Raw genomic sequence first — 115,343 nt, 5'->3', positions numbered from 1 at the left:
AGTCGGTCAGCGCGTGAATTCGGCCCTCAGAAACTCTCTCATCGACTCGGCGACGCCGCCGAACGGAGAGTTAAACATCGTCGTTGCCGTGCCGGCGTTCAACGAGGTGGGAAGTGTCGGGTCCGTCGTCGAAGAGGCGAAGAGGCACGCCGACACAGTGCTGGTTATCGATGACGGAAGCGCAGACGGCACAGCAGTTTCCGCGGCCGCCGCCGGTGGGATCGTCATCCGTCACGAAGAAAACCGGGGATACGGTGCGGCGCTCAAGACGGCTTTCGTCGAGGCCGCCCGACGAGGCGCCGACCACCTCGTTATCCTTGACGGCGATGGCCAACACGATGCGGGGGACATCACCAAACTCGTGTCCGCCCAGCGTGCTCGAGACGCGGAAATCGTCGTCGGCAGCCGATTCAAAGGCGGAAGCAAGATGCCGGCGTACCGGCGATTGGGTCTCGAAGCTATCAACGTCATGGTCGGGTTCACGCTGTTCGTTTTAAACGCCGACTTTCGAATCCGAGATACCCAAAGCGGTTTTCGAGCTTACGACCGACGAGCGATCGAGTCGCTCGCCGCCGACAGAGAGCTCACCGACGGAATGGGTGCGAGCATCGACGTTCTCTTCCACGCGTACCGCTACGGCTACCACGTTGAGGAGGTCGACACGACGATATCGTACGAGGGAGTGACGAGTACGCACAACCCCGTCCGACACGGACTCACGCTCGTCAAGCAAGTGGGCAAAACGCTGTTGCCGACGTGACTCGGTCGTCCGGCCACCCGCCGACCCACGCGGTCAGTTTCGACTTGGAGCACTGGCACTCCGCGACGCTCCTCGCTGACGAGGTCGATGACCCGGTCGACCGTATTCGAGAGTCGGTGACGACGGTCCTCGACCTTCTGGCTCGTCACGACGTCTGCGCCACCTTCTTCGTCGTCGGCGAGGTTGCGGCCGACTATCCGGACCTCATCCGGGATATCGCTGACGCCGGCCACGAAATCGGTTCTCACGGCCACACCCACACGCCGCTTTTCGACCTCTCTCCCGACGCGTTCGAGCGTGAACTGCGGGAGTCCTCGGCAGCGATAGAGCGCGCGAGCGGCGTCGAACCCGTCGGATTTCGAGCCCCGAACTTCTCGGTCACGCGCGAGACGCAGTGGGCGTTGCGAGTGCTAGCGTCGAGCGAATACCGCTACGACTCGAGCGTGTTCCCCGTTAAGACGCCGATGTACGGAGTCTCCGGCGCGCCGATTTGGCCGTACATCGCCACCGAGGCCGATCCCTTTCGCGACCGGTCCGAAGGAACCGAAGACGGCATCGTCGAAGTCCCCGTCTCGGTCGCGGGCAGTCGACTCCGAGTGCCGATAGCCGGTGGTTTCTACGTCCGGGTCCTGCCGACGTGGGTGCTGAAGCGCGGAATCGAGAACTTGGAACGTCTCGGAATACCGGCCGTGCTCTACTTCCACCCGTGGGAGTTCAATCCGGAGATACGGGTCGGTTCTCCGCCGTTCCACAGTCGGTTCGTCAGCTTCCACGGCATCGAGAAGACCGAGGCCAAACTCGACCGGCTACTTGATTCGTTCGAGTGGGGGACGGTCGAAGCAGTAGCGACGCGTACGGCCGAACGACACCGTTAGCGCGCCGAGTACCGACCCTCCGCGCGGTGAAACACGACGCGAGACGGGGTCGTAGACCGAGCCCTCAGATAACCCGAGCTTAGTGGGCGTACCTGGGTCATTACAATACTAGATGGCCTCTACACTGATTTTAGAGCACAAGCGTCTAACCGGGACGCGGTTATCGGTCTCGGAAACGACTGGCCGTCGCGACGTTTCCGCTCCGTCACAGATAAGCATGATTCCACAGACCGCTACGAACACTCCAAAATCGGCCCGACGTACAGCGCACGACGACAACCCGTTCGTACGACACCGAACAGCGACCGTCCACCGAGGAGGTTCGGGATAGTGGACGACGATACATCTACCGCGCAAGCGGCGGTACAGACGCAGTCCGAACGGATTTCGGTCGAACTGTGTACCGACGCCGGCGCGTGGGACGCGTTCGTCGAACGGCACGGAGGGTCACCGTTCACCACGTGGCGGTGGGGTGACGTTGTCGAATCCTACGGCCCCGAACGGTACTACTTCGTGGCTACCGTCGGCGGCGACATCGTCGGCGCGGCCCCGTTGTTCCACGTTCGCAGCAGACTGTTCAGGGACAAACTGGTCTCGGTCCCGTTCGCGTCCCGGGGGTCACTCGTCGTGGACGAAGCGTACCGGGAAGCCGCGCGCGACCGACTGTCCGAACTCGTCCGGACGCTGGCCGACGTCTTGGAAGTGGACGTCGCCAGCCTCCAGAGCCGAGACCTCGGTTCGGTCGAATCGTTCGAACACAGACAGCGGTACGTGGCGTACGAGGTCGACGTCGGTGAGGGTCCGGACGCCGTCTGGGACGAGATGAGCTCCAGCCGCCGGACGCACATCCGGCAGGCTGAAGACGACGGTGTTCGAGTTCGCGTCGGCGAGGATACGGCCGACCTCCGGACGTTTTACCGCCTCTACCTCCAGACGATGCGCGGACACGGGAGTCCTCCCCACCCGTTTCGGTTCTTCAAACGCCTCTGGGACAGGTTCCACGGCGACGGGACGATGCGGCTGTACATCGTTGAGCACGACGGAACGCCCATCAACAGCGCCATCGACTTCGCGTTCGGGTCGTGGGTGTACCACTGGAAGGAGGTGTCGGACTACGACTACCGCGACCTCAACGGCGGGAGCCTCCTCGTCTGGAAGGGGCTAGAGTGGGCGGCCGAGAACGGATACGAGACCTACGACCTCGGACGGACCCGCGAAGGGTCCGGTGTCTACATGTTCAAAAAGAGCTTCGGCGGGGACAAGGTCTGGATGGACGACTACCACTACTTCCCCGACGGCGAGGTCGAACTCCCCGACCCCGACCAAGAGAAGTACGAACTGGCCAAACGCGTCTGGCGGCAGATTCCCATCCCCGTAACCCGCGTCATCGGTCCGCCGCTTCGGAGGTCGATCAGCCTCTGACGATGCACGTGCTCTACATCCTCGGTCAGAGTACCGGCGGCCTCCCTCACTACACGGCGGAACTCGCCAACGCCGTCGCAGAACACGCAGACGTGACCGTCTTCAAACCGAACGAGACGAGTGCCGACGACGTGTTCGACCGCGGAATCGATGTCAGGGAGGTGTTCGCCCCGCTGGGTATCTCCATGCCGAAACTCTCGCGGCGCGAGGTCGACCCTCGAGAGGTAGTCCGCGGCATCCTCTCGTACCGGAACGTCCGAGAGGTTCGAACCGTCGACCCCGACATAGTCCACGACACCACCGACCTCTTCCCGCAGGTGAAACTGTTCATGAAACTGCACAGTATCGACGCCCACCTGCCGGTCGTCGTGACGCGCCACGAGGTGGAGAAGCGACGACTCTCGTTCGCTCGCCCGCCCCACCTCGCGGAAGAACTGGTTCACATGGCCATCCCGGACATCAAACTCGACCGAACCGTGGTCCACACGGAGAATCAAAAACGGGCGTTAATCGACCGCGGCGTACCTCCTCAAGACGTGACGGTCATCCCGCACGGGGCCTACACGATATTCGGAAACTACGAAGATATCGACCGCGACCCGGAACCGAACACGCTGCTGTTCTTCGGGAACGTCGTCCGACACAAGGGAATCGACACGCTCGTCCGCGCTATCCCCCTCGTCGCCCGGGACGTTCCAGACGTGAAACTGCTCGTCGCCGGGGACGGACGGATTCCCCGCGACGTGGCACACGTCGTCGCGGAGAATCCGGCGCACTTCGAGGTCCACGACCGGTTCATCCCGAACGAGGAGGTCAGACAGTACTTCGCCCGGGCGCAAGCCGTCGTCATGCCGTACCACGAACGCGAGGGCGGTACGAACGGTCACAGCGGTTCGCTCGCGACGGCCCTCTCGTTCGGGAAGCCGGTAGTCACCTCCCGCGCCGGTGACTTTCCGTCCCTCGTCGAAGAGTCGGGCGCCGGACGGACCGTCCCCTCGGGAGACCCCGAACGACTTGCGGCGACGATACGCGACGTCCTCGGCGACGACCAATCGCGTCGAGAGATGGCAGCGAACAGTCGCAGACTCGGTGAAGAACTCTCTTGGGACAGTATCGCCGAAAAGCACCTCAACCTCTACCACAATGTATCAAGACAACGACGAATCTCGGCCTGACCGCCAGGAGGAGCAGAGAGTCGATGCGAGCGAGGGGCCGCGAGACGACGGGTCGGACAACCGAAACGGCGAAATTCGACTCTCTCGCCGACAGGCGCTTCGTGCGGGCGCCGTCGGCGTCGGAGTGTTCGGCACCGGGTGTACCTCCGACAACCCGTCGAGCGTCGCGTCCGGAAACACCACCTCGGCGCGCGGAGGAACGCCTACGGCGACGGGAAACGACGAGGTTCCGGACACCGACGACATGGAACTGATCCTCGAAGACCGGTTCAGGGCAAACGAACTCGACACGTCGACGTGGCGGGACAAGTACCCGTGGGACGCCCGGACGCACAACTACGACGGATACGCCGCCCCGGAGAACGTCTTCGTCGAGGACGACCGGCTCGTTCTCAAAGCCGAAGACAGGCCGACCAAGGACCGAGAGTTCACGACGGGCGTCGTCTCCGCGAAGGAGGTGTTCGAGCCCGGCTACTTCGAGGCGAACATCAAGATTCCGCCGACCGTTCCGGGGTTCTGGCCCGCCTACTGGCTCACGTCCGCTTCGTATCATCCTCCGGAGATAGATATCTTCGAGTTCTTCGGGGCCGACCCCGAGGTTTACATGACCTACCACTACGCCAACTCCGAAGGCGAGGAACGAAAGGTGCAAGAGACGTGGGGAGGTCCGAACTTAAGCGCGGACTTCCACACGTACAGCGTGGACTGGGACCCACCGGAGAAAGTCGTCTGGTACATCGACGGAATCGAGCGGTTCCGGTACGACGGGCCGCACGTCAGCGACGAATCCTGCTATCTGATACTCAACTTTGGAATCGACCGACCGGGCGACCCCTCCCCGCGTTCGAAGGATCTCCCGGCGACGTACGAAGTCGACTGGATCCGCTGTTGGGAGCGATGATGACGAGCAGAGTTATTCGCCCGGCCAAACTGACCGTCGTCGGTCGGTGCCCTCGCGAACTACACCGATCGTGGCGCGGAGGCGGCCGGCTTGATCCGCGGAGATCCGAATGAGATGAAATCACGCACGCGAGACCGTGAGGGGGCAGTCATCGACATTTTCGAACGGACGAGTACGGGTACGGGGTCGCTACTCGACGTCGGGTGCGGCGACGGCGACCTGACGGTGCGCATCGGAGAGGCGTTCGGCGCTGAGGAACTGTACGGCGTCGACGTCTCACCGGATGCCGTCGAACGAGCCCGAGAACGTGGTCTAACGGCGTTCCGCGTTGACCTCGACGAGGAGACTCTCCCGTTCGACGACGACCAGTTCGCCGCCGTCCATGCGGGCGAAGTGATCGACTATCTACGCGATCCAGACCACCTGTTCGGTGAGGTACAGCGGTGTCTTCGTCCCGGCGGCTTATTCGTCCTCACGACGCCCAACTTGGCATCGATACATAACCGCATCGCCTTACTCTTCGGTAAGTTACCGTACCCGATGCGGGGCGAGTTCGACCGACTGGTCGGCGAGAACGAGGGACCGAGTTCGTTGTCGAAGCGGAGTTCGGTGTTCACGTACGAGACGCTTCACTCGGTACTCTCCGCTCACGATCTTCACGTACTGACTGTACTCGGAGCTACCAGCACACCGCCCGAGGCGTCGACGATACACCGTCTCGTCGAGACGGTGGCGGTGGCGTTTCCGTCGTTGAGTTACCGGAACATCTTCGTCTGCCAAAACACCGGCTGATGGACCGTCGGCGGACGCTGTCGGTACTCCGAAAGCGTCGACGCAGCACCGAAAAAATAGCGTCGGCCCGCCCCGGGCGTCGTCGGTGCGGCGTTAGTCGGTGTAGTCGACGACGTCGCCGTTCAGTTCGGTGGTGACCTCGCCGCCGAACGTCGACACGTCGACGATGTCGCCGCCGAATATCCAGTAGGCGTCGGTGCCAGACCCGACCTTGCCGGAAATCTTTCCTCCCCTGACCTTGTCGTTGGAGTTGATAGAAGCGAACGGGACGTCGGCCTTGATGACGCGACCGGCCGTCTCGACGATGTACCTTACCGAGTTCTTGCCTGAAGCGCGATTGATGACCAGCATATCGACGCGTTGGCCGTCTACGGAGACGTCGGCGTCGCCGTCGAGCGAGAGACTCGTTATCTCGCCGCTGAACCCGAACGAGTCGCTTCCGCTTCCGGTCGAACCGGCCGCGGTGGAACCGGAGACGCTGTCTCCGCCGTCCGCCGCGCCGGCCGGTTCGATGGTGTCCGAGACGGTCACCGAGTACGTCGTACCGCCGCCGTTGCCGTCGAACGTTATCGTGTGCGGTAACGAGGACGACCCGCCGTCGTCAGTCTCGTCGGTCGGCTGTTCGGGGCCGGGGCTGTTGGGGTCGACGAGCGTGTCGGGGTCGACGTACTGGTCGTCGATATACGTCTCGACGGGCGCGTCGTGAGCGAAGTCAATTATCTCGCCGTGATACCGAAAGCCGTCGCCGCCGGAATTGTCTTCGACGCCGCCCGCTAGAGTACCGTCGCTCGATATCCACTCGTCGCTCTCACCGGTGCTCAGTTCACCGCTGTCGACGCTGATGTTCCCGCCACTCGCCTCGAAAGCGTACGTCACGGGGTCGTTGCTGTCAGCGCGCACCCAGAAGTAGTGTTCCGTGTCGTCCGTCGTCTCGTCCGTCGCGTCCTCCGTCGTCTCATCTGTCGAACCGTCGGAACTCGATCCGGAGGTCCAGACGCGGACCCAGTCGACGACCATCTCTTCGCTCCAATGGGTGGACTTGTCGGTGGTGCCGACCTTATCGATCATGTTCGTCAACATCATGTACTGCGGTCCGCCGTTCCTGAGCGCTTCCATCGCAGTGGAGTCGGTGATGGTACCGACATTGATGCCGTCGAAGTAGAAGTCGACGCGGTCCTCGAGCCACCGACATCCGTAGACGTGGAACCCCTCGGTCAGATCGGTCGAAGAGTCGTATTCGACGTCAAGAGATTCGTGCGTCGAACTGTCGTCCGAGACCGTAGATGTCGAGTAGTGAATATGGTACTCCGCACGGTGGGTGTCTTCTCGTCCGCCGTCGTTCTGGAATATTTCGATGAAGTCCAGTTCCGGCGGCCACTCTTCCGTGTTCGGTTTCGACCAGAACGCGGGGAGAACTCCGGTCCGCCCGGGGAGTTTGATGCTAGCTTCCCAGTAGCTGCCCGGTCCGTAGTAGTGCTTGTCCTTCGTGTTCACGGCGGAGGTGGTGACGCTCCCGTCGTACCGCATCGAGAGGTGAAGCTGTCCGTTAGAGACGTTTACCTCGTCCGAACTGACCCGCCCGGCCGAGTTGCGGTCGGTCAAACCCCACCCGTAGCCGACGCTCCACTTGGAGGTGTCCAACGACCCCCCGTCGAACGTGTCCTCGAAGTTGAGCGTCCAGTTGTCCGGGTTCGGTGGTCCTCCGTCGGTTGCTGCCGTCGTAGAGGCGGTGCTTAGGCCGAGCCCTCCCGAGGCGACTACCCCCGTCGCGGCTAGTTTCAGGTAATCTCGCCTCCCGAGCTCTTCACCTTCGTTCTCTTCCCGTTCGTCCGTCTTCTGCCTGCGCGTCATACAGTCCGACAACGAGAACATACTGATATATACATTATTATGTTATCTTATATATGTCAATATGATTTGTGAATTCTACAGATTTTACTTCAAAGTATTAATTACCGAATCCATGAATATAGCGGTCCAGTCCGTACAGCTACATAGACGTTCGAACGCTTCTAAGGCGATCTTAAGGGAGAAACGCGGGCAAATGAAAGCGCGAGGCTAAGCTGTCGGTGGAGACGCGTCTCCTCAGAGGAGATCGGTCGGCGGGACGTCTGCCCAAGGTTCGGAATATGATAATATGAGAGCCTAACGTTGCTCGGAAAAGATGTATTTATGCGGAACGAACGCCTGTCTCTCCTCTACGGGAGACGAGAGAACGTCTCGAAGGTCCGTACGGGTAACTGCGTCGCAGTTCTCGACGCCGATAGTGGGAAGCTTCGTGGAGAGAACAGTCGCTCGCCCCGGCGGACGTCATTGACGCGCCGTGACGACTAACTCTAGGGGTTCCGCTTGTCGGATGGCTCCGTCGTCGGTAAGCGACCACTCCGAGACCGGTGTCCGCCAGTCGCCGTAACGGAACGCCAGGTAGTCTTCGACGGCCGCGGGGGTGTGGACGCCCAACTCCTCGTCGTAGACGATATCGTCGACGTACTTTCGCGGGAGCCACAGCGTGAACATCTCTAAGAGCTGCCTCTTCGGGAACGAGGTCATCTCGATCTCTCCCCCGGCTGACCGCGCGTACTGTTGGACGAGCGGGTACACTACGTCCACGAGCTCTCCCAGCCCCGGTGTGTCGAACTCCTCTTTGACCTGCGACTGGGCCGTCCAGGCGTGCGTCTCGTTCCGACGGAACACCATCACGTCTACGAGTCTCCGGTTCGTCCGCGAGCGAGGCCCCTTCTCGTTCGTCGGGATGAACTGGTACTTGTACGTCCGGCCGTGGTAGGACCGCGACTGAACGCGGTAACCCTGTTCTTCTATCTCCGGGATCAGCCGGTCGACCTTCTCGACGTCTGATGCGAGTATCGCCACGTCGATGTCGTCGTCGTACTTCGTCAGTTCACCGGAACGAACGAGAGTCAGAAGCGTTCCACTTTCGACCCAGTGGGTCACGTCGTTCGAGTCGAACAGTTCGGTGACCCACGCGAGCTGCTCATCCATACGAGTACCGACGAGGTTTGCGCATTTTGTTATGGCCGAGTTAGCGGCCGCGAGGCGGGTATCGCTCGGGTCACCAGAGGAGTCGGTCCGGATTAGCAAGGACGCGTCGGGGGTCAGGACCGTACCACCACGCATACAGCATCGTCCCGCGAGACTTCAGAAGTTCGATAGTTCGCCGGTCGATAACGTCTCGCTCCGCCAGCAATGCGTCCCGTTCGTCGTACAGCGACCCGAGTATCCGACGAAGGGGTGCGAGTCGGAACTGGGCCGTCACGACGGCGTAGACGGACCACACTAGCGTCGTGAACACCACGTATCGCCACGGCAGATTTCTGACGGCGAGTCTGATCCGGTTCGCGATCTGTCGCTCGCGCGTCTCGGCCGAAGGGAGTCGCGCTTTCGGCGTTTGTTTGTGGTACACCTCCACCGAGGGGGCGTAGAGAATGTCCCAGCCCGCGTCGAGCAACCGCAGCGAGAGATCGTGTTCCTCGAATCCGTAGACGAAGTCGGGCGGGTACGCGCCAACGTCGTCGAGCAGTTCGGATCGAATCGCATTTCCGACACCGCAGAACGACGATGCGCGGTACTGCTCGTTCGAGGACATCCGGATGTCTGGCGGGTCGGGAATCTCCATGAGGATGGGGCCTCCGGTCTCGTAACTCCGACTCCGGAAGGCAACCACACCGACGTCCTCGTGCTCTCCGAACAGCGAGACGAGTCGCGACGTCGCGTCGGGGTCTCCCAGTACCGCGTCGTCGTCGATCGTCACGAAGATGTCCCCCGAAGCAAGTTCGAAACCGATGTTGCGAGCCTTCGGGACGCCCATCCGTTCATCGAACTCGTGGTAGTAGACGTCCTTTCCGTCGAACCGTCCGCCGTCGGCGAACAGTTCGCTCGTCTCGTCGGTCGAGCTACTGACGACGACCACCTCGAACGGCTCGTACTGCTGGGCGAGGATAGACTCTATCGCCTCCGCGAGGTCGGTCGGCCGGTTGTACGTCGCGAGGACGAACGAGACGAGCGGGTTGCGTTCCTCCACGTGAATCAATCCTCACGACTGCACGCGCCCGTACGCCAAAGCGTTGGGGGCCCTTCGGCGGCCCGGCAGTCGACGACGGATGTCGCCGGGTCGCGCGTCTGGTTCGCTCCGGGCCCGTACCTCGCCGCGACGATTCGGACGTCGCCGCTACTGTAAACGACGTTGCGAGGTTCAGCGATGGCGTTCGCCTCCCTTCGAGAGAGATACTCCGGCGCGACGGCTCGGCCGTTTGCGTCCCGGATGGCGTTCTTCCGTACGAAGACGTACCCCTCGTCGAGTTGTTCATAGTCGATGGTCGGCTGGTAGTCGGTCTTCAGTGCCACCGTCTCCACGTTGTAGTAGCCCGTGGGAAGAATCGACCGGAGTAACTGGTAGCTGGTGCGGTCCGTAAACACTGGTATTCGGTTCGGGAAGTCGCGGCCTTCGAGTTGGTCCTCGCCTACCGGCGTCGAACTCGGTCGGATGTCGGTACTATCCAGTAGCCAGTCGGCAGCAGCCCGTTCACCGGCCGAGAACACTGAGTCGTGAGCGTCGGCGTTGAACGTCGCGCTCTCGGACTCGGCGAGGGCGGCGAAGGCCAACCCGGAGTTCAGGGCGAGGAGGACGACGAGGACGATGGCGAAAAGCGACCACGGGAGTCGAAACGACCGCGAAGTAGGAAATCGACCGCTGACACGTCCGAGAGCGTCGTCGAACGAGCGGTAGCCCACCGCCGCAAACAGTGCTAACACCGTGAGCACCATCTGATACACTCGGTCCGCGTAGAGGTTCAGGATGACTACGTACGAGAGCGAGAGGAACCCGAATAGCGGAACAGCGAGTGCCGTCAACTCCGTCCGAGCGGGTTCCTCTCCGCGTCTAGCTCGTACCGCATCGACGAAGGTCCGCCACGCGATACCGAAGGCAATGAGTACGGTCATCAGCACGTAGATGTAGAGGTTGAGGTCTTCGAGCGGGGTCGTCTGCTGACCGATGTACGTCACCCCTGCACCGCCGGAGATCGTCCCCTCGTTCAGGAGCGTGACGACTTGGTCGAACGCGCTCGTCGGTATCCCGACCAACGTATCGACGAGCGTCTGCGAAGCTACACCGTACCACGCAGTTGCCGTCCCGAGAAGGACGACCGGATAGACGAACGATAGTCGATGGTCCACGGGGCCGACGAACCGGCCGACGGCCCTGAGGCCGAAAGTCGCGGCCAACAGCGCCAGTCCGAAGAACAACGTCGTCGCGTAGTGCGAGAAGATTAGCCCGAGAACCAACAGCAACGCCGCAGCCTTCCGCCGCGAGTCGTGTACTCCCTCGAACAAGTACAGCCCGAGAAGTAAGACCACGAACAGTTCGGCGAGAAGCTGTTTCCCTGGCGTGTAGGTGAGCGAGATGTGATAGAACGCGAAGAACAGCGCGCCGAACAGTCCGACGCGGGCCCCGAAGACCCGACGGCCGAGGTAGAAGATACCGACCGGAACCAACGAGAACAGGAGTACGTAGACGACGGTGAACGTAGTCCACAGCTCCATTCCCGTCACTATCGTCACCATCCCGGGCACGGCGGTCACGACCGGAAGGGCGTACGCCGACCCGCCGCGGCCGATTGGCCACTCCCCCATCTCTACGATCCGACCGGCGCTGAAGTACAGCGACTGAATGTCGTTTCCGACGACGTGGTTGGTGAGGAGGTTGACTTGCAGAAGCGCCGAAAACGCGACGAAGAACACCAAGACGGGGTAGTGGTTCGGACGGACGACACGCGTCGCAGAGAGCAGCACCACGGCGGCGACGACGACGACGAACAGGTACATCCCTACGTTCGACCCCGTCGAACGCATGATCGCCGCACCGAGAGCCGACAGCGTCGGTAGCACGAAGAGCAACAGTAACACGGGCGCGGAGCCGACGAGGTCGACCTTGACGTCGGGAAATCCCCCGTCGGTGACCGTGGTGAGAGCGAACAGTGCGAGGGTCGTCGCTGTCAAGAGCACCGCCAGCGGCCAGAAGCTAAGCGGATTTTCGACGCCGAGAACCCCCAACCCCGCGTTGGCGAGGAGGGTGAGCGTCGCGAGGAGGGCGAGCCCGAGCCCGCTACTGTAGAGGGCGAATCGTCCACCGGTGTCCGTCCCGACGTCGAGAAGACTCGCGAGCAATGCCCCCGGAACGAACAGGAGCACACCTCCGACGAGGATGCGAACGCCGAACGTCGGCACTCCGAGCGAACCGAGCCAGACGCTCACCCAGAACACGGCGAGTAACCCGAGTACGGTGGTACCGAGGCCGACGTTTCCGACCGACACGCGGAAACGCCGCCTGTGAATCGCGCCCATCGTCTGTCGCCTCATCTCGTGATCCGTGTGATATGTATGGCGTCTGTATCTCCGTTTCAAGGCCAGAGCCATATGTTTTTTCGCTACGACCCCGACGAGACGTCGTCCACCTCGAACCAGCCGTTGTCTTCAGATGAGCGTCCGAATTCCGGGGAGGATGACCTGATCTCTGACGTCGGGAATCGCGACGGTGACGGCGACGTAGACTGCGACGCCGACCGCAATCTCCGCCACCAGTATCGCGACGCCCGTAACCGGGACGGCCCACTTGACGGCGAGGAGGGCGCCACCCATCAGCAGCGACGATGCGGCGTACCAGCCCGCCAATCGATACGGGATAGAGAACGAGACGTATCGGGAGAGATAGCGAGCGTGAAGTACCGTGTTGACGAACCAGGAGGTGGTCGTCGCGATGGCCGCGCCCACGAAGCCGACAGTGACGAGCAACAGGGGGCTGAGAACGAGGTTGAGCGAGACGGCGACGACGGTGGCCCGCGCAGCGAGGTCCGGCCGGTTGATCGCTCGCACCGCACCCTCGACGACGTCGTTGACCGATTGAAACACCTTCTCGACCATCAAGACGACCAGTACCGCCGCGGCGACGACGTATTCGGGACCGAAGATGAATCGAAGAATATCGCTGGCGAATATGGTCGCGCCGACGAGCGCGGGGATGGAGATGAACAAGGTGACTCCCATCGCCGTCGAGATACTGGACCCGATGCGTTCGGTGGCGGCGGCTTCGTTCCACTGGCTGATCTGGGGGAAGAGCGTCACCCCGATGGATTTGCTCACGAGGATGACTAAGAGCGTCACCTGCCACGCGATCTCGTAGGCGCTAACGTAACTCGACGCGAGGAAGTAGCCCACGAACGCCACGTCCATCCAGGAGTACACCCGGCCGCCGACCGACGTGACGGTCTGGTACTTCGAGAATGCGAGAAGGTCCTTGACGGCGTCCATCGTCGGCCGACCGATAGGAACGCCGCACCGACTGTACGCCCACAGGAGTCCGACCGCAGACCCGGCGATGAGTCCGACGACGATACCGCGCGGACCGTAACCGCGGGTAACGAGGAGTGCGCCGAGTCCCAGCCAGACGAGACGGTTCGCAAACTCGATGGGGGCCGTCTCGCCGACGCGCAGTTCTCCACGAACGGCGTGAAGGTACAGTTTCGAGAACTCGTGAGTCGCGAGGCCGACCACGAGCAGTCCCGCCACGTTTGCGCCGATGAAATCGTTGACGCTCCCTCGCCCGAGGAGGATTCCGGCAGCGACCACTGTCGTAGCGGTTGCTTTGAACGCGACCGCCGAACCGAGCGTCCTATCTTGGGTCTGTCCTCCCTCGCTCAACCGTTTCTCCAACGCCCCGCTGATTCCCACGTCGGCGGGTATCGACAGGAGTCCGAGCACCGTCTGAAACAGGAAGTAGATCCCGAGTTGGCCGGCGTCCAGGCTGTTTGCGAAGAAGGTAATCCCTCCGAACATGAGTAGCGCGTTACCTCCTCGCGATAGGAACAGTTTGAACGACGAGCGACTCAGGTCCATCTGTTAACCATCCCGCTCAGCGAACGGGTTTCACACCGCTTTGTGCGTTCGTCATCCAGCTATTTGACAGTTGATGAGGTTACTAGGATGTTCCCCAAAACCGAGGGATATCGGGCGATAGAGTCCAGTTTACGCCCTTACGCTTATTGTCGTCTCGGCCGAACCGCGGCGGTGATGCCCGAGGTTCGCGACACGCTCCGACGACTCGGCCACCGAGGGTCGAAGCTCGCCTCGTCGGTTCGACGGCTTCGATCGCGAGGTCGGTCGCTGTCAGACGCGGAGTGGACCGGCGCGACGGTGAACGTCGTCTTGGTCCTCAGCCTCCTCCTCGCGCCGGCGAGTATCGCGTACGCGCTATCCCTCCCGGACGACCGATACACCGAGTTCTCCGTTCTCACCCGAGACGACTCCGGGAACCTCGTCTCTAACGAGTATCCCCGGAACGTCGAACGCGGCGAGTCGGTTCCGCTCGTCCTCTCGATAGCGAACCACGAACAGACCGGATCGACGTACACCGTCGTCGTCCGACTGCAACAGGTACGGATGGGTGACGGTGGAACCGTCGCGGGGATAGAAACGTCGAAAACGCTCTCTCGAGACCGAGTCACCGTCGCTCCGGGCGGGACCCGGACCATCCCCTACGAGTTCGTGCCGACGATGACCGGGAAGAACCTCCGGGCCAGCTTCCTTCTCTATCGCGGCGAACCGCCCGCGAATCCGAACGCGGAGAGCGCGTACCGCTCGCTCCACCTCTGGATGAACGTCTCAGCGAACGGCGCGGAGTCGGCTGACGAACTCGGCTATCCCCGGCATCCCGTCGAACCGCCAGCGGACTAGTGCGAACGCGACCAAGAGTAACTCCACCAACACGAACCCCGAAAGCGCTAGCCCGTCGACGTTCGACGCTAACGACTCCGACTCGTACACTGGCGACGGCAGGACGGGCCAGAGGAGATAGGTGAGTTTGTCGTACTCGCCGGTCAGGAGCGGCGAGAACGAGTCGGCGACGCTGTGACTAACGTATCCGATTCCGAACGCGACTGCGACCGGTTCCTCGCGCCGCCGGGTGACGAGGTAGACGATCGAAATCACCAATGCGGCGGTCAACAGCGAGTGCGCCAGCGAACGACCGGAGGGGAGGATGCCGAACGTCCATGCCAGCGGTTTGTCCACGAGGTCGGGAAACTGCGTCCCCAGTCCCACGAACGCAACCTCCGGGCCGGTCGGCGGCCGGTCGTCGGCGCGATTCACGAACGCTGACCAGAGCAGGTAGCCGACGGCGGCGTGTCCCCACGGCCACATCGGATCCCCGTTTCGGAGGGCGATACATAACTACACCGTCGAGCGGCAGCCGAGCGTGCCGGAGCGTCGCACACCACTCTCCAGCGAGCGTCGCTCGCAGACCGCTAGTGGTCCGACTCGTGCGCGCGAAGCGTCGTGCCGTAGTTTTCGGCGTGCTCGGTGTACTCGATGAACCGCGGGGCGTCCGGGTCGAACGGACGTCGGAGCGACTCGAACGCCTTCTTCTTGTCCCACGACTGCAGGCCGCCGACGGCCGACCGGTCCTCTAAGTCGTGGTAGTCGAGGTCCGGTTCCGTCAGTTCCCACGCGTCAAGTCCCGTCGCGGTTCGGACGATGACGCTCGAGTACTCGTCCGCCGATCCGACCGACCCGACGGTGATGTCGGCGCAGTACCCCGTGAAGTCGGCGCACTCGTCGCAGCCTTTGAGGGCGGCGTCGTGGAACGCTTCGACGTCCTCCTCCAGTATCATCTCGCCGTCGTGGTCGTACGCCATCATCTTCCCGTCCAACACGTCGAGTTTGCCGATGTCCTCCGGCGGCAAATCGCGCTTTTCGGCCAGTTGTTCGCCGACGAGGCGGTGGTAGTTGAAGTTCTTCGTGCACATCAGCGCGATGGTGTAGTCTATCGCGCGCACGCCGTCCTCCTGGGAGGCGTAGTCCCACTGGAAGTCCTGTAGCGCGCGAATCCCCTCTATCTCGCAGGGCGTCCCGACCAGTGCGAGAGAGAGGTCCTCCGGGGATTTGTCCGGCAGTTTCTCCTCCCACTGATCGATGTCGAGGTTGCCCAGCGCCATCGTCTGGTTGTAGAAACTCCCGGCGTTCGCTATCAGTTCCTCGGGGGTGGTCGCGAGGAACGACTCCGCCTTCCACGGTTCGTCCTCGGACTCGGTGGCGACGAGTGCGCCGTCTATCTCGCCCGCCTCCAGGAGGTGTATCAGGACGGACGTGACGACGCCGCCGTCCTGGGCGTTCCCGCGCCAGTCGTCTTCGACCTTCGCGGAGAACTCCGTTATCGGGTCGCCCGCCCCCTTCACGTTGTCCTCGCCGCCGGTTATCTTCCACTGCCGTTCGTACCGGAGGCCGCCGCGCGGGCAGAAGTCCCAGCAGAGCGAACACCCGGTGCACATCTTCACTAACTCGGGGAGTCCGTCGTCGCCGATGCCGATGGAGTCGGAGGGACAGGAGGCGACGCAGGTGCCACACTGGATGCACCGCCCCTCGTCGATGACCGCGGCGTCGAGTTCCATGAACCACGTCTTGTCCTCGGACTCCTCGATGTCGTTCATCTCGCTGCGGATGGAGTACCCCGGCGTGTCCAACTCGACGCCGTCGGGCACCTGCACGCGCCTGTCCGGCGCGTCGTCGTAGACGTCCTGGCTCTTCCCCGCCGTCGGTTCCGTGAAGTCCAGGTCCCGGAGGTTGCCGTTCTCATCCACGTTCGCGGGACGTGCCCCTCCGTCTGCAACTGCTTCACTCTCCTCGCTACCGCCGGACGAGAGGCCGCACGCGCACCCGCCGCCGCATCCGCAGTCGCCTGCGGAATCGACATCGGAGTCAGCGTCGCTGGACCGCGACTCGACGGGTCGCTTCCGGTACTTGATGAGTTTCGCGTCGTCGCCGGCGTCGGGCGTCCGTCCCGGAGAACTCCCGTCCACCGGCGGGACGCCCGTCTCCGCGTGGTCGTCTCCGGCGTCGGGGACGCTCGGAAGCGTCCGCTTCTCTCGCCCGCCTTCGTCGCCGTCAGTCCCCATGCGCGACACCCCCGGAAACGTCGGCGTCGGCACCCTGCATGACGGTCCGCAGGCGGTCGTTCTCGACGCGGCGGGTCCACTCGTAGAAGCGTTCGCCCTCCTCGCGTTCGTCGGCGTACGCCGCGAACAGTTCTTCGAGCGCAGGTATCACCGATCGGGCCGGGACGGCGTTCTCAACCCAGTCGAGGAACTCGTTGTCGGATCCGAGAGAGCCTCCGAGTCCGAAGTCCATCCCTTCGACGATGTTGTCGCCCTCGTCGTTGGTCGTCCCCTCGGGGTCGTCAACCTTCACCGTCTCCCCGCGGAAGCCGATGTCCGCGATTTGGGGTTGGGCGCACGACGCCGAACACCCGGACATGTGCATCCGGACGACGTCCACGTCGTCGGGGGTGTCTATCCGCCGGTCGAGGGCTTTCGCCCACCGGTAGACGCGGTTCTTCGTCTCGATGATGCCGTAGTTGCAGAACTCCGACCCGGTGCATCCGACCGCGCCGCGGGAGAACGGCCCGGGGTCGTGTTCGTACGTGCGGGCGAACGGTTCGTTCAGGAGGTCAGAGAGGTTCTCCTTCGGCACGTGCGTGACGAGGAAGTTCTGATCCGTCGCCAACCGGACCGACGCCTCGTCCGTCCCGTACTTCTTCGCCGCGCGGGCGGCCGCCGCGAACTCGTCGCCGCCCATCCGACCCGCGATGACGTTGAACCCGACGTAGTAGAGGCCGTCCTGCTTCTGTTCGCGGACGCCGACGTGGTCGCCGGTGTAACTCCGGGTGAGGTCCGTCCCCCGCGTCGGGAGTTCCACGTCGCACCGGTCGCGGACGGCCTCCTCGAACTTCTCCGCGCCCATCTGCTCAACGAGGTACCGCATCCGGCAGACGCCGCGGTTGTTCCTGTCGCCGAGTTCCTTGAACGTCTGCGCGACGGCGCGGCAGAACTCCACCGCGTCCTCCGGCGGGACGAACACGTCGAGGCTCGAGGCCATTCGCGGGCCATCCGAGAGGCCGCCGCCGACGCGGACGTGGAAGCCGTAGACGTCCGCTCCCTTTACCTCCTTGCGCGCGGGCGTGAGGCCGACGTCGTTGATCTGCGACTGCGCGCAGTCCTCGCGGCACCCGGTGACGGTCATCTTGAACTTCCGGGGGAGGTTCGCGTACTCGCGGTTTCCCGTGAAGTAGTCGGAGACGGCGTCGACGACGGGTTGGGCGTCGAAGCACTCGTGGTCCGTCAACCCCGCGGCGGGACATCCGAGGACGTTGCGCGCGCCGTCGCCGCACCCCTGAACGGTCGTCAGGCCCACCTCGTCGTACTTCTCCCACACCTCGGGCATGTCCTCGATCTCTATCCAGTGCATCTGGATGTCTTGCCGCGTCGTGATGTCGAGGAACGCGTCGCCCCAGACGGAGTTTTGGTCCTCTCCGCCGTGTTCCGGCGGCGCGGTGGCGTGTTCCTCCGCGACTTCGCCTATCACCTCGGCCTGTTCGGGCGTCAGGAACCCTCCGGGCACCTTCGTGCGGACCATGAAGTACCCCTCCTGTCGGCCGTGACTGTACATCCCGGCCCACTTCAGACGCTCCCACTCGCCCTCGCCGGCCCGTTCCTCTATCTCCTCGAACGTCAGTCCCTCCTCGGCGTACTCGTGGACGTCCTCTATCACGTCGAGGGGGTGTTTCTCTTGCTTCCAGCGTTCGACAGTGTTCATGATGTACCTCCTCAAAGAGGCGTGGTACCACATAACTGACGAACGACCATTACATCAACTCGTTTATGCGAATTCTGCCTCGGGTCCCGTCTAGAGGTGCGGAGCACTGTTACCTGTGACCGCATAGCATAGGGTGAGTCGGAGTGAGGGGAACGGTGTCCGGCGAACGTGGGGCGTACGTGCCGAATCGCGCTGTCGCAAGAATCGGGAATATGTTCCGGTATCTGCGTCGCAACACGACGGATTTCGAACCGGTCACCTCCGGCTACAGACACGGTATCCTGCACTTTCGACGGATAGAGGAATGGAATCGGTAATTAGTTAGAATCCATGAATGTGTCAGGATCTGAGTATCACCGATAGTGATTTTAACCGATACTGTAGACATGGCGGGTATGAGGCACCTCCAAACGACTATGCTGAATTTCCTCTTTCCCAATATGTCGGCGTCTTTCGGCCGGGGCGCCGTCGGAGAAACGCCGGACGACGCCGCGGAGACCGACCCCGCTCGGGCGGGTTTCTCGGCGACGGCGGGGGCGGACGCTGACCGGTCCGTCTCCACCGGAGGTTCACGATGACACGCTCGCCCTTCTCGGGGGCGCTCGTCCCGCTACTGGTGGCCGCACTGGTCGTCCTGTCCGCCGTTTCGCTCCCCGTCGCCGGTGCGTCCGCGGCGGTGACAACCGAAGGCGGAGCGGCGACTTCGAGCGCTCAGGTGACGACGGTGGACACCGCCCAGACGAACGAGACGCAGGAGACGGAAACGGCCGCCTCGGACGGCTCCGCGGGGGCGGACTCTTTCGACATCTCTCTCGGTTCCGATAGGACGGTCAAGATAGGCGAGAAACCCCGATTCGAAGCGGAATCGACCGGGGGGACCGGATACGTCAGTTACTCGTGGAACCACGACATCGACGGCACCTACTCTCAGGAGTCCGACGACGGGACGGCCCTCCAGTTCGATTCGGTCGTCGTCCCCGGTAACTACACGGTCACGGTGACCGCGACCGACGACACGGGCCAGTCCGTCAGCGACACGGTCAACGTCACGGTGACCCGGGCGTTCGGCGACGTGCAGAAAATCGAATCCGGTCAGCAAGTGTCCGGCGACGACATCGACGGCGTCTACTCCCTCGAAGCGGAGAAGGGAGAGGCCGTCGGCGTTGTCGCGGGCGGCGGCATGCGACAGGCGATACTCTACGACAAGGACGGCCAGCGGATACGGTCCATCACGCGAGGCCCCGACACCACCATGGAGGGAACGATCGCGGACTACTCGGGTCCCTACTACATCGCGATAACCTCCTCCTCCGACAACTACGCGGAGGTGACCGCCTACACCCGCAGTCAGGAGGCGTCCGAACCGAACCAAGGTCGGTCGCAGGCGGCCGCAATCGGTGCGAACGGGAACACGACCAGTATTCTCACGCGCTCGGACGACGTCGATTGGTACGCCGTCGAGGCGGGGGAAGGTAACCTGAACGTCTCCGCGGAGCTGTCCGTCCACGCCCTCTATCAGGGTGACTTCGGGCTCCAGATCTACACCGCCGACGGACGTCCGATCGGAACGGTGGAACCGTCCGATATGAGCGCGACGAACGAGACGTTCGCGTACGGCGGGGGCGGCACGTTCGAGGCGGAGCAGTCCGCCCGGATTACGGACGCCGGGACCTACTACATCCGCGTGGCGAGACCGGACACGGGGCGTGAGTTCAACGTCGGCTTCACCGAGTACGACCTGACGGTGGACGCGACGGAACCCACGGAGGACGACACCAACGCGACTCAGACTTCGACGTCTACCCCGGCTTCGACTCCGACCCGGACACCCTCGGACTCGACGCAGACTCCGGCTTCGACCGAGACGGCGGACCCGACGGAGACGGCGACCACGACAGAAACCGCGGGGTCGGATTCGTCGCAGACGGACGCGGGAGACTCGACGGACTCGTCGTCGGCTGATTCGTCTTCCTCGTCCTCGTCGGATTCGTCCTCGTCGGCTGACTCGTCTTCCTCGACATCGGCGGATTCGTCTTCGTCGGCAGATTCCTCCTCCTCGACGTCGGAGCGGACGGACGCGGCCGCCACTTCGACGCCGACGCAGAACGCTACGTCTACGCCGACGCGGAACGCTACGTCTACGGCGACCGAAACGCCGTCGTCCGCGTCCGAAACCGCTCAGCCGGCGACTGCCGAGGTGACGCCGGCCCCGGAGGAGACGGCGACTCCGAATTCGACGACCGAGGCGACGGAAGAGACGGCCACGGCGACGGCGAGCACGGACCGGTCGAGGGGCGGCCTGAGCGGGTTGTTCGACCAGGTCAAGGCCCTGTTCGGTCGGCTCCTCCGCATCTAACGGAGACCGCCCGACGTACTTCTTCTCTGGCGTAACGGGCGCTTCCCGTCGTTCGATTCCTCGGTCGTGATTGATTCCGGGCGATTTCACGTCCGAACGCGGAGACGTAGCGGTCGATGTCGCCCTCCGGGCCCTCTCCCCGTGCGGTACTCGGATCGCTCGCTGGGTCGTTTCCCTCGTCTACGGCGTCGCCTTCACGGGCGACGACGCGGCGGCCGACGCCGACGAGGGTTCATCTCAGATCCGTAACAGTTAGGGAACGTCGTTCGAAACGGACTTCCGCTCTATGCCCTCCACTACCGCTGACGCCGCCATCGAGGCGACGGACCTGCGAAAGACGTACAGTTCGGCGGTCGCTCTCGACGGCGTGTCGCTGTCGATTCCGAGCGGAACCGTCTACGGGTTCCTCGGGCCGAACGGCGCGGGGAAGACGACCACGATGCGGCTTTTGACCGGCCTCTCCCGGCCGTCGTCGGGCACCGTCCGCGTCTGCGGCGTCCCCTCGACCGACCGGCGCGAACTCGCCCCCCTCGTCGGCTACCTCCCCGAGACGCCGCCCCTGTACGAGGAGTTCAGCGCCCGCGAACAGCTCGAATACGTCGCCGACCTCCGGGACGTGCCGCGCGAGGACGCCCGCCGTCGCATCGAGGAGTCCCTCGACCAGTTCGACCTGACCGCCGACGCCGACCGGCGCATCGGCACCTATTCGAAGGGGATGCGGCAGAAGACCGCCTTCGCACAGAGCGTCCTACACGACCCGGACGTCCTGTTCTTGGACGAACCCACCGCCGGACTCGACCCGAAGGCCGTCCGGCGCATCCGCGAGTTCGTCGTCGAGTTCGCCGACTCCGGCGCGACGGTGTTCCTCTCGACGCACATCCTCTCTATCGTGGAAGCGGTCGCCGACGAGGTGGGCGTCCTCTTCGACGGTCGAGTCGTCGCCGAGGGGTCGCCCGAGATGGTGACGTCCCGCGCCGAGGCGGGCGAGAACGCGTCGCTCGAAGACGCCTTCCTCGAAATCACCGGCGACCGAGACGGCCCTCGGCCGGCCGGGGCCGAAGAATGAGTCTCCGACGAGACGTCCGCCACGGGATGCGCATCGCGCGCGCGGAGTTCCGCCGGAGCGTCAGGCAGATCCTCGGAAACAACCGCCGCCTCCTCGGAGTCGGCTTCGCCGTCCTGTTCTTCGCGGTGCAACTCCTCCTCTCGCTCCCCGCCGCCTACCTCGCCGGCCGAACCGCTCGGTCGGTCGCGGCGGTTCCGTTCCTCGCCCCCGGCGCGGTGTTGCTCCCCGCGGGGTTTCTCCTCCTCGCGACCCTCCGGACGCTGGAACGCATCGGCGGCATCGAAGCCGAGGAACTGCTGTTGACCGCCGTCCACCCGCGGGCCGTCGTCGTCGGCCTCATCGGCGCGGAAGTCCGGCGACTCGCCGTCTGGCTCGGCGTCCCCGTGACGGCTCTCGCCGTCGCGTTCGCGTTCGGACTCGGGTCGCCGTCGCTCGTCGTGACGGCGGCGCTCGTCTTACTTCCGCTCGTCTGTTGGGCCGCCGTTTGGGGCTACGCCCTCGGTATCGTCGTCCTGCGCGTCCTGCGGCGACTGCCGGGCGTCCGCCGCGTCATGAAGGCCGGCGGCGTCCTCGCTCTCGTCGTCCTCGTCGTGGGGTCGCAGTTCGCCGGCCGGTACGTCGCCGAGGAGAACGTCTCCGTCGAGGGACTACTCTCCGCGGTCGCGTTCGAACCGCTGACCGACTACGTCGCCCTCGCGTTCCTCGGAACGCCGCTCTCCCGACCAGTGTCGCCCGAGGCGGTGGCGGTCCTCGCGGGACTGGTCGCGCTGACCCCCGTCGGATTGGCCGTCGCCTCCCGGCAGGCGTCCGAACTGTGGCTCTCGGACGCCCCCCGCCGGGAGCGGACACGACGGACGAGTTCCTCCTCCGGGGGGTTCGCTCCGCCGCGCCCGTTCGCGCGACCGAAATCCGCTCGCGTCGCGTGGGGAACGCTCGTCCGCACCGTCCGAAACCCGCGGGAACTCAACCACCTCCTGATGGCGGTGTTCTTCCTCGGACCGGTCGGCGGCGCGTTCGTTCCGTTCTCCGGCGACGCCCTCGGACCGTTGGCGGCCGGGGTCGGCGTCGGACTCGGGACGTACCTCGCCGGCGCGGCGTTCGGGCTGAACCCCCTCGGCGACGACCGGCCGCAGTTACCCCTGTTGTTGCTCACGAGGACGCCGACGCGGACGCTCGTTCACGGTCGGATGCTCGCCGGTCTCACGGTCGGCGTCCCCGTGGCGGTTCTCGTCCCCCTCGCGTCCGTCGCCGTCGGTGCGCCCCCGGCGTACGCACTCGCCTTCGCGGTGGCCGGCGTCGGACTGTGTCTCGCCGCCGCCGCGTTCGCCGTCGGCGTCGGCGCGGCGTACCCCGTCTACGAGGAGCGCGAGTTCTGGGGCGCAGAAACCGTCGTCCCCTCGACGCTCGTGATGATGACGTACCTGTTCGTCGTCGGCGGCGGCACGACCGTCGGCTTGGTCACCCTCTGGTTCACGCTCGCCGGTCACCTCGCCGCGACTCCCGCGTTGGTCGTGGGCGTCGGCGCGTACCTCCTGTTGACGTGCGGCGTCTCGTACGGGTCGTACCGGTACGCGGTTCGACGGTACCGCGACTACACGTTCGACTGACCGGCGAACGCGTTCGAACTCGTCGGCGTTCGGGGCGGGCTTACTCCCCTTCGCCTTCAAGTTCGGTCACTCGCCGTTCGAGGCGCGTAATCCGCTCCTCGTAGCCGCGCTTACCGTCCAAGAAGTTGTACACGATGATACCCAAGACGGGCAGTACGACGTACATCGTCAGCATCAGGAGGGGGACGACGAGTTCGGGACCGCCCGGCAGTCCGGAAACGAACAGGGGGACCGTACCTCGGCGTACGGTTGGATACCGTATACGCTTCGAGAGCGGTCGCGGGGCGGGATTCGAGGACGGAACGTGAGGGAACATTCCGACCGCAATTACCGCGGCCGTTACGACCGTTCTCACCCGGTTACAGCGCTCCTAACCTCGCTCTCCCGGAGGAAGACGGCGACCGCTCCGGCGTGAAGTGCGCCTCCGAGTGCGCTTCCCACCGGACCGACGAGGGGGACGTTCCCGAGCAGATGGTTCGCGAGTCCGAGGACGACGACGCCCAACAGCGTCCACCCGCGTCCGTCGGCGAGAGGCGGCCAATACGCGGCCGAGCAGAGGACGGAAGTGGCGGTGCGACCTCCATTTGAGGTGACTATGCAGGCATACGAAGTCCGAGAACCCGACGCCGACTACGGGGGCGTCGTCGAAGTCGAACGCGACCGACCAACGCCGGATGCGGACGAAGCACTCGTCCGAATTCACGCGTGTTCGCTGAACTACCGCGATTTGGCGATTGCGAACCCCGAACTCACCTACCCCGGTACGAGTCTGCCGGTGATCCCGCTCTCCGACGGGGCGGGCGAGGTGGTCGAAGTCGGCGAGGACGTGGACCGCCTCTCCGAGGGCGACCGGGTGGCGACGCCGTTCGCGCCCGACTGGGTCGACGGGCCGTTCGCGCAGGAGAAGGCGACGCGGACGACTGGCGGGAACGTCGACGGGGCGTTGGCGCAGTACGTCACGTTCCCCGCCGAGAGCCTCCCGGTCCTGCCCGACTACCTCTCCTACGAGGAGGGGGCGACGCTCTCGTGTGCCGGCCTCACCGCGTGGCGCGCACTGATCGAGAACGGGAACCTCCGGGCCGACGAGACGGTTCTCGCACTCGGCACCGGCGGCGTCTCGACGTTCGCCCTCCAGTTCGCCTCAATGCGCGGCGCGCGGGTGGTGGTCACCTCCTCCAGCGACGAGAAGCTCGCCCGCGCCCGCGAACTCGGCGCCGACGAGACGATAAACTACGAGGAGACGCCCGAGTGGGGGGACGTCGTTCAGGAACGAACGGGCGGCGCGGACCACGTCGTCGAAGTCGGCGGCCCCGGAACGCTCGAACGGTCGTTGCAGGCGGCGGGGATCGGCGGCCACGTCCACCTCATCGGCGTCCTCGCCGGTCCCGAGGGGAACGTGAACCCCGCGCCGATTCTCCTGAAGTCGCTCGACGTCGAGGGTCTGATGGGCGTCGGCAGTCGGAAGATGTTCGACCGGATGCTCGCCGCCATGGCGGCCGAGGAGATGGAACCCGTGATCGACCGCGTGTTCGACTTCGACGGGGTGCGAGACGCCTATCGGTACGTCGAACGAGGCGAACACCAAGGGAAAGTCGTCGTCTCGGTCGAGTAGTCGGCCTCCGGTCCGACCGAAGCGGAACGCACCGGCCGAGAAGGAAAAGCGGCGCGCCGCAGACGGGGGGCGCGCCGGGTAACGTCGCCGCGGGACTTACGAGCGAGCCGTTTCGAACGGCGACCGACGGTCGCGTCCGAAACGGAGGCTCTCGGACGAGATTACTCGAGGTCGAAGCGGTCGAGCTTCATCACCTTGCTCCACGTGTCCGCGAAATCGCGCACGAACTTCTCCTCTTCGCCCGCGTAGACGTTCGAGATGGCGCGAAGTCGGGAGTTCGCCCCGAAGATGAGGTCGACTCGGGAGCCCTTCCACTCGACGTCGCCCGTCTCGCGGTCGACCAGTTCGTAGACCTCTCCGGACTCCGAGGCCTCCTCCCACTCGTAGCCCATGTCGGTCAGGTTCACGAAGAAGTCGTTGGTCAACGTCCCCGGCCGGTCGGTGAAGACGCCGAGATCGGAGTCCTGGTAGTTCGCGCCCAGCGCGCGCATGCCGCCGACCAGGACCGTCATCTCGGACGCCGTCAGGTCGAGTAGGTCGGCGTGGTCGACCAGCAGGTCCTCCGCGGGCTGGTCGTACGCGCCGCTGAAGTAGTTGCGGAACCCGTCGACCTTCGGCTTGAGCACCTCGAACGACTCCTCGTCGGTCTGCTCCTGCGTGGCGTCGGTGCGGCCGGGCTCGAACGGGATATCGATATCGTACCCGGCGTCCTCCGCGGCCTTCTCGACGGCCGCGTTACCGCCCAGCACGATGAGGTCGGCGAGCGAGACGCGCACGTCGTCGGACCGCGAGCCGTTGAACTCCTCCTGAATCGCTTCGTAGGTCGAAAGCACCGTCTCCAGCTGCGCGGGCTCGTTGACCTCCCAGCTCTTCTGGGGTTCGAGGCGGATGTGAGCGCCGTTCGCGCCGCCGCGCTTGTCGCTGTCGCGGTACGTCGACGCCGCCGCCCAGGCGGTCTTGACGAGTTGAGAGACGGAGAGGTCCGAATCGAGGATTTCTTCCTTGAGCTCGGCGGCCTCCTCCTCTCCGATGAGGTCGTAGTCGGCGTCCGGGAGGGGGTCCTGCCAGATGAACGTCTCCTCGGGGACGTCCGGACCGAGGAACCGTTCCTTCGGACCCATGTCGCGGTGGATGAGTTTGAACCACGCCCGCGCGAAGGCCGCTTGGAACTCCTTCGGGTCCTCGCGGAAGCGCTCGATTATCTCGCGGAACTCCGGATCCCGCTTGAGAGCGAGGTCCGACGTCATCATCATGGGGGCGTGCTTCTTCGACGGGTCGTGGGCGTCCGGCACGGTGTCGTGCGCCTCCTCATCGACCGGCTCCCACTGCTTCGCCCCGGCGGGACTCTCCGTCAGCTCCCACTCGTAGTCGAGCAGGTTGTCGAGGTAGGAGGTGTCCCACATCGTCGGCCAGGCGTTCCACGCGCCCTCGATGCCGCTGGTGGTCGTGTCGGGGCCCTTGCCGGAGTCGGTCCAGCCGAGACCCTGGTCCTCGATCGGAGACGCTTCGGGCTCGGGGCCGAGGTCCCCGTCGGAGGCACCGTGGGACTTGCCGAACGTGTGTCCGCCGGCGATGAGCGCGGCCGTCTCCTCGTCGCTCATCGCCATGCGGCCGAACGCCTTCCGGATGTTCTCCGCCGACGCGAGCGGGTCCGGATTACCGTTCGGCCCCTCGGGGTCCACGTAGATGAGGCCCATCACGGTGGCACCGAGCGGTTCGTCGAGCTCGCCGTCCTCGTCGAAGCGTTCGTCCTGCGGCGCTTCCCACTCCGTCTCGGGGCCCCAGTAGACGGCCTCGTCGGGCTCGAACTCGTCCTCGCGCCCGCCGGCCCAGCCGAGCGTCTCCATCCCCATCGATTCGAGGGCGGTGTTCCCGGCGAGGACGATCAGATCGGCCCACGAGAGCTTGCGGCCGTACTTCTGCTTTATCGGCTCCAACAGACGGCGAGCCTTGTCGAGGCTCACGTTGTCGGGCCAGCTGTTGAGGGGCGCGAAGCGCTGGTTCCCGCCGGACGCGCCGCCGCGGCCGTCCACCGTGCGGTACGTACCGGCGCTGTGCCACGCCATGCGGATGAAGAGCGGCCCATAGTGGCCGTAGTCGGCGGGCCACCAGTCCTGCGACGTCGTCATCAGGTCCTTCAGGTCCGCCTTCACCTCGTCGAGGTCGAGCGTCTGGAACTCCTCGGCGTAGTCGAAGTCCTCGCCGTACGGACCGACGTTCTCGGCGTTCTGGTCGAGGACGTCTAACTTCAGCTTGTTCGGCCACCACTCGTGATTGCGCTTGCGTTTGTTTTCAGACATCAGTTATCTCTCCTAGTTCGAAATGTACGAGTATCGCTTATGAACTCTACGATAATTCTTCGTCTCACAGTTCTAATTGTCTTCACTAAGAAAGAGGAGTTCGGGGCTCCTAAAATTATCTTTAGCAAATGACAACCGAGTTCTCACCGAGCGTAACGTGCGGACACGGCGACGACGCCGAGAGAATCAGCTGTGTATCGGGGATATACGGAGATACCGGCCGAACCTACATCGTTAGCGGTATCTCGGTCGAGTCGGATGTGTCTCGCGATAGTTATTCCGCTCCTCGAATCGTGAGGAAAGTAGATGCCGAACGACGTGAACGGAGCGATAGTTTGAGTAGTCGAACCGGGAGGTCTGGGCTGATCACAGGTGTACTCCGTGCCCCGCACTCGCTCACGTCCCCATTCGGACCGGAACCGCGGCCGAACGGACGCCCCGACCCGTCTCGATCGGCCGCGGCACGTCCGCCTACTCGACTTCGACCGCTATCAACGACATGTCGCTGCCGACCGCCTCCTCGACGGCCTCTCGGAGTTCAGCCCGCGACTGCGGGCGGTAGCCGTCGATTCCGAAGCTCTCGGCGAAGGTGACCAAGTCGGGGTTCGACAACCCCGTCCCGAACGCCTCGCCGGTGTGGTCACGTTGCTTCTCGGAGATGAGGCCGTAGTCGTCGTCCACGAAGACGACGACGGTGAACTCGCAGCCGATTCGGGTCGCCGTCTCGAGTTCGGCGGCGTTCATCAGAAAGCCGCCGTCGCCCGTCGCGGCGACGACGTTCCCGTCCGTCGCGAGGTCAGCGGCGACGCCGCCGGGGACCGAGATCCCCATCGAGGCGAGGCCGTTCGAGACGATGCAGGTGTTCGGTTCGTACGTCGGGAAGTTCTGCGCTATCGCCATCTTGTGACTCCCCACGTCGGAGAGGAGAACGTCCTCCGGGTCCATCGCCTCCCGCAGGACGGGCAGAACCCCCTGGACGGAGAAGGGTGCGGCGTCGGAGGGTTCGGCGGCCACGTCCTCGACGATGCGTTCGCGCAGGTCGGCGTACCACTCGGGGTCGAACCCCAGCTCGCTCGCCCCGCACCACTCGGTCAGCGCTTCGAGCGTTCGGCCGATGTCGGCGACCACCTCGACGGCGGGGTTGTACGCCTCGTACACCTCCGCCGGTTCGGTGTCGACGTGGACGACGGGGGTGTCGCTCCGCCCCCACTTCGCCGGGTCGTGCTCGGCGATGTCGTAGCCAACCGTGAGCACGAGGTCCGCCTGTTCGATGGCGCTGGCCGCCTCGCCGTCCGCGCCCGAATCGAGCGTCATCAGCGAGTGCTCGTCGGCGTCCGACACCGCGCCTTTGCCCATGTACGTCGAAGCGACCGGGAGGTCGGTGACGCGCACCAACTCGCGAAGCTGCGACGCCGCGTGCGTCCGAACCGCGCCGTTGCCGGCGATTATCAGCGGTCGGTCCGCCTCCCGGAGCAACTCCTTCACGCGGTCTAGCGTGTCCGCGTCGGGGGCGGCGAAGCGAACGTCCTCCCGGACGGGAAGCGGACGCGCCTCCGTCTCCTCGGCCGCCACGTCCTCGGGGAGTTCGAGGTGGGTCGCGCCGGGTTTCTCGTACTCGGCGACTTTGAACGCCTTGCGGACCGACTCGTGGATGATGTCCGGGTCGTCCAGTTGGGTGTTCCACTTCGTCACCGACTCGTAGATTCTGACGACGTTGATGGCCTGGTGGCTCTCCTTGTGGAGTCGTTCGAGTCCGCCCTGGGCGGTGACGGCCACCAGCGGACTCTTGTCGCGGTGGGCGTCGGCGACGCCCGTGAGCAGGTTGGTCGCGCCCGGACCGAGCGTCGAGAGGCAGACGCCCGCCTCGCCCGTCAACCGGCCGTGGACGTCGGCCATGAACGCGGCCCCCTGTTCGTGCCGAACCGGGACGAACGTCACGTCCGAGTCGCGGAGCGAAAACAGGAGGTCCTCCGTCTCCTCGCCGGGGATGCCGAAGACGTGTTCGACGCCCTCGCGTTCCAGACACTCGACGAACAGGTCGGACGCCTTCATTCGACCCACACCGTCTTCTCGTTGAGGAACTCCTTGATTCCGACCTCGGAGAGCTCGCGCCCGTAGCCCGACTCCTTGACCCCGCCGAACGGCACGCGGGGGTCGGACTTCACCAGCTGGTTGACGTAGACGCACCCGGCGTTTATCCGGCGGGCGAGGCGTTCTCCGCGTTCGCGGTCCTCGGTCCAGACGCTCGCGCCGAGGCCGAACTGGGTGTCGTTGGCCTTCTCGACCGCCTCCTCCTCGTCCGACACCTCGTAGACGGTGGCGACCGGACCGAACATCTCCTCGGTGTCGGCGGGGCACCCCTCGGGCACGTCGGTCAGGACGGTCGGCGGGTAGTACGCCCCCTCTCGGTCCATCGGTTCGCCGCCGAGGGCGACGTTCGCACCGGCTTCGACGCTCTCCTCGACCTGTTCGTGGAGGTCCTCCAACAGACTCTCCTTCGCCTGCGGGCCGACGTCAGTCTCCTCGTCCGTCGGATCGCCGACGACGTAGGAGTCTATCTCCTCGACGAACCGGTCGAGGAACTCGTCGTAGACGGCCTCGTGGACGACGAAGCGCTTGGCGGCGATGCAGGACTGGCCGCCGTTCTGGTTGCGGGCCCACGCGCCGGTTTCGACGGCGTCGTCGAGGTCGGCGTCGTCCAAGACGACGTAGGGGTCGCTCCCGCCGAGTTCGAGGACGGTCTTCTTCAGGTTCTCCCCGGCGGCGGCGGCGACTGCGCGGCCCGCCGGTCCGCTTCCGGTGAGCGTCGCCGCGCGAACTCGGTCGTCTTCGACGATGTCGTCCACGAGGTCCGAGGGAATCAGGAGCGACTGGAAGACGTCCTCCGGGTACCCTGCCTCGCGGAACACCTCCTCTATGGCCTTCGCGCACCCCGGCACGTTCGAGGCGTGCTTCAACAGGCCGACGTTGCCCGCCGTCACGTACGGCGCCGCGAACCTGAACACCTGCCAGAAGGGGAAGTTCCACGGCATGACCGCCAGCACCGGCCCGATGGGTTCGTAGACGGTCTTGACCGTCGAACCCGACGGACTCGGGTGGTGTTCGGGTTCGAGGTACGCGCTGGCGTGTTCCGCGTAGTGGTCGCACGCCCACGCGCACTTCTCGACTTCCGACACCGCCTGCGTGATGGGCTTGCCCATCTCGCGGGTCATCGTCTCGGCGTACTCGCGCTTGTTCTCCCGAAGCACCTCGCCAGCCGCCTCCAGCAACTCCTCGCGTTCGCGTAGCGGGCGCTCCCGCCAGTCGTCGAACGCGTCCGTCGCCCTCCCGAGGGCGTCGTCCACGTCCTCCTCCGTCTGTGTCTCGTACGTCTCTACCTCCTCTCCGGTCGCGGGATTGACGACGTCCATCCCCGAGTAGTTCCGGCTCGACGCGCTTAACTTCCATCTCGTACTATCGTAATAAATACCGCAGAGCGGACAGTCTCCGTTTCGGTCGTATCCCCGTCGCCCGGTAGAATTGCACGAGATTCGAACTTCTAACGTCTCCTCGTCAACGGCGACGAAGTTCGCGGTGACGGTGATGAATTAGAGACCCGCGAAAACGACCACTACGAAGGATATCCGGCGGAACGACGACAACCTGCGTCGAACCGCTTTTCAGAGCGGAAAGCGGAATAAATTGCCGAGAAATACGGTGAAAATGCGGAGAACTGCCGTGTCGCGGTATACTTCTCTGCCTCTCTGAGGCAGAATATGTACTTATGGATCTATCATTCGAGTTCCACTTAGATGTGGACAACGTACAATACTGCACCGCCTCCGCTGGGGACGCCCCGGCCCGTTCGTCCTCTGGACCGCATCTGATCGCCCGGTCGTTACAGATGTAGGAGCGTAATAGAACGCGGTGACGTTCTGCTTCGAGTCCCGTCCGAATACCGCCTTCCGTTAACCATCGGTGAACAGCGACCCCGTACGACCCGGCCGTCTCCCTCCTCTCGGGTGGCTCAATGACTCCCAAACGCGGCGGAGGGACGAACGAGGTGCGTCTCTCGGAACCGGTCGAACACCGTTCTCCGTCGGCGAACGATTCAGGCGGTGCGAACTTCCTTCTCGATGGTCTTCGCGGCGGAGACGACGAGTCCGACCACCTCCTCCTCCAACCGCTTTCCGGACATGATTTCGATGTCGCCCGTGACGCTCACCGACCCGACGGGCGAGTGGTCGCTGGCGAGAACCGGCGACGCCACGCACTGGACGCCTTCGATGAACTCCTCGCGGTCGAACGCGACTCGCTTGTCGCGTATCGACTGCAACTCCTCTTTGAGGACCGTTCGGTCCGTTATCGTCTTCTCCGTGAACGCCGCCAACCCCGTCCGCTCGATCATCTCGTCGCGTTCGTCGTCGTCGAGGTAGGCGAATATCGACTTCCCGCCGGCGGTGGCGTGAAGCGGAGCCACCTTCCCCTCCAACCGTTCCTCGGAGGCCATCCCCTCCGGTTCGACCCGAAGCGCGTAGATGCCGCGGTCGTTCTCGCGCGCGATAAAGTTCGTGGTGTGGCCCGTCGTCTCCGCGAGTTCGGTCACCACTCTCTCGGCGACGGTGAGCGGAAGCCGTTTGCGGGCCTCCGTTCCCAGCATGAGAAACTGGAGGCTCAGGTGGTACTCGTCGCCCTCTCGGACCAGGTAGCCGAGTCGAGAGAGGGTCTGGACGTGCTTGTAGACGGCGCTCTTCGAGAGACCGACCTCCCGGGCGAGTTCGCTGATGCCCGCGCTCCCGTCCGTCTGAATCTGCTCTAAGATCTGAAAGCAGGTGGCGATCGATTTGATCCGAATCTGTTCGTCGGCCATGGCGGTATCTCGGCGCAGGCGCGGAAAAGTCGTTCGCTATCAGTAAACATTCGGAGGGATCTGATGCAGTCGATAGTGATATTCCGCTCGACCGATGGGGCGAACGGACGGATCGACGGGGAAATCCCGCCGAATCGTTCTCCGCTGGTGAACGGCTCTCGCCGGCCGCTCGATTTCGGGTATGGAGAACGTTTATGTATTATCACTAAGGATGTTGTGCTGGTGATCGGCGTACCGCAGTACGCGGTTTCGGTCCGCTGAGTCGGAGAGCCTCGGCAACGGAACCGACCGTTCGGCGGCGAGACACCCACCGGTACCGTTCGCACACTCCGGCGGTAACCGGTACGACTGCGCCTTCGAAGGCGCGCCTGCGGAACAACTATGAAATCGGACACCCAATCCACGAGGCGAGATGAAGCAACGATGAACCAGATCGTCGATTACGAACTCTTCGAGGTACCCCCTCGATGGCTGTTCCTCCGGGTGGAAACGGCCGACGGAACCGTCGGCTGGGGCGAACCGGTCGTCGAAGGTCGGTCCCACACGGTCCGCGCCGCCGTCGAGGAACTGATGGACAACCACCTCCTCGGCGAACCGGTGAACCCGATCGAGGACCACTGGCAGACAATGTACCGGGGCGGGTTCTACCGCGGCGGCCCCGTCCTGATGTCGGCCATCGCCGGCATCGACCAAGCGCTTTGGGACATCAAAGGGAAGAGTCTCGGCGCGCCGGTGTACGAACTCCTCGGCGGCGCGGCGCGCGACAGCATCCGCGTTTACCAGTGGATCGGCGGCGACCGACCGTCCGAGGTGGCCGAGGAGGCCACACAGAAGGTTGATGCGGGCTTCTCGGCGCTGAAGATGAACGCCACCGAGGAACTGGAACGCGTCGACAACCCGGCGACGGTCGAGGCCGCGGTGGATCGACTCCGGAAGGTTCGGGAGGCCGTCGGCGACGGCGTCGACATCGGCGTCGACTTCCACGGCCGAGTGACGAAGCCGATGGCCAAGCGCCTCGCGAAGGCCCTCGAACCGTACGACCCCATGTTCATCGAGGAACCGGTCCTCCCCGAACACAACGACGCGCTTCCGGACATCGCCGCCCACACCACGATTCCCATCGCCACCGGCGAGCGGATGTACTCCCGGTGGGACTTCAAGGAGGTGTTCGAGGACGGGTCCGTGGACGTGATCCAACCGGACCTCTCGCACGCTGGCGGCATCACCGAGGTGAAGAAGATAGCGAGCATGGCCGAGGCGTACGACGTGGCCCTCGCGCCGCACTGTCCGCTCGGACCCATCGCCCTCGCGTCGTGCGTGCAGGTGGACGCCTGCACGCCGAACGCGCTCATCCAAGAGCAGAGCCTCAACATCCACTACAACGAGACGTCGGACGTGCTCGACTACCTCGAAGACCCGACCGTCTTCGAGTACGACAACGGGTACGTGTCGGTCCCCGACGCGCCGGGCCTCGGCATCGAGATAAACGAGGAGTACGTCCGCGAACAGTCCGAGAAGACCGTCAACTGGCACAACCCCATCTGGCGGCACGAGGACGGCAGCATCACCGAGTGGTAACCCCCGACGCTCGTTCTCTTCCGCTTTCTGCTCGAAATTTATTTACGGACCCCCTCGTACGCTGTGCACACGCATGACAGCGCCTACTCCGACAGCGAACGCGGTCGAAGGCAGACACGAGGACAGGGTGGTTCTGGTCACCGGTTCGACGCGCGGCATCGGCGAGGGAGTCGCCCGTCGGTTCGCGGCCGAGGGGGCGTCCGTCGTCGTCAACGGCCGGTCACGGGACGCCGGCGAGGCGGTGGCCGACTCCATCCGCGAGGACGGGGGGGAGGCCACGTTCGTCCCGGCGGACATGCGCGACGCCGCCGAGATAGAGGCGCTACTCGAACACGCCGTCGACGAGTACGGCCGTATCGACGTCCTCGTGAACAACGCGGGCGTCCAGACGGAGACGACGGCCGAGGACGCGACGATGGACGACTGGGAGTTCGTCGTCGAGACGGACTTCCGCTCGTTTTGGCTCTGTTCGAAACACGCGGCCGAACGGATGCCGGAGGGCGGGCGCATCGTCAACATGTCGTCGAACCACGCCTACCTCACGATGCCGGGACTGTTCCCCTACAACGCCGTCAAGGCTGGCATAAACGGGATGACGCGGGCGCTGGCGTTGGAACTCGGCCCCCGCGGCATCACGGTCAACACCATCAACCCGGGGTGGATAGAGATCACGCGGACGAAGGAGGAACTCGGCGACCGGTACGAGTACACCGAGGACATCCACCCCGTCGGCCGCCTCGGGACGCCGGCGGACGTCGCCGGGGTAGCCGCCTTCCTCGCCAGCGAGGACGCCTCGTTCGTCACCGGCGAGAGCATCCTCGTGGACGGCGGGCGGACGGCCGTCATGCAGGACGAAATCTACCGCGACTACCGAACGCGGGCGGAGTGATACCCCGAAAGAAAAGGTCGAACCGGTCGTCGCGCGATTCTCGGACGAGGCGACTCAGAGCGCTTCCCCGTCCGTCGTGAACAGGCGAAGTTCGAAGGTGAACGCCGTCGGTTCTGGTTCGAGGCGGTACTGCGGAAGCGTCGGCGGGCCGCAACTGGCCGACCCGAGTCCGCAGTGGGCGTGGTCAAGAGACACCCACACGTCGTCGCGGCGCGGCAGTTCGTGTCGGTGGTCGGCGGCCTCCAAGTCGTCGGTGCTGTAGCGGTGCGCGCTGAAGTCGAACGTCCCGTCGCCCGCCACGTGGACGCCGATCCCGCGCTGGTCGGTGAACGTCACCCACCGGGTGTCCGTCCGGTTGCCGTTCTCCTGCGGGGCGACGTACGGGGTGTGCAGTTCCTCGACGGTTCGGGAGTATCGACCCAGCAGGTTCGCCTCCTTGCTATCGACGTACGACTCGCCCGGGCCGCGCCCGTACCACGTCACGTTGTCGAAGTCGCCGTCCAGCGTCAGGTCCAACCCGAGGCGGGGGAGGGAGGGGAGCACCGACAGGTCGCCCTCGGGTTCGACTTCGGTTTCGACCGTTATCGTGCCGTCGTCCGCGACGGTGTACGTCTGCTCGACACCGAACCCGTGGTCGAATATCGGCGGCGCGAGTCGCCCCTCGACTGAGATGGTCACCGCTTCGTCGCCGCGAACCTCGTGCGTCACGTCGTCGGTGCGGAACCGGAGGCTGTCGAGTCCGTGTTCGCGCCACAGTTGCGCGAACCCGATGGAGCGGACGTCCTGCGGCCCGAGCGTCTCCTCCGCCTCGTAACGCTTCATCAGCGTCGAGAGGAGCGTTCTCGGAAGCGGTAGCCCCCGGTCGTTGTCCGTCGGCGCGCGCCACATCCCGACCCGCGGCCCGCGTTCGAGGAGGTCCCGCCCGCGGTACGACAGCGAATCGACGACGCCGTACGTGTCGTCGAAGACGAGTTCGAACTCGGCGTTCGAGACGACGATTCCCCCCTCGGTTTCCTCGCACCGAAGCGGCGACGACGCGGCGGAGACGGGGTGGGAGGGGTCGCCGCCGACGGGGAGTTCGAACTCGCCCGTGGCGACGGTGTGGCCGCGTTCCGCCCACGCCGTCTCGGACGAAAGCGACACCTCGACGCCGAGGACGTGTTCGCCGTCCTCGTCCAGGTACTCGCTCTCGACGGGGACGGAGACGACGTCGCTCTCGCCGGGCGCGACGGACGGCAGGTCGAGGGTACCGCTCTGGACGAGTCGGCCGTCGGTCGACACCCGCCACGTCGCGGTCAGGTGGTCGAGCGACCGGAAGTCGTAGCGGTTCTCGACGGTCACTCGCCCGCGTTCGACGTCGTCGGCGTCGAGGACGACCGGTTCGACGACCTTCTTGTACTCGGTCAGGCCGGGAGAGGGCGTCCGGTCGGGGAAGACGAGGCCGTTGATGTTGAAGTTCGCATCGTTCGGTTCGTCGCCGAAGTCGCCGCCGTAGGCGAACCACTCCGTCCCGTCTTCGGCCGTCCGTCGGATGCCCTGGTCCAACCAGTCCCAGACGAACCCGCCCTGCAGGCGGTCGTGTTCGTAGAACAGGTCCCAGTACTCCCGGAGGTTCCCCGGCCCGTTCCCCATCGCGTGGGAGTACTCGCACGGAATCACCGGGTGGTCCGGGTCCTCCTCGGCGGCCCACGCTTCGAGTTCTTCGAGCGTCGGATACATCGGGCCGACGATGTCTACGACCTCCTGTTCGACGTCCTCCTCATAGTGTATCGGCCGCGTCGGGTCGCGTTCGCGCGTCACCTCGGCCATCGTCCGGTGGTGCGCGCCGAACCCGGACTCGTTGCCCAGCGACCAGATGATGACGCTCGGGTGGTTCTTGTCTCGCTCTATCATCCGAACCATCCGGTCTACGTACGCGTCCTCCCAGTCGGGGTCGTCGCTGATATGCTGGATGGACTCGGCGAACTCCATCCCGTGACACTCGATGTCCGTCTCGTCGAGGACGTACAGACCGTACTCGTCGCAGAGGTCGTAGAACCGGGTGTCGTTGGGGTAGTGGGCGGTTCGGACGGCGTTGAGGTTGTGCCGCTTCATCATCTCGACGTCCTCGCGCATCGCCTCTATGGGAACCGCCCGGCCCCTGTCGGGGTGGAAGTCGTGCCGGTTGACCCCGCGAATCGTCACCGCCTCGCCGTTGACCAGCAGTTGCCCGTCGCGGAGTTCGACCTCGCGGAAGCCGACCGGTTGGGTGACGACGGTGGAACGGTCGCCCTCGGAGACGGTCACCACCAGTTCGTAGCGGTTCGGCGTCTCGGCGGTCCACTTCTCGGGATCCTCCACCTCGGCTTCGAACGCCACCTCGGTCGCCTCGTCGGCGTCGAGGGCGACGGACCGACTCGGTAGCGACACCGGGACGGCGTCGCCGTTCTCGTCCACGAGTTCAGCCTCTACGTCCGCGGTAGCGGACGCTTCGCCCGCGTTGCGCACCTCCACCGCTGCGCGGAGGCGCGCGTCCTCGTACGCGTCGTCCAGTTCGGTTCGGACGTCCACGTCCTCGACGTGCGTCGCCGGAAGCGCGTAGGCGTACACGTCCCGGAAGATACCGCTCAGCCACCACATGTCCTGGTCTTCGAGGTAACTCCCCGTGGACCACTTGTACACCCGGACGGCGACGGTGTTCTCGCCGGGCGTCACCGCCTCGGTCACGTCGAACTCCGCGGGGAGGCGACTCCCCTCGCTGTACCCCACCTCCTCGCCGTTCACCCAGAGGTGGAACGCCGAATCGACGCCCTCGAAGTGCAGGCGAATCCGCCTCTCGTCCCACTCCTCGGGGACGTGGAACGCGCGGCGGTACGAGGCGGTCGGGTTCTCCGTCGGGACGTGCGGCGGGTCCATCGGGAACGGGTACACGACGTTCGTGTAGTGGGGGTTCCCGTACCCCGCCGCCTGCCAGTTCACCGGGACCTCGATGTCGTCCCAGTCGCTCGCGTCGAACTCGGGGTCGTGGAAGTCCGCCGGCGCGTCGGCGGGCGTCTCCGACAGCGCGAACGACCACTCGCCGTTCAGGAGCGAAATCCACCGCGACGCGCCGCGCGCCCCGTCGAGTGCCGTCTCGACGTCGTCGTACGGTAGCACGTCCGCGTGCGGACGGAGGCGGTTTCTGCCGATGATTTCGGGAGCTTGCCAGTCGTCACCCATGTGCCAGTACGTGGCACATCGAGCGCGTATGGTTCTTTCGATTGAGAGGGTATCGTCGCGGTGGAGAGAGACACGATGTGCCGACACACAGTCGTTCGCGGCCGCTCGCGGTCCGTCGGCGTTCCGCGGAACTCCTCGTGCCAAAACATTAATATATCCCCATCCTAATGTTTGCGGTGGGTTAACCATGACAGACTCTGCAGACCCTAGTGTACGCCGTCGGCAGTTCGTGCAGGCGCTCGGACTCGCCGGCGCGGCGGGCGCAGCGGGATGTATCAGTACCGGCGGAAGCACCGACGGAGGGTCCGGCGGGACGAACACCGGCGGCGGGGGGTCGGGAACGGCGATGGCGTCGGACGCCAACGGGTGGGCGTGGAACATCGCCGCCAGAGCGCTGGCGAACGCCGCCGAGACGTACAACGAGAAGAAGGGCGCCAACGTCTCGGTCGAGGAGATGGGCGGGAACACGTGGGAACAGCGGTTCCAGACCGCGATCACCAGCGGAAGCGGCGCGCCCGACTTCTCGGCCATCCAGAACTACGACGTGACGGCCTTCGGGAGCAAGAACGGCCTGATGGACCTCACCGACCGAATCGACGAGGCGGGCGTCCGCGAGGACATCGTCAAGGGGAAGTGGGAGACCGTCAGCGTCGACGGGAAGGATTACGCGCTTCCGTGGGACATCGGCCCGACCGGCGTGTTCTACAAGCGGGACCGCTACGAGGAGGCCGGTATCGACCCCACGTCCCTCAAGACGTGGGACGACTTCATCGAGGCCGGGAAACAACTCCCCGACGGCGTGGCGATGGTGAACATCCCGACGCAGGAGGTGCCGCAGATGTGGCGGATGCTGTTCCGCCAACTCGGCGGACAGCCGTTCACGAAGGACGGCGCGGTGAACATCCACAGCGAGGAGAGCGTCCGCGCCGTCCAACTGATAAAGGACATGCACGACGCCGGCATCACGAAGCGAATCGAGATGTGGTCCGGCGGGTGGTTCACCGCGTTCTCCGAGGGAACGCTCGCGTCGATTCCCACCGCGGCGTGGATGGACGGCACCCTCAGGGCGGAGCTCCCGGACACCTCCGGGAACTGGGGCGTGTACAAGCTGCCGGCGTTCGAGAAGGGCGGCACCCGCGCGTCGAACCGCGGCGGTTCGAACATGGCGATTCCGGCGCAGATCAGCGACAAAGGGGTCGTCAACCGCGCGTGGGACTACATCGAGTACGCGATGACCACGCCCGAGGTACAGAACACGATGCTCCAGGAGTACGGACTCTTCCCGTCGCTGACGACCGCCTACGAGTCGGACATCTACGACGAGGAGCTCGACTTCTACGGCGGACAGCCCGTCTTCCGCCTGTTCGCGGAGGTCGCGAGGGAGATAGAGCCGTACCGCTACACGACCGACACGCCGGAGGTGCAGGACGCCATCAACACGGAAGTCGGGAACGTGTTGAGCGGCAAGAAGTCGCCGAAGAAGGCCGTCAAGGACGCTGCACAGACGGTCGCCGACCGTAGCGGTCGCGACGTAGCATGACGCGCGCCCGTCCCGAACCGCAGCCACCACACCAATGACCCAAAGCACGACAGAAACGGTCGCAGAGAGGAGCGAACGCCGCGTTCCGGCGAGCGGAGGTCCCGAGACGGGGGCGGCGCGAATCGGTGACCGCCGCCGGTCCCGTCGCCGCGGACGAACGGAGGTGTGACCGTCTCATGGTCCTGAACGCGATTCAATCGAGAGTCCGTTCGTCGGGCGCGTACCGGCGGTTCGCCGACCAGTTCCGATACCGTCGCCAGCGGGTCTCCGAGATCGTCCCGCGGATTCCCGCCCTCCCGTACCTCTACATCTCGCCGTTCTTCATCCTGTTCGGGGTGTTCCTGCTGTTCCCGACGGTGTACACGGTGTACCTCTCGTTCTTCCAGTACCTCGGCGCGTCCAACGAGATACTCCTGACCATCGACCTCGGGGTCCTCGAGATAACGATACCGCGGATCGCCGACCTGAAGTTCGTCGGACTCGACAACTACGCGCGATTGCTGTTCGAGGACTCCCTGTTCCACCAGTCGCTTTTCAACACCGCGTTCATCTTCTTCGTCCAAGTGCCGTTGATGGTCGTTCTCGGCCTCGCGACGGCGCTCGTACTGGACGCGAAGTTCATCAGAGCGAAGGGGCTGTTCCGGACGCTCATCGCCCTCCCGGTGGCGACGGGTCTCGTCGCGTACTCCACCATCTTCCTGTTGCTGTTCAACGGCGACATCGGGTTGGTGAACTACATCCTCGAGACCCTCGGCGCGGACGCGATTCCGTGGCTGGGGGACGCGTGGTGGGCGCGAATCACGCTCGTCATCGCGGTGACGTGGCGCTGGCTCGGATACAACATGATCATCCTGCTGGCCGGCCTCCAGACGGTCCCGGAGCAGCTGTACGAAGCGGCCGAAGTGGACGGCGCGTCGCGGTGGCAGAAGTTCCGTTACGTGACGCTCCCGCAGCTTCGGCCGGTGCTCCTGTTCGTGGTCGTCTCCTCGACCATCGGGACATTCCAGATATTCGCCGAGCCGTTCGTCATCACCGGCGGCGGTCCGTCCAACGCGACGATTACGATGGTACAGTACATCTACAGGCAGGCGTTCCTCCAACTCAACCTCGGATACGCGAGCGCGGTTTCGGTCGCGCTCGTCCTCCTCGTGAGCGCCATGTCGATAGTCCAAATCCAGTACGGGGGGACCGAATAATGCGGCAGGCAGCGAAGAAGGAGGCGCTGTGGAAGTTCGGGAGCTACATCTTCCTCCTGACTATCACGGCGCTCGTTCTGATACCCATCTACTGGATGGTCGTCGCCGCGACGATTCCGCAGTCGGAGTTCTTCTCGTGGCCCCCCCGCCTCCTTCCGGGGGTGCACTACCTGGAGAACTTCAGAGCGCTTCAGGAGAACGTCGACTTCGTCAGGAGCATCGGTAACAGCCTCATCATCTCCGTTTCGTACACGGCGCTGTCGCTCGTCCTCTGTTCGATGGCGGGCTTCGCGTTCGCGAAGTACGACTTCAAGTTCAAGGAACCGCTGTTCTACTTCATCCTGGCGACGCTCGTCCTCCCGATTCAGCTGCTCATCATCCCGCTGTTCCTGTTGATGACGCAGATCGGGTGGACGAACTCGTACCTCGCGGTGATTCTCCCGTGGGCGGCGAACCCGCTGGGGATCTTCCTGATGCGGCAGAACATGAAAGCCATCCCCGACGCGCTGCTTGAATCGGCGCGGATGGACGGCGCGACGGAGTTCCAGCTGTACTACAAGATCGCGCTGCCGACGATGCTCCCGTCGCTCGCGGCGCTGGCTATCATCCTCTTTCTCAACCAGTGGCAGGCGTTCCTCTACCCGCTCGTCATCCTCCAGGAGGAGGAGATGTTCACCATCCCCCTCGCCCTGGCGCAGCTCGTCGGGCAACAGCGGGTGTACTTCGATCAGGTGATGGTCGCGACGTCGCTCGGAATCATCCCCATCTTCCTGATATTCATCTTCCTGCAGCAGTACTTCATCAAAGGAATCCTCTCGGGTTCGGTCAAACAATAGGAACAAGACAATGGCAACAATCGACATCACGAAACTTCGGAAGGAGTTCGGCGACGAGGGCAGTCAGATAGTGGCGGTCGAGGACCTCGACCTCACCATCGAGGACGGGGAGTTCATCGTCTTCGTCGGCCCCTCGGGGTGCGGGAAGACGACGACGCTCCGCTGCATCGCCGGACTCGAAGACGTCACGGACGGCAGTATCGAGTTCGACGGGGACGACGTGACCGACCAACGCGCGCGGGAACGGAACGTCGCGATGGTGTTCCAGAACTACGCGCTGTACCCGCACATGACCGTGCGGAAGAACATCGGCTTCCCCCTCAAGCTCTCGACGAAACAGTCGAGCGACGAGATAGACGAGAAGGTGGAGGACGTCGCCGAGTTGCTCGGCATCGAGGAGTTGCTGGACGACAAACCGAAGGAGCTCTCCGGCGGGCAACAGCAGCGAGTCGCCCTCGGGCGCGCCATCATCCGCGACCCGGAGGTGTTCCTGATGGACGAACCGCTGTCGAACCTCGACGCCAAGCTCCGGTCCGTGATGCGGACCGAACTCCAAGAGCTCCAACAGGAGTTGGGCGTCACCACCGCGTACGTGACTCACGACCAAGTGGAGGCGATGGCGATGGGCGACCGAATCGCCATCCTCAACGGGGGGAAGCTCCAGCAGGTCGGCACCGCCAACGAGGTGTACCGCTCGCCGACCAACGAGTTCGTCGCCGGGTTCATCGGGAGCCCCAGCATCAACCTGTTCACCGCGGAGGTGAACGGCGACACCCTCGTCGGGCCCGGCGGGTTCACGTACGCCCTGACGGACGGGTCGCCGGTCGCGGACAGAGACCGAGTGCGCGTCGGCGTCCGCCCCGAGGACATGGAACCCGCCTCCGCGGGGTGCATGCCGAGCGAAGTGACCGTCGTCGAGAACATGGGCAACGAGAACTTCCTCTACGCCGAGATGGGGGACGTGGACCTGACCGCTCGCGTCGAAAGCCAGATGCGCCCCGCCGAGGGGACGGCGGTCAGCTTCGACTTCGAGGAGGAGGACCTCTATCTGTTCGACGCGACCACCGAGGAGGCTCTCAAGACCAAGACGAGCGAAACCGACGTGGACTACGACCAGTACGTCAAGAAAAACAGCGTCTGACACCCTTTTCGGAGCGTCGCTCACGATCGTTCGTTGCGAACACCCTCACGTTCTTATACCGCCCCGGAGATACTGGTTCGTATGTCGATAGGAGTGTGCTACTTCCCGGAGCACTGGCCGGAGGAACGGATGGAGGCGGACGTCGAACGGATGGCCGACGCCGGACTGGAGTACGTCCGGATGGGCGAGTTCGCGTGGGCGCGGATGGAACCGGAACCAGGAACGTACGACTTCGAGTGGTTGGACCGCGCCGTCTCGCTCATCGGCGAGTACGGGATGCGGGCGGTCCTCTGCACCCCGACGGCCTCCCCGCCGAAGTGGTTGGTGGACGAGCATCCGGGGATACTGCAGGAGGAGGCCGACGGGACGACCCGACACTACGGCGGGCGGCGTCACTACTGCTACAACTCGGAGGAGTACCGCCGCGAGACCCGTCGAATCACGGAGAAACTCGCGGAGCGGTACGCCGACAACCCGACGGTCGCCGGGTGGCAGACCGACAACGAGTACGGCTGCCACGGGACGCTCCGGTGTTACTGCGACGACTGCGCCGGCGCGTTCCGCGATTGGCTCCGCGAGAAGTACGGCGACGTCGACGAACTCAACGAGAAGTGGGGCACCGAGTTTTGGAGTCAGACGCTGAACTCCTTCGCGCAGGTCGACCCGCCGCGGCACACGGCCGCCGACCACCACCCCTCGCGGTTGCTCGACTACGACCGATTCAGCAGCGACAGCGTCGTGGAGTACAACCGACTCCAGGTCGAGATCCTGCGCGAGGCGAACGACGAGTGGTTCGTCACGCACAACTTCATGTCCCACGACGACCTCGACGCCTACGACGTGGCGGCGGACTTGGACTTCGCGTCGTGGGATTCCTACCCGACGGGGCACGTGCAGGTGCAACGCGAGGCAGTCTCGAACGACGAGTTACGCGCGGGCAACCCCGATAACCTCGGACTCGACCACGACCTGTACCGAAGCGCGGCCAACGCCCCCTTCTGGGTGATGGAACAGCAACCCGGCGACATCAACTGGCCGCCGTACTCGCCGCAACCCGGCGAGGGCGCGATGCGCCTGTGGGCGCTCTACGCCGTCGCGCGCGGCGCGGACGTGGTTTCGTACTTCCGGTGGCGTCGGTGCCGGATGGGGCAGGAACAGTACCACAGCGGTCTGCTCGACGGCGACGGCACCCCGGACCGCGGGTACCGAGACGCCGTCGACGCGGCGTCGGACCTCGACGAACTCGCGTCGGTCGCCGGGGACGACGCCGACGGGTCGTCGCTCTCGACGCCGGACGCCGACGTGGCCCTCCTCCACGACTACGACAACCTCTGGGCGCTGGATATCGAACCGATGACGCCCGACTTCGACTACTGGCGGCACGTCGAGACGTACTACGCGGCCCTCCGGGAGCGGTCGGTTCACGTGGACGTGGTGCCGCCGACCGCGGAGTTAGCGGAGTACGACGCCGTCGTCGCGCCGACGCTGTACCTCGTCACGGACGAACTCGCCGAGACGCTGACCTCGTACGTCGAGGGCGGCGGCGAACTGCTGGTGACGATGCGGTCCGGCGTGAAGGACGCGTACGACAAACTCCACGACGCCGCGCAACCCGGCCCCCTGCGCTCTCTCGTCGGGGCCGACGTCGAGCAACACGAGAGCGTCCCCGACGCGATGGACGGAACCGTCGTCTACGACGGCCGGGAGTTCGGCTGTCGCGTCTGGAACGAGTGGCTGTCGCCGGCCGAGGAGGGTGCCGAGGTGACCGGTCGCTACGACGGCACGATGGCCGACGGCACTCCGGCTATCGTCCGCAACGCCGTCGGAGACGGCTCCGTCACCTACGTCGGCACGTGGCCGGATTCCGACCTCGCGGGCGCGGTGGTCGGCGACCTGTTGGACCGCGCCGGGGTAGAAACCACGGACGCGTTCCCGGCGCACGTCCGCGTCTCACGCCGCGGCGGCCTGACGTGGATCGCGAACTTCGGCGGCGACTCGATGTCCGTGGACGCGCCCGCGGACGCCGAGTGGGCACTCGGGGGGTCGACCGTCGGCCCCTACGACGTCGCCGTCACCGACGCCGACCCCGCGTCGCTCACGCCGCTATCGGAGTGACTGCCGTCTCCGCCGAGGGACGACCCCCGACGGACAGTCCCTTTCGACCGCCATCTCGGAGATAGACCCGTTCACTCGCCGTCACGGTGTCTGTTCGTGCGGGCGTCCGAACGGGTCGTACGGCGTCGTTCGGAACGCTTACAATCGCATCCGCCGTCGCGGGGAGTAGCGAGACGAGTGACAAAGATGGCTTCACTGCTCACATTCGGCGAGACGATGCTCCGCCTGTCTCCGCGGGCGGGCGAGCGAATCGAAACGGCGCGCGAACTCGAATTCCGTTCGGCGGGCGCGGAGAGCAACGTCGCCGTCGCGGCGGCGAGACTCGGCGCGGACGCGTGTTGGCTCTCGAAACTCCCCGACTCGGCGTTGGGTCGGCGGGCGGTCCGCGACGCGGCCGCCAACGGCGTCGAGACGGAGATATCGTGGAGCGACGACGGTCGGATGGGGACGTACTACATCGAACGGGGGCGTGACCCCCGCGGCACGACCGTCATCTACGACCGCGAGGACGCGGCGGTCCGAACCGCGACGCCCGAGGAGTTCCCGATCGAGGACCTGTACGCGGACGCCGACGCGTTCTACACCAGCGGAATCACCCCGGCGCTCTCGCCGCGCCTCCGCGAGACGACGGCGGCGTTGCTCCGCCGCGCGACCGACGAGGGCCTCACGACGTACTTCGACGTGAACTACCGGGCGAAACTCTGGTCGCCGGAGGAGGCGCGGGAGACGCTGACCGACCTCCTCCCGCACGTAGACGTCCTCGTCGTCGCCCGGCGCGACGCCGAACGGGTGCTGGACCGGAGCGGAACCGCCGAGTCCGTCGCCGACGAACTCAGACGCGACGGCGGGCACGAGACGGTGATCGTCACTCGGGGGTCCGACGGCGCCGTCGCCGCGACGGGCGAGACGGTGCTCGAACAACCGGCGTTCGAGGCGGACACACTCGACCCGATAGGCACCGGCGACGCGTTCGTCGGCGGGTACATCGCGGCGCGACTCGACGGCGACACCGTTGACGACGCGTTGGAGACGGCCGCGGCGACGGCGGCCGTCAAGCGAACGCTCGACGGCGACCTCGCGGTCGTGACGCCCGAGGAGATAGCCCGCGTCCGGGAGGAAGGTGGGAGCGGAATCGACCGGTGAGACGCCGGCGGGAACCGAGCGAGAACCGCCGAACTCTCGGTCACTCCCGAACGCCCCGGCGACGGTTCAGTCCGACCGGGCGGCCTCGACGGCCTCGACGAACTCGGCGGCCTGTTCGGTGACGCCCTCCATGTCGTCGTTCTCGATAGCTTCGTAGTTCACGAGTGCCGACCCCGCGCCGACGGCGACTGCGCCGGCCTCGAAGTAGTCGGCCGCGTCGTCGGCCGAGACGCCGCCGGTTGGCATGATGGGGACGTCGCCCAACGGCCCGCGCAACGCGCTGACGTGACCCGGACCGACGGTCGACGCGGGGAACAGTTTCAGGATGTCGGCACCGGCCTCTAGCGCGGTGACGGCCTCCGTCGGCGTCGTGATGCCGGGAACGGAGACGACGCCCTCGCGGTTGCAGGCGCGGATGACATCCTCGTTCAGGTCGGGCGCGAGAACGAACTCCGCGCCGGCGTCGATGGCGTTCCGCGCGGCGGCGGCGTCCGTGACGGTTCCGGCCCCGACGACGGCGTCCGTCCCGTCGAGTTCCTCGCAGACCGCCGAAATCATCTCCGGATACCGCTCCGCGTCGGCCGTGATTTCGAGGGCGGTGACGCCCCCCTCGTGAATCGCGCTCGCCACCTCGACGATTTTCTCCCGGGGGATTCCGCGCAGAACCGCGACGACTCCGCTCTCTACGAGCTGTCGCTGGACCGCCTGCTTTCTCATCATAGTTCGACCTCGATAGAGACCACCAAAAGGTGTTCGCTCTCGGTGCGATCTGGTACCGAAGCCAGTACTCCCTCCTGTCAGAGGCACCCAGCCTGACGCCGCCGACGTCTCCACCTGTTCGACACCTCTCTCGGCGATATGGACGCCGCTCGGAAGCGGTGGTCCGGGAGCGTCTCCGTTTACGATGTGGAAACAAGTAGCCGCCAACCGCCTGTCGTCACGGGACTCCGTCCGCGGCAGGGGGTTCGAGACGCCACGAGCTAGACGGGCGGTGAGACGTCAGCACAGTGAGGCGGAACGACCCTCAGTTCAGTTCCGGCAGGTACGCCTCGTTGGCCGTAAGCAGTTCCTCGGTCATCTCGTGAATCTCGTCGAGGCTCAGCGCGGCGGCCGTCAGCGGGTCCTGCTTGACAGCGCGGTGGATCTTCTCACGGTCGTTCTTCAGCGCGCCTTCGACGACGAGGCGGTGGACGGCGACGTGTTGCTGGGGGAAGGTCTGTACCGAGGCGGGGAGGTCGCCGACGGAACACGGGTGCAGGCCCGTCCCGTCGACGAGCACCGGGACCTCGACGCAGGCGTCCGACGGGAGGTTCGTGATCGCGTCGGTCGCGTTGCTGACGTTGAGGTTCAGCCGGCGGGTCGTGTCCGTCTCGATGGAGTGGATGAGCCGGGAGGCGTACTCCTCGGAGCGTTCGACCGAGACCTCGTCCAAGTCGACGTCGAGGTCCGGGTCGTCGCGGCGCTCGGAGCGCTCCTGCCAGCCCTCGAGATAGGTCGCGGTGGGCATACGCTCGGCGTAGTCTGTGCCGGTCATCTCCTCGATAGTCTCCGCGCGGGTCCGGAAGTAGGGGACGTACTCCGACATGTGGTGGGACGACTCGGTCGGGAAGTAGCCGAAGTGGTCCATCATCTCGAAGCGGACCGTGTCGCGTTCGTATATATCGGGGTCCTCCATCGCGTCGCGGAGCGCCGGATATATGCTCTCACCCTCGTGGGTGGCTTCGAGGAACCAGGCGACGTGGTTGATACCCGCGACCCAGTAGTCGAGGTCCTCCTGGGGAATATCGACGTAATCGGCGATGGCCTCCACCGTGTGGGGGACGCTGTGACAGAGACCGATGGTCTCGACGTCCGTCGCCTCGAACATGGTCTGACAGAGGATGGACATCGGGTTCGTGTAGTTCAACAGCAGGGCGTCGGGACACAACTCTTCGATGTCGCTCGCGATGTCGAGCATCGTGGGGATGGTCCTGAGTCCGCGGAAGATACCGCCCGGCCCGATCGTGTCACCGATGGACTGTTCGACGCCGTACTTCTTCGGGATGCGGATCTCGTTCTCGAACGGTTCCGTTCCGCCGACGTTGATCATGTTCAGGACGTAGTCGGCTCCGTCGAGCGCTTCGGCCCGGTCGGTGGTCGACTCGACCGTCGCCTTGAGCCCCTCGTTAGCGACCATTGCCTCGGCGACCCGCGCCGTCTTCTCTAAGCTGTCCGCGTCGATGTCCATCAACGCGATCGTGCTGTCGTCGAGTTCCGGGAACGAGAGGATGTCGCCCACGAGCTTCGCGGAAAACACCATACTACCCGCTCCGATGAAGGTGATCTTCGGCATTCGGTCTCCTCTCGTAGATAGAGGCTAATAAAATCTCGTTCGACCACCTGTACATACTGATTAATGGTGGGAAAATTATAAATGGGGATAGTCCTTCGCCAATGACAAGGAGCAACTCATGACAGAGTCATATCCACCAGATCTCAGTAGGCGTTCGCTCGTGAAAACGCTCGGCGTCGGCGCGACCGTCGGCATCGCCGGTTGTAGCGGCGACAGTGGCGGCGGCGGTACCGCGGGCACCGGCGGCGGTGAATCCACCGATGGTGGCTCGGGCGAGACGACCACGCTGACCGTCGCCAGTTGGGGCGAGGGACTCGAGCGAGAGATCGTGACCGGCATTCTAAAGGAGTACGAGAATTCGACGGACGGCGTCAAGGTCAAGTACCAGAACACGCCCAACGAGCAGTTCTATCAGAACCTTCAGACCCAGTTCGCCGGCGGCAAGGAGCCCGACGTTTTCTACATGATCGCCGACGAGGCGCCCCAATTCATGCGAAACGGCGCGCTCCTGGGCGTCGGGTCCGAGCTAAAGAACGACGAGGAGTACAACTTCGACGACATCCTCGACAACCTACTAAAGCCGTTCACGTACAAGGGGACGGTGTACGGCATCCCCAAGGACTTCACGCCGGTCGGCCTGTTCTACAACACCGACCACCTCGAGACCGCCGGGGTGTCGGCACCGACGACGTGGAGCGAACTCCGGAGCGCGCTCGAAGCTATCGGCGAGTCGACCGACGTCGGCTTTCCGATGGCAGTCGGGAGTCAGCCGCGGAACACGCTTATACAGCTTATTTGGCAGAACGGCGGCGACGTGCTCTCCGAGGACGGGAGCGAGGCCGTCATCGGCTCCCAGGAGGCCGTCGAAGCCATGCAGTTCCTCAACGGACTCGTCGAGGACGACCTCGCGGGTATCTACGGCAACGACATCGAGGCGACGTGGGCGCCGCCGGCGATGGGCGACGGGAGCATCAGCATGGCGATGACCGGCGCGTGGTCAGTGTCTACGCTCGAACAGGACTACGGCGACATCTACAAGGCGACGGAGGTCGGGATGCCAGTCCCGGAGGGTGGCGAGAAAGCGACTATCTCGTTCACGACGGCCTGGTCCGCGTCCGCGAACACGAACGCCCCCGGCGCCTCGGTCGATCTGATCAAGGCGCTCACGAACAAAGAGGGAATGTGGAAGTGGGCCAGCACCGGGACCGCACTCCCCTCGCGCCAGTCGCTGCTCGACCGCGACTTCTACAACGACCGGCCGCTTCTCTCGGGACTCGGCGACCTGGGCGACGTCAGCCGTCCGATGGTGTTCGGCCCCAAGACGTCGACCATCCTCGACACCATCATGAACGAAGCGGAGGCCGTACTGACCGGCAACAAGGACCCCGAAACTGCTATGACCGCCGCCGAACGCCAGATCAACGAACAACTCTAGAATGGCACGAACGACGCTCGACGACGTGACGAAGCGGTTCGGTGACGACATCGTTGCCGTCAACGACCTGTCGCTCGAAATTCGCGACGGGGAGTTCCTCGTCCTCGTCGGCCCGTCCGGATGCGGGAAGTCGACGACGCTGCGAACGATCGCCGGGCTCGAGACGGTCAGCGAGGGCGAAATCCGTATCGACGGTCGCGACGTCACGGACGTGAAGCCCAAGGACCGCGACATCGCGATGGTGTTCCAGAACTACGCGCTGTACCCCCAGAAGACGGTCTCGGGGAACATGCGATTCGGGTTGGAGATGACGACCGACCTCGGCGACGAGGAGATCACACGTCGCGTCGAGGAAGCCGCCGAACTGCTCGATATCACGGAGCTACTGGACCGGCGTCCGCGGGCCCTCTCCGGCGGACAGCAACAGCGTGTCGCCCTCGGTCGGGCTATCGTGCGGAACCCGTCGGTGTTCCTGATGGACGAGCCGCTGTCGAACCTCGACGCCAAACTCCGGACGCAGATGCGGACAGAGCTTCAGGAGCTCCACGGTGAACTCGAGGCCACGACGGTGTACGTCACGCACGACCAGACGGAGGCGATGACGATGGGCGACCGCATCGCCGTTCTCGAATCCGGACAACTCCAGCAGGTCGGCACGCCGATGGAGATGTACTACGAACCGGCCAACGAGTTCGTCGCGACGTTCATCGGCTCCCCCTCCATGAACACTCTGGACGCGACGTTCGACGGTGAACACCTGCAACTTCCCGGGTACACGTACGAACCGACCGAGGCCCAGCGCGAGGTGCTGGCGGCCGATCTCAGCGGCGACTCGGTGACGCTCGGCGTCCGGCCGGAGGACGTCGTCCTCGCCGACGAACCCGGGCCGCGGACGGCGGAGTTCACCGCCAGCATCGTCGAGCCGATGGGGAGCGAGAACGTCCTCCACCTGCGCCACGAGATGGGCGAAATCGTCGCAACCGTCTCGGGCGGCCAGCGCGTCCGCGAGGGCGACCGCGTCCGAGTGTCCCTCCCGGCCGACCACGTCCACGCGTTCGACGGCGAGACGGGGGAGGCCGTCTTCAACCGGACGCGGACCGAGGAGACTGCGCCGGGCGTCGTGGGGAGGTCGACCGGGTCGGACGGCGATACGCTCGCCGACGGGGCGGGCGAGACGAGCGGTGGTGATCGGCCGTGAGCACGCCTACTGAGTCCATCTGGTCTTCGTTCCGGCGCGCCGGATCGGCGGTCCGCTCGGTCGTGGGTCAGGTCGTCGATCGGCCGACCGAGGAGAACAACCTCGCCGGCTTCCTCTTCGTCATCCCTAACGTGGTGGTGTTCTCGGTGTTCCTGCTCGGGCCGATACTGTACGCCTTCGTCCTCTCCTTCCAGGAGTGGAACCTGTTCCTCGGAACCGGGAAACTGGCCTGGACAGAGGTGCTCGGTCTGCGGCTCCCCGTAGCGAACTACGTCGAAATACTGCAACCGCTCCCGTGGGAGAACAACTGGGCCTCCCTGCGGAGCCCGTCGTTCAATCTCTGGTGGTTCGCCGTCCGGAACACGGTGGCCTACACGGCGGTCGTGGTCCCCGTCCAGATCATCGGGGGGTTCCTCGTGGCGCTGGCCCTGGACAGTCGCATCCGCGGCAAGAAGGTGTACCGCGCCGCGTACTTCCTCCCGGTGATGCTGTCGGCGGCCGCCAGCGGCGTCATCTGGCGCTGGATCCTGTCGCAGAACGGCGTCGTCAACGAGTTCCTCCGCCCGGTGGGTCTCGCCTACGGCTGGGCGAACAGCCCGAACACGGCACTGGGCGCGTTGATGCTCATCGGCCTGTGGGGTGGCATCGGGTTCAACATGATCCTCTACCTCGCCGGTCTCCAGAACATCCCCGACGAACTGTACGAAGCGGCTCGCATCGACGGCGCCGACGGACTGGACCGGATTCGCCACGTCACCTGGCCGAACCTCCGGAACACCCACTTCTTCGTCACGGTGCTGGCCATCATCGGCACGTTCCAAGTGTTCGGCATCGCGCTGGCGTTCGCGGAGGGTGGCCCGGCCCGCGCCACGACTACGGTCGTCGTCCTCATCTACGAGACGGCGTTCGTCCAGAGCAGCTTCGGACGAGCGAGCGCGATGGCGTTCTTCCTGTTCGCCGTCGTGTTCGTGTTCAGCTACTACCGTTACCGGATCGAACAACAGGACGAGGTGGCTTACTGATGTCCAAATCGAGCTACGACTACCCCGGATACGAGCGAGCAGGTGCCAGCTACTGGTCGAAGACGGCGTTGCTGTACGGAAGCATCACGCTCGGCGCGCTGTTGTGGTCCCTCCCGTTCTGGTGGATGCTGTCGACCGCACTCAGTGCGAACCCCACAGCCGGGTCCGTGTCGCTCGTCCCCGAGCAGACGACGCTCGCGAACTTCGAGGAGCTGTTCGCGACCCAGCCCGTCGGCCGGTGGTTCTTCAACACCATCGTCTTCGCCGGCAGCGTCACGGCGTTCAACCTCGTGTTCGACAGCCTCGCGGGGTACGCCCTGGCCAAGATCGAGTTCGTCGGCCGCGAGAAGTTGTTCCTGCTGTTCGTCGCGACGATCATGGTCCCGGCGATGGTGACGCTGATCCCGGTGTACATCCTTCTGTCGAACCTCGGGTGGGTAAACACCTACCAGGGGCTGATCGCGCCCATGATCGCCAATCCACTCGGTATCTTCCTGCTCCGCCAGCACTTCATGAACCTCCCGTCCTCGCTGGGCGACGCGGCGAAGATAGACGGCTGCAACGAGTTCCAGACCTTCTACAAGGTCTATCTCCCACTCGCCAAGCCGGCACTGGCGACGCTCGGCATCTACACGTTCGTGACGACCTGGAAGAACTTCGAGTGGCCGCTGATCATCGCGAGTGACGAGTCGATGTATACGCTGCCGGTGGCGTTGTTCGCGGTGCGGAACCAGTACTTCACCGAGTGGGGACTGGTGATGGCCGCGGCGGCGGTCATCGTCCTCCCCGTCATCGTCGTCTTCATGTCCGCCCAGCGGTACTTCATCCGCGGGATGACGCTCAGCGGCATGAAGGGTTAACGGTCCGACGTCACGATTCGACGTCCGCGTCCGTGTCCGGGGCGACGGCCGCCGCGCCGTCGCCGACCACCGCCTCGAACGCGACGACTTCTATCACGCCGAGGACGCCCGCCAACAGCATCGGCACCGTCACCGGAACGTAACTCGCGACCACGAGGAGGCCGGCGAGCGAGACGAGCCAGAGGACGGTGTACGAGGCGTACTCGGTAAGGGACTGTCTGGTCAGCCGAAGCGCGCGAACCGCGGACGGCGGCGGCGATGTCCGCGCGCGAAAGCTACCGACCCGGAGCGTCACCGCTAACGCCCCGACGACGCCGTACGCGCCGAGGAGCGCGAGCAACAGGAGGCCGCCGTCGTTCCGCGCCGTCCCGACGACGTAGTAGAACGCCGTCACTCCGCCGACCGAGAGCAGGAGGAGACTGAACGGGAGACCCGTCTTCAGATTCCGTCGGAAGGCCTCGACGAACAGACGAACTCGCCCGCGCTCCGTCGGCGGCGCGCCGGTATCGCGACGGGTGACGACTGCCGTCAGCACCTCGACGGCGGCCAGTATCGCCGGGCCGACGGTGACGAGCGGCAGGGATGCCACCGCCGTCAGCAGGCTCGCGACGACGATAGTGAGGAGTTCCGCGTAGAGCACGCGGATGACCGTCGTCGCCGTCGCGACGGGGCTCGGCAGGGATTCCGACATTCGTCCCGGGTATCGTCGTCTCCCGGGATAAAGAGAACGGTCCGGACGACCTCAGGAACGACCGTCGCCGTCGTCTGGTCGTTCCCGCACGTAGTGACGTTCGGCCAGTCGCGCCGTTCCCGACGGCCAGTTACTGGCACCCGGCCAGTTTCGGCGCCGTCGAGAGGGAGCGATATGCGATAGATATGAACATCGGAACTCCATTATTTGGATATCGAAGACCGAAGTAGTCAGTCATCGAAGCGACGCGACGGGGCGACGCTCCACCGATGGACGTCCGTTCCATCGAACCCGCTTTGGGAGTCTCTCCTCCCCCTATTCGATACAACCGGTATTGTACAAAATCGGACTCAGACGTTTCCCTCGTTCGACGGTCAACCCTCGTCGGGTCGATCCACAAAATGCCCGATAAAGCGTTTTGAGACCCGGAAAAAGATCCGATCCGAGAAATACGACGTTCGAGTACGAACGACGGTTCGGAGTTAGTCGCTCACGCTGGTCTGGACCTCCTCCCTTTCGGGCTTTCCTCCCATTTCGAGCTCCGTAGCGTCCGCTTCTGTTTGTCCCTGCGGCACACTTCCGTCGTGATCGCCGACTTCGAACTGATTCACAAGTTCTTGGAGCGACTGCGCCGACGCGGACACGTTCTGGATGTTCCGCGTCACCTCGTTTATCGACGCGGTCTGCTCTTCGGTCGCCGCCGAGACGGTACTCGTCTGCGACGTCGTCTCCTCGCTCACGCTCGACACCTCGTCGACCATCGAGACGACTTCCTCCGTGGACGTCGCCTGCGCTTCCGTCGACTCTGATATCTCCCTTACGCCGTGTTCGGCTCTCTGACTCGCGTCGGCGATGTCGTCGAACATCTCGATGGCGTTCTCGATGGTCTCTGCGCCGGTTTCGACGCGGTCCTTCATCGACTGCATGTCGCCCACCGTCTCGTCGGTGTCCTCCTGAATCTCGGTGATGAGTTTCTCGACGTCCTCGGTGGCGTCCTCCGCCTCGTTCGCGAGCGTCTTTATCTCGTTTGCGACCACCGCGAAGCCCTTTCCGACCTCGCCGGCGCGCGCGGCCTCGATGGACGCGTTGAGCGCGAGTAGGTTGGTCTGCTCGGTGATGTCCGTTATCAACTGGACGATGTCGTTTATCTCGTCGATGCGGTCTTCGAGACCCTCGACCTGGTCGACGGCGGCGTTCGTCTCCGTCTCGATGGCGGAGATCTCCTGCGTGGCGTCGGCGGCGTGTTCGCGGCCGCGTTCCGCCAGCGACACCGCCTCGTTCGCCGTATCGACCACGCCGTCGGCCGACGCGGCGACTTCCTCGATGGTGGCCGAGAGATTGTTCATCTCGTCGGACGCCGCCTGGAGCTGTTCGGTCTGCTGTTGCGCCCCGTGGGCTATCTCTTCGACCGATTCGGCGGTCGCCTGACTCGCGGACTCTATCTCCTCGGCGCTCGCGACGGTTTCGTTGCTCACCTGCGCGAACTCGTCTGCGACCTCGTGAACCTCCACGAGGCTCTGTCGAACCTTCTCGATGCCGTCGTCGATGTCGGACATGATGGCTCCGAACTCCCCGGGGAGGTCGGTCCGAATGTCGCGGTTCAACTTCCCGTCGCCGAGGTTCTCGCTGACGGTCCGGAGTTCGGCGACCTGCCGTCGGAGATTCCGCTGCATGTCGCCGAACGCCTCGACCAGGTCTCCGATTTCGTCGTCGGACGCCTCGATTTCGCTCTGGTCGTCGTCGAAGCGACCCTCCGCGAGGGCCGTCGCCCGGTCCCGGAGCTGCACGATGGGACGGGAGAAGTACCGCGCCGACCGGTATCCGATCGCGACGACGCCGACGCCGATGCCGCCGATCAACAGGAGGAAGATGTTCCGGGCCGAGGCGGTTCTGTCGCTCAACTCCTTTCCGAGGGCCACGCTCGGTGCCGTCACGTCCTCCTCGGGGACCGTCGCGAGGAGCGCGAACTGCTTGTCGCCGAACTGAAGCGGCGCGTACCCGACGTAGTAGCTCTCGTTCCCGTCGCTCCCCCGCTTCGCGTAGGTGCTCAGACCTCGCTCTCCGGCGAGTATCCGAGACTGCGCGACGCCGGCGAGCGACCCCGCGTACTTCGTGTCCGCGATGTTCGACCCCGACTCGACGACCGACTCGTTCGGGTGGCTGAGCACCCGTCCGTCAGCGTTCACGATGCTCAGATGGCCGCTATCGCCGACGGTGACGTCGTTCGTGAGCGCCGAGAGGATGCTGTAGTTGAACCGGAGCGCGATCGATCCCGCGAACTCCCCGCCTTGGTACACGGGGGTCGAGAGGTACATCGCTTGCTCGCCCTCTATCGTCTGGACGCTTCCGACGTGAACCTCGCCCTTCTGGAGATTCTTGCTCCGCTTGAACCAGTCGCTGCCGGCGTACGAGGCGCCCTCGACCGATTCGGTGACGACCTCTCCGTCCGCCCTGTGTGCGCGGATGACGCCCGCTCCGTTCTCGTCGGTCAGGATTATCTCCTCGTAGGCGGGCACCTCGCTGCCGTCGATAGAGACGGACCGCGTGTTCAGGTAACTCCGGAACGACGCGTTGATCCTATCCTTCGCGCTCTCTCTGGCGGTCGTCTGGAGTTCGTAGTAGTAGACGTTCGGTGCGAGCACCCAGTCGAAGTCCTCGTGGTAGGTGTAGGCGATGAACTTCCGTTCGAGGGGGTTCCCCTTCTGGGTGGTGTCCTCCCAGTCGTACTCCGCGATTCCCCAGTCCTCGCCGTTCCGAACGCCGGAGTTCGACCGGACGGTCGATTCGACGTCTTCGAACACCATCAACGAGGCGTCCGCTTTGAGGTTGAAGCCGTCGCGGAGACTGTGGTGGGCGACGATGTTCGAGTCACGGTCGGTGATGTACCCGTACCCGGTGGTACCGATGTAGCCGGGGTGGAACATCTTCGAGAGGGTGCCGGACGACCGCACTCCGTCGCCGGTCGTCCCGGTGAGAATCCGCTCGACTTTCCTCTCGACCTGTCGTTGCTGTTCGGGAGTGAGTTGCTCCCACCGCTTCCCGCCGTACTGCTCTTCGAGAACGGTCCGCTTCGTACTCTCGACGGTGCTGTGCATCTGCAGAGCCATGTGGCCGAGCTGCGTCCGACTCTGCCGCTGGACGAGGTCCCACTCGCCGGCTTTCGCCGCCTGATAGTTCTGCACCGGTGAGGAGTCGGCCAGCGAACGCGCGTCCACGCGTCGCACGTCCATGACGTTCTGAATCTGCTCTTGCCGCGCGTTGACCGTGTTGTTCAGTTCGCCCGTGACCTGTCCCTCCATGTGAGTCGTACTCTGTTCTTGCGCGTACGACCCGATCTCCTGCATCTCGTAGATTCCGGTCCCGCCGACCACGGAAACCGGAATCAGCGAGATGGCGAGACAGAGCGCGATGAGTTTCGTCTGTATCTTCATGTCGTATCTCCCCGTTCGTCGTCCGTTCGCCGTCCAAATCGGATGTCTCGAATGCTGGTCGCTCTGACCGCATCGTTCGCCCCTTTACCCGGTATCGTCTCTGATGTGAGCACTACATACTCAGTATTATATTTCATATATAACGCCACGGGCGAAAATATCTCTCGTGATAATGAGGGCGTGGCCCACCCGACCGTGAACGAGGGACGGTCACAGCGGTCGTGGTGCGCCGAGATGCAGGATTTTTGCGAGGAACGCTGCCGATGAACATTCGACGGTCCTCGTCGGCGACACTGGTCGACTTCCCGGTCGTAACTCCGGAATTTCATCTAATTAATTCTATCGAATAGCGGTTCGAAGCCGGACGGGGGATCCGCTTCCTCCCGCGGTTCGGACGGCGTGCCGGAGAATCACTCAGAGCGGGTCTGGACGTCTCTCATGGGGGGAGAGTCCGATGGAAAGATCAGAACTCCATTCATACGGGACGAAACGTGCGAACGTCTCGTTGACGTTCGCCTGTACGGTCGAATCTACTCGATTCGGGGGTTCTCGATTGCGATTCGAGCGACCCCGTCGCTCACGTCTCGACGGGGTACGTGCGGCCGGACTCGTCGCTCTCGGATCGGCCCCGTCTGAGATATGTGATTGGACACCTCCCCGGTTCGACCGTCGAACTCTGTCCCCTCTCCCTCGGGGTGTCGTTAGCGGGCGTCGTGGCCGCTACACTCCTCGCTGTCGCTTTCGGTCCCGCGTCCAGACAGTTCGCGGAACTCTCGGTCCGACCCTCAACGCCCTCCTCTCCATGAGTCACGCAGTCCATCCGCTCCGACCGCTCGTCGCATTCGCCGTCCCGTTTCAACACGCTGGCGATGCAGCGTTACCGCTCCGAGTTCGGCGTACAATTACCTGATTGATGGCATAAAATCACGGGCTGAACCGGCGCTGGTACCCCGGTCTTCTAGACCTTTTCTGCGTAGGCAACTGACCCGGCCTTCGCCCGAACTGCTTACGCTGCGTCTTCGACCGTCACGGTCACGCCGTCGCCAACTAGCCCGTCGGCTGTGGCTTCGATCTCGACCGTCCCGCCTTCCCGGTCCGCCCGGACGACGGTGATGCAGGTCCCGCGATACGCCGACCGAGTGTCGCCGACCCAAGGCTCGTTACTGTCGGTATTTCCGTTATCGACGCCGGCGATTTCACCTGCGCCCGAGACGTCGAATCGGATCTCGTGATCTGCGCGGGGGACGCGCACCCCGGTATCGTCGGTGACGGTCGCCCGGACGTACGCTAGGTCACGACCGTCTGCGATTATCGTCTCGCGGTCCGCGTCGAGTTCGATCCGGCTGGGGTCGCCAGCCGTTTCCAGTTCGTGTTCAGCGACTACTTCGCCGTCCTCTTTCGCCACCGCACGGAGTGTCCCGGCCTCGTAGGGGACGTACCACTCGATCGGGCGGGGCCCGAAACCGTCGGCGCGTTGAGTGCCAAGCGGTTCGTCGTTCTGATGGAGTTCGACCGATTCGGCGTTCTTGACTTCGGTTAGCATCTGGACTTCAGCGCGGTGGCGATTGACTGCGGTCGTACGGATGTCGGTGCCGAACGGTGCCACGGCGACCGAGTCGGTTTCGATCAAGTGCACGTCGCGATAGATACCCGACCCGGTGTACCAGCGACTGTGTGGGTACTCGTCGTTGTCGACGCGGACGGCGAGCGTCTCACCGCCGTCGACACCGAACTCGGAGAGCTTGTCGTTCACCGTCGAGTAGCCGTACGGGCGGTGACCGACGTGCTCACCGTCGACGTACACGTCGAAGTTCCGGTAGACTCCGTCGAATCGGATGGTCGCGTCCCGGTCGATATCGGCCGGGAGTTCGCGGCGGTACCAGCCCACGCCACCCGGAGCGAAGCCCTGTTGTTGCCCGCCGGGATTCTCGGAATCGAACGGGCCCCTGATGCTCCAGTCGTGGGGGACTTCGACGACCTCCCAGCCGCTATCGTCGAGTTCGGGGTCGGCGCCGTCGTCGAGGTCACCGAGGTGGAAGCGCCAGCCCGTCTCTAAGCGACGGACGCGCCGATACTCCCGGGAGGGACCTGTCTTGATCGTCATGTGTTCACATTGATCAGTCTCGTCAATTATCTTTTGATTCACTGAGAGATCGGTTATCCTGTTACTTCGGTCCCTCTCGAACCGATGTGAGTCGAATCGCCTGATCGGCTTCGTATCTGGTCCGAAGCAGATTCGTCTGTCGTCACTCTCTCTGACTCCCGTGATTTAGGATACCCCCGAATCCTGAATTACGAGACGCGGAGGGATACCAGCAGACTGATATGATTACGGTGCGTTTCGTAGGCTACTCCGGATGAGGTTCGAGAAGTATCCTTCTGTCTCCCTGCACAACGTCGCGGAGATGGTGCCGGCGGAGTGGACCGCCGACGGTGATCGGCTGTGCCGCGTCCCGGCTACGGTCGGCACAGGCCTGAACGTCGACGCCCGCGAACGTGTCAGACATCCGACCGGGAGCGAAATCCGGTTCGTTCCCGACCGTCCGAACGCGACGATCGAGATCACGCTCTCTGCAGCCGATAGAACGCGGGTTCGTCCGTTCTGGGGGCCGTTTCAGCCGTGGAAGCCGGTCGAGATCGGTCCCAGACCCGAGACTCTCACGTTCACTGTCCCGGATCGAATCGGCGCACTCGACACCGGCGAAGAAACGGGGAGATTCGATCCGCGGGTCTGTCGGATCGTATTCGAGCGCGCTCCGGCGGTCGCTCTTCACGATGTTTCCGGTGACTGTCGGCCTCCCACTTCCGATGAACTGCCCGCTCGGCGGTATCTCGCGTACGGGACATCTATCACTGAAGGCGCGGCAGCATCGGCACCGCATTTGAACTACGTTGCGCGCGTCGCCCGAGAACTGGGGTACGACGCGCTGAACTTCGGATGTTCGGGATCAGCGTTCTGCGACCCGGCTATGGCTGATTACATCGCAGGTCGCGACGATTGGGACGTCGCGACGCTAGCGCTCTCGGTGAACATGGCGAACCGAGGGTTTACTCTCACCCAGTTCCGGAACAGAGCGAGAAGGTTCGTCGAGACGATCGCGAATTCCCATCCCCGAAAACCGATCCTGTGCGTGACTCTCTTTCCCTACTTCGCAGACGCTGGCAGCGGGGACGATTTTGAACGCGCCGCTGACTTCCGAGCGACGCTGCGCTCTATCGTTACCGACTCTCGTCGCTCTAACCTTTTTCTCGCGGAAGGCGCGGAACTGATGAACATCTCCGGCCTGACGGCAGATATCCTCCACCCGGGAGACGCTGGAATGGACGCTATCGGGGACGGGGTAGCGTCCCGTCTTCGGAGGGTAACCGAGTGACGGAGAGAGCGGAGTCGGATGACCCCCCAGCGAATACCGAGACGGCATCTGGTACGCCAGATCGACTTTCAGAAGTAGTTTCGGTGGTCCGGAACCGGAGTCGACTACCGCCGTACGTCTAGCGTGGGACTCCGTTCGCGAGCGTCTCCCGACGAAGTCTCACCGGGGGCGCGTAAAAAGTACGCGAGCAAAGTAAGTAAGCCTTCGATCGTCTTATTGTCGTTGCACCGGCGAGACCGCCCCGATACGCGGGAACCAGTAACTACACCAGTCGACGAACTTCTTGTTCGTGTCGGCGGGAGGGATGTCCCAATCCTGCCCGTTCCAGAAGCTCGGATGGATCTTTTCGATCAGCGGGAGCATCGGGAGATTCTGGTTGACGACCCAGGCGAGTTCCCGCGTGTACTCCTGCGCTTTGGCCCGGTCGCTCGTCGTACTGAGACGCCGAAGGGTCTCCCGGACGTTGACCGGGGACGCCTCTCCGTTCGGTTCCCCGACCGGCGGTGCCTTCGGTTTCTCTCCGTAGTTTAGGTTAGACATCACCGTGTTACTCGTTAGTATCCACGAGAGACTGAAGAACGGCTCCGTTTTCCCCGAGTTGTTCCAGAACCAGGGGACGACCTTGAAGTTCGATGTTCCCCAGTACTGTCCGAAGAACGTCGTGTTTTCGACGGCCCTGTTCTCTGTCTTGATGCCGAAGTCGGACAGCATCTGTGCGAGCGTCGTCGTGAAGCTGGTAACGTCGCTCCAGCCCGACGGTGAGGGAATCGAGAGGGTGAACTGCTCTCCGTTCGGCTTGTGCCACTGTTCGCCCTTCTTCGAGTACCCCTCCTTCTTTAGGAGGGCCGCCGCCTTCTCCGTACTCGTGTACGAGTCGTATACGTCGACGTCGCCACCCAGATTCTCCTTCCACGTGTCCGTGATGAAACTGCCGAGGCCGACCGGTTTCGCAACCGCGGTTTTCAAGGGGTCGGCGAGCTCCGCCATCCGCTGTTGGTCGACCACGTATGCGATCGCGCGCCGAACGTTCCGCTTGCCGAAGTCCTCGTCGTCGTGATTGAATCCGAGTCCGTACCCGTTGTAGGTGGGGACTTTGTACTGGCGTACGTAATCGGGGAACGTCTTCGCGATGCGGATCGGCGTGAAGCCGTCCACGATATCGATATTTCTCCCGTTTTTCATCGCGGCCCACTTCTGCTGGCTCGACGCGAAGTATTCGAGTTCGTAGACTGGGAACTGTATCTGATTCGCATCCGGATGGTCCTCGTACTTCGTTAGCGTCAGTACTTGTTGGTTCGCAGAGTCGTATTTGCACGGTCCACAGCCGAGCGGTTCGCTCGGCTGATAGTCCTGCAGGTCCCCCTGAACCGTCTTCTTCTCTTCTTCCGAAGAGGCATCACGGAACCGCTGAGCAAACTTGCCGTACTCGCTCGTGGGAGTGTTCATCCACTTCCCGGCGATCACGACTAAGATTGTCTTTTCTCCGTAGTCTCTCTTGAGCGTGTACTTTATGGTCGAGTCGTTGACCGCCTCGACAGCGTCGATGTAGTTCGTGATTTCGTACCCGAGTCCCTTGTCGATCGTAAACTTAGTGACGAAATCCTCCGCCGTAACGGGGTTCCCGTCGTGCCACGTCTGCCCCTCCCTGATACTCATCGTGAGCGTCTTTCCGTCCTTCCGCCAGTCTTGGAGAACGTACGGAATTAGCTCGCCCGTCTTCTGATTGTATCTGAGGAAGGGATCGAACACCATCTTTCCAGCCACCTCAGCGTAGTTACTCGGAGCGTACGGATTCCACTGCGTCTCGGCCGGGATGAACCGGGAGGGTACGGTCAGACTCCGCTCGTCCGAGGCGGTGGACCCACCCGAGGAGGTAGTAACGGAACCGTCGCCGCCGGTGAGGGTACCGATGTCTCCGCCACCTTCGGCCGAGGGTTCCGATGAACACCCCGCGAGCGTGACCGCACCCGCCGTGCCGCTCAATTTGAGGAAGCGCCGCCGAGCGAAGCCGCTTTCATCACTACTGGTATCACTGCTCATACAGTTCTGTAATTACATTATCATTATTTATAACTTTTCATGTATCAGACGAGAATACCGTGCGAGGGTAGCTGCAACCTCCCTTCTGAGGAACCCAAGGGAGTGAGTCGTATCCGTCACAGTTCTATTCTGTCGTAGAGAACGAATCTAGCGGACTTGCACTTCGAGTTTCACCTCGTAGGATCGTTGCATGACGCTACGCGGCCGAGATGTTTGCCGCTGCTGTTCTATATGTGAGAAAACTGTCTATTCTGTACCAGTCCAGAGTAGGTCTGGCACGCCCGTCACGCTCACCATTACACCGGTAGGTGTGTAATCGGAATTCACTACCCCATTCTGCTATCGAGAATCCCCTGAGGGCACATACGACGACGTAAACACCGAGAATTCGAAGTCGTCCTCTGTGGAACGTCCTCCTAGTGCTCGTTGAGTACGTTTCCGATACTGCGATTTCGGAGGATGGTCTAGCGCGTTCTTCTCTACGTTCCGCTGAAGCAGCAGAGTCACTCGGCGTACGAACTGAGCGTCGGAGTTTCTATCGAAGCGGAACTAAGCACGAGAAACGTCTTATAAAATAGTATGCAGTTCGAGAATCGTGTGACCGGACTGTAGAGATAGATTGCCGAACAGCCGACTTACTTCAATACCAACATAGGTCTCAAACGGACGGCCACGGGAACATGGTCTCAAAGTGGGCGGCGGTAGACGGCTTCAATACATTCGTCATCAGCAGTCGTGTTGATAGTAGTTCCATCCTGCTCAAATCCACGTCGTTCGTAGAAGGACCGAGCGCGTTCATTACCCGAGAGAACACAAAGTGCAACTCCAGAAAGATGAGACGGGAGGACATCAACAGCCTTGTGAAGGAGTTCCGTGCCGATTCCCTCATTCAAACTCTCAGGTCGGACATGGATGGCTTTCAGTTCAGCCTCGGACTCTTCAACAAAATCCTGAGTCTCCTTTGATTGCCATACGAGTTCTGCGAGTCCGACTACAGCCTCGTCACATACTGCCACCAACTGCGCTTTTTGTTCGTGCGAGATGATTTCCTTGATGAATTCGCAAAATTCATCAGGAATCTCGGACTCCCAGGTGAGGGCTTCTGGCGGAAGTAGACCCGTGAAAGCCTCTTGCCTACTTCGACGCATTACCTGATATATCTCATCTATATCGTCGGGCTGGGCACGTCGAACCACAGTATCCTGTCCCATAGGTTTCATGAAACTTTACACAAACAAGTAGTTTCCCCGCGTTTGTGAGTCGTTATTTAAGCGATTATTCTTGACGTGCCTCTCCAGGGTTTCGGAGGATGGAATTGATGCGTGACTTATTTCCACTTCGGGTGGGGCTGAATCAGACGATCAGTAGAGTTCTGCGATGGAGCGTCGAAAGAAGAGTGATGACTATCTGATCCTACTCAGAATCCTCGGTTCTTCCGGCTATCTCGAAAGAGGGATGAACCGTTTCCCACGTTCTTCTCGTGTGAGACGCCGTCTATGCTGTGACGCGCTACTGTATGGTCGTGGAATCAGCTGTCCTGCGTCGGTGGACTGCCTGCACGGTCACTGCGATGAGTCCGAGCCAAACGAGCCAACTCAATGCTGTATACGTCCAGAACGTCATCTCTGCGGTCGCGCTGATAGACGTCGTGAAGTTCGAGTAGACGTACACCAACACCGTATTGAGCAGCGAGTGACCGAGAACCGCAGGCCACACCGATGCTGAGAGATAGCGGACTCCGCTGAGGACGAACGCAGCCAGAAAGAGGTTCACCGATGTCGAGATAACGTCGCGAACGAGCAGGTCGCCCGACGCCGCATATCCGACGGTGAGCGGGATGTGCCAGAGCGACCAGAACGCACCGATTGCCGCACTCGAGCGCCAGTAGCCCCACGGGGCGAGCAGCGTTTGGATATAGCCACGCCATGCGAACTCCTCGCCGGCCGTGATGAGCATCGTGGCGACGACCAGTACGGGAACCGTTGGAAGCAACGTCCATGCGTCCGACGAGACGGAAACCGACTTCAGCCCGAGGAGAACAGCGAGCGCTTCAGTGAGGACAGGAAGCGCACTCAACCCTACTAGCAAGAGGAGACTGATTACGACGATCCGACGGACTGGCCGGATAGGTTTGACAGCAGCGATACCGAGAAACGAACCGTGTCGCCTTCGGAGCCGGTGGAGACCGAACAGGATGAGCGTCGGAGCCCACATCATCACGGGCGTGAGCGTCCCCAATACGGCACTGTTGACCACATCAAGAAGTGTGGGAAGGACGATAAGCGTCGTGAGCGCCAAGAGAATGACCGCGAACCACCCGAGCAGGCGCACGGTCTCGGCATCGATAGTTCCGACCCGTTGGTACGGTAGGTCGTGGTGAGGAACGTCTAGGGGGCTGCCGGTCGACCCTCGGTCAGGAGACCCGGTTTTAGGCATTATCGAAAGATATGCAACAGGTGTGATAGTTTTTTGGGCGCTAGATATACATAGTGTAATGGAGGAAAAACGGGCTCGACTCGGTGACAGACACAGGGGAGCTACTTCTCGTTCATTCAGTTGCCATGTTAGCCTGCCTATCTCTGACTAAGTCCTAAATATGCAAAATCGCAATGAACGCCCATCCGTTGCGACGAGGGTCGAGCCATCATACGCCCAATAGACTGTAAAAAGAAAGGTACCAGCTGTCAGTAGGAGGTGAGTTCGTCGGCTGGCATACATCGTGAATGTAGCTACGATGACTTGTAGTAAGTGATTTGCTCGATAGCTGCACGCGCAGCCCTACTGATCAGCTAATGCACTCCTGACAACGCTGTAAGTAAGCCCTGTATCAAACCAATTTCCCTGAGGGTGAGAAGGAAGGGTGAGAATCGCTCGGTTCAAACTAAATCCTGCTACAAACGGCCCGAAAAACCCGATATTCGCTCGGTTTACTCTTGAGCCCGCCGTGTAGCCAGTCGGTTTTTACTTTTGAGTGCGACGAGGAGGGAGACCATAGCAAGAACGAACACCAGATCCCCCGTAATAGACATACAAACTGATGATCTCCTATACGCCTCGAATGACCGATACGTTTGCTATCTCGCTTGAGCTGAAAGAACGCCTACAAAGCGGAACCAGTCTTTACGACGCATTTGAAGCGCTTGACCACCCATTTTCGTTTCCAGAGGATCAATATCCGGAGTGGCACTCCACATCATATCCATTTCGCGGTATGGTCAAACTGTTCTACTACCGGGAAACCACTGGAGAGAGTTACCGATCGCTAACGCGCCAACAAGAACTTGCAGTCTTGTTCGGCCTCAAGAAAATCCCAGACGAATCAGTACTCTCTCGAACTTGGCATAACCGATTCGACGACGCGGGTCGTTCCTTCGTGACCAATGGAGCACACGATCTCGTCTGGAGAGTCGAAAATGGGGATTTCTACGCTCCTGAAGTCCGCCCGCTAGAAGAGATCGAGACGCCACTCGACGAGGCTGACGACAAACCTGAGAGTCAACCCACGTTTACTAACGCCCAGATCTCTCGGACAACGCATCTCGCACGCGATCACGCCTTTGGGTCGTTCAACTCTGGTCGAGCTCAGAACGCGACATACGAGGATACTCGCTTTCTCGAACTTCAGACGTTCATTGGGATGGCTGGTTGCGGAACACCGCAGGGTGCGAGACGGTTTCAGATCCGCCGAGGTGCGGAGTACGGGCCACACGGCGATACGCACCTTCGGACAGTCAAAAAATTCGATCCTGAGGGTCTGATCGCTGGATTTCAACAGGCGACAGAGCGGCTTTTGTCGGTGATACAGTCAGAAGTCACGTTCCGTCGTCCTGTTACCGTTGCGATCGATATCACGACACTGCGATACTATGGTGACGTCGAGGGAATGACAATGGTTAGCGGGACGAAAGACGATGACGGACGGGGATTCAAATTTGCGACACTCTCAATCGTCGGATGGAACATTCCCATCATATTAGCGGTTGAGCCCGTCCGCGAGAGCTCAGCATGGGATGAGAACCCGCCGAATCGGATTCATCGTGTGGTCCGACGACTCGTTCGACGAGCACAAGAGCTCGTTCCAATTGAGACGGTTCTCTGTGACGCTGAATTCGACGCAAAGTTGGTCTACCAAACGCTGTCAAACCTCAACGTGAACTACCTAATCCCCAAGCGGTCGTTCAACGCAGAGCGAGCAGCGATCAAGCGGATGAGCGAGGATGGGCAAGACGTCGCGGTCGAATCAACGACGGTTCACACTGATCAGGGATCGCACGCGATGCAGTTCTTGTACGTCCCCTCGACGAAAGGAGACGGAACAGCCGTCTTCACAACGAATCTCAGGGTCGGGCCAGCCGAGGCCGAGGCATACTGTCAGCGATACAGCCGCCGATGGCAAATCGAAAACGAGTACAAGTCGATCAAGTACGACTTCTTAGCGAAAACCTCCTCGAAAGACTACCGCGTTCGGTTGTTTTACTTCGTGTTCGCAGCGCTACTGCACAATATCTGGCGGCTTACCGACTTTCTCCTGAAAGCACAAGTTGACGGTGATCTAGACTACGCGCCCGTACTGACAGCTGGTGAGTGTGTGGAATGGGTTTCTTCTGCACTGATTCCAGCAGACTAAGCATCTCCCAACTCGGTTCGCCCTTCGTAAGTGGAAACACTATCTCGAGGCAGGAGTTTCAGACGTAAATCCAACACTTACAGAGTTCAATTCGGTAATCGACCGGAGAGTTCGATCAGAATAGATTATTCTGACTATATCTCATTGAATAAAATCGAAAACTGGCCATCCTCCGAAACAGTGGCCTCTCTTCAGTTATGGGCGTTCGTATCGCGAAGTACAGTTTATCGAAGGGTGAAATATCTCCTTTTACTGGATTCGATGAAGTGGGAACTTCGGGTCGTACTCCACCGTCGAGGGGCAGTTCCGGCCGAGCGTCACCCGTAACGATGCATCGCTGTGAGCGTCGCCGCCCTACTCGAACGCCGGGATGACCTCCTCTCCGAACAGCCGAATCTGGTCTTCGACCAAGTCCTTCGGCATTCCGGAGTGGTGGAACCGAAGCGTCAACTGGTTCAGCGGGAACCGCTCTCGCATCGACTCTATCTGCTCGATTATCTGTTCCGGCGTGCCGTAGATGAACCGGTCGTCGGCGAGTTCCTCGAAGTCCTCGACGGAGTCGGCGGTCATCAGGGGGTGAGAGAACTCGCCGCCGTACTCGTCGATGTACGTCCGGTGGAGGTACTCCTTCCGTTTCATCACCTCTTCTTCCGTCTCGGCGATGACGGCCTCCCGCATCAGGGGGTGGTCCATCGACTCCCAGTCCTGGTCGGAGTTCTTGACGTGTTCGCGTTGGAGTCGCTTGCGGTCCTCGACCGTGGCGAGGTCGGCGACGACGCCCGGCACCCACGCGTCGCTGAACTTCACCGACCGAGCTATCTGTTTGTCTCCCCACCCGCCGATCCACAACGGCGGCCGCGGCGACTGGACCGTCTGCGGGAGCGGTTGCCAGTCTTCGACCTCGAAGAACGGACACTCGAACGATATCGGCTCGTCGGACGAGAGGAACTCGTCGATGAACTGGATGCCCTCTATCATCCGACCGGCGCGTTCGTCCATCGGCACGTCGAACGCGTCGAACTCCTTCTCGACGTAGCCGAGACCGACGCCGAGCGTCAACCGCCCGTCGGAGATGTTGTCCAACATCGCCGCCCGCTGTGCCACGTGCAGCGGATGGTACAGCGGGAGGATGAGCACGGACGTGACCAGCTCCAACGTCTCCGTCCCGGTCGCGATGCTCGTGAGTCGCGTCAGCGGGGACGGCCAGTAGTTCTCGCCCTCCGTCGCCTGATGGTCGTTCACCCAGCAGGTCTCGAAGCCGACCTGTTCTGCCACTTGACACTGTTCGACGACGCCTTCCCAGGTGTCGCCGCCCTCAACGGGAAAGATTCCGAACTTCATCGCTCGTTCGAACGTGTGCGGAGATAGTATTTAAATGTTCGCGACGGTTGGGCCGCCGTCGCGTCGCCGACGCCCACTCGACGTACTTCGACTGTCGGACGAACGACTACCGCTCGCGGGTCGGTTCGGCGGGCGATACCTCTCCCCAGTTCACCGTCGCTCCCTCGTTCGGGGCGGCCCAGTCCACGGCGTTCCGGACGACGCGACGAACCTCGTCCTGGTAGAATATCGGATACTCCTCGTGGCCGGGGCGGAATGCGAAGATCCGACCGCGCCCGCGGCGGTAACAGACGCCCGAGCGGAACACCTCGCCGCCCTCGAACCACGAGATGAACACGGTTCGGTCCGGTTCCGGGATGTCGAACGGTTCGCCGTACATCTCGGTCGATGGAATCTCGAAGCTCTCCCCGAGGCCGTCGGCGATGGGGTGACCGGGGTCCGCGACCCACACCCGTTCGGTCTCCCCGCCGTGGCGGTACTTGATCCGGCAGGACGTCCCCATCAGTCGCTTGAACGGCTTGGAGTTCTTTCCAGAGTGAAGCGGAACGAACCCCATGCCGTCGTGGACGGCCTCCACGACTCGTTCGGCCACGTCGTCGCGCACCTCGTCGTTCGCGCAGTGGGACCACCAGACGAGGACGTCCGTCCGGTCGAGGACGGACTCGGTGAGGCCGTGTTCCGTCTCCTGTAGGGTCGCCGTCCGAACTTCGTAGTCCTCTCCGTCGAATATCTCGGCTATCGCTCCGTGGATACCGTCCGGGTAGCGTTCCGCGACGTCCGGTTCCTCTCGTTCGTGGACGTTCTCGTTCCACACGGTGACTCGAACCGTCATACCGGAACCTCTCCGTGCGGATGCATAAGGATTGGTGGAAGCGAGCGCTCGTTTCCGGCAGACGAGGACGACGGTGAAGCACCCCGATTCGTTCCCCCTAGCGGAACACCCCGTTACGATTCTACTCCTGTAATGCGGCCCTCCGTCGGACCGCCGCTCGCCCCGAAACGGCCTCTGCGGGGAGTCCGTCCGCGAATTACGGCCCGGTGGTACGGGAGAGAGGCGACGAGCGCCCGTCTGAGGGCGTTCCCCCACGGGGAACGAAAAGGCCGATCCCGGGTGATTTGCGGGGACCGCTCACCCGGTGCGGGCCTGGAACTGAAGGGGCGTACTCACCGCTGTTCGGTGCGTTGAACGGCATCGCCCGTGCGATTCGTTCCCGTTGCGAGAACATGTTTAAGTGGGGGGAGACGCACACCTATGGTATGACAAGCCAAGACATTGGCGAACAGCCGCGGACGATTCGCTCCGTGAAGATCGCCCTGAACATCGTCGACATCCTCCAACGGCGGGACGACGCCGGGGTGACGGAGCTGGCGAACGAGCTGGGTCACTCGAAGAGTACCGTCCACAGCCACCTCCGGACGCTCGAGGAACGCGAGATGATCGTCCGCGAGGGCGACGGGTACCGACTGAGCCTCCGGATTCTCGACATGGCGACCCACGTCCGCGACCAGATAGGGAACTACGACGTCATCGAGAACGAAGTCGAATCCCTGGCCGCGGAGACCGGGGAGATAGCGCAGTTCGGAATCGAGGAGTTCGGTCGCGTCTCGTACCTCTGCAAGGCGACGGGGAACCGGTCCGTCGAAACCGCCTCCCGCGTCGGCACTCAGCAGCCCATACACTCCACCTCGCTCGGGAAGTCCGTACTGGCGTACCTCCCGGAGGAGGAACGCGACGCCATCGTCGAGGGCGTCGACTTCGTTCGGATGACGCCCCACACGATCACGTCGCGGGCGGACTTCCTTGAAGAGTTAGAGGCGGTCAGAGAGCGCGGATACGCCCTCGACGACGAGGAGAACATCGAAGGGCTGCGCTGCGTGGCCGCGCCGGTCAGAGACGGGAACGAAGTTCTCGGCGCGATAAGCATCTCCGGCCCGTCGAGTCGGTTCACGAAAGACCGGCTCCACGGGGAACTCTCCGACCACGTTCAGCGCGCCGCCAACGTCATCGAACTGAACACGAAGTTCTCCTAGCGGATTCGACCGCGACGCGAGAATGATTTAATAGGCCGGTGTTCGCATACCTCGTGCATGGAGATATCCGACGTGAGAGGGTACGCCCTCTCCTCACCGATAGACCCGGCGCAGGACCGTCCGTTCTGCGGCGGGACCCGGCGATTGCACAAACGCGACGTCGTCCTCGTCGTCGTCGAGACGAAAGACGGGGTGCGGGGCGTCTCCACCGCCGGCGCGAGTAGTTCCGCGATGCGCGAGTACTTCGAGGGCGACTCGCAGGGCACGTTCGCCGACGTCGTCAACGGGGACGTCGCCGACGCACTCGAAGGTGAGCGCATCGACCGAATCGCGGACGCGCACGACCGAATCGCCGACGCCGGACTCCCCGGGCGTCTCCGGACGGAGGCCGTCTCGGCGATAGACGTCGCCCTCTACGACATCCGCGGGCGGGAACTCGGAGCGCCGGTGTACGAACTGCTCGCCGACGAGTACGGGAGCGACCCGACGACGGAGATTCCCCTGTACGCCAGCGCCGGGATGTACATGGAACCGGAGGGGTACGTCGAGCAGGCGGCGACCATCGAGGACCTCGGGTTCGTGGGCTACAAGTACCGTCCCGGTATCGGCCCCGACGGCGACCGGCGGACGGTCGAGTTACTCGCCGAAACGCTCGACGAGGCCGAGGTCATGCTCGACGTCCACACGTGGTGGAAGATACGCGACGCCTACGACGAGGACACCGTTCGCGAACTGGTCGAACACGCCGCAGAGTGCGGCGCGTACTGGATAGAGGAGCCGGTCGCGCCCGACGATTACGACGGGTACAGGTCGCTCGCGGAGACGGGCGCACCGCTCGCGGGCGGCGAGAGCGAGGAGTCGGCCGCGGGACTCGTCGAACTCGGACGCACGGGTGCGGTCGAGTATCTCCAAGGCGACGTGCGCCACCACGAGGGCTACACGGGGTGTCGAGAGGCCGTCGAGTTCTGTCGCGGGCGAGACGTGGAGTTCGTCCCCCACAACTTCGGGACGTGGCTCGGCCTCGCGGCGAACGCCCACCTCGTCGCCGCCGCGCCCGAGGTGGGACTCCTCGAATACCCGGTGTTCGAGAACGACCCCGCGCTCGACTCCGAGAGCGACCCCGGGATGTACCAGTTCGACCTGGCGTTCGACATCATCGAGGGGGAACCGGCGGTCGAGAACGGCGTATTGACCCTCTCGGACGACCCCGGACTCGGCGTCGAGGTGGACTTAGACATAGTCGAGCGGTACCCGTTCGTCGAGGGTCCGTGGACGGAGTTCCACTACGACGACTGAGAGTGGCCGACTGCGGCGCACCTGCACCGCCCTCGCACCGCGAACCGATTCGGAGCCGACGCCGGGTCGCCGCCGCGAACGGTCTCCGCTCTCGACCCAAGTTATAACTCGCCTCACTCTGAGTGAGAGGACATGGAAGTGACCGACGCAGAGACGATACCCGTCTCCTCGACGCTCCCCGAGGGCGAGGGGATGGGCGACGCGCGGGGGTTCGGACGGACGCGCGAGACGACGCTCCTCCGCATCGAAACCGACGACGGGACGGTCGGGTGGGGCGAGGCGTTCGCGCCCGGTCGCATCGTCGAGGCGACGTTCGACGAACTGTTCCGCGAGGACGTCGTCGGGATGGACCCCTTCGAGGTGGAGTCGCTGGCCGAACGCTCGTACACGGACCCGTACCACTTCGGCGGCGACGTGTTCGTCCAGAGCGTCCTGAGCGCGGTGGACGTGGCGTGTTGGGACGTCATCGGGAAGACGGTCGGCCGACCCGTCCACCGACTCCTCGGCGGCGAGACGCGCCGCACCCTGACGCCGTACGCGTCCACGATGTACTTCACGGAGCGGGACCGCCCCATCGCGGAACCGATAGAGCGAGCGGTCGACGAGGGGTTCGAGGCCGCGAAGATAAAAATCGGTGCGGGCGTCGAGAGCGACGTCGAACGGGTCCGAACGGCGCGCGAGATACTCGGCGACGACGCCGCGCTCATGGTCGATATCAACGGGAACTACCGGCCCGAGCAGGCCGTGAAGACGGCGAAGGCGATAGCGGAGTACGACATCACGTGGATCGAGGAGCCCGTCCCGCCGGAGAACGAGACGGGGTACCGGGACGTGAAGCGCCGAATCGACACGCCGATCGCCGCGGGGGAGGCACACTACGGGCGCTTCGAGTTCAAACGCCTCGTCGACGACCGGACCGTGGACATCGTGCAGCCGAATCTGGGGCGCTGCGGCGGACTCTCCGAGGCGCGGCGGATAGCGGACATGGCGACGACGGAGAACGTCGCCGTCCGTCCCCACATCTGGAACAGCGCGGTCGGGATGGCCGCCGCCGTCCAGTTCGCGGCCAGCGTCTCGACGTACCCCCACACGCGAAACGTCCCGGAACCGATGATGGTCGAGTTCGACCGCAGCGACAACCCCCTGCGGAGCGACCTGCTCGAAACCCCGTTCGACCCCTCCGGCGGCGTCCTCGACGTCCCGCAGGGGCCGGGCCTCGGCATCGAGATAGACCGCGACGCCCTCGAACGCTACCGAACCGACGCGTAGGGCGACCGGGGGACTATCTTTAACTGTCTCGCCGCGGTGACTGTGAGTATGCAACGCGGACTCGTGGTCGTAGACGATAGTAGTGCACACGGAACGCTCCTGAGAGAGGCGGCCGAGTGGGCGAGGGCGAACGGCGGAGAGTTGGTCTTGCTCTCCTATCTCACGCCGGAGGAGGTCGAAGAGAACCTCGACGCGGTCGAATCGATAGAGCGCATGGAGGGAGAGAAGTACAGCCAACCGAGCGCGCTGGACGCCGCGCGGAAGTTCGGTCGCGACTTCGTCGCCGAGACCGGCGGCGAGGGGGCCGTCGAGTACGAAATCAGCGCCGCGGTGATCGAGGAGGACGAACTCGGGGAGACGATACTCGAAACGGCGAGCGAGACGGACTGCGACCACGTGTTCATCGTCGGGCGGAAGCGCTCCCCGACCGGGAAAGCGCTGTTCGGCGACGTCACCCAACGCGTCATCCTCAACTTCGACGGGTTGGTGACGACGCTGATGGAGTGAGGCCGAAACGCAAGACGCCGGGTAAACTGGAGGCGACGCGGGAGGCGCGCCGTCGAGACTACGCGGGCGGACGAGGCGTCAGTAGTTCTCGTAGACCGTCTTCGTCGAGGTGAAGAAGTCGAGTCCGGCGTCGCCCTGCTCTCGGTACGTGTTCGTGGACGACTGCTTGTACCCGCCGAAGGGGACGTGCAGTTCGAGACCGGTCGTCTTCTCGTTGACCTTGGCGACGCCCGCCTCGACGTCCTCGACGAAGCGCTTCGCCTCGGTCATGTCCTGCGTGACGATGCTCGCCGAGAGGCCGTAGTCCACGTCGTTCGCGACTTCGACGCCCTCCTCGTAACCGGAGACCGGAATCACCGCGAGCACCGGTCCGAACACCTCCTCCTGCGCGATGCGCATCTCGGAGGTCACGTCCGAGAACACCGTCGGTTCGACGAAGTAGCCGTCGTCGTACCCGTCGCCGGTGAGGCGTTCGCCGCCGGTCTCCAGCGTCGCGCCGTCGGCGACGGCCACGTCGATGTACTCTAGCGTCCCGTCGAGTTCGCTCTCCGTGACGTGCGGGCCCATGTCGGCACCGGCGCTGCCGTCGCCGACGTCGAGCGACTCGGCGTAGTCGACGACAGCGTCAACGAACTCCTCGTAGATGTCCTCGTGGACGATGGCGCGGGAACAGGCGGTGCAGGCCTGGCCGGTGACGCCGAACGCTCCGGTCCCGACGATGTCGACCGCCGTCTCGAAGTCGCCGCTCGGCATCACGACGGTGGGGTTCTTCCCGCCCATCTCGCACTGGACGCGCTTGAGGCCGTCCGCCGCCTGTCGGGCGACGGTCGTCCCGACGGCCGTGCTGCCGGTGAACGACACCGCGTCGACGTCCTCGTGTCCGGCCAGCACCGACCCGACTTCGCTGCCCGGCCCGGTGACGTAGTTGGCGACGCCGGCCGGGAGGCCCGCCTCCTCGAGCGCTTCGAAGAGCGCGCGGGAGACGCCCGGCGCGGCCGACGCGGGCTTGAACGCGACGGTGTTACCCGTGGCGAGTGCGGGCGCGAGCTTCCACGCGGGAATGGCGATGGGGTAGTTCCACGGCGTGATGAGCGAGACGGTTCCGAGCGGTTCCGGCTTGGTGTACAGTTGTTTGTTCTCGGCGCTGGCGGATTTGACCGTGCCGCCGAGGTCGCGCGCCTTCTCCCCGTAGTACCGGAAGATGTCGATCGCGCGCTGTACTTCGCCGCCGGCCTCGGCGTGCGTCTTCCCCTCCTCGGCCGTGAGCAGTTCCGTCAGTTCGTCCGTCCGGGATTCGAGAACCGCGGACGTCTCGCTCAGCACCGCCCCTCGCTCCGGTGCGGGCGTCGATGCCCACTCGTCCTGCGCTTCGACCGCCGCTTCGATTGCGGCCTCGGCGTCTTCGCTCGCCGCCGATTGGTACGTCCCGACCACTTCGGTCGTGTCGGCCGGGTTCCGCACCTCGAACGTCTCGCCGGACTCCGACGCTATCCAGTCTCCGTCGATGTAGATATTGTACTCTGCGGACATGCGCGTCTATCTCTGTCCGTGCGAACCATACCAATGTTTTGGTGACGACGGCGACGGACCCGCGGTTCGGGGGCGACCGAACCCCAACCAATATATGCCGTCACTCCGTACCACACTAACAATGAGCTCAGTTAGTGACTCCGGCGAGTCCAACGGATGGGGTCGCCGACGGCACGGCGTAGTCGGGACGATTCGAAACTCGGTGACGCTCACCATCGCGGTGGTAGGGCTCCTCTTCATCCTCGGGGGGTACGCCATCAACACCGGAATCTGGGCGGCGATGCTGGCCGTCTGGGGGGCCGCGCTCTTCCTCTTCGGCGTCACCACGTACGGGATCATCTGGTGGCAGCGACGGTGACGCGCCGCCTCCGTCGCGTCCGGGGGACTCCCCCATCGCCCCGGGAAGTCTCGGTACCCGACTACCGGCGCTGAAGCTGCGAGATGTCGTGTTCTCCCGGTTCGCGGTGTAACGAGAGGTCGTCCAGCTTTCTGACGGTGAACTCGCCGAGGACGTTCACCTCGCACCCCTCTTCGAGGTGACCGCCGACCGTCCGTTCGCCGTTAAACGCGGTCACGTGGAGGTGCGGTTCGCCGTCGGCGACGATGCCGCCGACGTTCGTCACCTCCCACGACCCGTCGAGTCGCAGGTCGGCGTTCCGGTCGGCTTGGTCCTCCGGAAGGTCGGTCCGGTCGACGTAGTGGATGTTCAGGTTGCTGAACGTCCCGATGCCGGAGACGACGACGCCGGTATCGACGTCGTGGTCCTCGCAGGCGTCGGTGAGCGATTCGAGTGCCATGTCGCCGCGGTCGAGACGGACGAGTACGTGCCCGTCGTCGGATTCGAAGGTCTCCATTCCACGCTACCGTGCGACCCGGACGCGAATAAATCTTCACCCGGTCGGCGCGCCGCGCCGCGGAAACGGCGGACGCGACGGACGCAACGGACGCGACGGGGAGTCGGCCGCGCCGGCGAAGTACTATGTGGGACGCGAACGTCGTCACGCCCATGTCCGAACGACTCTCAGGGCGGGTAGCCGTCGTCACCGGCGGCGGGAACGGAATCGGCGCGGCGACGTGTCTGCGACTCGCGGAGGCCGGCGCATCGGTCGTCGCGGTTGACCGCGACGCGGAGGCCGCGGAGGCGACGGCGGAGGACGTCGAAACCGAGACGGGACGGCGCGCCGTCGCCGTCGCCGCGGACGTCGGCGAGGAGGCGCAGGTGAGGCGGATGGCCGAAACCGTCGACGCGGAGTTCGGCGGCGCGGACGTCCTCGTGAACAACGCCGCCGTCCGCGTCGAACCGCGCCCGGTGACGGAGGCCGACGAGGAGAGTTGGGACCGAATCGTCTCGGTGAACCTGAAGGGCGTCGCGTTCTGCTCGAAGCACGTCATCCCCCTCATGCGCGACGGCGGGGCCGTCGTCAACATTGCCTCGAACGGCGCCGCCGTCGCGCGTCCGAACTGGTCGCAGTACGACGCGACGAAGGGGGCGGTGGTCTCGATGACGAAGGACATGGCGTGCGACCACGCCGCCGACGGTATCAGGGTCAACGCCGTCTCCCCCGGCTGGGTCATCACGGAGTATCACCTCCCCGACGACGAGGACGAGGCGCGGCGCTTCTTCGAGGAGCGAACGACGCCGCACCCGGACGGTCCCGGCGTACTCAAGCGTGCGGCCGAACCGCGGGAAGTCGCCGACGTCATCTGCTTTCTCGCGTCCGAGGAAGCGTCGTTCGTCACCGGGGCGAACGTCCCCGTAGACGGCGGCGTCGCGGCCGTCGGCAAGGGGTTCTCGTGGGAGGCGTACGAGGAGTCGGCGACGGGCGACGACGCGGACTGAGGCGCCGACCCCGCCGATATCGGAATTACGCGTCCGCGAGGAGAGGACGGCGGCGAGTTATCCGCCGAGAGACGCCGCGACTAGTCGCTCTGGCTGTCCATCTCGTCCGTGATGGGTTCGCTGTGCCAGTACTCGTGGTTGTCGAGGGCGCGGAAGCAGGCCGCGCGGTGACTCTCCTCGTCCGACGCCTCGTAGGAGCCGGGTCGCTCGGACCGACAGACCTCCCGCGCCTCGGGACAGCGCGTGTGGTAGCGGCACCCGCTCGGGGGGTTCGTCGGGTCGGGGATGTCGATTTCGCGGATGGGCGAGTCGTCCACCTCGTCGGCCGACCCGTCGTGGTGGAGTTCGGGCGTCGCCCAGCGGAGCGCCTTCGTGTACGGGTGCTGGGGGTCGTGGATTATCTGCTCGGGCGGGCCGATTTCGACGAGCTCGCCGAGGTAGACGACGCCGATGCGACCGCCGGTCTTCTCGGCGATGTACCGCGCGTTCGCCAGGTCGTGACTGATGAACAGGTACGACGTGTCGAACATCTCCTGCAGCTGTATCATCAGGTCCATCATCTCGACGCGGAGCGACACGTCGAGCGCGCTCACCGGTTCGTCGGCGAGGATGAGGTCGGGGTTCATCAGCATCGCGCGGATGATGGCGACGCGTTGCTGTTCGCCCCCGCTCAGTTGGTGCGGGTAGCGCTCGAAGTAGTCCTCCGGCGGCGACATGCCCACGTGGTCGAGGAGGCCGAGGATGCGCTGCTTCCGGTCGTTTCCGTCCAGGTCGTCGTGCCACCGCTTGAGCGGTTCTTCGAGGCTCGTCTTGACGCGCCGGTGCGGGTTGAGCGAGCTACCGGGGTCCTGGTGGACTATCTGGAGCGACCGGCGTATCTCGCCCCACGACACGTCATGATTCCCGTTTCCGTCGTGGACGTCCCAGATGTCCGCGCCGCGGTACTTGATGCTCCCGCCGGTCGGTCGCTGGAGTCCGACGGCCGTCTTCCCGAGCGTCGTCTTCCCGCACCCCGACTCGCCGACGAGGACGACGGCGTCCTTCTCGTAGATGTCGAGCGAGATGCCGTCAACCGCTTTGACGGTTTCGGGGTCCGAGAAGATGTCGAAGAAGCCCTTCTCCTTCTCGAAGTGGACCTCCACATCGTCCAGCGACACCAGCGGTTCCGCTCCCGCGGCCCGCGTCGCCTTCGTCAGCGGCGCGACCGAACTCTCGGCGAACCCCTCGTCGGTCTGTTCGGTCATCGGAATCGCGTCCGCCGACTCCTCCCAGTGGTGGCAGTGGACGTGGTGGTCGTCGTCCACCGGGTACGGGCCGGGGTCGGTCGTCTCGCAGGTCCCGTCGGAGAGCGGACAGCGCGGGTGGAAGGAGCACCCGGCCGGGACGTTCACCGGGTCGGGAGCGCTCCCCTCGACCGGCCGCATCTCGTCGATGGACGACTCCAAGTTCGGCGTCGATTTCAGCAACAGCCGCGTGTACGGGTGCGCCGGGAACTCCAGAATCTCCTCGGTCGGTCCCAACTCGGCGATTTCGAACGCGTACAGGACCGCTATGCGGTCCGTCAGGTCCGCGATGAGCGGCAGGTCGTGCGTGATGAACACGATGGTCAGGTCGTACTCCGTCTGGATCTGCTGCAGGAGCGAGATGATAGAGCGCTGCATCAGGAGGTCCAGCGCCGCCGTCGGCTCGTCCATCACCAGCACCTCGGGTTCGAGGATGAGCGACAGGGCGATGAGCGCTCGCTGTTTCATCCCGCCGGACAGTTCGTGCGGGTAGGAGTCGAGCACCCGTTCGGGGTCGAGGTACAGGTCGCTGAGCAACCGATGTGCGCGCTCCACCCCCTCTTCGACGTTGTAGTCGTGCGCGGTCAGCGTCTCGACGAAGTGGGTTCGTATCTTCCGGACGGGGTTGAACGAGCTCATCGCGCCCTGGAACACCATCGACACCTCCTCCCAGCGGAACTCCTTGAGCCCCTGTTTGTCGAGGTCCAGAACGTCCACCGGCGCGCCGTCGTTCGGGTAGTAGGTGACGTCGCCCGTGAGGACGCCGGGGTCGACGATGGCGTCCAACAGGGCGGACGCGAGCATCGACTTCCCGGACCCCGACTCGCCGACGACGCCGAGGACCTCGTTGCGCCGGACGTCCAAATCGACGCTGTCGAGCACGCGCGAGTCGCCCCGTTCCATGTCGAACGAGACGGACGCGTCCTCTATCTCGATGATCGTCTCTCGGTGCAGCGTATCGCGGTCGTACTCCGTCTGTGAAACCGTCATGGATTAGATTCCTCCTCCGCCCATGTTCGCTAAGTTGGGCCTCTTTCCGTCGTCCTCTTCGTCTTCGTCCGCCGCGCCGGAGACGCTCTCGTGGCGCGCCCGGACGCGGGGGTTGAACACCCGGTCGAGCGACTGGCCGAGCAGTATCAGCCCGACCGAGATGAACACGATGGCGACCATCGGCACGACGAACCAGTGCAGGGCCTGCGGCCGGTAGTGCGCTCCCCCCCTGTACGCCAGGTTGAGCGTCACCCCCCAGTTGAGGTTCCTGAACGGGAGGACGCCGAGGTAGTACAGCGCGGCCGCCTCGAAGATGACCCGCCGAGCGGCGTTGGTCAGGTTGATGACGACGAACGGCATCAGGTGCGGCACGATCTCCTTGAACACTATCTTCGGCGTCGGGACGCCGATGGCGCGCGCGGCCTCAACGAACGACTCCTGCCGGAGCGTCAGCACCTGCGACCGAATCGCCCTCGCCAGCCCGCCCCACGACGCGACGCAGAGCAGAATCCCGATGATGTACGGGTTGCCGCTGATGGGCAGAAGCAACGCCAGCACCATCACCAGCGGGAAGCCGGGGATGTTGATGAACACGTCGGTGATGGAGCTCAGCACCGTGTCGGTCGTGCCGCCCTTGTACCCGGCGAGAGCGCCGACCGTCGTCCCGACGACCACGGTGAAGATGGCGCCGGACGCGATCATCTTCAGCATCTCTTGGGTCGCGTGGACGGTCTGGGCGAACAGGTCGCGGCCCATGTCGTCCGTCCCCAGCGGATACGCCCAGTTCTCGAACGGTTGCGCGAGGGCCGGCCCTTCGGCGACGACGACCGGTTCCACCACCGCCGTCCCGACGGTACCCATCAGCACGTAGATGAGGACGATGGTGAACCCGATGCGGGCCCGCCAATCGCGCCAGACGATGGAGAGGGGCGCGTACACGTACGCGTCGTACAGTTTCTCGTAGCGCTCGCGGCGCGTCTCGTCGTACTGCGAGACGACGTCGAACGGCGAGTTGACGTTGCCGCCGTCGGTTCGCGCCGCGCCGTCGGATTCGCTCGACTGTTCGTCTTCGTTCCAGATGTCGTCGATAGTGTGATCGGTCATCGTTGTATCCCCTTCTTCTCGGGCAGACGGTTCACGCGTCCCGCCGACGGGTTCCGCGGGCGGCCGCCCGAACGCTCAGTACGATTCACTGTTCTGTCCTCCCGCGCGCGGGTCCACGAGCCCGTACGTCATGTCGGCGATGAACAGTGCGGTCACGACGGCGACGGTGATGAGGACGAACCCCCCCATCATCAGCGGGTAGTCCCGCTGGTACATCGCCGACAGCAGGTAGTAGCCGAGTCCGCGGTACTGGAACACCTGCTCCAGCACGACCGACCCGCCGAACATTTCGCCGATGCTGATGAGGAACGACGTGTACATCGGCAGGACGGCGTTTCGCGCGACGTACTGCGTCGAAATCGTCACGTCGGAGAGCCCTCGGAGGCGGGCGACGCGGAGGTAGTCCGAACCGAGGACGCGGATGCTGTTCCCGCGCATACCGAGCGACGCGACGCCCGACGCGACGAGCATCGAGACGACGGGAAGCGTGGCGTGCTCGACGATTCCCTTGATGAACGGCCAGTTGAACCCGGCCGGGACGCCAGTCGGCGCGCGACCGCTCGTCGGGAACCAGTTCAGCCGGTACGCGAGGAATATCAGGAGGAGGAACGCCAGCACGTAGTACGGGATAGACCCCATCAGGATGGCCCACGAGGTGAGGCCGACGTCCAGCTTTCCGCCCTCCCAGTACGCCATCAGGGCCCCGACGACGATCCCGATGAAGAAGCTGATGAAGAGCGACCAGCTGAGAACGAACAGCGTCCACGGCATGGCCTGCGCGAGAATCTCGGCCACCGGTTGCGCGTAGTACGTCGATTGACCCAAGTTCCCCGAGAGTATGTCCATCACGTAATCGACGTATGCGACTGGAATCGGTTCCGTCGGATCGACGCCCAACCGAAGCTCGACGAGCTGTCGGGCGCGAACCGGGTCTACCCCTTGTTGTTCTAGCTGTCTGACCATCGCTCCCATCGGGTTCCCGGGCATCAGTCGCACCAGGACGAACGAGAGGGTCGTGACAGCCCACACTGTAAAGACAGTTTGTCCCAACCGCCGTACACGCCAGTCCATTGAGGCCATGGTATGCTTACGCATAGGGTTGATTTACCATCCTAATTAATGTTACCCATCGTTCGGGTACGACCGGTCGAATACCTAACTAGAGGCGAGTCGGCGGCGCGAACGGGCGGACGGAACCGCGGAGTCCGGGGAGTCCTCTCGTTCGCATCGTCGCTATCGCCGAGCGTCCGGAGAGCGCCGTCGAGCCCGCCCGTCGGGGAGAACCCGTCACTCGAAGGGGTCCCACTCGGTGTATATCAGCACGACGCTCGCGAGGAAGGTGAGGACTATCGGGATGAGGGTGAGCTGAGCCATGACGTACGACCGAGAACCGGGGTCGAGGTAGAGGAACGAGAACCCCAACAGGAGCAAGAAGAGCACGTCGATGCCGAGCACCGTCCGGGAGGCGGATTGTAGTATCCCCATACGCCAAGGAACGGTCCGAACGTAATAAACGTTCAGCACGTTTCGGGGCGTTCGACGCGACGCCGAACGGGCCGGACGGCGGACGACAGAGGCTGACCGCTCAGTCGCCCACGTAGCGGAGCGACCCGTCTTTCATCTTCGGCGCGATGTAGAGCGCGTCGTCGACGCCGTTCAGGATGCCGTCCCTGACGTCCATCTCCCAGTTCGCGGAGTTGTACGCGCCGGCGTCCGGTTGGTACATCATCTCCGCTTCGGGGAGCGTCTGGTTCCACCACCACATCAGCTCCTTGTGGTACTTGGAGTCGCCCGTCTGCTGCCACTTTTTGATGTGCTCTTCGACGTTGATGGTCTTCGTCCCGCTACCGCCCTCGGGGTCGCCGACCGGCATCGGGACCTCCCGTTCGGGCTTGTAGTGGGTTATCGACTGGACCCAGTCCGCGATGAGGCCGATCGACCAGAGCGCCGTGACGCCGTTCGCGGAGGATCCGTCGGGCATGATGTCGTACTCGCCGTTCATCCGCCGTTCGTCGAACGTCGCGTCGTCGACCTGCTGTTGTCTCACCTCGATGCCGAACTCGGTGAGGTTCCGCTTTAGCACCGAGATATCGGGGCGGTCCGCGCCGTTCATGATGTTGAGGGTGAACTTCTTGCCGTCGGGCGTCATCCACGTTCCGTTCTCCTTCGAGTACCCCTCCTGTTCGAGGAGCTCCGTGGCGCGTTCGGTGTTGTTCTGGCCGTACAGCGTGAAGTCCTTGACCCACTCGGTGGACTCGTGGTTGCCCGCTTTGAGCACCTTGCCGGGGACGCGGCAGGGGGCCCACTCGAACATCCGGTTGACGCCTTGAAGCAGCGATTTGACCTGCTGGCGGTTGAAGACGTGAGCGACGGCCTTCCGGACGTTGGGGCTCTTGAACGGCGTGTCGTAGCCCTCGACGTTGTGCCCGCAGTTGAACGCGAAGAGCTTGTTGCTCGAACGGCCCTCGCGGAACAGTTTGTGACCCTTCGGCAGTTGCTTCTTCAGGTCGTCCTGAACCGGGAAGCCCTTGTGGGCGGCGTCAACCTGCCCCGTCGAGTACGGCTGGGTGGGCTTGTTGGTGGAGAACAGGTTGAGGGAGAACTCCTCGAAGTTGATGTTGTCCGAGTGCGGGTGGTCCTCGTACTTCGTCATCACGACGATGTCGTCGCCGACCTCGGAGATCTGGAACGGTCCGTGTCCGATGGGATTGTCGGTGATCTTCGGGTACTTCGTCGTCGTTATCTCCTCGATGACGGTCGACTTCTCGTCCTCCGACCCGTTCATCAGCTTGTCGTGCCACTCGCTCCACTGGTCGTCGTCGTGTTTGGTGAACACGCCGCGGGCGAGGTTGCCGTTGTAGATGCCGATGGTGTTCTGGACGGCGAATATCTCCGACAGCGGGTCGTTCAGCTTGATCCGGATGTGCTGGTCGTCCACCGCCTCGACGGAGTTGACGAGCGGGTCCGACTCCCCCTCGCCGGCGGCTTGGATGGCCAGTTCGATCTGCTGTTGCATCACCCAGTCCTGGGCGACGAACTGATCGCCGTTGTGCCACGTCCACTTGTCGCTTATCGTGACCTCCAGCGTGGTCTCGTCGCTCATCTTCCACGACTCGGCCATGAGCGGGTAGGCCTCGTTCTTCGTCGGACTGTACACGGCGAGGCGGTCGAAGACCGCAGCGCCCGGGTGCCAACAGCCCGTCTGGGAGGGGTTCCACGGATTGAAGTGCCGTTCGGTCGGCGTCGCCCCGCTCGTCAGCGGGTCGAACACCCGGAAGCGCTTCCCCGACGACTGACCGGTCCCGGCCTCGTTCCCGGCGGCCGTGCCGCCGCCGCCGCCACCGCCTCCGCCGGGCGCGGGAGTCGTGTTCTGGTTGGAACAACCGGCGAGCAGCGCCGCACCGCCGACTGTCCCCATCTTCAGAAAGCTCCGTCTACTGCTCATATCGCTCCGCCAGTCACTAGAGTCTGGCATGGTATGACAATGCGAGTTGTCCCATAAATATCTAACTATTGTTAATGCTATTGGGAGATGTGGAGCCGAAACCCGCCTTACCGCCTCCGAGAGCGACTTTCGTCCGACGCGAGGCGGAGTCGTTCGCTCCACCGGGGACTTCCGCCGTGCGCCTCCCTGCGTGCGTCGCGTCGGACGCGGGCGGTGATCATCGTCTCGTCGTCTTACCGCCCGGACCGTCTCGTTTCGAGCAGTCGCACTCGGGGAGGCTCAACGCCCCGTTTAGTACGGTGGCCATACCTTTCAGGTGGAGATTGTTCGGTAGAGGGGAACAGACGGGGCCGATGCTCCGGTGCCGGTAGCGATGCTATAACATATGGTAACGAACATCACGCGAGGCGGCGCGGACGGGCGAGACGTTACAGGCATACTGCTGTGAGGGCGAGGAGCAGTCGAAACTGCCGAGACGGAGGTCCCGAAACACGGGTGTCGGTAACGCATACCGGTGTTATGGGAGGCCGACAACCGGCAACTACAGTCCAGATATCTTCCACCTGAGGCTCTGACAAACCCGTGTTCGGCAGAGAGAAACGCGACGTACGTCTCCGAATCGGCGAGAGCGGTTCGAACACGGAACCGCACCCTCCGTCCATCGATTCCGTGGCGTTCGGCGGAAGAACGCGTCGATTCGGCGGAGACCGCCTCTCTAAACCGCCCGGGACGGGTTCTCCCCTTGGGAACGAACGGCGTCGGTACGGACGGCGTCGGTACGAGCGTCGATTTCGGACGCGGACCGTGCGCGGAGGAACGCGGATTCGGACGACGGCGCTTATTCGACGACGACGTCAGTTGCGGTGTCGTCCGTCTCGACCCGTTCTTCGAGGCCGGCGTCGTTCCCCGAGAGCGATATCAGGCGCGTCTCCGGACCGCTCGCACGCAGGAACGCGCCGTCCGAGGCGGGGGCGCGACACCCGTGGACGCGGGTCGTCCCGACGTCTTTCACCGTCACGACGGAGTCTCGATTCTCGCCGCGGAACCGAAGTCCGTCGAGTTCGACCGACTCGACTTCCTCGAAGGCCATCGCGGGACTCTCCGGCGTCCGTATCTCGACGTTCCGGAACGAGACGTCGCCGAGCGACTTGCAGAAGAACGTGTGCGACGCGTCGTAGTTCTCGGCCATCGCGGGGGAGATATCCGTGGCGTCCAGCGGTCGGGTGGCGTCGATCCGCACGTTCGAGAAGGAGATCCCCTCGAACGACCGTTCGGGGAGTCCCGCGAAGAACCCGGCGTAGGACACCTCGCGGGCCGTGACGTCGGAGAAGTGGACGTTCCTCACCATCGGCGTCCCGTCGTCTACGGGGACCGGGTCGCTGTCGATGTCCGTGAAGTAGTAGCCGTTGACGACGAACGGACACGCGACGCGCCGCATGACGATGTTGTCGAAGTGCAGGTCCTCCACGACGCCGCCGCGGCCGCGTTGGGTCTTGATGCGCACGCCGCGGTCGGTGCCCGTGAAGGTGCAGTTGCTGACCGCCACGTCGCGCACGTCGCCCGACATCTCGCTTCCGATGACGACGCCCCCGTGACCCGCCTCCACCGTGCAGTTGGTGACGGTTATCTGCGCCGCCGGCCGGCCGACCGCTCTCCCCTCCTCGTCCTTCCCCGACTTGATGCAGATGGCGTCGTCGCCGGCGTTGATGTACGTGTCGCTGATTCGGACGAAGCGCGAGGAGTCGATGTCGATACCGTCACCGTTCGGCGCATTCTCGGGGTTCTCGACGTTCACATCGTGGAGCGTGACGTTCTCGGAGTAGACGACGTGGGTGTTCCAGAAGGGGGAGTTCCGGAGCGTGACGCCCGAGACGGTGACGTTCTTCGACTCCGAAATCTGAAACAGCGGCGGTCGGAGGGTGAAGCTGCTCACGTCGTCCCGCTTCTCGTTTCGCGCCTCGAACTCGGCTAACCGCTCCGCGAGTCCGTCGGGGTACTCCGGCTCCGGCGCGTCGTAGAACTCCCACCAGTAGTCGCCCTGTCCGTCGATGGTCCCGCGGCCGGTGACCGCGACGTTCTCGGCGTCGCGGACGAACAGGCAGGGGTGGAAGCCGACCTGGTTCCACCCCTCCCACCGGCTCTCGACGGTCGGAAACGCCGAGTAGTCCCGCGCGAACCGGAGCGTCGCGCCCGCGTCGAGGTGGAGCGTGGTGTCGTCGCCGACGCGGAGCGGTGCCGTGCGGTACGTCCCGGGCGGGACGTGCACCGTCCCGCCGGTTTCGGCGCAGTCGTCGAGTGCGCCCTGTATCGCCTCGGTGTCGAGTTCGGTACCGTCGCCCGCGGCGCCGTACTCGCGGACGTCGAACGAGAACGTGTCTGACTCGGACATCAGTCGATGATTTCGGAGTGCAGACATAAACGTTGCGTCGGAAAAAGGAGGCACGGACCGCCGGACGTCCGAACGCGCCGTCCGGCCGCGGTGCGGTCAGACCGGCAGTTCGTCGAGTTCGACGCGTCGGTGCTCGTCCCACGACCGGTGGCTCGCCTCCGTGAGTTGGACCCCCCTCGCTCCGCTTCGGAAGTCCCACGGGAACGGTTCGTCGGCGACGACGTGGCGGATGAACTCCGCCCACTGCCGCTTGAACGCGTTCTCGAACTCCTGGTTGTCGGGCACCCGTTCCCAGTCGTCGGTGAAGTCGTGTTCGGTCGGCGTGTCGGGGTTCCATTCCGGTTTCGGCGTGTTCGCGTGATGCTGGGTCTTGCACTCTCGAAGCCCGGCGACGGCGCTTCCCTCCGTCCCGTCGACCTGGATTTCGAGCAGGTCGTCGCGGTTGACCCGCACCGTCCACGAGGAGTTTATCTGCGCGACGACGTCGTCTTCGAGTTCGAGGATGGCGTAGGCCGCGTCCTCGGCCGTCGCCTCGTACTCGTTGCCCCGTTCGTCCACGCGGCGGGGGACGTGCGTCTTCCCGAGGCAGGTGACCGACTCGACTCGGCCGAAGAGGCTCTCCAGCACGTAGCTCCAGTGGGAGAACATGTCGTCGATGATCCCGCCGCCATCCTCCGCGCGGTAGTTCCACGACGGACGCTGCGCGGGTTGGTCGTGCCCGGTGAACACCCAATACCCGAAGTCGATGTCCACGGAGAGCACCTCGCCGAAGAACCCCTGATCGAGCAGTCGTCGGAGTTTCAGCAGTCCGGGGAGCCACAGCTTGTCCTGCACTATCCCGTGTTTGACGCCGCTCCGCTCGGCGGCGTGAGCGACTTCGAGGGCGGTGTCTAAATCCGTGCCGAGGGGCTTCTCGCAGTACACGTCCTTCCCGGCCTCGATGGCCTTCAGGAGCGCTTCCGGTCGTCGCGGCGTGACCTGCGAGTCGAAGTAAATCTCGTCGTCGCCCTCCAAGCAGGATTCGAGGTCGGGGTCGGCGGTCCAGCGCTCGACGCCGTGTTCCTCGCTCAACTCCCGCAGTTTGCGCTCGTTCCGGCCGACCAACATCGGATCCGGAATCACTCGCTCCCCGCTCGGTAGCTCCACCCCGCCTTCGTCCCGGAGCGCCAATATCGACCGAATGAGGTGTTGGTTCGTTCCCATCCGTCCCGTTACGCCGTTCATGACGATACCTATCTCTCGCATTGTCGTGTCACGCCGTTACAGTGTAGAGATAAATAGCGTTGGGGTTACGGTAACCGACGCCACGTCGGTCGGCTTCGTCCGATTCGCCGGGCGTCTCGTACGACGCGCGACGGGGTTACCGCTCGACCGCTTCCGTGTGGCCGGCCAACCACTCGCCGAAGCCGTCCGTCGGGACGTCCAGTTGGCGGGTCACCGGACCGAAGTCCGGGTAGCCGCCGACTTCGTCCTCCTGGTCGATGACTTCGCCCTCCTTGGCTTTCGTCTGCTGAACGATGGACTCGTCGTAGGAGATGCGTCGCGCGGGGCGAGCGCTGACGGCGTTCAGAACGTTGGCGAACGTCCCCTTCGGAGCGTCGAACCCCGACGGCAGGACGGGCGGTTCGTCGGCGACGACGAGTCGTTCGTCCGGATTCTCCGAGAGCATCTCGACGGGCCCCTGCGTCACGTTCTCCTTGAGGTACACGAGCGCCTTCAGGACGTCGTCCTCCTGATTGAGTCCGACGACGGGGTCGTCGAGGGGCGTGTTGTCGCCCGGGCGGTAGACGTTGCGGATGAGGCTGACCTGCGTCGGGAACTCCTCGCCTGCGTTGGACTCGGCGTCGTCACCCAGTCGAACGGCCGTGTCGTAGTTGTAGACGACGTTGTTCGCGACGATGCTCCGAGTGCCGCCTTTCAGACGCGGGTTCCGGTCGTTGTTGTGGGCGTAGAGGTTCCCGAGGATGGCCATCCCCTCGGTATCGTGGCCGACGAGGCTCCCGTTCGAGTGCTCGTCGCCGTCAGGGTGGAGATTCGGCGCCGCGAGGCCGTGGGCGATGAGGTTGTTGCTGAAGGTGATGTCCGACGCGGTGTCGCCGCAGGAGAGGTTCTCGTCCGTCCCCCACGTGGCGGTGCAGTGGTCCACGATGACGTTCTTCGACTCGTCGGCGATGGTTATCGAGTCCGCGGCGTCTCCCTCGCCGCTCGCGCCCGGGGCGGTCTGCGTCCCGGCCCGCGACCTGATGTGCTGGACGACGACGTTCTCGCCGTCGATCTCGAACGTCCCCTTTATCAGCGTGATTCCCGGACCCGGCGCGGTCTGCCCCGCGACGAACATGTTGTTCGCCTCAGGGTCGAGCTCGCCGCTCGCCTCCGAGAGGTCGATCACGCCGCCGACCTCGAAGACGACGATGCGCCCGTCCCCTTCGACGTCGCGTTCCATCGCGTGTTTGAACGACCCCTCGCCGGTCGCATCGAGGTTCGTCACTTTCACCACAGAGAGGTCGGTCCCGGCGGTCCAGTCCGTGTCGGCGAACCCGTCTACCGGGTCTATCGGCGAGCTGGGTGAGACCGTCCCGAGCGGTTCGCCGGGCGTTACGACCGTCTCGCTCGAATCCGCGGCCGCGGTGCCGGTCAGCGCCGATCCCACGACGAGACCGCCCGTCAACGCGAGTGCACCCCGCCGGCTGATTGTCCGTCCTACGCTGTCGCTCCGTTCGCCGTGTTGCGTGCTGTCTTGCGACATGCAGCCGAAATACATCCCGTCGTTACATATACATAACGATTAATGTAACTGAAAATGGTCGGGTGAGGGAAGATATCTAGATGCGAGTAAACGTTCGCGGTCGGAAGGGGGACTGTCGAACTCCCGACCGAACGGTCGCCGGGACGAGGCGCTCAGAGGTTCCGTTCGAGGAACGGCCAGACGCCGGCTTCGTAGAACCGGTGGCCGCCCTCGCCGACGTACAGGCTGCACCTTTCCTCCGCCTCCGCACCTCGGTAGATTTCGCGGATGCGGTCGAACGCGCGTCTCGTCCCCTCCTCCGGGAAGATGGGGTCGCGGTCGCCCCCGACGACGCGAAGCGGTCGCGGCGCGATGAGGCCCGCGACGTCCCCGATTTCGCCGAGTCGCCGGACGCCCGGCACGTAGTTACAGAGGCAGTGGTCTATCGAAACGATGGAGCGGTCGAACGAACTGACCGACGCGCAGGGGGCGGCGGGGGCGAGTCGTTCGTCGAGTGCGGCCGCGAACAGCGCCACTATCCCGCCGCCGGAGTGACCGGTGACCGCCACCCGGTCGCCGTCGAGTTCAGGGCGGCGTTCGACGAACTCGACGAGTCGAAGCGCGTCCCAGACCCGTTCTCCGACCAACGACCGGCCGACGAGTTGGGCGGTCTTCTGCCACCGGGTGCACGGCCGTAACTCGTCCGCCGACTCGTCCTCCCCGTCTCCCGCGTGCGTCGCGAGTTCCCCGAACGCGCGCATGTCGGGGGCGAACGCCGCGAAACCGCGTTCGACCGCCTGCCGCGCGATGTCCCGCCGCTCCTCCGAGACGCGCCGCCGGTCGGCGTCGCTCTCGACGACGCCGGCGGCGAGGTCCTTTCCGCTCTGGGCGTGGCCGTGGAGGGCGAGAACGACGGGGTACGGCGGGTCGGTCGAACTCGGAAGGAGCAGGTGAAACGGGACGCGGAACCCGCGCTCCGTCTCGACGCTCCACGTCTGTCGCTCGTAGTCCGCGTCCGTCCCCGTCACCTCCGACGTCCCGCGTCGCCGCGGGTCGAGGTCCGCGACCCCGTTGTCGCGTATCACCGGGAAGCCGAGGACGTCGCGCAACTGGTCGCGGAACGTCTTCTGCCACGCGGTGAACGCTATCCCGGTCTCTCCGCCGTACGTGCACACCCGCGTGGTGTTCTCGGAGACGTGGTCCGTCCACTCGCCGTAGTCGAACTCGAACTGCTGATCGGCCATCGTTGTAGACGAACGTTGCGAGCCGCCGATAAATCAGTATCGACGAACCGGGCGGCGCGAAGCGAGAGAGAGCGCTCGACCGCTTACTGGAAGACGTCGGCGGCGAACGGGTAGAGGTCCGCAACCGCGACGCGTTCGTTCCGGCGGCCGGACTCGTAGGCTGCCATCGTGACGATGAGCGCCTTGAGTCCGTCGCGGGCGGTGGCCGGCGGGGCCTCGCCCGTCTCTATCGCGTCGAGGAAGGCGGTTCCCTTGCTCAGTCGTCGGTCGTAACCGTGATACGGGCTCTTTTCGGTCCCCTCGGCGTCGATGACGAAGCCGGTTCGGTCGTCCCACTCTCGACCTTCGAGGTAGACCGCCCCCTCCTCGTCCCAGACGTGGACGTGTTCGCGCGTTCGGGCGACGACGCCGGTGTCGGAGACGTTCGCCACCGCGCCCTCCTCGAACTCGACGGTGGTCGAAGACTGGCGGTCGAACACCTCCTCGTCGTCGTGGAAATCAATGGACGCGTAGACGTGCGTCGGGGTGAGGCCGGTCGTCCACAGGATCGCATCGACGATGTGCGTCCCGACGTTCAGGAGGTGGCCGCCGCCGCTCAGGTGGGGGTCCATCCGCCAGTCGTCCATCTCCTCGTAGTACGACCGCCAGTCGTGCGTTATCTCCCCGGTGACGAACCTCGGCTCCCTGTCGCCCAACGCCCACCGCTTCCGGGCGAGTTCGTACGCCGGATTCAGATGCCGCTGGTAGCCGATCATCACCGTCCGATCGCTCGATTCGGCCCGCTGCATGACCTCGTACCCGTCCTCGACGCTCGTCGCCAGCGGTTTCTCGCAGAGGACGTGCAGGTCGCGGTCGAGTGCGGCCGTGGTCTGCTCGTAGTGGAGTCCGTTGGGGGTCGCTATCGCCACCGCGTCCAACGCCTCCGAATCGAGCATCTCCTCGTACGATTCGTACCGGGAGGACTCCGACACGTCGAGTTCGCGCCCGGCGGCCGCGAGTCCGTCGCTATCGACGTCCGAAAGCGCGACGAGGTTCGAGCGGGGGAGTTCGACGAACTGTCGGCCGAGTCTCCGTCCGAGACTCCCGACGCCGACGAGTCCGACCGCGACGGCGGAAGATTCGGTCTGGCTTTTCATTGTAACGGTTACCTATACAGAAATCCGACCAATAACTGTTTTGCCGCATCGAGTCGCTCGCCTCCGGTTGTCGCCTCGGCCTCAGTCACGGCGGAATCGCCGTCGAATCGGAGCGACTCCGACCGCTCGTTTCCGTCTCTCCCTCCAAAGATTTTATGTTCGAGCACTCGCTGTATCGGATATGCCACTTTCCAAGAGCGGTGTGCGTCAGCACCTGCGTGGCGTCGCTGCCGGACTCCTCACCCCTTTCGACGACGAACTCCGCGTCGAACACGCCAAGTTAGAGGCGAACGCGAACTCGCTCTACGACTCCGGAATCCGGACGTTTCTCGCATCCGCGAACATCAGCGAGTACCACTCGCTCTCTCAGACCGAACGGAGAGAAGTGACGGAGACGGCCGTAAATGCGCTTCCGTCCGACGCCTGCGTCCTCGCGGGCGTCGGCGGGAGCACGCCGGACGCACAGGAACTCATCCGAGCGTACGACCGCGTCGGCGTCGACGCGATGATGGTGATGCCGCCGGATCACTCCTACATCCACGAACGAGGGCTCATCCGCTACTACGAGAAGCTCGACGAGGCCACCGACACGCCCCTCGTCCCCTACGTCAAGGGATTCGACCCCTCCGTCCGCTACCTCCGCAACCTCGCGGACATCGACGGCGTGGTCGGCGTCAAATACGCCATCGAGGACGCGGTGAAACTCGGCGCAGCGAGCAGTTCCTCCCCCGACGACGTGGTGTGGGTGGACGGCCTCGCGGAACCGTTCGCCGTCTCGTTCTGGAACGAGGGCATCGAGGGGTTCTCCGCCGGCGTCAGTAACTTCCGGCCGGAGGTCGGACTCGCACTGTACGACGCCCTCGCGGCGGAGGACTGGGAGCGCGCGCGCCGAATTCGCAACATCAGTCTCCCGTACCAGAACTTCCGCGACGAAGCGGGTCAGAACAACACCATCGAGGGCGCGATAAGCGTCTCCGCCGTGAAGAAGGGCCTCGAACTCGCCGGCCTCCACGGCGGCGAAGTTCGCGACCCCATCGAACCGCTCTCGGCCGAAGACGAGCAGAGAGCGGAGGAACTCTATCAGCAACTCGACGACGACATCGAACGTGTCATCGCCTAAACGGAGCGACGAGGAACCGTACCGCAACGAGCACCCGAACTGACCGTGACAAACGATACCGACCGATACAGCGGACCGACAGCACCGATGAGAGCATGCTCGAACTAGAAGCGACCGTCGATGCGTCGAGCGTGCCGTCCTGGGCGCGCCGACAACGCGAGTTGTTCGACCTGGTGGCGAGCGTCACCGACCGATTCGTCGCGGACTACACCGGTCCGGAGGGCGAACCGTTCTGGCCGCCGGAGGACCACGTCGGCGTCGACGGCTTCGACGACGTGGTCGAGGGGTTCTACAACTGGCCGTTGCTGTACGCGATGGGCGGCGACGAACGAGTCCTCGACCACGCCCGACGCGTGTACGAGGCGGCACTCGAACGCGGGGCGAACATGGAGACGCCGTTCGGTCACCCGATGGTCGTAGACGAGTTCGAGCAGTGCCGGGACTGGTTCCACATGGGGGAGGGGAACCTCTACACGTACAACATGGGTCTCGCGGCCCCCGACGACGAGACGGTCGTGGACCGCGCCGAGCGATTCGCGAATCTCTACTCCGCCACCGCCGACGCGAACAACTACGACGGCGAGAAGCGACTGATTCGCGGTCCGATGAACGGGAGCATGGGCCCCGACTACTGCGATTTCTCCGCGTACGAGCACCACCCGTACGGCGCCGACTACCGCTGGGCGCGACACGGGCTTCCGTGGCGGGACTTGGAGTTCGACGAGGCCGCCGACCTTCTGGACCCGGACAACGAGGAGCGACTGTTCGAGGTGTTGAACGACCGGTGCTCGAAGGGGGACATCCCGCTCAACCTCAACGCCACGAGCCTGTTCACGAACGCGTACCTCCACACGGGCGACGACAGGTACCGCGAGTGGGTCACCGACTACCTCGCGGCGTGGCGGGAGCGAACGGCGGAGAACGGCGGGATAATTCCCGACAACGTCGGTCGGTCCGGAGAGATAGGCGAGTACACCGACGGTTCGTGGTACGGCGGCTACTACGGGTGGTCGTGGGGCGGATGGCACTACGTCGGCATCGGCCCCACCGTCGCTGCGGAGAACGCGGTTCTGCTGGAGGGCGACCGGGAGTACCTCGAGTTCCCCCGGTCGCAACTCGACGTCCTCGTGGAGAACGGAATCGAGGTGCGAGAGGACGACGTCCACAGCACGCTCTACATCCCGCACAAGCACGGCGGGGAGGGTGACTACCACTACGACGCCTCGGGCGTCCTCACGGAGGACGACGGGGAGGTTCTCTGGCGCGACGGCTGGTACGAGTTCCAACCGCACACGGACGACCCGTACGCCGTCCACCTCTGGTACATGTCGATGAGTGACGAGGACAGAGAGCGGGTACGTCGGCTCCGCGACTGGGGGAAGCGCGACTGGAAGCGGGTCGACCCCCGGGCCTCCACGAAGCACGGCGACGGCCACGAGTACGCGTGGCTTGCGTACCTCGACGGCGAGTTCCCGGATTACCCCGACCGGATTCTCGAAGCGACCCGCGAACACGTCCAAGAGCGACTGGACCTCATGGAGGCGGAGGGGAACGAACCGACCACGGTAGACGAGGACTACCTCCGCGACCGGAACCCCGTCTTCCACAAGGCGTTGCTCCAACTCACGATGGGCGCGCCTCAGCCCGTCTACTACGGCGGCCTCGTCATGGCGCAGGTTCGGCACTTCGACGCTCGCCGGGAACGGCCGGGACTCCCCGAGGGCGTCGCCGCACTCGTAGAGGACGTCTCGCGGGAGGGAATCGAACTCACCCTCGTCAACGCCGGAGGGACGAACGAGGAACTGGTCGTACAGGCGGGCGCGTACGGCGAACACCGGTTCGAGTCGGTCGAAACCGACGGCAACCGCGTGGGCGTCGGAGACGCGGGCGGCGACGCGAACGGGAGAGACGCCCTCGAGTCCGGCGAGTCGAACGCGGTACGGGTTCAACTCCCCAGCGGAAGCCGAATCTCCGTGACAGCGGAGCTCGACCGCTTCGCGAACGACCCAAGTTACGCCCTTCCGTGGGACTCCGCTCGGTAGGCGACGGCGGATGTTTTCTTCGTCGTATTCGTTCCCGTGCGGGGAACGGTCGCCCGCGTGACCTGTCGTCAGAGAACATCGTTACGCGTTCCTCCGTCCGCCGGACGGCGGCGATTCCGGCCCGATACCCGAGGGCGAACCGGACTTTGACCCCGAAACTGTTCCCCTAGAGGGAACCAGTCTCCTCTTTCCGTATACGACGTATCTTGACTTTTCCGAGGAGAACACCGTTACCCGATAATGGATTACATCATTAGGACTGTAACGCTACCGTTCCCCCCTCGGGAACGATGTGGGGTGACTCGCTGACTTCCACCGACGGGACGGTGAAGGGAGGCGTTCCGTGCCTGGACCGCGAAGCCTATCTGAGCGTCGTTCGACGGCGAGTGAGGCCACGAGGCTCGGGCGATGCTCGCACTCCTTCGAGCGTTGAGCGGCCGAAAAGGCGGAGACGCGGACTGTCGGGCGCGTCTATCGGTGCTTACAGGCGGTCCATGTCCTGGAGGATTTCGCGGAGGTGGTCGCGTTCCTCCGGGTCGAGGGTCTGGGCGGGGGGACGGACGGTGTCGTGTTCGAAGACGCCCTGCATCTGGAGTGCGGCTTTGATGCGGTTGCGGTTGCGGCCAACCGGTTCGCCGAACAGGAAGTTCGTGAGCGGGAGCATCTCCGAGCGGAGTTCCCTCGCGCGCTCTATCTCGCCCTCGCGGACGGCGCGGAGTTTCTCGACGTGCATGTCGGGAATAAGGTTGGCGTAGGAGATGAGGGCGGTTTCGGCTCCGAGGAGGTAGGAGTGATAGAGGAACACGTCCTCGCCGGTCATGAGGGTGAACTCGTCGCGGTAGGGTTCGAGCGCGCGAACCGTCTCCTCGTAGCGGGTGACGTCGAAGGTGGCGTTTTTGAGGGCGACCACGCCGTCCAGTTTACAGAGTTCGACGTAGGCGCTGACCGGTTGGGCGATGTCGCCGAAGTTGCCGAACTGGAAGGCGATGAGGGGGATGTCCACGGCGTCGGCGATGTCGCTGTAGTACTCAACGATTATGTTGGGGTCGCCGTGGCTGTAGACGTCGATGGGGACGGGCATGAGGGCGTCCGCGCCGGCCGCTTCGGCTCGCTTCGCCTCTTCGACGGCCATGGCGGTACTCTCGCCGTGGATGCCCGAGAACACCATCGCATCCTCGGAGGCTTCCTGGTGGATTTCGATGACTCGTTCCTTGTCCTCCGGGGGAGACATCTTGCATTCGCCGGAGTGAGCGTTCGCGACGGTGGCGACGATGCCGTCCGTGGAGGTGAGATTACGGATGTGTCCGTACAGGTCGTCCTCCGCGACTTCGAGGTCGGGCGTCAGTGGAGTGACGGTCGCCGGGATGACTCCGCCTTTGATAGCGTCTTTTACTTGCTTGTAGCTCTCTCGCATGCTTCGGTGGAACGACGCGTAGCACCCACATAATACTTGGGTCTCTAGGCAGTCCGCTCGGAGACGGCGCACTCTCCCGACGGTGGCCGCGTTCCGTCCCGTCGCCGACGGGCGAGAAATTCGCCCCCCTGGTCCCGTACGCCGCCGGCAAACGTTCTTGTACCGTCGGTCGTATCTTCGAGTATGTCGAATCAGGCTCACATTCGAATCGAGGACGAATCGGTGTTCCTCGCCGTCGAGGATCGGCGTCTCGACGTCGGGTCGCTCTCGGACGTGTACGACCTCGTCGGCGGCGAGTCCTACACCATCGAGTACGATAAGCGCGCGGCGTCGGTCCCGTGGGTCGAGACGGACGACGACCGGACGTTCACGTTCGAGGTCCGCGAGGCGATGGACGGACTGCCGTTCGGCGGCGGGTACGCCGAACGCGTCGCCGACGCGTCGATGGAACCGACGGAGTCGGGCGTCCCCGAACGGACCGAAGTGTTCGCCGACGTTCTGATGCAGATCTGGGACTCGAAGGGGAACCCGGAGGAGTTGGCCGAATACCACGAGTAGCGTTCTCTCTGTCGTAAGCGCTCGGAAATCCGGTCGAAGAACGATGAACGTGTTCGCTCGCCGAGTAGCGGCTAATATACTAGCGAAGAAGGCTCTCATCGATTTAGGGACCGCTCCCGTATTGCGTCCCGTGTAACGCCCGAGTAAAGAACCTCGATTCTTTCGGAGCTATCGAGGGAATGGTCGCTTCAATACTAGTGCTGGTGATGCCTGCGATGGGGAACGACGCCGCTGAGGTCTATCTGATAGACTACGTTCTCCAATCAAACTCGTCTCTGAAAACGCCGTTCTTCTGGACCTTCTGCTCCTCATCGTTTCGTCCACGATCGTCGTCGTGCACCGTAACGCGATAGTCGAACTGCTCTCTTAGACGGTGACGGCATCTGATACCTTCGAGTAGGGGTGTTCTGCTTCGCGTTCGCAGTGGATTCATTACGTCCTTAAATTTGATATAGCGAAATAAGATACATGACATGCTCTGAAACGGAGGAAGGCAAAGATTCGACGGGTAGCGGGGCCGTATCACTAGAATCAGAATCTCAGTATCTCACTTGGGCTTAGTTTATTAAGCCCAAGTGGGTTTGGGCGGGGCGATGCCGTACCCCGATACCGAACGTTTACTGCAGGCGAGATGGGGGGTTAGAGACGTCGAGGAGGATGGCCGACGCAGTTTAGAAGAATCTCGCTGGGATTCACAGAAATACGGGTCTTCGACACGCGGCCTGACCGACGACGGAGAGACGGTTCTACGAACTGCTGTCGATCGCCGCCACGCGTTCGACCAGTTCCGGCGACCCAAGCACCGTCGGGACCGACTGGTGGAGTTCAGTGGGCGAGACGTCGAGTATCGACTGCGACCCGTCGGAGGACGCTCCGCCGGCGCGTTCGACGATGTACGCCACCGGGTTCGACTCGTACTGCAGTCTGAGGTCACCGGAGGGCGCGGAATCGCGACTGGGGTACGTGAGTACGCCCCCGTGGGTGAGGAGTTGCGCGGCGTCGGCGACCATCGCACCGCTGTATCGGAGTTTGTACGCCTTCCCCAACTCGTCGAGCGTCGAGAGCAGTTCGTCCGACAACTCCCTCCGGTTACCTGCGTAGCCGTAGATGTCCGGGTCGTCCGGAAGCGAAACCGGTTCGCTGTCCACGGCTTCGCCGTCCGAGAGGACGTACCGAGTCACGCCGTCGTCGGTCGCGACCGTCGCCGTGGTGTACGACCCGTAGAGCACCAGTACCGCCGCGACGAGGTCCCGGCCCCGGGCGGGAAGTGGTGCGTCGTACACGCCGAGTATCGTACCGGTGACGGAGTTCGAGAGCAGGTTCGACGACCCGTCGAGGGGGTCGATGCTGACCCCGTAGCCCTCGCCGACGTCGACGACGTCGGAACGCTCCTCGCTGGCGTACGCGCCGACCGCGTCCGTCCCGGTCAACGCGTCGTAGAACACGCCGTCCACCCAGTCGTCGGCGTCGATCTGCTCGTCGCCGGTCGGGTTCGTCGCGCCGGTCTTGTTCCGGTGGTCGTGGAGGTGCGTCCTGACGGTCCCGGTCGCCTCCGCAATCGACTCGATGAGCCAGTCGGTTGAGTCCATGTGGGTAGTTAGTTCCCGTTCGCGGTAGAGGTACATGGCTGTTCTGCCAGGACCGACTTTGCGGGGTCGACTGGCGTGAGCCTCTTCGCCGAGAGTGTTCTTCCCTCCTCCTGCACTCGACGTATATCCCATAGTACGATACAGATGCGGTGGTCTCAGTAGTGAGACCGACACCCCGATGCGTACGTAGCGTCTCCTTCCGAGAGTTCGTCAGTGCAACGTGACCGAACTAGCCGTGCAGTGGTCATGCTGAATCCGTATCGGAGTCAGTGCTCGACAGCATGATCTGTTGGTAGCCTCCTCAGTTATCCTCCGCGCCGAGCTTTCGTTTGAATAGCTCGAGTAAGTCTGAATTCAGGGTCTCGGTCCCGTAGACCCTAACAGAGTCGAACCCGGCGTAGCCGTGATGTCCGTCTTCGTCGCGTTCCCAGTAGAGCCATCCCGTCTCCTCCCCGCCGTCGAATCCAGTGTCGTCGACCGGGAAGCGTAGAACGAGCATCTCATGACTCTCGCCGGACGCGCCTTCGACTCGAGTAATCTCTCCCTCGTCGAGGGGTCGTGCACCCTCTCCCTTCTGGAGGGTAAACCGCGAACCGAACCGATAGCGGACGGATTCGTCGGCGGGGTTGAACGTCGTGCGTTCGCCGTCGCTGCCGAGGAACTCGGAAGGGTGTACGGCGACCGACACCGACTCGTGTTCCGCCGCGTCGAGGAAGTTCTCCTCGTTTCCGGGCTGAACATCGATGTCGAGTTCGACCGGGAAGTGCGCCGCCGCAACGCCACCCAGGGCGGGAACGGCAGCGACCGTTGCCGCCGCACCGAGCGTCCCTTTCAGGAGTCGTCGCCGTGTCGTAGAGTTACACGTCGCTTCGTCAACCCGACTTGGTTGTCCCTTGCTCATTGCAACGAACCGTGGTGCGAAGCCCGGTAGTATGGCGATTCTGGTCCGACTAGCGAACGTAATCCGCGACGGACGGGTCCTTCATCACGAGGAGAAAGGCAGTAAGAACGCCTCGCGATACCGAGAGACTACCTGGTACTGCCGAACAGGGGTCCGTACGAATCGACTAACTCCGATTCGCAGAACTCGAAGTACCAGCGCACTGAACGGTGACGAAGCGGTTCCTGAAGTTTTGCGTCAGACGCACGGCGTCTCCGTCTGACGGTTTTACCCAATATCCGCACAGCTGACCGGATTAATGTCGCATTATCCTCACCTCAGGGACCCGTTTACGAGTTATAGTCTCCGTTATTAATACAAACGAATCTGTACGGGGAGTCGTGAGCAGGAAACACTTGGACGCCGCTCTGAGCTTGGAGTGGTTGCCCGCCTTCGCTCCTCTCGACCATTGGTTCGCTCTCCCGGTTCTGACTGCCGGAGTCGTAGAGCTATACTTTTTGTTCGACATCACGCTCGGAAGCGCTCGACCGCCGATGACGCCCGACGCGGGGATATTCCAGCACATCGGCTGGTTCCTGACGAGAGGTGCCCGCCTGTACGCGGACGCGTGGGAGGTGAAACCCCCGCTCTCGTTCGAGACGACCGGGATCCTCGCCCTCCTCGCGGGGGGTGACGTGTATCTCCTCCACCTCCTGAGCGTGCTGCTGATGATGGTCGTCGCCTGCAGCATCGTGGGGCTCGTCGCCGCCCTCGTCTGGCACTCCACGCGCGACCGGTTCGCCGCGTCCATCGCGGGATTCTCGATGTTCCTCCTGCCGGGGTTCTTGGTTCGGCCGGCTTACGGCTTCAAAGCGAAGTACATGGTACTGTTCGCGGGATTAGTGGCGATTTACGCCTACACCCGCGGGTATCCCGCGCTCAGCGGTGCGGCCGCCGCGGCCAGCGTCGGGTACTGGCAGGCGGCGATTATCTTCCCGTGTCTCGTCGTCGGCATGGCCCTCAGAGACGGCGACCGGACGAACCTCGTTCGCACCGTCGCCGGCGGCGTCGCGTTCACCGCCGCGATGCTGTTACCGGTGTACCTCCTCTGGAACTCGACGTCGGAGATGCTGGTACAGGCCGTCCTCGTCCCGCTGACGGTGGGTGAATCGACGCCGCTCCTGAACCGTCTCGCCGGCGGCGTCATCCACTTCAAGTGGGCCTCACCGTTCGTCCTTCTCGGCGCGGCCGGCCTCGTCAGAGTCGCGGTGGACGTTCTGACCGACCGGAACGACCCTATCGGACGGGACGAGTGGTGGATTCTCGCCGGAGGGGCATGGTTCGGATTCTTCATCCTCTTCGTCGATTTCGAGGTCGGCGGGTACACGGACCTGATTCCGTGCTTGGGGTTCCTCGCTATCGGCGTCGGTGTCGTCGCCGCGCGTCTCGACGACGCCCGTCGACGACGGTACCTCGGCGGCGCGATCGCGGCCGTTCTCGTCGTGAACATCGTCCTGTTGGGAAGCCTCGGACTCGTGTTCTCGCCCGTCGAAACGCCGGGCCCGGTCCCCATGGAAGACCTGCAGACGAACGACCGGGCCGAGGAGGTGGAAGCGGTCGGTTCCGTGCCCGAAGTCCGGTACATCTACTGGAACCGCATCGAACCCTCGACGTGCCACTACCGACTCTCCGTGATGGAGGTTCAGTGGCTCGAAAAGACGAAACCGTACTCCGGGCAGAGCTGCATGGACTTCGCAACCGCGCGAAAAGCTCTCGGAAGCGGCTGACCCCCGTTTTCGACCGTCTCGCGTGTTTCGGTAGTGCACTACTTCTCCTCGTAGCGGAACGGTCGTCTCGCAACTCGACGGCCTCCCGACCGTCGCTGGTTCGACTCCGCCGGAACCGGCACCGAACGCCCATTGCTCGGTGACGAGCGGAGGAGGAATTCCAGTCACGCTGGAATTTCGTAGTCCGACTAATAGATTCGTGTGTTACAGGAATACAGGTGTAATACCCCGGAGACGGATAGTGCGCGGAGAGGGCGGGGGATATTCCGGCGTCGGCGAGTTCTGTGCGTCTCTCACCGAGTAGAATTTGCGCCGGACAGCACAGTGCACACACATTTAATTGGATGAGTAAACAGTTGCGTTTTCTGCCGAGATAGAACTAGTCAAGATATAAGGGTATACAACTAACTTACTGTGAAGAAAGGCGACTACTGCTCTTATTTTCTAGTGTAGATATTATAGTACAATTCCCACGTCGAACGACCCGACTGTCGTCGTATGATAAATTATATTCGCAAATGTGCTATCACTCTCTTTCTCGCACCGGTTTCGCCGGGAGAGGACGCTTTTGTGCGGGAGGGGCGAAGCTGTCCGCTGAATCTTCCCGGGCAGGCAAGCGAGGCGGCTGAGTCGATACGAGGGGCGGACGCTCGTTCCGGAACCCGACGGTTTTAGGGTCTGGCCGAGAACAGTCCCGTCGAGAATGGGTATCTACCGAGTCGTATCGCTGATCTTCGTCTGGCAGTTGGCCGCGAGCATCTGCTACTATGCGGTGTTCGCGGCGACGCCGTTCTTCCGCGACCAGTTCGGACTCTCGGGGGCGGCCGTCGGGTTGGTCGTCACGTCGCTCACCCTCGGGTACGCGGTGTTTCTGCTCCCCCTGGGAGCGCTCACGGACCGGTTCGGCGAACACCGAACGCTCACCGTCGGCTTGCTCGGACTCTCCCTCGGATCGATTTTCGTCGCGCAGGCGTGGTCGTACCCCGCGTTGCTCGTCAGCGCGTTCCTGCTCGGGTCGCTCTACGGGACGGCGATGCCAGGGACGAACAAGGCGATCTTCGACAGCACGCCGCCCGGACGGCAGAACCTCGCCGTCGGAGTGAAACAGGTCGGCGTCACCGCCGGAAGCGGGGCGAGTGCGCTGCTCGTCACCGGCATCGCCGGCGTGCTGTACTGGGAGGTGGGCTTCTACGCCGCGGCGGCGAGCGGGTTGGCCGTCGCGGTGGCGTTCTGGTTCGTCTACCGCGGATCCGGCAGCGCCGAGGAGGCGAGCTACCCCGACTTCGGCCGACTGCTCGGGAATCGACCGTACCGCTCGCTCGCCGCCGCCGGCGTCTGCCTCGGCGCGGGCCTGTTCACCACCACCGGATACACGATACTCTACATCGACGAGTCGGTGGGCGCGTCCGTCGCCTTCGGCGGTATCGTCCTCGCGGCACTACAGGTGTCCGGAAGCGCCGGGCGGGTCGTCACGGGGTGGTTGAGCGACGCGCTCCCGGGCGAGCCTCGCCGCCGAATCGGCTCGATTCTGCTCGTCCAGTCGCTCGCCAGCGCGGCGCTGTTCGTCGGCGTCGCCTTCGTCGAGGGGACGACGCTCGCCACGGCGGCGTTCGTCATCCTCGGCTTCTTCGTCCTCGGGTTCACCGGGGTCTACTACTCCTGTATGGCGACGCTCGTCTCGGCGGACGAGATGGGCGGCGCGACGGGCGGCGGGCAGTTGGCGCTCACGTCGGGTGCGCTCTTCGCGCCGCCGGCGTTCGGCTACCTCTCGGACGCCGTCGGCTACCGGTGGAGTTGGCTCATGCTCGCGGCGCTTGCACTCGTCGGCGCTGGGTTCGTCGTCCGAGTCATCCTCACCGAACCGCCGGAGAACGTCACCGCCGCCGCGGACTGAGCGCGGAGGCGCGAGTGCGAGGAACAGGAGTACAACTAACACCGGCGGGCGCGTCCGTCCGCCCGATGCCGTATCTCGCACTCGATACGACGGCCGACCTCACCGCGGAGGAACGACGGGAGGCGACGGAGACGCTCACCGACATCTACACCGAGGAGATGGCGACGACGGCCGGCCACGTCGCCGTCGCCGTCCGGGAGCATCCGTCGACGGCGATGTCCATCGGTCGGGCCGTCGAGGGACCGATAGCCGTGTTGGACGCCGACGTTCGGCGGGGCCGGTCGTTCGAACGGCGGCGGGCGTTCGCCGTCGCCGTCGTCGATTGGCTCTGCGAGTCGTGGGCGGTACCGCGTCCGAACCTGAAAGTCGCGTTCACCGAACACGACGGCGACCAACTCATGGGCGCGGACCGCGTCGGCGGCGAGTGGTCCCCCGACGAGGGGTAACCGACGCCGCGACTGCCGGTGCGGCGACCGGTCGGCCGAGCCCGATCGCGGCGCTCAAGGGCGCGTTCGGCTTCTCCGGCGATTCGGTGCCGAAGGCGGGCGAAGCCGAAGGGAAGTAGCGACGCGACGCGCAACTGTTTTTTCGGTCGCCTGCGGACCGGTACCATGGACATCGCGATCGTTCTCTTCGACGGCGTGGACGAACTCGACGCGGTCGCTCCGTTCGAAGTGTTCGAGAACGCCGCCGCCGAAGGTGCGGACCTGACGGTCACGCTCTGTACGCTCGACGGCGCGCCGACCGTGACGGCGAGTCACGGCCTCGAACTCGGTTCGGACGCCCGCCTCGACGACGTCTCGCCCGACCTGTTGGTCGTCCCCGGCGGCAGGTGGAACGCCCGCGGGGAGACGGGCGCGCGGGCGGAGGCCGAGAGGGGCGACATCCCGGCGGCGATTCGCCGACTGCACGACGACGGAGCGGCTATCGCCGGCGTCTGTACCGGCGGGATGCTGATGGCGCGGGCGGGCATCACCGACGGTCGCCCGGCGACGACGCACCGCGGCGCGGTGGACGACTTGCGCGAGTCGGGGGCGACGGTCGTCGAGGCGCGAGTCGTAGACGACGGCGACGTGGTGACCGTGGGCGGCGTCACCTCGGGGTTGGACCTCGCTCTCCACCTCGTCGAACGCGAGTTCGGCGCGGACGTCGCCGCCGCCGTCGCCGAACGCATGGAGTACGAGCGTCGGGGATCGGTCCACCGCGGCGAAGAAACGTAGCGTCAGGGGTCGGTGACCGCGGTCGGTCCCTCACTCCTCCCACGAGAAGGCGGAGTGCAGGTCGTGGGGGATGTGTCCGCCGCGTTCGGCCGCGCGGTCGAGATAGGCGCGCAGGTCCCCGCGGAAGTCGGGGTGTGCGCAGTTCTCGACGAGGAGTCTCGCCCGTTCGCGGGGGGAGGTGCCCCGCAGGTCGGCGACGCCCTGTTCCGTGACGACCACGTCCAAGTCGTGTTCCGTGTGGTCCACGTGCGGGGCCATCGGGACGATTCGGGAGATGTCGCCCCCCGCGGCGGTCGAGGGGAGGGCGACGACGGAGAGGGGCGCGTTGCGCGTGAAGTCGCCGCTCCCGCCGACGCCGCTTATGATTTGCGACCCGCCGACGTTCGTGGAGTTGACGTGGCCGTACACGTCCACCTCGACGGCGCTGTTGACGGCGACGACGCCGAAGCGGTCGATGAGCGTCGGACTGTTCGAGAGGTCGCCGGGGCGGAGGATGATATCTTCGGCGTAGCGGTCGGCGTTCTCGAAGAGGCGGTCCTGCCCCTCCGTCGAGAGTGCGAGCGACGTCGCACTCGCCGAGCGCAGTTCGCCCTCGTCCAGCAGGTCCAAGAGGCCGTCCTGTATCACCTCGCCGAAGTACACGAGGTCCCTGTCGCCGAAGTCTGCGCCGCCGAGTGCGCCCATCAGCGCGTTTCCGAGGCTGCCGACGCCGAACTGCAGGCGGATGGACTCCTCGAACAGGGGTGAGCGCTCGACTTCGGCCTCCAAGAACGTCCCGAGGTTCTCCGCGATGGTCAGGTCGTCCTCGGTCGGGTCGCGGAACTCGTAGGGGGCGTCGCGGCCGTCGGTTTCGACCACGGCGACGAGTTTCTCGGGGTCGAACTCGACGCGGGACCCGCCGATTCGCTCGCCGGGGTCGGTCATCGGTATCGGCTCGCGGTTCGGCGGTTTCCCCGGCCGGTAGACGTCGTGGAACGCTTCGAGGGAACGCGGTTGCGCCGCGTTCACCTCCACGATCAACCGGTCGGCCGCTTCGACGTAGGCGGGCGTCGTGCCGATGGACGTGGAGGGGACGAGCCAATCCTCCCCGACGGCGACGGCTTCGATGACCGCGACGGCGTCCTCGGAGTCGACCAGTCCGCCGTACTGCACCTCGTCGCCGAGCGACGAGATGTGCCGGTCGCCGAAGGCGACGCGGCCCTCGTTTATCGCCTCCTGAACCGCCGGCCGCGCCTGAAACGGGAAGCGGCGCTCCATCGAGTCGGACTCGACCAGCGCCACGTCTATCTCCTCGCCGACGCTCCCGCCGCTTACGACCGTGAGCGAGAGGTCCCGCCCCGACTCGGCCAACGCCCTCGGGACGGCCTTCGGGTAGCCGACGCTCCCGAACCCGCTGACCAGAAGCGTCGCGTCGTCGCCGACGGCGTCGGTCGCCGTCTCCGCGTCGGTCACCGGAACGTCGCCCTCGATACGACTCTCGAGGCTCACTACTCCAACTCCTCCGGTTGCGTCCCGATTCCTTCGGGCCACCCGGTCGGTTGCGCCGCCGAGGGTTGGGCGTACTCGCGTTTCAGCACCATCGGCGTCCGCTCCAAGGAGAGGACGAGTTCGTCGTCCTGATTGTACGCGCGGAGTTCGGTCGTGACCATGCCCACGTGGTCGCGGGACTCGCTCTCGCGCTTGTGGATAACCTCGCTCTCCGCGAAGATGGTGTCGCCGTGGTACACCGGCGCGTGGTGGCGGATGTCGTCGTAGCCGAGGTTGGCGGTGGCGTTCGCGGAGACGTCGATGACGCTCATCCCCACGGTGAGGGCGATGACGAACGTGCCGTCCACGAGGCGTTCGCCGAACTCCGTCTCGGCGGCGTACGCCTCGTTGAAGTGCATCGGGTTGAGGTTCATCGTCAGGTTCGTGAACCAGACGTTGTCCGTCTCGGTCACCGTCCGCCCGTACGGGTGCTTGTAGATGTCGCCGACCTCGAAGTCCTCGTAGTAGCGGCCCTGCCAGCCTTCGACCAGTCGTCGCTCGCGTTCCTCGTCGGTTCCGTTCGCGTCGTGTTCTTCTGTCATGGTGGTGTGTCGCGGGTGTGTTCGTCGCTGGTGCGTTCGTCGTCGGTCGGTTCGTCGCTTGTACGTTCGTTGTCGGTCCGTTCGTTCGCCCCCGTCGTCGGCCGATTCGTCGTCAGTACGAACGCGGGAGGTCCAACTCGTTCTCGGCGACGAAGTTGAGGACGAGTTGCTGCGTTATCGGCACCAACCGCGCGAGCCGCGCCTCGCGGAGGTATCGCTCCACGTCGTACTCGCGGGCGATGCCGAACCCGCCGTGGGTCTGGACCGCCGCGTCGGCGGCGTCGAAGGCGGCGTCGGCCGCGAGGAACTTCGACATGTTCGCCCGCGCGCCGACGGCCTTGGCGTCGCCGTCGCGTTCGGCGGCTTCCGCGGCGCTGTACACCATCTGCTTGGTCGCCTGCAGCCGGGCGTACGCCTCCGCGAGGGGGTGTTGGATCGACTGGTTCTGCCCGACGGGGCGGCCGAACACCTCGCGTTCGCCGGCGTACTCCGCGCCCCTCTCGACGGCGAGTTCGCCCAGTCCGACGCACTCGGCGGCGATGACGAGGCGTTCCTCGTTGAGGCCGTCGAGCATCTGGTAGAAGCCGTTGCTCTCCTCGCCGATGAGCGCCGACTCGTCGAGTCGTAAGTCCTCGAACGTCATCTCGTAGGAGTGGACGATTTCGCTGGCCGTCTTGTCTATCCGCGAGAGGTGGAGGCTGCCGGCGTCGAACGCCTCCTCCAAGTCCACGAGGAACATCGAGATGCCGCGCGTTCGCTTCTCGACGTCCTCGCGGGGCGTCGTCCGGGCCATCAACACGAGGTAGTCGCTCACGTCCACCCGGGATATCCATATCTTCTCGCCGTTGACGACGTACTCGTCGCCCTCCTTCTCCGCCCGCGTGGCGAGGGACGTCGAGTCCGACCCCGCGTCGGGTTCGGTGAGTCCGAACGCCTGAATCGACGTCTCGCCGGCGGCGACTTCCGGCAGGAGGTCCTCTTTCATCGCCTCGTCGCCGTACTTCACGAGGGGGACGGAGTTGTATATCGCGCCGTGGACGGACTGCGCGCCGCTGAATCCGGCACCGCTCGCGGCCACCTCGCCCAGCATCACGACGACTTCCTCCGTGGAGAGGCCCATGCCGCCGTACTCCTCGGGGATGAGCGCGCCGAGCCAGCCGTCCTCGGCTAACGCGTCCGCGAACTCCGACGGATACTCGGCGTTGGCGTCACACTCGCGCCAGTACGCTGCGTCGAAGTCGGCGCAGATGTCGCGGATGGAGTCGCGCACGCGTCGCTGCTGCTCGGTCAACTGAACCGTGTCTCTGCGTACCATTCGGGTCAGCTTGGTATGAGACGACCTCCCGCTTAAAGCCACGGATTGTTATTCGCCGGCAAGCGCGTCGGCGACGTCCTCGACGGTGTCGAGGTGGGCCACGACGTCGTAGAGTCTGTCGGCCTCTTCGGCGGGAAGCGCGCGTTCCGCGCACTCGCCGAACTTCGCCCGGAGTTCGCCGGCCGAGAGGGGGTTGTCGTGCGTCCCCGGCGGGTTCTCCTGTCGGCGTTCGGACGTCCCGTCGGCGGCGACGATTCGGACCGTCGCCTCGTGGGAGTCGTAGTCGAGTCCCTCGTCCACCTCGAACGCGACGCGTTCGCGCAGGTCCGCGATGGCGGAGTCCTCTATCGCGGGCGACTCGAACGCAGCGAGGTCAACCCTGTCGCGGACGGCGGCGCAGGCGACGGCGTGTTCCATCGAGAACTTCGCTTCGAGTCCCGAGTCGGGGTCGGGGTAGGTGAGGGCGTCGCCCGCGCCGCCCGCGGCCCGAACCTCGATACGCTCGATTTCGTCGGGGTCGATGCCCTCCTCCTCGACCAGCGACTCGGTGGCGGCGATGCTCGTGTGTGTGAAGTAACAGCAGGGGTAGGCTTTGACGTGGATGCCCTCGGTTTCGAGCGCCCACTCGTCGCCGAGTTCGAAGGCCCCCTCTTCGCCGGGTCCGTACAGGTCCCAGAAGCCGCGTTCGCCGCTTATCGCCGTCGCGGAGGCGGTGAGGCCGTCGCGGGCGAGGCGGGCGGCGGTGACCCCGGACCGAGAACAGAGCCCTGCGTGCAACGGTTTCGTCATCGACCCGAAGTTCCGCTTCACCCCGGAGGGCATCGAGGCGGCGACGTTCAGCGCTCGCTCCGTCGTCTCGGCGTCCAAACCGAGGAGGTTGGCCGCCGCCGCCGCGGCCCCGAACGTCCCGAACGTCGAGGTGGCGTGCCATCCAGCCTCGTAGTGGGCGGGGCTTATCGGCCCCGCGACGGCGCACTCCACCTCGAATCCGGCGGCGTAGGCGGTTATCAGGTCCCGCCCGTCGGCGTCCGCCTCGGCGGCCAACGCCAACAGGGGCGGGACGAGCGTCACGCTGGGGTGGCCGTCGAGCGCCCACGACAGGTCGTCGTAGTCGAGAGCGTGACTGGCCGTCCCGACGCGGAGGGCGGTTTGGGCGGGTTGCTCCGCGGCGTCGATTCCCAACAGCGTCGCCGCGTCGGCGTCCGTCGGTTCGACGCAGAGCGAACGCGTCGTCGTCTCCCCCGCGCCCTCGACGGTTCCGGCGAGGGTGACGCCGACCGTATCGACGAACGCCCGAATCACCGTCTCTCGCACCTCCTCGGAGAGGTCGGCGTACTCGACTTCGGCGGCGAACTCGCTCAAGCGTCGCTCGGGCGACTCCGGTGGCATGGTAGTTACTCCCCCACCTCGCCAGTTAAGCGTTTGGCTCTCCGCCGGCCGCCAGTCGTTCGAAGTTATCGAACAAACTTTAGTGCGTCCAGGCCTCCCTCCCGCCATGAGCGAACCAGACGACGCGGGGGAGGTAGACACCGTCCGTTCGGCCCGGACGATGTTCGACATCGTGGAGTGTCTGAAGGTCGGTGGCGGGATGACCGTCACGGAGGTGACCGCGGAGTTGGACTACGCCAAGAGCACGGTCCACCGGCACCTCCGAACGCTGGAGACGCTGGGGTACGTCGTCCGACAGTCCGACGGGTACCACGTTGGCCTCCGCTTTTTCGACCTCGGGCAACGGGCACGGGACCGCCAGCCGGGGTACAAGCTCGCCCGCGACAAGGTGGCCGAGATCGCCGACGAGACGGCCGAACGCGCCCAGTTCCTCGTCGAAGAGCACGGCGAGGCGGTGTACCTCTGCCGGTCGGTGGGCGAACGCGCGGTCATGACCGACCCCGGAATCGGGAGCCGAATCCCCCTCCACTCGACGGCGGCCGGGAAGGCCATCCTCGCCGGACTGTCCGAGGAACGCTTGTTCGAAGTCGTCGAACGGACGGAGTTCGAACCGATGACGGAGCAGACGATAACCGACTCGGAGGTTCTGTGCGACGAACTCGACGAAATCCGGGAACGCGGCTACAGCTTCAACCGCCAGGAGAACATCGAGGGACTCAACGCCGTCGGGGTGCCCGTCTCCGTGGACGAGGAGGTGATCGGCGCGCTCAGCGTCTCCGGCCCCTCCCACCGGCTGAAAGGCGAGTGGTTCGAAGAGGAGTTGCCGAACCTCCTCCTCGGCGCGGCGAACGAACTCGAACTGAACATCGCGTACTCGTAGTCGTTCGAAGATATCGAACAGGGCTGTAACGATCGTTCGGGCGCGTCGCGGTCGCGGTTCGCGCCTCGCCCCAGAGGAAGGGGCCCTACTGGGGGCGTTCACCACGCCCGTTCGAGAATCTCCAGAATCTCCTCGGCCGTCGGGTCCACTCCCTCGGGGGCGGCGTCCATGAGTCCGTCCGCGCGAATCTCCTCCGCGACGCTCGGGAGGTGGTCGCGTTCGAGGCCGTCTATCTCCCGCAGGCGGGACGGGAGTTCGAGACTGTCGCGGACGCCGACCACGGCCTCGACGACTGCGTCGGCCACCTCGGCGTCCGTCTTGTCGTCGGTTCGAACGTCGAACGCCTCCGCCAACAGGTCGCGGCGACCGTCCGCGCGGTCGAAGACGTACCGCAGGACGTGCGGCGTCACGATGCCGTGGACCGTCCCCTGGTGAGCGTCGTAGTCGTGCGAGAACCCGTGTCCAAAGGCGTGGATGACGGAGGCCTTGTACCGCCCGGGCGTCGAGATGCCGTACTGGACGTTCACGACGCCGGAGAGCGTCTCGAACAGTCGTTCGTCGTCCATCGGGTCCTCCCGAATCGTTCCGAGGCCGGACTGCAGGAGTCGGAGGCCGCGGACGGCCGTCCCGTCGGTGACGGGCGTGGCGTACGGCGAGTACAGCATCTCCACACCCTTGTTGAAGCCGTTCATCGCCGACGGGGCGAGGACAGATGCGGGCGTCGTGCGGTAGAGGTCGGGGTCGTAAAAGATCGCCGCGGGCATCAGACGGGGGTCGCTGACCGACCCGTTCGGGAGTTCGTGGTCGGGCGCTTCTCCGGGGTCGAGCGTGAGTTTCACGCCCGCGATGACCGAGAGGTCCGCGCCCGCGAGCGTCGTCGGAACGGCCGCGACGGGCGTCGGCCGGCCGTCCGGTGCGACGGAAACGGCTCCCTCCTCGATGGCCGCCTCGGCCGTCTCCTCCGGCGGCGCGTCGTGCAAGAGGAGTGCGCTCATCGTCTTCGCCGTGTCCAGACTGCTGCCGCCGCCGACGGCGACGAGAGCGTCCACGTCGTTCTCGCGTGCGACGCGCGCGCCCTCGACTGCGGTCCGCAGGTACTTCTCGGGCGTCGTCTCGTCGAACAGTTCGACCAACGAGTCCCCGAGTCCGTCGCGGACGGGGTCCATCACGCCCGGCGTCGAACCGACGGTGGACCCGGAGACGACCATCGCGCGCGAGAGATTCCGTCGGGCGAGTTCGTCGCCGAGATCCGCCACGCACCCCTCGCCGCAGAGTATCTTCCCGGGACTGTACTCGAACTCGAACCGCGGGCCGTCGGGGGTCATTGTCCGAGTTACACTCGTCGGCCGGATAAAAGCGCGGAGCGGAGGCTCGTAGCGATAGGTCGCGGGCGGATCGAACGGGCGTTACAGTCATAGAAGTGTAATCACGTCTATGTTCACGGAAATCGGGCGTCGGTGGCCTCCGAGACGGGGAGTCGAAAGCGAAGCGCCGCGTCCTCAGTCGTCGGACGGTTCGGGCGACAGTTCGCCGGACTCGACCATCGCCTCGAACGGGTGGTCGTCGGCGTCGAACGGCAGGTCCACGCGGCCGCGGCGGCGGACGGACTCGTAGCCCGCGAACAGAATCTCCGCGGTGTTGAGGCCGAGACGGCCGCTCAGAACCGACTCTCGCCCCTCGTCGAGCGCGTCGAACACCTCCGCGACCGCCCGGTCGTGGAAGTGCGACCCGAAGCGGTCCGTCTCCGTCCCCGTGCGGTGCAGCGTTTCGGTGCCGACGTCTATCGGTTCGCGTTCGCCGCCGCGTTCGAGTTCGAGCATCGGACCGCCCTCGACGTCGATTCGAATGTTCCCCTCGGTGCCGCGGAGGAGGAACGCCGCGTCGACGAAGTCGTCGCCCTTCCCCGAGGAGAGGACGCCGTAGACGCCGTTCTCGTACCGCCACTGCGCCCACATCTGGTTCTCCTGGTGGGAGCCGAACCGGAGGTCCTCCTCGCGGTAGTCGAGGGCCGCGATGACCCACTCGGCGGGGTGTTCGTCGTTGAACATCCCCGCGAGGTCCACCGTGTGCGCGCCGAGGTCGTAGAAGTCACCCCAGCCGATCTCCACGCGCGTCAGGCCGCCGATCGTCCCCTCGTCGAGCAGACGCTTCGCCTCCGTGAACGGCGCGCCGAAGCGTCGCTGACGGTTGAACGTGAGTTGCACGTCGCACTCGCGGCACTCCCGAACCATCTCGCGGGCGTCCGCCAACGCGTCGGCCATGGGCTTCTCGCAGTGAACGGCGCGAACGACGCCGCTTCGCGCGCAATCGACCACCAGGTCGCGGTGGAGACTCGGCGGGACGCAGACGCTCACCACGTCCGGTTCCACCTCCGCTATCATCCGTTCGTAGTCCTCGTAGACGCCCGCCTCGGGCACGCCGAACGTCTCCGCGAACGCCTCGGCGTTCTCGCGGACGATGTCCGCGCACGCGACGAGTTCGCAGCGGTCGTCGGTCGCGTACGCCTCTGCGTGTCGATACCCCATGGCGAACCCCTCGACTGTCGGATTGCTCGGGTCGGCCCCGGTTCCCACGACGGCGACTGTGTACCTGCTCATATCCGTCTACGTCATGACAGACCCAACACATAGTCATTTCGTCTCACACACCGTCTGCGAACGCCCCCACATCCCCAGTCGCGTCCTCGGGACCGTCGAATCGGGTTCACGCCCGACGCTCCAGAGAAGCGCCGAACGCGCCGGTTCGCCTAGACGGCGTCCAACGCCCGCAGGGCCTCGTAACAGGAGTTGACGTGGTGGTAGCCGCTCTTGACCTTCGGCGTCTCGTCGATGGTCGGGTGGGGTTCGCCGTCGGGCGTGAGGCGTTCGTAGCGGATGCCCAGCGAGTGGTTCGTCGCGTACTCGTCGAGGTAGGCGTGGATGGCGTCGAACCACTCCCAGTAGCCGTCGTCGCCGGTGGCCGCGCCGAGGCGGGCGGCCGCGCCGAGACCCTCCTCCAGCGCCCACGTGTACTTGTCCTCGACGATGGGCGACCCGTCGCGGTCGAACGTGTAGTAGAACCCGCCGCGTTCGTCGTCCCACCCGTCCTCGACGGCCGCCTCGAAGAATCGCTCCGCGCGGTCGAGGTACCAGTCGGCGTCGTCGTGTTCGTCGAGTTGGACGAGCAGTTTCGACCACTCCAGGAGGTGGCCGGGTTGGTAGCCCCACGGGCGGAACAGGTCGGCCTTCTGGTCGCGGTTGTACTCCCAATCGACCTCCCAGTCCTCGGTGAAGTGCTCCCAGAGCAAGCCGTCGGCGGCGTCTGCCCTGTCGAGGGCTATCTTCTCCGCGACGGTCGTCGCGCGTTCGAGGCAGCGTTCGTCGCCGACCGCCTCGTACGCCGCCAGCAACGCCTCGCAGGCGTGCATGTTCGCGTTCTGCCCACGGTAGGACGGTTCGACCGGTTCCCACTCCGCCGTTCGGTTGCTCGCGTACGCGCCGTGTTCCGGTTCGAAGAACCGGTCGTCCAGGAGGTCCGCCGTCTCGGTGACGAGGTGTTCGACGTTGCCGATGTCCGCGCGGGCGGCCGTCGCGTACGCGAGGAGGACGAACGCGTGGCCGTAGGTCGCCCGGGTGTCGTCTACGACTTCGCGCCCCTCGAACTGCCAGCCGTAGCCGTCGCGTTCCGCGTCGTACGCGACGTTTCGCAGGTACGCGAGGCCGTGTTCGGCGGCCGGTTCGCACCAGACCGGACCGTCGAGAAGTTTGCCGACGCTGAACCCGAAGACGAACCGCGCCGTCGGGACGAGGTGTTTCGTTCGCTGGTCGTAGACGGCCCCGTCGACGTCGCTTACCTGTGCGGTGTAGCCGCCGAAGTGGGCGTCCAGCGAACGCTCTCTGTGGAAGTCGAGGACGCCGAGGGCGTCCCGACGCAACCACGCGGGCGTTCGGTACGGCGTGTCTGTCATAGCGGAACCTCGTCGCCGCGGTCAAAAAAGACACCGCACCGTCGCGGGCCGTGGAAGCTCGTCGCCGTCGGTGGGCGGCGTCGCGGAGGGAGGGAATACGCGAAGCAGGTCGGAGGTACGCGCAGCCGCGGAGGCGTCAGGAGATGTGGACGGTTCCCAAGAGGTTATGTCGCCGGTCGAAGATGTGGGACGCATGGACTCGGATACGGAGAACGGCCGGCGGTCCGACGGAGCGCTTCCGGGCGTTTCGGCGGACGACATCGACGAGTTGCTCGCGGAGATGACGCTTGAAGAGAAGGCCGGGCAACTCGCCGGAACGTACGTCGGAAAGTTGGGCACCGAGAAGACGATGGAGGACGCCGAACGGGAGATAGCCGAGGACCACATCGGCGCGGTGTCGCCGTTCGGTATCGCCATCACGACGCTCGATGAACCCGAACGGGCCGCTGAGGTGGCGAACCGCCTCCAACGGCACGCAATCGAGGAGACGCGCCTCGGCATCCCCCTGTTGATTCCCGTAGACGCCGTGCACGGGCACGCCTACATCAACGGCGCGACCATCTTCCCGCACAACGTCGGAATGGCCGCGGCGCGCGACACCGAACTCGTCGAACGCGGCGGCGAGGTGACCGGTCTGGAGGCGCGGGCGACGGGCGCGACGCTGAACTACGGCCCGACGGCGGACGTGGTCCGCGACCAGCGCTGGGGGCGGGTGTTCGAGACGTACGGCGAGAGCCCGTACCTCTGCGGCGAACTCGCCGCCGCGGAGGCGCGCGGCCTGCGCGGACCCGACGGCGACGACCCGACAATCGCCGCAACGGCGAAGCACTTCCCCGCCTACGGGCAACCCGAACGCGGCGAGGACGCCTCGGTGGTCGAGATATCCGAATCGACGTTCCGCCGGACGTTCCTCCCGGCGTTCGAGCGAGTATTAGAGGCGGGCGTGGACGTGGTAATGCCGTGTTACAACTCCGTCGACGGCGAACCCGCTCACGGGTCCGAGCGTTTCCTGACGGACCTCCTGCGGGGCGAACTCGGCTTCGACGGGTTCGTCACCTCCGACTGGGGCGGCGTGGATCACCTCCACGAGGACCACCGCACCTCCGACTCGCGGCGCACCTCCGCGTGGCAGGCGTTCACCGCCGGTCTGGACCTCGTCTCCGTCGGCGGCCCCGACTACGCCGCGGAGTTGGTCGAACTCGTCCGCGAGGAGGAGCTATCGGAACGTCGCCTCGACGAGAGCGTTCGACGCGTCCTCGAACTGAAGGCGCGACTCGGCCTGTTCGAGGACCCCTACGTCGAACCCGACGCCGCGTCGGAGGCGCTTTCGACCGAGGACCACCGCGAGGCGTCGTTGGAGGCGGCCCGCGAGTCGATGACGCTCCTGAAGAACGACGGCGTCCTCCCCCTCTCGGAGTCGCTGGACGACGTCCTGGTGACGGGGCCGAACGCCGACGACCTGCACAACCAGTTTGGCGGGTGGAGCGTCATGGACGACACGGACCTGCAGGGCGTGACCGTCCGCGAGGGCATCGAAGACGTCGTCGGCGAGGAGTCGGTGACGTACCAAGAAGGGGCGACTATCACCGAGGACGTCGGCATCGACGCCGCGGCGGACGCCGCCGAGGACGCCGACGCCGCCGTCGTCGTCCTCGGCGAGGACTGGTACATCCACGAGTTCGGCCCCCAGCAGATCACCCGTCCGACCGGCGAGTTCCCGACGCGGACGCGGTTGGAACTCCCCGAGGCCCAACGGGACCTGCTGGAGGCGGTACAGGAGACGGGGACGCCGACGGTTCTCGTCCTCGTGTCGGGTCGCCCCCTCTCGATTCCGTGGGCCGACGAGAACGTCCCCGGTATCCTCACGGCCTACTTTCCGGGGATGGACGGCGGGACGGCGGTGGCCGAGACGCTGTTCGGCCGCCACAACCCGAGCGGTCGCCTCCCCGTCTCCGTCCCGCGGTCCGCGGCGCACCTGCCGACGCTGTTCGACCACCTGCCGCACCCGACGCCCATCGGCGCGGACGAACACCCCGACTCGTACGACCCCCTCTACCCGTTCGGCCACGGCCTGAGTTACACCGACTTCGAG

Annotated in this window: 87 protein-coding genes (2 of these 87 cut by a window edge); 40 read left to right on the top strand and 47 right to left on the bottom strand. The window is 64.4% G+C overall.

Features of this window, described 5'->3' with window-relative positions:
- The 6 genes from ACZ522_RS02985 to ACZ522_RS02960 all read left to right on the top strand — a co-directional run.
- On the top strand, positions 1-760 hold the 3' portion of the coding sequence (locus tag ACZ522_RS02985) for a glycosyltransferase family 2 protein (RefSeq protein ID WP_379694982.1). Its footprint begins 173 nt before the window's first position; the window shows 760 of its 933 coding nt (coding positions 174-933); its start codon lies off the left edge, out of view; its stop codon occupies positions 758-760.
- On the top strand, positions 757-1,635 hold the full coding sequence (locus ACZ522_RS02980; protein WP_379694984.1) for a polysaccharide deacetylase family protein: 879 nt from the start codon (positions 757-759) through the stop codon (positions 1,633-1,635). The genes ACZ522_RS02985 and ACZ522_RS02980 overlap by 4 nt, the downstream gene beginning before the upstream one ends.
- Before the next feature lie 330 nt (positions 1,636-1,965).
- A complete protein-coding gene (locus ACZ522_RS02975; RefSeq protein ID WP_379694986.1) occupies positions 1,966-3,057 on the top strand; it encodes a lipid II:glycine glycyltransferase FemX in 1,092 nt (363 codons plus the stop codon).
- 2 nt (positions 3,058-3,059) lie between these two features.
- The gene (locus ACZ522_RS02970; protein WP_379694988.1) at positions 3,060-4,232 is read left to right on the top strand and encodes a glycosyltransferase family 4 protein; all 1,173 of its coding nucleotides are present in this window, start codon (positions 3,060-3,062) and stop codon (positions 4,230-4,232) included.
- A complete protein-coding gene (locus ACZ522_RS02965; protein ID WP_379694990.1) occupies positions 4,201-5,133 on the top strand; it encodes a glycoside hydrolase family 16 protein in 933 nt (310 codons plus the stop codon). The genes ACZ522_RS02970 and ACZ522_RS02965 overlap by 32 nt, the downstream gene beginning before the upstream one ends.
- Before the next feature lie 114 nt (positions 5,134-5,247).
- The gene (locus tag ACZ522_RS02960) at positions 5,248-5,925 is read left to right on the top strand and encodes a class I SAM-dependent methyltransferase (RefSeq protein ID WP_379694992.1); all 678 of its coding nucleotides are present in this window, start codon (positions 5,248-5,250) and stop codon (positions 5,923-5,925) included.
- A 93-nt stretch (positions 5,926-6,018) separates the two neighbouring features.
- Here ACZ522_RS02960 and ACZ522_RS02955 read toward each other — a convergent pair whose 3' ends face one another.
- The 5 genes from ACZ522_RS02955 to ACZ522_RS02935 form a co-directional block, all read right to left on the bottom strand.
- A complete protein-coding gene (locus ACZ522_RS02955) occupies positions 6,019-7,776 on the bottom strand; it encodes a glycoside hydrolase family 16 protein (protein WP_379694994.1) in 1,758 nt (585 codons plus the stop codon).
- Positions 7,777-8,235: 459 nt separating this feature from the next.
- Positions 8,236-9,060 carry a hypothetical protein gene (locus tag ACZ522_RS02950; protein WP_464391756.1) on the bottom strand — a complete coding sequence of 275 codons (825 nt, stop codon included), beginning with the start codon at positions 9,058-9,060 and terminating at the stop codon, positions 8,236-8,238.
- Entirely contained in the window at positions 8,996-9,964 is a 969-nt protein-coding gene (locus ACZ522_RS02945) for a glycosyltransferase family 2 protein (protein ID WP_379694998.1), read from the bottom strand. Before ACZ522_RS02945 ends, ACZ522_RS02950 begins: the two co-directional genes overlap by 65 nt.
- A gap of 5 nt (positions 9,965-9,969) precedes the next feature.
- Positions 9,970-12,285, bottom strand: coding sequence for a DUF2206 domain-containing protein (locus ACZ522_RS02940; RefSeq protein ID WP_464391755.1), 2,316 nt, complete (start codon positions 12,283-12,285; stop codon positions 9,970-9,972).
- A 129-nt stretch (positions 12,286-12,414) separates the two neighbouring features.
- Positions 12,415-13,773: an oligosaccharide flippase family protein gene (locus ACZ522_RS02935; protein ID WP_464391754.1), complete on the bottom strand. Its 1,359-nt coding sequence runs from the start codon at positions 13,771-13,773 to the stop codon at positions 12,415-12,417.
- Positions 13,774-14,007: 234 nt separating this feature from the next.
- On the opposite strand from ACZ522_RS02935, the gene ACZ522_RS02930 reads away from it, so the two are divergent.
- Positions 14,008-14,670: a DUF1616 domain-containing protein gene (locus tag ACZ522_RS02930; RefSeq protein WP_379695004.1), complete on the top strand. Its 663-nt coding sequence runs from the start codon at positions 14,008-14,010 to the stop codon at positions 14,668-14,670.
- Here ACZ522_RS02930 and ACZ522_RS02925 read toward each other — a convergent pair.
- From ACZ522_RS02925 to ACZ522_RS02915, 3 genes are all read right to left on the bottom strand, one after another.
- Positions 14,599-15,135, bottom strand: coding sequence for a metal-dependent hydrolase (locus ACZ522_RS02925; protein ID WP_379695006.1), 537 nt, complete (start codon positions 15,133-15,135; stop codon positions 14,599-14,601). The two genes, ACZ522_RS02930 and ACZ522_RS02925, sit on opposite strands and share 72 nt — an antisense overlap.
- Before the next feature lie 104 nt (positions 15,136-15,239).
- Entirely contained in the window at positions 15,240-16,886 is a 1,647-nt protein-coding gene (locus tag ACZ522_RS02920) for a Coenzyme F420 hydrogenase/dehydrogenase, beta subunit C-terminal domain (protein WP_379695008.1), read from the bottom strand.
- Positions 16,876-18,582 (bottom strand): nitrite/sulfite reductase, encoded by a 1,707-nt coding sequence (locus ACZ522_RS02915; protein WP_379695010.1) that lies wholly within the window; start codon positions 18,580-18,582, stop codon positions 16,876-16,878. Before ACZ522_RS02915 ends, ACZ522_RS02920 begins: the two co-directional genes overlap by 11 nt.
- 574 nt (positions 18,583-19,156) lie before the next feature.
- Here ACZ522_RS02915 and ACZ522_RS02910 point away from each other — a divergent pair.
- The 3 genes from ACZ522_RS02910 to ACZ522_RS02900 all read left to right on the top strand — a co-directional run bounded on the left by ACZ522_RS02910 (position 19,157) and on the right by ACZ522_RS02900 (position 23,611).
- Positions 19,157-20,938 (top strand): hypothetical protein, encoded by a 1,782-nt coding sequence (locus ACZ522_RS02910; RefSeq protein ID WP_379695012.1) that lies wholly within the window; start codon positions 19,157-19,159, stop codon positions 20,936-20,938.
- A gap of 286 nt (positions 20,939-21,224) precedes the next feature.
- The gene (locus ACZ522_RS02905; RefSeq protein ID WP_379695014.1) at positions 21,225-22,004 is read left to right on the top strand and encodes an ABC transporter ATP-binding protein; all 780 of its coding nucleotides are present in this window, start codon (positions 21,225-21,227) and stop codon (positions 22,002-22,004) included.
- A complete protein-coding gene (locus tag ACZ522_RS02900) occupies positions 22,001-23,611 on the top strand; it encodes a hypothetical protein (RefSeq protein ID WP_379695016.1) in 1,611 nt (536 codons plus the stop codon). Before ACZ522_RS02905 ends, ACZ522_RS02900 begins: the two co-directional genes overlap by 4 nt.
- Before the next feature lie 40 nt (positions 23,612-23,651).
- Here the strand turns inward: ACZ522_RS02900 and ACZ522_RS02895 are convergent, their stop codons facing one another.
- Entirely contained in the window at positions 23,652-23,927 is a 276-nt protein-coding gene (locus ACZ522_RS02895) for a hypothetical protein (protein ID WP_379695018.1), read from the bottom strand.
- A 35-nt stretch (positions 23,928-23,962) separates the two neighbouring features.
- Complete coding sequence (locus ACZ522_RS02890) at positions 23,963-24,115, bottom strand: hypothetical protein (RefSeq protein ID WP_379695020.1); 153 nt, start codon at positions 24,113-24,115, stop codon at positions 23,963-23,965.
- A 91-nt stretch (positions 24,116-24,206) separates the two neighbouring features.
- Here ACZ522_RS02890 and ACZ522_RS02885 point away from each other — a divergent pair, with 91 nt between their 5' ends.
- The gene (locus ACZ522_RS02885; RefSeq protein ID WP_379695022.1) at positions 24,207-25,223 is read left to right on the top strand and encodes a zinc-dependent alcohol dehydrogenase family protein; all 1,017 of its coding nucleotides are present in this window, start codon (positions 24,207-24,209) and stop codon (positions 25,221-25,223) included.
- Positions 25,224-25,384: 161 nt separating this feature from the next.
- Here ACZ522_RS02885 and katG read toward each other — a convergent pair whose 3' ends face one another.
- From katG to ACZ522_RS02865, 4 genes are all read right to left on the bottom strand, one after another.
- A complete protein-coding gene (gene katG, locus ACZ522_RS02880; RefSeq protein ID WP_379695024.1) occupies positions 25,385-27,523 on the bottom strand; it encodes a catalase/peroxidase HPI in 2,139 nt (712 codons plus the stop codon).
- Between the two features lie 471 nt (positions 27,524-27,994).
- Positions 27,995-29,575: an acetolactate synthase large subunit gene (locus tag ACZ522_RS02875; RefSeq protein WP_379695027.1), complete on the bottom strand. Its 1,581-nt coding sequence runs from the start codon at positions 29,573-29,575 to the stop codon at positions 27,995-27,997.
- Entirely contained in the window at positions 29,572-30,933 is a 1,362-nt protein-coding gene (locus tag ACZ522_RS02870) for an NAD-dependent succinate-semialdehyde dehydrogenase (RefSeq protein WP_379695029.1), read from the bottom strand. Before ACZ522_RS02870 ends, ACZ522_RS02875 begins: the two co-directional genes overlap by 4 nt.
- 680 nt (positions 30,934-31,613) lie before the next feature.
- Positions 31,614-32,372, bottom strand: coding sequence for an IclR family transcriptional regulator (locus ACZ522_RS02865; RefSeq protein WP_379695031.1), 759 nt, complete (start codon positions 32,370-32,372; stop codon positions 31,614-31,616).
- Between the two features lie 423 nt (positions 32,373-32,795).
- Here ACZ522_RS02865 and dgoD point away from each other — a divergent pair, with 423 nt between their 5' ends.
- Positions 32,796-33,950 carry a galactonate dehydratase gene (gene dgoD / locus ACZ522_RS02860; protein WP_379695033.1) on the top strand — a complete coding sequence of 385 codons (1,155 nt, stop codon included), beginning with the start codon at positions 32,796-32,798 and terminating at the stop codon, positions 33,948-33,950.
- 73 nt (positions 33,951-34,023) lie between these two features.
- The gene (locus ACZ522_RS02855) at positions 34,024-34,839 is read left to right on the top strand and encodes an SDR family NAD(P)-dependent oxidoreductase (RefSeq protein WP_379695035.1); all 816 of its coding nucleotides are present in this window, start codon (positions 34,024-34,026) and stop codon (positions 34,837-34,839) included.
- Positions 34,840-34,893: 54 nt separating this feature from the next.
- Here the strand turns inward: ACZ522_RS02855 and lacZ are convergent, their stop codons facing one another.
- Positions 34,894-38,037 (bottom strand): beta-galactosidase, LacZ type, encoded by a 3,144-nt coding sequence (lacZ, locus tag ACZ522_RS02850; RefSeq protein ID WP_379695037.1) that lies wholly within the window; start codon positions 38,035-38,037, stop codon positions 34,894-34,896.
- A 187-nt stretch (positions 38,038-38,224) separates the two neighbouring features.
- On the opposite strand from lacZ, the gene ACZ522_RS02845 reads away from it, so the two are divergent.
- From ACZ522_RS02845 to kdgK1, 6 genes are all read left to right on the top strand, one after another.
- Positions 38,225-39,577, top strand: coding sequence for an ABC transporter substrate-binding protein (locus tag ACZ522_RS02845; RefSeq protein ID WP_379695039.1), 1,353 nt, complete (start codon positions 38,225-38,227; stop codon positions 39,575-39,577).
- 176 nt (positions 39,578-39,753) lie between these two features.
- A complete protein-coding gene (locus ACZ522_RS02840; RefSeq protein WP_379695041.1) occupies positions 39,754-40,773 on the top strand; it encodes a carbohydrate ABC transporter permease in 1,020 nt (339 codons plus the stop codon).
- Positions 40,773-41,609, top strand: coding sequence for a carbohydrate ABC transporter permease (locus ACZ522_RS02835; RefSeq protein ID WP_379695043.1), 837 nt, complete (start codon positions 40,773-40,775; stop codon positions 41,607-41,609). Before ACZ522_RS02840 ends, ACZ522_RS02835 begins: the two co-directional genes overlap by 1 nt.
- Before the next feature lie 10 nt (positions 41,610-41,619).
- Complete coding sequence (locus ACZ522_RS02830) at positions 41,620-42,750, top strand: ABC transporter ATP-binding protein (RefSeq protein ID WP_379695046.1); 1,131 nt, start codon at positions 41,620-41,622, stop codon at positions 42,748-42,750.
- Between the two features lie 81 nt (positions 42,751-42,831).
- Entirely contained in the window at positions 42,832-44,865 is a 2,034-nt protein-coding gene (locus ACZ522_RS02825; protein ID WP_379695048.1) for a beta-galactosidase, read from the top strand.
- 186 nt (positions 44,866-45,051) lie between these two features.
- Entirely contained in the window at positions 45,052-46,008 is a 957-nt protein-coding gene (gene kdgK1, locus ACZ522_RS02820; protein ID WP_379695050.1) for a bifunctional 2-dehydro-3-deoxygluconokinase/2-dehydro-3-deoxygalactonokinase, read from the top strand.
- 66 nt (positions 46,009-46,074) lie between these two features.
- Here kdgK1 and ACZ522_RS02815 read toward each other — a convergent pair whose 3' ends face one another.
- Both ACZ522_RS02815 and melA read right to left on the bottom strand, forming a co-directional pair.
- The gene (locus ACZ522_RS02815; protein ID WP_379695052.1) at positions 46,075-46,728 is read right to left on the bottom strand and encodes a bifunctional 4-hydroxy-2-oxoglutarate aldolase/2-dehydro-3-deoxy-phosphogluconate aldolase; all 654 of its coding nucleotides are present in this window, start codon (positions 46,726-46,728) and stop codon (positions 46,075-46,077) included.
- Positions 46,729-47,032: 304 nt separating this feature from the next.
- Positions 47,033-48,340, bottom strand: a complete 1,308-nt coding sequence (gene melA / locus ACZ522_RS02810) for an alpha-galactosidase (RefSeq protein ID WP_379695054.1) — start codon at positions 48,338-48,340, stop codon at positions 47,033-47,035.
- Positions 48,341-48,500: 160 nt separating this feature from the next.
- On the opposite strand from melA, the gene ACZ522_RS02805 reads away from it, so the two are divergent.
- From ACZ522_RS02805 to ACZ522_RS02790, 4 genes are read left to right on the top strand one after another with little or no spacing between them, the layout of a single operon-like run.
- On the top strand, positions 48,501-49,775 hold the full coding sequence (locus ACZ522_RS02805) for an ABC transporter substrate-binding protein (RefSeq protein ID WP_379695056.1): 1,275 nt from the start codon (positions 48,501-48,503) through the stop codon (positions 49,773-49,775).
- A 1-nt stretch (position 49,776) separates the two neighbouring features.
- Positions 49,777-50,973, top strand: a complete 1,197-nt coding sequence (locus ACZ522_RS02800) for an ABC transporter ATP-binding protein (protein ID WP_379695058.1) — start codon at positions 49,777-49,779, stop codon at positions 50,971-50,973.
- Positions 50,970-51,995, top strand: a complete 1,026-nt coding sequence (locus ACZ522_RS02795; protein ID WP_379695060.1) for a carbohydrate ABC transporter permease — start codon at positions 50,970-50,972, stop codon at positions 51,993-51,995. Before ACZ522_RS02800 ends, ACZ522_RS02795 begins: the two co-directional genes overlap by 4 nt.
- Positions 51,995-52,855 carry a carbohydrate ABC transporter permease gene (locus ACZ522_RS02790; RefSeq protein WP_379695062.1) on the top strand — a complete coding sequence of 287 codons (861 nt, stop codon included), beginning with the start codon at positions 51,995-51,997 and terminating at the stop codon, positions 52,853-52,855. Before ACZ522_RS02795 ends, ACZ522_RS02790 begins: the two co-directional genes overlap by 1 nt.
- A 10-nt stretch (positions 52,856-52,865) precedes the next feature.
- Here ACZ522_RS02790 and ACZ522_RS02785 read toward each other — a convergent pair whose 3' ends face one another.
- The 3 genes from ACZ522_RS02785 to ACZ522_RS02775 form a co-directional block, all read right to left on the bottom strand.
- Complete coding sequence (locus ACZ522_RS02785; RefSeq protein WP_379695064.1) at positions 52,866-53,546, bottom strand: hypothetical protein; 681 nt, start codon at positions 53,544-53,546, stop codon at positions 52,866-52,868.
- A gap of 482 nt (positions 53,547-54,028) precedes the next feature.
- Complete coding sequence (locus ACZ522_RS02780) at positions 54,029-56,977, bottom strand: methyl-accepting chemotaxis protein (RefSeq protein WP_379695066.1); 2,949 nt, start codon at positions 56,975-56,977, stop codon at positions 54,029-54,031.
- A gap of 1,006 nt (positions 56,978-57,983) precedes the next feature.
- Complete coding sequence (locus ACZ522_RS02775; protein ID WP_464391753.1) at positions 57,984-59,081, bottom strand: DUF4982 domain-containing protein; 1,098 nt, start codon at positions 59,079-59,081, stop codon at positions 57,984-57,986.
- Between the two features lie 253 nt (positions 59,082-59,334).
- Here ACZ522_RS02775 and ACZ522_RS02770 point away from each other — a divergent pair, with 253 nt between their 5' ends.
- Positions 59,335-60,351 carry an SGNH/GDSL hydrolase family protein gene (locus ACZ522_RS02770; RefSeq protein WP_379695070.1) on the top strand — a complete coding sequence of 339 codons (1,017 nt, stop codon included), beginning with the start codon at positions 59,335-59,337 and terminating at the stop codon, positions 60,349-60,351.
- Between the two features lie 213 nt (positions 60,352-60,564).
- Here the strand turns inward: ACZ522_RS02770 and ACZ522_RS02765 are convergent, their stop codons facing one another.
- The 3 genes from ACZ522_RS02765 to ACZ522_RS02755 form a co-directional block, all read right to left on the bottom strand.
- Positions 60,565-62,391, bottom strand: a complete 1,827-nt coding sequence (locus ACZ522_RS02765) for an ABC transporter substrate-binding protein (RefSeq protein ID WP_379695072.1) — start codon at positions 62,389-62,391, stop codon at positions 60,565-60,567.
- 686 nt (positions 62,392-63,077) lie between these two features.
- On the bottom strand, positions 63,078-63,602 hold the full coding sequence (locus ACZ522_RS02760) for a GNAT family N-acetyltransferase (RefSeq protein ID WP_379695074.1): 525 nt from the start codon (positions 63,600-63,602) through the stop codon (positions 63,078-63,080).
- Between the two features lie 298 nt (positions 63,603-63,900).
- The gene (locus tag ACZ522_RS02755) at positions 63,901-64,827 is read right to left on the bottom strand and encodes a CPBP family intramembrane glutamic endopeptidase (protein WP_379695076.1); all 927 of its coding nucleotides are present in this window, start codon (positions 64,825-64,827) and stop codon (positions 63,901-63,903) included.
- 601 nt (positions 64,828-65,428) lie between these two features.
- Here ACZ522_RS02755 and ACZ522_RS02750 point away from each other — a divergent pair.
- Positions 65,429-67,018 carry a transposase gene (locus tag ACZ522_RS02750; protein WP_379695078.1) on the top strand — a complete coding sequence of 530 codons (1,590 nt, stop codon included), beginning with the start codon at positions 65,429-65,431 and terminating at the stop codon, positions 67,016-67,018.
- Positions 67,019-67,372: 354 nt separating this feature from the next.
- Here ACZ522_RS02750 and ACZ522_RS02745 read toward each other — a convergent pair whose 3' ends face one another.
- The gene (locus ACZ522_RS02745; protein WP_379695080.1) at positions 67,373-68,359 is read right to left on the bottom strand and encodes an LLM class flavin-dependent oxidoreductase; all 987 of its coding nucleotides are present in this window, start codon (positions 68,357-68,359) and stop codon (positions 67,373-67,375) included.
- Between the two features lie 106 nt (positions 68,360-68,465).
- Positions 68,466-69,191: a ThuA domain-containing protein gene (locus ACZ522_RS02740; protein ID WP_379695082.1), complete on the bottom strand. Its 726-nt coding sequence runs from the start codon at positions 69,189-69,191 to the stop codon at positions 68,466-68,468.
- A gap of 425 nt (positions 69,192-69,616) precedes the next feature.
- On the opposite strand from ACZ522_RS02740, the gene ACZ522_RS02735 reads away from it, so the two are divergent.
- The 4 genes from ACZ522_RS02735 (at position 69,617) to ACZ522_RS02720 (ending at position 73,462) form a co-directional block, all read left to right on the top strand.
- On the top strand, positions 69,617-70,390 hold the full coding sequence (locus ACZ522_RS02735) for an IclR family transcriptional regulator (RefSeq protein ID WP_379695084.1): 774 nt from the start codon (positions 69,617-69,619) through the stop codon (positions 70,388-70,390).
- 57 nt (positions 70,391-70,447) lie between these two features.
- The gene (locus ACZ522_RS02730; protein WP_379695086.1) at positions 70,448-71,686 is read left to right on the top strand and encodes a mandelate racemase/muconate lactonizing enzyme family protein; all 1,239 of its coding nucleotides are present in this window, start codon (positions 70,448-70,450) and stop codon (positions 71,684-71,686) included.
- A 132-nt stretch (positions 71,687-71,818) separates the two neighbouring features.
- Positions 71,819-72,955, top strand: a complete 1,137-nt coding sequence (locus ACZ522_RS02725) for a mandelate racemase/muconate lactonizing enzyme family protein (RefSeq protein WP_379695088.1) — start codon at positions 71,819-71,821, stop codon at positions 72,953-72,955.
- 48 nt (positions 72,956-73,003) lie between these two features.
- Complete coding sequence (locus tag ACZ522_RS02720; protein WP_379695090.1) at positions 73,004-73,462, top strand: universal stress protein; 459 nt, start codon at positions 73,004-73,006, stop codon at positions 73,460-73,462.
- Positions 73,463-73,540: 78 nt separating this feature from the next.
- On the opposite strand, the gene xacF is transcribed toward ACZ522_RS02720, so the two are convergent.
- Complete coding sequence (gene xacF / locus ACZ522_RS02715) at positions 73,541-74,992, bottom strand: 2,5-dioxovalerate dehydrogenase (RefSeq protein ID WP_379695092.1); 1,452 nt, start codon at positions 74,990-74,992, stop codon at positions 73,541-73,543.
- A 121-nt stretch (positions 74,993-75,113) separates the two neighbouring features.
- Between xacF and ACZ522_RS02710 the strand changes: the two genes are divergently transcribed.
- Positions 75,114-75,350, top strand: coding sequence for a hypothetical protein (locus ACZ522_RS02710; protein ID WP_379695094.1), 237 nt, complete (start codon positions 75,114-75,116; stop codon positions 75,348-75,350).
- 61 nt (positions 75,351-75,411) lie between these two features.
- Here ACZ522_RS02710 and ACZ522_RS02705 read toward each other — a convergent pair whose 3' ends face one another.
- Positions 75,412-75,846, bottom strand: coding sequence for a PPC domain-containing DNA-binding protein (locus tag ACZ522_RS02705; RefSeq protein ID WP_379695096.1), 435 nt, complete (start codon positions 75,844-75,846; stop codon positions 75,412-75,414).
- A 152-nt stretch (positions 75,847-75,998) separates the two neighbouring features.
- On the opposite strand from ACZ522_RS02705, the gene ACZ522_RS02700 reads away from it, so the two are divergent.
- Positions 75,999-76,832, top strand: a complete 834-nt coding sequence (locus ACZ522_RS02700; RefSeq protein ID WP_379695098.1) for an SDR family NAD(P)-dependent oxidoreductase — start codon at positions 75,999-76,001, stop codon at positions 76,830-76,832.
- Positions 76,833-76,912: 80 nt separating this feature from the next.
- On the opposite strand, the gene ACZ522_RS02695 is transcribed toward ACZ522_RS02700, so the two are convergent.
- The 10 genes from ACZ522_RS02695 to ACZ522_RS02650 all read right to left on the bottom strand — a co-directional run bounded on the left by ACZ522_RS02695 (position 76,913) and on the right by ACZ522_RS02650 (position 91,148).
- Positions 76,913-79,105: an ABC transporter ATP-binding protein gene (locus ACZ522_RS02695; RefSeq protein WP_379695100.1), complete on the bottom strand. Its 2,193-nt coding sequence runs from the start codon at positions 79,103-79,105 to the stop codon at positions 76,913-76,915.
- Positions 79,106-79,108: 3 nt separating this feature from the next.
- Positions 79,109-80,209 (bottom strand): ABC transporter permease, encoded by a 1,101-nt coding sequence (locus ACZ522_RS02690; RefSeq protein WP_379695102.1) that lies wholly within the window; start codon positions 80,207-80,209, stop codon positions 79,109-79,111.
- A gap of 75 nt (positions 80,210-80,284) precedes the next feature.
- Positions 80,285-81,280, bottom strand: coding sequence for an ABC transporter permease (locus ACZ522_RS02685; RefSeq protein WP_379695239.1), 996 nt, complete (start codon positions 81,278-81,280; stop codon positions 80,285-80,287).
- Between the two features lie 216 nt (positions 81,281-81,496).
- Positions 81,497-81,694, bottom strand: a complete 198-nt coding sequence (locus tag ACZ522_RS02680; protein WP_379695104.1) for a hypothetical protein — start codon at positions 81,692-81,694, stop codon at positions 81,497-81,499.
- Between the two features lie 100 nt (positions 81,695-81,794).
- Positions 81,795-83,684: an ABC transporter substrate-binding protein gene (locus ACZ522_RS02675; protein WP_379695107.1), complete on the bottom strand. Its 1,890-nt coding sequence runs from the start codon at positions 83,682-83,684 to the stop codon at positions 81,795-81,797.
- 808 nt (positions 83,685-84,492) lie between these two features.
- Positions 84,493-86,043 carry a glycoside hydrolase family 28 protein gene (locus ACZ522_RS02670; protein ID WP_379695109.1) on the bottom strand — a complete coding sequence of 517 codons (1,551 nt, stop codon included), beginning with the start codon at positions 86,041-86,043 and terminating at the stop codon, positions 84,493-84,495.
- A gap of 96 nt (positions 86,044-86,139) precedes the next feature.
- The gene (locus ACZ522_RS02665) at positions 86,140-87,288 is read right to left on the bottom strand and encodes a Gfo/Idh/MocA family protein (protein WP_379695111.1); all 1,149 of its coding nucleotides are present in this window, start codon (positions 87,286-87,288) and stop codon (positions 86,140-86,142) included.
- 115 nt (positions 87,289-87,403) lie between these two features.
- The gene (locus ACZ522_RS02660) at positions 87,404-88,789 is read right to left on the bottom strand and encodes a pectate lyase (RefSeq protein ID WP_379695113.1); all 1,386 of its coding nucleotides are present in this window, start codon (positions 88,787-88,789) and stop codon (positions 87,404-87,406) included.
- Between the two features lie 152 nt (positions 88,790-88,941).
- The gene (locus ACZ522_RS02655) at positions 88,942-90,012 is read right to left on the bottom strand and encodes an alpha/beta hydrolase family protein (protein WP_379695115.1); all 1,071 of its coding nucleotides are present in this window, start codon (positions 90,010-90,012) and stop codon (positions 88,942-88,944) included.
- An 83-nt stretch (positions 90,013-90,095) separates the two neighbouring features.
- Positions 90,096-91,148: a Gfo/Idh/MocA family protein gene (locus ACZ522_RS02650; protein ID WP_379695117.1), complete on the bottom strand. Its 1,053-nt coding sequence runs from the start codon at positions 91,146-91,148 to the stop codon at positions 90,096-90,098.
- A gap of 181 nt (positions 91,149-91,329) precedes the next feature.
- Between ACZ522_RS02650 and ACZ522_RS02645 the strand changes: the two genes are divergently transcribed.
- The gene (locus ACZ522_RS02645; protein ID WP_379695119.1) at positions 91,330-92,268 is read left to right on the top strand and encodes a dihydrodipicolinate synthase family protein; all 939 of its coding nucleotides are present in this window, start codon (positions 91,330-91,332) and stop codon (positions 92,266-92,268) included.
- 95 nt (positions 92,269-92,363) lie between these two features.
- The gene (locus tag ACZ522_RS02640) at positions 92,364-94,310 is read left to right on the top strand and encodes a DUF8034 domain-containing protein (protein WP_379695121.1); all 1,947 of its coding nucleotides are present in this window, start codon (positions 92,364-92,366) and stop codon (positions 94,308-94,310) included.
- Positions 94,311-94,791: 481 nt separating this feature from the next.
- Here the strand turns inward: ACZ522_RS02640 and ACZ522_RS02635 are convergent, their stop codons facing one another.
- Positions 94,792-95,724, bottom strand: coding sequence for a dihydrodipicolinate synthase family protein (locus ACZ522_RS02635; RefSeq protein WP_379695123.1), 933 nt, complete (start codon positions 95,722-95,724; stop codon positions 94,792-94,794).
- A 183-nt stretch (positions 95,725-95,907) separates the two neighbouring features.
- On the opposite strand from ACZ522_RS02635, the gene ACZ522_RS02630 reads away from it, so the two are divergent.
- Entirely contained in the window at positions 95,908-96,282 is a 375-nt protein-coding gene (locus ACZ522_RS02630) for a hypothetical protein (protein WP_379695125.1), read from the top strand.
- 746 nt (positions 96,283-97,028) lie between these two features.
- Here the strand turns inward: ACZ522_RS02630 and ACZ522_RS02625 are convergent.
- Both ACZ522_RS02625 and ACZ522_RS02620 read right to left on the bottom strand, forming a co-directional pair.
- Positions 97,029-97,871, bottom strand: a complete 843-nt coding sequence (locus ACZ522_RS02625) for a class 1 fructose-bisphosphatase (protein WP_379695127.1) — start codon at positions 97,869-97,871, stop codon at positions 97,029-97,031.
- 301 nt (positions 97,872-98,172) lie between these two features.
- Complete coding sequence (locus ACZ522_RS02620) at positions 98,173-98,772, bottom strand: hypothetical protein (protein ID WP_379695129.1); 600 nt, start codon at positions 98,770-98,772, stop codon at positions 98,173-98,175.
- A 533-nt stretch (positions 98,773-99,305) separates the two neighbouring features.
- Between ACZ522_RS02620 and ACZ522_RS02615 the strand changes: the two genes are divergently transcribed.
- The 4 genes from ACZ522_RS02615 (at position 99,306) to ACZ522_RS02600 (ending at position 103,652) form a co-directional block, all read left to right on the top strand.
- Complete coding sequence (locus ACZ522_RS02615) at positions 99,306-100,538, top strand: DolP-mannose mannosyltransferase (RefSeq protein WP_464391752.1); 1,233 nt, start codon at positions 99,306-99,308, stop codon at positions 100,536-100,538.
- Positions 100,539-101,241: 703 nt separating this feature from the next.
- On the top strand, positions 101,242-102,432 hold the full coding sequence (locus ACZ522_RS02610; protein WP_379695136.1) for an MFS transporter: 1,191 nt from the start codon (positions 101,242-101,244) through the stop codon (positions 102,430-102,432).
- A gap of 65 nt (positions 102,433-102,497) precedes the next feature.
- Entirely contained in the window at positions 102,498-102,878 is a 381-nt protein-coding gene (locus ACZ522_RS02605) for a tautomerase family protein (protein ID WP_379695138.1), read from the top strand.
- Between the two features lie 165 nt (positions 102,879-103,043).
- Complete coding sequence (locus ACZ522_RS02600; protein ID WP_379695140.1) at positions 103,044-103,652, top strand: DJ-1/PfpI family protein; 609 nt, start codon at positions 103,044-103,046, stop codon at positions 103,650-103,652.
- 30 nt (positions 103,653-103,682) lie between these two features.
- On the opposite strand, the gene ACZ522_RS02595 is transcribed toward ACZ522_RS02600, so the two are convergent.
- The 4 genes from ACZ522_RS02595 to ACZ522_RS02580 all read right to left on the bottom strand — a co-directional run bounded on the left by ACZ522_RS02595 (position 103,683) and on the right by ACZ522_RS02580 (position 108,425).
- Positions 103,683-105,140 carry an acetyl-CoA hydrolase/transferase C-terminal domain-containing protein gene (locus tag ACZ522_RS02595; protein WP_379695142.1) on the bottom strand — a complete coding sequence of 486 codons (1,458 nt, stop codon included), beginning with the start codon at positions 105,138-105,140 and terminating at the stop codon, positions 103,683-103,685.
- Positions 105,140-105,721 (bottom strand): MaoC family dehydratase, encoded by a 582-nt coding sequence (locus tag ACZ522_RS02590; protein ID WP_379695144.1) that lies wholly within the window; start codon positions 105,719-105,721, stop codon positions 105,140-105,142. The genes ACZ522_RS02595 and ACZ522_RS02590 overlap by 1 nt, the downstream gene beginning before the upstream one ends.
- 112 nt (positions 105,722-105,833) lie before the next feature.
- Entirely contained in the window at positions 105,834-107,036 is a 1,203-nt protein-coding gene (locus ACZ522_RS02585) for an acyl-CoA dehydrogenase family protein (RefSeq protein ID WP_379695146.1), read from the bottom strand.
- Between the two features lie 48 nt (positions 107,037-107,084).
- Positions 107,085-108,425: an MmgE/PrpD family protein gene (locus ACZ522_RS02580; RefSeq protein ID WP_379695148.1), complete on the bottom strand. Its 1,341-nt coding sequence runs from the start codon at positions 108,423-108,425 to the stop codon at positions 107,085-107,087.
- A 106-nt stretch (positions 108,426-108,531) separates the two neighbouring features.
- On the opposite strand from ACZ522_RS02580, the gene ACZ522_RS02575 reads away from it, so the two are divergent.
- Positions 108,532-109,305, top strand: coding sequence for an IclR family transcriptional regulator (locus ACZ522_RS02575; protein WP_379695150.1), 774 nt, complete (start codon positions 108,532-108,534; stop codon positions 109,303-109,305).
- Between the two features lie 98 nt (positions 109,306-109,403).
- Here the strand turns inward: ACZ522_RS02575 and ACZ522_RS02570 are convergent, their stop codons facing one another.
- The 3 genes from ACZ522_RS02570 to ACZ522_RS02560 form a co-directional block, all read right to left on the bottom strand.
- A complete protein-coding gene (locus ACZ522_RS02570; protein ID WP_379695152.1) occupies positions 109,404-110,630 on the bottom strand; it encodes an iron-containing alcohol dehydrogenase family protein in 1,227 nt (408 codons plus the stop codon).
- A 174-nt stretch (positions 110,631-110,804) separates the two neighbouring features.
- Positions 110,805-111,902 carry a Gfo/Idh/MocA family protein gene (locus ACZ522_RS02565; RefSeq protein ID WP_379695154.1) on the bottom strand — a complete coding sequence of 366 codons (1,098 nt, stop codon included), beginning with the start codon at positions 111,900-111,902 and terminating at the stop codon, positions 110,805-110,807.
- A 149-nt stretch (positions 111,903-112,051) separates the two neighbouring features.
- Positions 112,052-113,251: an AGE family epimerase/isomerase gene (locus ACZ522_RS02560; protein ID WP_379695156.1), complete on the bottom strand. Its 1,200-nt coding sequence runs from the start codon at positions 113,249-113,251 to the stop codon at positions 112,052-112,054.
- 193 nt (positions 113,252-113,444) lie between these two features.
- On the opposite strand from ACZ522_RS02560, the gene ACZ522_RS02555 reads away from it, so the two are divergent.
- Positions 113,445-115,343, top strand: partial view of a glycoside hydrolase family 3 N-terminal domain-containing protein gene (locus tag ACZ522_RS02555; protein WP_379695158.1) — the 5' portion only. Its footprint extends 336 nt past the window's final position; only the first 1,899 of its 2,235 coding nucleotides appear in the window; the start codon lies at positions 113,445-113,447; its stop codon lies off the right edge, out of view.

It is taken from the genome of Halopelagius fulvigenes, assembly GCF_055398025.1.
Note: the sequence above shows the minus strand (reverse complement) of the source record. Positions and strands in the feature narration are given on the sequence as shown.

What these genes read in the sequence shown, in the direction of transcription:
- ACZ522_RS02755 (WP_379695076.1), bottom strand. Translation starts at nt 64,827, where the DNA reads ATGCCTAAAACCGGGTCTCCTGACCGAGGGTCGACCGGCAGCCCCCTA.
- ACZ522_RS02580 (WP_379695148.1), bottom strand. Translation starts at nt 108,425, where the DNA reads ATGCCACCGGAGTCGCCCGAGCGACGCTTGAGCGAGTTCGCCGCCGAA.
- ACZ522_RS02905 (WP_379695014.1), top strand. Translation starts at nt 21,225, where the DNA reads ATGCCCTCCACTACCGCTGACGCCGCCATCGAGGCGACGGACCTGCGA.
- ACZ522_RS02800 (WP_379695058.1), top strand. Translation starts at nt 49,777, where the DNA reads ATGGCACGAACGACGCTCGACGACGTGACGAAGCGGTTCGGTGACGAC.
- kdgK1 (WP_379695050.1), top strand. Translation starts at nt 45,052, where the DNA reads ATGGCTTCACTGCTCACATTCGGCGAGACGATGCTCCGCCTGTCTCCG.
- ACZ522_RS02845 (WP_379695039.1), top strand. Translation starts at nt 38,225, where the DNA reads ATGACAGACTCTGCAGACCCTAGTGTACGCCGTCGGCAGTTCGTGCAG.
- ACZ522_RS02685 (WP_379695239.1), bottom strand. Translation starts at nt 81,280, where the DNA reads ATGGACTGGCGTGTACGGCGGTTGGGACAAACTGTCTTTACAGTGTGG.
- ACZ522_RS02680 (WP_379695104.1), bottom strand. Translation starts at nt 81,694, where the DNA reads ATGGGGATACTACAATCCGCCTCCCGGACGGTGCTCGGCATCGACGTG.
- ACZ522_RS02700 (WP_379695098.1), top strand. Translation starts at nt 75,999, where the DNA reads ATGTCCGAACGACTCTCAGGGCGGGTAGCCGTCGTCACCGGCGGCGGG.
- ACZ522_RS02600 (WP_379695140.1), top strand. Translation starts at nt 103,044, where the DNA reads ATGGACATCGCGATCGTTCTCTTCGACGGCGTGGACGAACTCGACGCG.
- ACZ522_RS02870 (WP_379695029.1), bottom strand. Translation starts at nt 30,933, where the DNA reads ATGGACGTCGTCAATCCCGCGACCGGAGAGGAGGTAGAGACGTACGAG.
- ACZ522_RS02625 (WP_379695127.1), bottom strand. Translation starts at nt 97,871, where the DNA reads ATGGACTCAACCGACTGGCTCATCGAGTCGATTGCGGAGGCGACCGGG.
- ACZ522_RS02770 (WP_379695070.1), top strand. Translation starts at nt 59,335, where the DNA reads ATGAGGTTCGAGAAGTATCCTTCTGTCTCCCTGCACAACGTCGCGGAG.
- ACZ522_RS02760 (WP_379695074.1), bottom strand. Translation starts at nt 63,602, where the DNA reads ATGGGACAGGATACTGTGGTTCGACGTGCCCAGCCCGACGATATAGAT.
- xacF (WP_379695092.1), bottom strand. Translation starts at nt 74,992, where the DNA reads ATGTCCGCAGAGTACAATATCTACATCGACGGAGACTGGATAGCGTCG.
- ACZ522_RS02835 (WP_379695043.1), top strand. Translation starts at nt 40,773, where the DNA reads ATGCGGCAGGCAGCGAAGAAGGAGGCGCTGTGGAAGTTCGGGAGCTAC.
- ACZ522_RS02790 (WP_379695062.1), top strand. Translation starts at nt 51,995, where the DNA reads ATGTCCAAATCGAGCTACGACTACCCCGGATACGAGCGAGCAGGTGCC.
- ACZ522_RS02950 (WP_464391756.1), bottom strand. Translation starts at nt 9,060, where the DNA reads ATGCGTGGTGGTACGGTCCTGACCCCCGACGCGTCCTTGCTAATCCGG.
- ACZ522_RS02940 (WP_464391755.1), bottom strand. Translation starts at nt 12,285, where the DNA reads ATGGGCGCGATTCACAGGCGGCGTTTCCGCGTGTCGGTCGGAAACGTC.
- ACZ522_RS02665 (WP_379695111.1), bottom strand. Translation starts at nt 87,288, where the DNA reads ATGCGAGAGATAGGTATCGTCATGAACGGCGTAACGGGACGGATGGGA.
- ACZ522_RS02825 (WP_379695048.1), top strand. Translation starts at nt 42,832, where the DNA reads ATGTCGATAGGAGTGTGCTACTTCCCGGAGCACTGGCCGGAGGAACGG.
- ACZ522_RS02570 (WP_379695152.1), bottom strand. Translation starts at nt 110,630, where the DNA reads ATGACCCCCGACGGCCCGCGGTTCGAGTTCGAGTACAGTCCCGGGAAG.
- ACZ522_RS02875 (WP_379695027.1), bottom strand. Translation starts at nt 29,575, where the DNA reads ATGAAGGCGTCCGACCTGTTCGTCGAGTGTCTGGAACGCGAGGGCGTC.
- ACZ522_RS02910 (WP_379695012.1), top strand. Translation starts at nt 19,157, where the DNA reads ATGACACGCTCGCCCTTCTCGGGGGCGCTCGTCCCGCTACTGGTGGCC.
- ACZ522_RS02920 (WP_379695008.1), bottom strand. Translation starts at nt 16,886, where the DNA reads ATGGGGACTGACGGCGACGAAGGCGGGCGAGAGAAGCGGACGCTTCCG.
- dgoD (WP_379695033.1), top strand. Translation starts at nt 32,796, where the DNA reads ATGAACCAGATCGTCGATTACGAACTCTTCGAGGTACCCCCTCGATGG.
- ACZ522_RS02635 (WP_379695123.1), bottom strand. Translation starts at nt 95,724, where the DNA reads ATGCGAGAGAGCTACAAGCAAGTAAAAGACGCTATCAAAGGCGGAGTC.
- ACZ522_RS02885 (WP_379695022.1), top strand. Translation starts at nt 24,207, where the DNA reads ATGCAGGCATACGAAGTCCGAGAACCCGACGCCGACTACGGGGGCGTC.
- ACZ522_RS02900 (WP_379695016.1), top strand. Translation starts at nt 22,001, where the DNA reads ATGAGTCTCCGACGAGACGTCCGCCACGGGATGCGCATCGCGCGCGCG.
- ACZ522_RS02960 (WP_379694992.1), top strand. Translation starts at nt 5,248, where the DNA reads ATGAAATCACGCACGCGAGACCGTGAGGGGGCAGTCATCGACATTTTC.
- ACZ522_RS02815 (WP_379695052.1), bottom strand. Translation starts at nt 46,728, where the DNA reads ATGATGAGAAAGCAGGCGGTCCAGCGACAGCTCGTAGAGAGCGGAGTC.
- ACZ522_RS02725 (WP_379695088.1), top strand. Translation starts at nt 71,819, where the DNA reads ATGGAAGTGACCGACGCAGAGACGATACCCGTCTCCTCGACGCTCCCC.
- ACZ522_RS02865 (WP_379695031.1), bottom strand. Translation starts at nt 32,372, where the DNA reads ATGGCCGACGAACAGATTCGGATCAAATCGATCGCCACCTGCTTTCAG.
- ACZ522_RS02970 (WP_379694988.1), top strand. Translation starts at nt 3,060, where the DNA reads ATGCACGTGCTCTACATCCTCGGTCAGAGTACCGGCGGCCTCCCTCAC.
- ACZ522_RS02645 (WP_379695119.1), top strand. Translation starts at nt 91,330, where the DNA reads ATGCCACTTTCCAAGAGCGGTGTGCGTCAGCACCTGCGTGGCGTCGCT.
- ACZ522_RS02745 (WP_379695080.1), bottom strand. Translation starts at nt 68,359, where the DNA reads ATGAAGTTCGGAATCTTTCCCGTTGAGGGCGGCGACACCTGGGAAGGC.
- ACZ522_RS02605 (WP_379695138.1), top strand. Translation starts at nt 102,498, where the DNA reads ATGCCGTATCTCGCACTCGATACGACGGCCGACCTCACCGCGGAGGAA.
- ACZ522_RS02560 (WP_379695156.1), bottom strand. Translation starts at nt 113,251, where the DNA reads ATGACAGACACGCCGTACCGAACGCCCGCGTGGTTGCGTCGGGACGCC.
- ACZ522_RS02585 (WP_379695146.1), bottom strand. Translation starts at nt 107,036, where the DNA reads ATGGTACGCAGAGACACGGTTCAGTTGACCGAGCAGCAGCGACGCGTG.
- ACZ522_RS02935 (WP_464391754.1), bottom strand. Translation starts at nt 13,773, where the DNA reads ATGTTCGGAGGGATTACCTTCTTCGCAAACAGCCTGGACGCCGGCCAA.
- ACZ522_RS02720 (WP_379695090.1), top strand. Translation starts at nt 73,004, where the DNA reads ATGCAACGCGGACTCGTGGTCGTAGACGATAGTAGTGCACACGGAACG.
- ACZ522_RS02650 (WP_379695117.1), bottom strand. Translation starts at nt 91,148, where the DNA reads ATGAAAAGCCAGACCGAATCTTCCGCCGTCGCGGTCGGACTCGTCGGC.
- ACZ522_RS02765 (WP_379695072.1), bottom strand. Translation starts at nt 62,391, where the DNA reads ATGAGCAGTGATACCAGTAGTGATGAAAGCGGCTTCGCTCGGCGGCGC.
- ACZ522_RS02610 (WP_379695136.1), top strand. Translation starts at nt 101,242, where the DNA reads ATGGGTATCTACCGAGTCGTATCGCTGATCTTCGTCTGGCAGTTGGCC.
- ACZ522_RS02735 (WP_379695084.1), top strand. Translation starts at nt 69,617, where the DNA reads ATGACAAGCCAAGACATTGGCGAACAGCCGCGGACGATTCGCTCCGTG.
- ACZ522_RS02695 (WP_379695100.1), bottom strand. Translation starts at nt 79,105, where the DNA reads ATGACGGTTTCACAGACGGAGTACGACCGCGATACGCTGCACCGAGAG.
- ACZ522_RS02965 (WP_379694990.1), top strand. Translation starts at nt 4,201, where the DNA reads ATGTATCAAGACAACGACGAATCTCGGCCTGACCGCCAGGAGGAGCAG.
- ACZ522_RS02660 (WP_379695113.1), bottom strand. Translation starts at nt 88,789, where the DNA reads ATGTCGCAAGACAGCACGCAACACGGCGAACGGAGCGACAGCGTAGGA.
- ACZ522_RS02590 (WP_379695144.1), bottom strand. Translation starts at nt 105,721, where the DNA reads ATGACAGAAGAACACGACGCGAACGGAACCGACGAGGAACGCGAGCGA.
- ACZ522_RS02690 (WP_379695102.1), bottom strand. Translation starts at nt 80,209, where the DNA reads ATGACCGATCACACTATCGACGACATCTGGAACGAAGACGAACAGTCG.
- ACZ522_RS02670 (WP_379695109.1), bottom strand. Translation starts at nt 86,043, where the DNA reads ATGTCCGAGTCAGACACGTTCTCGTTCGACGTCCGCGAGTACGGCGCC.
- ACZ522_RS02750 (WP_379695078.1), top strand. Translation starts at nt 65,429, where the DNA reads ATGATCTCCTATACGCCTCGAATGACCGATACGTTTGCTATCTCGCTT.
- ACZ522_RS02915 (WP_379695010.1), bottom strand. Translation starts at nt 18,582, where the DNA reads ATGAACACTGTCGAACGCTGGAAGCAAGAGAAACACCCCCTCGACGTG.
- ACZ522_RS02575 (WP_379695150.1), top strand. Translation starts at nt 108,532, where the DNA reads ATGAGCGAACCAGACGACGCGGGGGAGGTAGACACCGTCCGTTCGGCC.
- lacZ (WP_379695037.1), bottom strand. Translation starts at nt 38,037, where the DNA reads ATGGGTGACGACTGGCAAGCTCCCGAAATCATCGGCAGAAACCGCCTC.
- ACZ522_RS02895 (WP_379695018.1), bottom strand. Translation starts at nt 23,927, where the DNA reads ATGTTCCCTCACGTTCCGTCCTCGAATCCCGCCCCGCGACCGCTCTCG.
- ACZ522_RS02785 (WP_379695064.1), bottom strand. Translation starts at nt 53,546, where the DNA reads ATGTCGGAATCCCTGCCGAGCCCCGTCGCGACGGCGACGACGGTCATC.
- ACZ522_RS02630 (WP_379695125.1), top strand. Translation starts at nt 95,908, where the DNA reads ATGTCGAATCAGGCTCACATTCGAATCGAGGACGAATCGGTGTTCCTC.
- ACZ522_RS02675 (WP_379695107.1), bottom strand. Translation starts at nt 83,684, where the DNA reads ATGCCAGACTCTAGTGACTGGCGGAGCGATATGAGCAGTAGACGGAGC.
- katG (WP_379695024.1), bottom strand. Translation starts at nt 27,523, where the DNA reads ATGTCTGAAAACAAACGCAAGCGCAATCACGAGTGGTGGCCGAACAAG.
- ACZ522_RS02710 (WP_379695094.1), top strand. Translation starts at nt 75,114, where the DNA reads ATGAGCTCAGTTAGTGACTCCGGCGAGTCCAACGGATGGGGTCGCCGA.
- ACZ522_RS02840 (WP_379695041.1), top strand. Translation starts at nt 39,754, where the DNA reads ATGGTCCTGAACGCGATTCAATCGAGAGTCCGTTCGTCGGGCGCGTAC.
- ACZ522_RS02730 (WP_379695086.1), top strand. Translation starts at nt 70,448, where the DNA reads ATGGAGATATCCGACGTGAGAGGGTACGCCCTCTCCTCACCGATAGAC.
- ACZ522_RS02775 (WP_464391753.1), bottom strand. Translation starts at nt 59,081, where the DNA reads ATGACGATCAAGACAGGTCCCTCCCGGGAGTATCGGCGCGTCCGTCGC.
- melA (WP_379695054.1), bottom strand. Translation starts at nt 48,340, where the DNA reads ATGCCGAAGATCACCTTCATCGGAGCGGGTAGTATGGTGTTTTCCGCG.
- ACZ522_RS02930 (WP_379695004.1), top strand. Translation starts at nt 14,008, where the DNA reads ATGCCCGAGGTTCGCGACACGCTCCGACGACTCGGCCACCGAGGGTCG.
- ACZ522_RS02640 (WP_379695121.1), top strand. Translation starts at nt 92,364, where the DNA reads ATGCTCGAACTAGAAGCGACCGTCGATGCGTCGAGCGTGCCGTCCTGG.
- ACZ522_RS02615 (WP_464391752.1), top strand. Translation starts at nt 99,306, where the DNA reads ATGACGCCCGACGCGGGGATATTCCAGCACATCGGCTGGTTCCTGACG.
- ACZ522_RS02620 (WP_379695129.1), bottom strand. Translation starts at nt 98,772, where the DNA reads ATGAGCAAGGGACAACCAAGTCGGGTTGACGAAGCGACGTGTAACTCT.
- ACZ522_RS02655 (WP_379695115.1), bottom strand. Translation starts at nt 90,012, where the DNA reads ATGGCCGATCAGCAGTTCGAGTTCGACTACGGCGAGTGGACGGACCAC.
- ACZ522_RS02855 (WP_379695035.1), top strand. Translation starts at nt 34,024, where the DNA reads ATGACAGCGCCTACTCCGACAGCGAACGCGGTCGAAGGCAGACACGAG.
- ACZ522_RS02565 (WP_379695154.1), bottom strand. Translation starts at nt 111,902, where the DNA reads ATGAGCAGGTACACAGTCGCCGTCGTGGGAACCGGGGCCGACCCGAGC.
- ACZ522_RS02925 (WP_379695006.1), bottom strand. Translation starts at nt 15,135, where the DNA reads ATGTGGCCGTGGGGACACGCCGCCGTCGGCTACCTGCTCTGGTCAGCG.
- ACZ522_RS02955 (WP_379694994.1), bottom strand. Translation starts at nt 7,776, where the DNA reads ATGACGCGCAGGCAGAAGACGGACGAACGGGAAGAGAACGAAGGTGAA.
- ACZ522_RS02780 (WP_379695066.1), bottom strand. Translation starts at nt 56,977, where the DNA reads ATGAAGATACAGACGAAACTCATCGCGCTCTGTCTCGCCATCTCGCTG.
- ACZ522_RS02830 (WP_379695046.1), top strand. Translation starts at nt 41,620, where the DNA reads ATGGCAACAATCGACATCACGAAACTTCGGAAGGAGTTCGGCGACGAG.
- ACZ522_RS02705 (WP_379695096.1), bottom strand. Translation starts at nt 75,846, where the DNA reads ATGGAGACCTTCGAATCCGACGACGGGCACGTACTCGTCCGTCTCGAC.
- ACZ522_RS02740 (WP_379695082.1), bottom strand. Translation starts at nt 69,191, where the DNA reads ATGACGGTTCGAGTCACCGTGTGGAACGAGAACGTCCACGAACGAGAG.